The sequence below is a fragment of the Salegentibacter sp. T436 genome (assembly GCF_001932675.1).
Taxonomy (GTDB): domain Bacteria; phylum Bacteroidota; class Bacteroidia; order Flavobacteriales; family Flavobacteriaceae; genus Salegentibacter; species Salegentibacter agarivorans.
In genome coordinates this window covers 3515146-3630488 of sequence record NZ_CP012872.1, presented here as the reverse complement: position 1 = coordinate 3630488, position 115343 = coordinate 3515146, and the positions used below count along the sequence as shown (strand labels likewise).

General features: G+C 36.4%; 109 protein-coding genes, 1 other RNA gene and 2 pseudogenes (2 of these 112 only partly in view). 69 read left to right on the top strand and 43 right to left on the bottom strand.

Translation table 11 applies throughout. From position 1 onward, the window contains the following. A protein-coding gene (gene serA / locus AO058_RS16160) for a phosphoglycerate dehydrogenase (RefSeq protein ID WP_075327479.1) crosses the window boundary here: on the top strand, positions 1 to 813 show its end. 1080 nt of this gene lie to the left of the window's left edge; only the last 813 of its 1893 coding nucleotides appear in the window; its start codon lies beyond the left edge, outside the window; it ends in the stop codon at positions 811 to 813. A gap of 290 nt (positions 814 to 1103) precedes the next feature. On the opposite strand, the gene AO058_RS16155 is transcribed toward serA, so the two are convergent. From AO058_RS16155 to AO058_RS16145, 3 genes are all read right to left on the bottom strand, one after another. Then, positions 1104 to 1289, bottom strand: coding sequence for a hypothetical protein (locus tag AO058_RS16155; RefSeq protein WP_075327478.1), 186 nt, complete (start codon positions 1287 to 1289; stop codon positions 1104 to 1106). Between the two features lie 139 nt (positions 1290 to 1428). After that, positions 1429 to 2112, bottom strand: coding sequence for an aspartate/glutamate racemase family protein (locus AO058_RS16150; RefSeq protein WP_075327477.1), 684 nt, complete (start codon positions 2110 to 2112; stop codon positions 1429 to 1431). Between the two features lie 21 nt (positions 2113 to 2133). Next, complete coding sequence (locus tag AO058_RS16145) at positions 2134 to 2367, bottom strand: cation transporter (RefSeq protein ID WP_075327476.1); 234 nt, start codon at positions 2365 to 2367, stop codon at positions 2134 to 2136. Positions 2368 to 2573: 206 nt separating this feature from the next. On the opposite strand from AO058_RS16145, the gene AO058_RS16140 reads away from it, so the two are divergent. After that, a complete protein-coding gene (locus AO058_RS16140) occupies positions 2574 to 3956 on the top strand; it encodes an MATE family efflux transporter (protein ID WP_075327475.1) in 1383 nt (460 codons plus the stop codon). A 70-nt stretch (positions 3957 to 4026) separates the two neighbouring features. Beyond that, a complete protein-coding gene (locus tag AO058_RS16135; protein WP_075327474.1) occupies positions 4027 to 5175 on the top strand; it encodes an MFS transporter in 1149 nt (382 codons plus the stop codon). A 13-nt stretch (positions 5176 to 5188) separates the two neighbouring features. On the opposite strand, the gene AO058_RS16130 is transcribed toward AO058_RS16135, so the two are convergent. The 3 genes from AO058_RS16130 to AO058_RS16120 form a co-directional block, all read right to left on the bottom strand. Beyond that, complete coding sequence (locus AO058_RS16130) at positions 5189 to 5782, bottom strand: hypothetical protein (protein WP_075327473.1); 594 nt, start codon at positions 5780 to 5782, stop codon at positions 5189 to 5191. A 233-nt stretch (positions 5783 to 6015) separates the two neighbouring features. Further along, the gene (locus tag AO058_RS16125; protein WP_232228855.1) at positions 6016 to 8565 is read right to left on the bottom strand and encodes an ABC transporter permease; all 2550 of its coding nucleotides are present in this window, start codon (positions 8563 to 8565) and stop codon (positions 6016 to 6018) included. Between the two features lie 3 nt (positions 8566 to 8568). Continuing rightward, complete coding sequence (locus AO058_RS16120; RefSeq protein ID WP_075327472.1) at positions 8569 to 9255, bottom strand: ABC transporter ATP-binding protein; 687 nt, start codon at positions 9253 to 9255, stop codon at positions 8569 to 8571. Positions 9256 to 9328: 73 nt separating this feature from the next. Here AO058_RS16120 and AO058_RS16115 point away from each other — a divergent pair, with 73 nt between their 5' ends. Then, entirely contained in the window at positions 9329 to 10021 is a 693-nt protein-coding gene (locus AO058_RS16115) for an arylesterase (protein WP_075327471.1), read from the top strand. An 18-nt stretch (positions 10022 to 10039) separates the two neighbouring features. Here the strand turns inward: AO058_RS16115 and AO058_RS16110 are convergent, their stop codons facing one another. Then, entirely contained in the window at positions 10040 to 10459 is a 420-nt protein-coding gene (locus AO058_RS16110) for a hypothetical protein (RefSeq protein ID WP_075327470.1), read from the bottom strand. After that, the gene (locus AO058_RS16105) at positions 10459 to 11010 is read right to left on the bottom strand and encodes a hypothetical protein (RefSeq protein ID WP_075327469.1); all 552 of its coding nucleotides are present in this window, start codon (positions 11008 to 11010) and stop codon (positions 10459 to 10461) included. Before AO058_RS16105 ends, AO058_RS16110 begins: the two co-directional genes overlap by 1 nt. Before the next feature lie 210 nt (positions 11011 to 11220). Here AO058_RS16105 and dinB point away from each other — a divergent pair, with 210 nt between their 5' ends. The 4 genes from dinB (at position 11221) to AO058_RS16085 (ending at position 16138) form a co-directional block, all read left to right on the top strand. Next, on the top strand, positions 11221 to 12438 hold the full coding sequence (dinB, locus tag AO058_RS16100; RefSeq protein WP_075327468.1) for a DNA polymerase IV: 1218 nt from the start codon (positions 11221 to 11223) through the stop codon (positions 12436 to 12438). Further along, on the top strand, positions 12438 to 15410 hold the full coding sequence (locus AO058_RS16095; protein WP_083634203.1) for a DNA polymerase III subunit alpha: 2973 nt from the start codon (positions 12438 to 12440) through the stop codon (positions 15408 to 15410). The genes dinB and AO058_RS16095 overlap by 1 nt, the downstream gene beginning before the upstream one ends. Before the next feature lie 125 nt (positions 15411 to 15535). Beyond that, the gene (locus tag AO058_RS16090) at positions 15536 to 15817 is read left to right on the top strand and encodes a type II toxin-antitoxin system RelE/ParE family toxin (RefSeq protein WP_075327467.1); all 282 of its coding nucleotides are present in this window, start codon (positions 15536 to 15538) and stop codon (positions 15815 to 15817) included. Positions 15818 to 15838: 21 nt separating this feature from the next. Then, positions 15839 to 16138, top strand: coding sequence for a HigA family addiction module antitoxin (locus tag AO058_RS16085; RefSeq protein WP_075327466.1), 300 nt, complete (start codon positions 15839 to 15841; stop codon positions 16136 to 16138). 143 nt (positions 16139 to 16281) lie between these two features. On the opposite strand, the gene AO058_RS16080 is transcribed toward AO058_RS16085, so the two are convergent. Further along, on the bottom strand, positions 16282 to 17229 hold the full coding sequence (locus AO058_RS16080) for a phosphoribosylaminoimidazolesuccinocarboxamide synthase (protein ID WP_075327465.1): 948 nt from the start codon (positions 17227 to 17229) through the stop codon (positions 16282 to 16284). 55 nt (positions 17230 to 17284) lie between these two features. Next, the gene (locus tag AO058_RS16075) at positions 17285 to 18238 is read right to left on the bottom strand and encodes a PhoH family protein (RefSeq protein WP_075327464.1); all 954 of its coding nucleotides are present in this window, start codon (positions 18236 to 18238) and stop codon (positions 17285 to 17287) included. 219 nt (positions 18239 to 18457) lie between these two features. Here AO058_RS16075 and AO058_RS16070 point away from each other — a divergent pair, with 219 nt between their 5' ends. The 5 genes from AO058_RS16070 (at position 18458) to dnaN (ending at position 23339) form a co-directional block, all read left to right on the top strand. Next, positions 18458 to 19297 (top strand): SAM hydrolase/SAM-dependent halogenase family protein, encoded by an 840-nt coding sequence (locus tag AO058_RS16070; RefSeq protein WP_075327463.1) that lies wholly within the window; start codon positions 18458 to 18460, stop codon positions 19295 to 19297. Beyond that, a complete protein-coding gene (locus AO058_RS16065; RefSeq protein ID WP_075327462.1) occupies positions 19294 to 19587 on the top strand; it encodes a putative quinol monooxygenase in 294 nt (97 codons plus the stop codon). The genes AO058_RS16070 and AO058_RS16065 overlap by 4 nt, the downstream gene beginning before the upstream one ends. A gap of 22 nt (positions 19588 to 19609) precedes the next feature. Beyond that, positions 19610 to 20347, top strand: a complete 738-nt coding sequence (gene gldF / locus AO058_RS18790; RefSeq protein WP_232228854.1) for a gliding motility-associated ABC transporter permease subunit GldF — start codon at positions 19610 to 19612, stop codon at positions 20345 to 20347. A 3-nt stretch (positions 20348 to 20350) separates the two neighbouring features. Then, positions 20351 to 22021: a gliding motility-associated ABC transporter substrate-binding protein GldG gene (gene gldG, locus AO058_RS16060; RefSeq protein ID WP_232228853.1), complete on the top strand. Its 1671-nt coding sequence runs from the start codon at positions 20351 to 20353 to the stop codon at positions 22019 to 22021. A 199-nt stretch (positions 22022 to 22220) separates the two neighbouring features. Further along, complete coding sequence (gene dnaN, locus AO058_RS16055) at positions 22221 to 23339, top strand: DNA polymerase III subunit beta (protein WP_075327461.1); 1119 nt, start codon at positions 22221 to 22223, stop codon at positions 23337 to 23339. A gap of 174 nt (positions 23340 to 23513) precedes the next feature. Here dnaN and AO058_RS16050 read toward each other — a convergent pair whose 3' ends face one another. Then, positions 23514 to 23852, bottom strand: a complete 339-nt coding sequence (locus tag AO058_RS16050; protein WP_075327460.1) for a DUF4870 domain-containing protein — start codon at positions 23850 to 23852, stop codon at positions 23514 to 23516. Positions 23853 to 23982: 130 nt separating this feature from the next. Between AO058_RS16050 and mnmE the strand changes: the two genes are divergently transcribed. The 4 genes from mnmE to AO058_RS16030 all read left to right on the top strand — a co-directional run bounded on the left by mnmE (position 23983) and on the right by AO058_RS16030 (position 28115). Further along, on the top strand, positions 23983 to 25386 hold the full coding sequence (mnmE, locus tag AO058_RS16045; RefSeq protein ID WP_075328006.1) for a tRNA uridine-5-carboxymethylaminomethyl(34) synthesis GTPase MnmE: 1404 nt from the start codon (positions 23983 to 23985) through the stop codon (positions 25384 to 25386). Positions 25387 to 25609: 223 nt separating this feature from the next. Then, complete coding sequence (locus tag AO058_RS16040) at positions 25610 to 26752, top strand: site-specific integrase (RefSeq protein ID WP_075328005.1); 1143 nt, start codon at positions 25610 to 25612, stop codon at positions 26750 to 26752. A gap of 293 nt (positions 26753 to 27045) precedes the next feature. Beyond that, positions 27046 to 27471 carry a hypothetical protein gene (locus AO058_RS16035; protein WP_075327459.1) on the top strand — a complete coding sequence of 142 codons (426 nt, stop codon included), beginning with the start codon at positions 27046 to 27048 and terminating at the stop codon, positions 27469 to 27471. A 326-nt stretch (positions 27472 to 27797) separates the two neighbouring features. Then, positions 27798 to 28115 carry a hypothetical protein gene (locus tag AO058_RS16030; protein ID WP_075327458.1) on the top strand — a complete coding sequence of 106 codons (318 nt, stop codon included), beginning with the start codon at positions 27798 to 27800 and terminating at the stop codon, positions 28113 to 28115. A gap of 122 nt (positions 28116 to 28237) precedes the next feature. Here the strand turns inward: AO058_RS16030 and AO058_RS18895 are convergent, their stop codons facing one another. Then, positions 28238 to 29086, bottom strand: a complete 849-nt coding sequence (locus tag AO058_RS18895; RefSeq protein ID WP_335740070.1) for a sensor histidine kinase — start codon at positions 29084 to 29086, stop codon at positions 28238 to 28240. Positions 29087 to 29582: 496 nt separating this feature from the next. Next, positions 29583 to 30926, bottom strand: coding sequence for a sigma-54-dependent transcriptional regulator (locus AO058_RS16020; protein ID WP_075327456.1), 1344 nt, complete (start codon positions 30924 to 30926; stop codon positions 29583 to 29585). Between the two features lie 204 nt (positions 30927 to 31130). Between AO058_RS16020 and AO058_RS16015 the strand changes: the two genes are divergently transcribed. Genes AO058_RS16015 through AO058_RS15965 form a run of 11 tightly spaced genes read left to right on the top strand, consistent with a single transcriptional unit; the run spans position 31131 to position 50573 of the window. Next, on the top strand, positions 31131 to 32381 hold the full coding sequence (locus tag AO058_RS16015) for an efflux RND transporter periplasmic adaptor subunit (protein WP_075327455.1): 1251 nt from the start codon (positions 31131 to 31133) through the stop codon (positions 32379 to 32381). A 39-nt stretch (positions 32382 to 32420) separates the two neighbouring features. Continuing rightward, positions 32421 to 33098: an ABC transporter ATP-binding protein gene (locus AO058_RS16010; RefSeq protein ID WP_075327454.1), complete on the top strand. Its 678-nt coding sequence runs from the start codon at positions 32421 to 32423 to the stop codon at positions 33096 to 33098. A 29-nt stretch (positions 33099 to 33127) separates the two neighbouring features. Beyond that, the gene (locus AO058_RS16005; RefSeq protein ID WP_075327453.1) at positions 33128 to 35488 is read left to right on the top strand and encodes an ABC transporter permease; all 2361 of its coding nucleotides are present in this window, start codon (positions 33128 to 33130) and stop codon (positions 35486 to 35488) included. A gap of 37 nt (positions 35489 to 35525) precedes the next feature. Beyond that, positions 35526 to 37901, top strand: coding sequence for an ABC transporter permease (locus AO058_RS16000; protein ID WP_075327452.1), 2376 nt, complete (start codon positions 35526 to 35528; stop codon positions 37899 to 37901). A 10-nt stretch (positions 37902 to 37911) separates the two neighbouring features. After that, complete coding sequence (locus AO058_RS15995) at positions 37912 to 40341, top strand: ABC transporter permease (RefSeq protein ID WP_075327451.1); 2430 nt, start codon at positions 37912 to 37914, stop codon at positions 40339 to 40341. 36 nt (positions 40342 to 40377) lie between these two features. Next, positions 40378 to 42798: an ABC transporter permease gene (locus tag AO058_RS15990; protein ID WP_075327450.1), complete on the top strand. Its 2421-nt coding sequence runs from the start codon at positions 40378 to 40380 to the stop codon at positions 42796 to 42798. 40 nt (positions 42799 to 42838) lie between these two features. Continuing rightward, entirely contained in the window at positions 42839 to 45226 is a 2388-nt protein-coding gene (locus AO058_RS15985; protein WP_075327449.1) for an ABC transporter permease, read from the top strand. A gap of 11 nt (positions 45227 to 45237) precedes the next feature. Then, entirely contained in the window at positions 45238 to 47646 is a 2409-nt protein-coding gene (locus AO058_RS15980; protein ID WP_075327448.1) for an ABC transporter permease, read from the top strand. A gap of 34 nt (positions 47647 to 47680) precedes the next feature. Continuing rightward, on the top strand, positions 47681 to 48424 hold the full coding sequence (locus AO058_RS15975; protein WP_075327447.1) for a head GIN domain-containing protein: 744 nt from the start codon (positions 47681 to 47683) through the stop codon (positions 48422 to 48424). 60 nt (positions 48425 to 48484) lie between these two features. Next, positions 48485 to 49150: an ABC transporter ATP-binding protein gene (locus tag AO058_RS15970; protein WP_075327446.1), complete on the top strand. Its 666-nt coding sequence runs from the start codon at positions 48485 to 48487 to the stop codon at positions 49148 to 49150. 7 nt (positions 49151 to 49157) lie between these two features. Next, on the top strand, positions 49158 to 50573 hold the full coding sequence (locus AO058_RS15965; RefSeq protein WP_075328004.1) for a TolC family protein: 1416 nt from the start codon (positions 49158 to 49160) through the stop codon (positions 50571 to 50573). A gap of 301 nt (positions 50574 to 50874) precedes the next feature. Here the strand turns inward: AO058_RS15965 and AO058_RS15955 are convergent, their stop codons facing one another. After that, positions 50875 to 51507, bottom strand: coding sequence for a hypothetical protein (locus AO058_RS15955; protein ID WP_075327444.1), 633 nt, complete (start codon positions 51505 to 51507; stop codon positions 50875 to 50877). 245 nt (positions 51508 to 51752) lie between these two features. Between AO058_RS15955 and tnpA (AO058_RS15950) the strand changes: the two genes are divergently transcribed. Then, on the top strand, positions 51753 to 52037 hold the full coding sequence (gene tnpA / locus AO058_RS15950; RefSeq protein ID WP_075327443.1) for an IS66 family insertion sequence element accessory protein TnpA: 285 nt from the start codon (positions 51753 to 51755) through the stop codon (positions 52035 to 52037). A gap of 82 nt (positions 52038 to 52119) precedes the next feature. Here tnpA (AO058_RS15950) and tnpA (AO058_RS15945) read toward each other — a convergent pair whose 3' ends face one another. The 4 genes from tnpA (AO058_RS15945) to AO058_RS15930 all read right to left on the bottom strand — a co-directional run bounded on the left by tnpA (AO058_RS15945) (position 52120) and on the right by AO058_RS15930 (position 56686). Next, entirely contained in the window at positions 52120 to 52398 is a 279-nt protein-coding gene (gene tnpA / locus AO058_RS15945) for an IS66 family insertion sequence element accessory protein TnpA (protein ID WP_075327442.1), read from the bottom strand. 179 nt (positions 52399 to 52577) lie between these two features. Continuing rightward, positions 52578 to 53921 (bottom strand): TlpA family protein disulfide reductase, encoded by a 1344-nt coding sequence (locus AO058_RS15940; RefSeq protein ID WP_075327441.1) that lies wholly within the window; start codon positions 53919 to 53921, stop codon positions 52578 to 52580. A 171-nt stretch (positions 53922 to 54092) separates the two neighbouring features. Beyond that, positions 54093 to 55322, bottom strand: a complete 1230-nt coding sequence (locus AO058_RS15935) for an alpha/beta hydrolase (RefSeq protein ID WP_083634202.1) — start codon at positions 55320 to 55322, stop codon at positions 54093 to 54095. Positions 55323 to 55553: 231 nt separating this feature from the next. Further along, positions 55554 to 56686 (bottom strand): IS3 family transposase gene (locus AO058_RS15930; protein WP_156858154.1). Its coding sequence is split into 2 segments (ribosomal slippage): positions 55554 to 56425 and positions 56425 to 56686, totalling 1134 coding nucleotides; the frame shifts between segments, so codons are not numbered across the junction. Positions 56687 to 57051: 365 nt separating this feature from the next. Between AO058_RS15930 and AO058_RS18890 the strand changes: the two are divergent. The 4 genes and pseudogenes from AO058_RS18890 to AO058_RS15915 all read left to right on the top strand — a co-directional run. Continuing rightward, positions 57052 to 57219, top strand: a pseudogene (locus tag AO058_RS18890) (site-specific integrase); the annotation flags it as partial. A gap of 42 nt (positions 57220 to 57261) precedes the next feature. Next, positions 57262 to 57777, top strand: coding sequence for a phage integrase SAM-like domain-containing protein (locus AO058_RS18885; RefSeq protein WP_335740069.1), 516 nt, complete (start codon positions 57262 to 57264; stop codon positions 57775 to 57777). After that, positions 57747 to 58196, top strand: a complete 450-nt coding sequence (locus tag AO058_RS18880) for a site-specific integrase (RefSeq protein ID WP_317040647.1) — start codon at positions 57747 to 57749, stop codon at positions 58194 to 58196. Before AO058_RS18885 ends, AO058_RS18880 begins: the two co-directional genes overlap by 31 nt. Continuing rightward, entirely contained in the window at positions 58186 to 58476 is a 291-nt protein-coding gene (locus AO058_RS15915; protein ID WP_075327437.1) for a hypothetical protein, read from the top strand. Before AO058_RS18880 ends, AO058_RS15915 begins: the two co-directional genes overlap by 11 nt. 467 nt (positions 58477 to 58943) lie before the next feature. Here the strand turns inward: AO058_RS15915 and AO058_RS15905 are convergent, their stop codons facing one another. From AO058_RS15905 to AO058_RS15890, 4 genes are all read right to left on the bottom strand, one after another. After that, entirely contained in the window at positions 58944 to 59423 is a 480-nt protein-coding gene (locus AO058_RS15905) for an ASCH domain-containing protein (protein ID WP_075327435.1), read from the bottom strand. Positions 59424 to 59483: 60 nt separating this feature from the next. Then, positions 59484 to 60299, bottom strand: a complete 816-nt coding sequence (locus AO058_RS15900) for a HipA domain-containing protein (RefSeq protein ID WP_317040646.1) — start codon at positions 60297 to 60299, stop codon at positions 59484 to 59486. 118 nt (positions 60300 to 60417) lie between these two features. Next, positions 60418 to 60753 carry a HipA N-terminal domain-containing protein gene (locus AO058_RS15895; RefSeq protein WP_075327433.1) on the bottom strand — a complete coding sequence of 112 codons (336 nt, stop codon included), beginning with the start codon at positions 60751 to 60753 and terminating at the stop codon, positions 60418 to 60420. A 3-nt stretch (positions 60754 to 60756) separates the two neighbouring features. Beyond that, on the bottom strand, positions 60757 to 60969 hold the full coding sequence (locus tag AO058_RS15890) for a type II toxin-antitoxin system Y4mF family antitoxin (RefSeq protein ID WP_037320618.1): 213 nt from the start codon (positions 60967 to 60969) through the stop codon (positions 60757 to 60759). A 273-nt stretch (positions 60970 to 61242) separates the two neighbouring features. Here AO058_RS15890 and AO058_RS15885 point away from each other — a divergent pair, with 273 nt between their 5' ends. The 8 genes from AO058_RS15885 (at position 61243) to AO058_RS15860 (ending at position 65487) form a co-directional block, all read left to right on the top strand. Next, a complete protein-coding gene (locus AO058_RS15885; protein ID WP_075327432.1) occupies positions 61243 to 61518 on the top strand; it encodes a helix-turn-helix domain-containing protein in 276 nt (91 codons plus the stop codon). Positions 61519 to 61526: 8 nt separating this feature from the next. Beyond that, positions 61527 to 61925, top strand: a complete 399-nt coding sequence (locus AO058_RS18785; protein ID WP_232228852.1) for a hypothetical protein — start codon at positions 61527 to 61529, stop codon at positions 61923 to 61925. Between the two features lie 45 nt (positions 61926 to 61970). Continuing rightward, positions 61971 to 62633: a VapE domain-containing protein gene (locus tag AO058_RS18780; RefSeq protein WP_317040650.1), complete on the top strand. Its 663-nt coding sequence runs from the start codon at positions 61971 to 61973 to the stop codon at positions 62631 to 62633. 290 nt (positions 62634 to 62923) lie between these two features. Then, complete coding sequence (locus AO058_RS15875; RefSeq protein ID WP_075327431.1) at positions 62924 to 63790, top strand: toprim domain-containing protein; 867 nt, start codon at positions 62924 to 62926, stop codon at positions 63788 to 63790. Further along, positions 63768 to 64310, top strand: a complete 543-nt coding sequence (mbpA, locus tag AO058_RS18775; RefSeq protein ID WP_232228851.1) for a mobilization protein MbpA — start codon at positions 63768 to 63770, stop codon at positions 64308 to 64310. The genes AO058_RS15875 and mbpA overlap by 23 nt, the downstream gene beginning before the upstream one ends. After that, complete coding sequence (locus tag AO058_RS18770) at positions 64307 to 64453, top strand: hypothetical protein (RefSeq protein WP_232228850.1); 147 nt, start codon at positions 64307 to 64309, stop codon at positions 64451 to 64453. The genes mbpA and AO058_RS18770 overlap by 4 nt, the downstream gene beginning before the upstream one ends. Positions 64454 to 64507: 54 nt before the next feature. Then, positions 64508 to 65176: a relaxase/mobilization nuclease domain-containing protein gene (locus tag AO058_RS15865; RefSeq protein ID WP_442974492.1), complete on the top strand. Its 669-nt coding sequence runs from the start codon at positions 64508 to 64510 to the stop codon at positions 65174 to 65176. Positions 65177 to 65187: 11 nt separating this feature from the next. Beyond that, positions 65188 to 65487 (top strand): DUF6730 family protein, encoded by a 300-nt coding sequence (locus tag AO058_RS15860; protein WP_075327430.1) that lies wholly within the window; start codon positions 65188 to 65190, stop codon positions 65485 to 65487. Between the two features lie 542 nt (positions 65488 to 66029). Here the strand turns inward: AO058_RS15860 and AO058_RS15855 are convergent. The 3 genes and pseudogenes from AO058_RS15855 to AO058_RS15840 all read right to left on the bottom strand — a co-directional run. Further along, entirely contained in the window at positions 66030 to 66806 is a 777-nt protein-coding gene (locus AO058_RS15855; protein ID WP_075327429.1) for a methyltransferase domain-containing protein, read from the bottom strand. A gap of 46 nt (positions 66807 to 66852) precedes the next feature. Continuing rightward, positions 66853 to 67380, bottom strand: coding sequence for a sigma-70 family RNA polymerase sigma factor (locus tag AO058_RS15850; protein WP_075327428.1), 528 nt, complete (start codon positions 67378 to 67380; stop codon positions 66853 to 66855). Between the two features lie 692 nt (positions 67381 to 68072). Then, a pseudogene (locus AO058_RS15840) lies at positions 68073 to 68291 on the bottom strand (hypothetical protein); the annotation flags it as partial. Positions 68292 to 68595: 304 nt separating this feature from the next. On the opposite strand from AO058_RS15840, the gene AO058_RS15835 reads away from it, so the two are divergent. Continuing rightward, complete coding sequence (locus AO058_RS15835; RefSeq protein WP_037320651.1) at positions 68596 to 69318, top strand: hypothetical protein; 723 nt, start codon at positions 68596 to 68598, stop codon at positions 69316 to 69318. Between the two features lie 113 nt (positions 69319 to 69431). Beyond that, on the top strand, positions 69432 to 69797 hold the full coding sequence (locus AO058_RS15830) for a hypothetical protein (protein WP_075327426.1): 366 nt from the start codon (positions 69432 to 69434) through the stop codon (positions 69795 to 69797). A 155-nt stretch (positions 69798 to 69952) separates the two neighbouring features. Here AO058_RS15830 and AO058_RS15825 read toward each other — a convergent pair whose 3' ends face one another. Next, a complete protein-coding gene (locus AO058_RS15825; protein ID WP_075327425.1) occupies positions 69953 to 70660 on the bottom strand; it encodes a LytR/AlgR family response regulator transcription factor in 708 nt (235 codons plus the stop codon). Continuing rightward, positions 70644 to 71678 carry a sensor histidine kinase gene (locus AO058_RS15820; RefSeq protein WP_232228848.1) on the bottom strand — a complete coding sequence of 345 codons (1035 nt, stop codon included), beginning with the start codon at positions 71676 to 71678 and terminating at the stop codon, positions 70644 to 70646. The genes AO058_RS15825 and AO058_RS15820 overlap by 17 nt, the downstream gene beginning before the upstream one ends. 156 nt (positions 71679 to 71834) lie before the next feature. Here AO058_RS15820 and AO058_RS15815 point away from each other — a divergent pair, with 156 nt between their 5' ends. After that, a complete protein-coding gene (locus AO058_RS15815; RefSeq protein WP_075327423.1) occupies positions 71835 to 72644 on the top strand; it encodes a DUF5694 domain-containing protein in 810 nt (269 codons plus the stop codon). A 784-nt stretch (positions 72645 to 73428) separates the two neighbouring features. Here the strand turns inward: AO058_RS15815 and AO058_RS15810 are convergent. Both AO058_RS15810 and AO058_RS15805 read right to left on the bottom strand, forming a co-directional pair. Continuing rightward, positions 73429 to 73692 (bottom strand): response regulator transcription factor, encoded by a 264-nt coding sequence (locus AO058_RS15810; protein ID WP_075327422.1) that lies wholly within the window; start codon positions 73690 to 73692, stop codon positions 73429 to 73431. Further along, entirely contained in the window at positions 73689 to 75395 is a 1707-nt protein-coding gene (locus AO058_RS15805; protein ID WP_075327421.1) for a PAS domain-containing protein, read from the bottom strand. The genes AO058_RS15810 and AO058_RS15805 overlap by 4 nt, the downstream gene beginning before the upstream one ends. 362 nt (positions 75396 to 75757) lie before the next feature. Between AO058_RS15805 and AO058_RS15800 the strand changes: the two genes are divergently transcribed. Together AO058_RS15800 and AO058_RS18440 are read left to right on the top strand one after the other, a co-directional pair. Continuing rightward, a complete protein-coding gene (locus AO058_RS15800; protein ID WP_075327420.1) occupies positions 75758 to 80248 on the top strand; it encodes an ATP-binding cassette domain-containing protein in 4491 nt (1496 codons plus the stop codon). A gap of 590 nt (positions 80249 to 80838) precedes the next feature. Continuing rightward, positions 80839 to 80994, top strand: coding sequence for a hypothetical protein (locus tag AO058_RS18440; RefSeq protein ID WP_156858153.1), 156 nt, complete (start codon positions 80839 to 80841; stop codon positions 80992 to 80994). A 10-nt stretch (positions 80995 to 81004) separates the two neighbouring features. Here AO058_RS18440 and AO058_RS15790 read toward each other — a convergent pair whose 3' ends face one another. Both AO058_RS15790 and AO058_RS15785 read right to left on the bottom strand, forming a co-directional pair. Continuing rightward, positions 81005 to 81202, bottom strand: coding sequence for a helix-turn-helix transcriptional regulator (locus tag AO058_RS15790; protein ID WP_075327418.1), 198 nt, complete (start codon positions 81200 to 81202; stop codon positions 81005 to 81007). Then, on the bottom strand, positions 81199 to 81591 hold the full coding sequence (locus tag AO058_RS15785) for a hypothetical protein (protein ID WP_075327417.1): 393 nt from the start codon (positions 81589 to 81591) through the stop codon (positions 81199 to 81201). The genes AO058_RS15790 and AO058_RS15785 overlap by 4 nt, the downstream gene beginning before the upstream one ends. A gap of 289 nt (positions 81592 to 81880) precedes the next feature. On the opposite strand from AO058_RS15785, the gene AO058_RS15780 reads away from it, so the two are divergent. Continuing rightward, positions 81881 to 82207, top strand: a complete 327-nt coding sequence (locus tag AO058_RS15780; RefSeq protein WP_075327416.1) for a DUF4440 domain-containing protein — start codon at positions 81881 to 81883, stop codon at positions 82205 to 82207. A 310-nt stretch (positions 82208 to 82517) separates the two neighbouring features. Then, the gene (locus AO058_RS15775; RefSeq protein ID WP_075327415.1) at positions 82518 to 84050 is read left to right on the top strand and encodes an IS1182 family transposase; all 1533 of its coding nucleotides are present in this window, start codon (positions 82518 to 82520) and stop codon (positions 84048 to 84050) included. A gap of 142 nt (positions 84051 to 84192) precedes the next feature. Here the strand turns inward: AO058_RS15775 and fahA are convergent, their stop codons facing one another. Continuing rightward, positions 84193 to 85482, bottom strand: coding sequence for a fumarylacetoacetase (gene fahA, locus AO058_RS15770; RefSeq protein ID WP_075327414.1), 1290 nt, complete (start codon positions 85480 to 85482; stop codon positions 84193 to 84195). 110 nt (positions 85483 to 85592) lie between these two features. Between fahA and glyA the strand changes: the two genes are divergently transcribed. Continuing rightward, the gene (gene glyA, locus AO058_RS15765) at positions 85593 to 86867 is read left to right on the top strand and encodes a serine hydroxymethyltransferase (RefSeq protein WP_075327413.1); all 1275 of its coding nucleotides are present in this window, start codon (positions 85593 to 85595) and stop codon (positions 86865 to 86867) included. A 140-nt stretch (positions 86868 to 87007) separates the two neighbouring features. Here the strand turns inward: glyA and AO058_RS15760 are convergent, their stop codons facing one another. Next, positions 87008 to 87412 (bottom strand): acyl-CoA thioesterase, encoded by a 405-nt coding sequence (locus tag AO058_RS15760; RefSeq protein ID WP_075327412.1) that lies wholly within the window; start codon positions 87410 to 87412, stop codon positions 87008 to 87010. Next, on the bottom strand, positions 87412 to 88479 hold the full coding sequence (locus AO058_RS15755; protein ID WP_075327411.1) for a glutaminyl-peptide cyclotransferase: 1068 nt from the start codon (positions 88477 to 88479) through the stop codon (positions 87412 to 87414). Before AO058_RS15755 ends, AO058_RS15760 begins: the two co-directional genes overlap by 1 nt. Positions 88480 to 88566: 87 nt before the next feature. Here AO058_RS15755 and ffs point away from each other — a divergent pair. The 3 genes from ffs to fsa all read left to right on the top strand — a co-directional run bounded on the left by ffs (position 88567) and on the right by fsa (position 90223). Continuing rightward, positions 88567 to 88665, top strand: an RNA gene (gene ffs, locus AO058_RS15750) — signal recognition particle sRNA small type. A gap of 44 nt (positions 88666 to 88709) precedes the next feature. Continuing rightward, positions 88710 to 89531 (top strand): SDR family oxidoreductase, encoded by an 822-nt coding sequence (locus AO058_RS15745; RefSeq protein WP_075327410.1) that lies wholly within the window; start codon positions 88710 to 88712, stop codon positions 89529 to 89531. 35 nt (positions 89532 to 89566) lie between these two features. Next, positions 89567 to 90223 carry a fructose-6-phosphate aldolase gene (gene fsa / locus AO058_RS15740; protein WP_075327409.1) on the top strand — a complete coding sequence of 219 codons (657 nt, stop codon included), beginning with the start codon at positions 89567 to 89569 and terminating at the stop codon, positions 90221 to 90223. A 140-nt stretch (positions 90224 to 90363) separates the two neighbouring features. On the opposite strand, the gene AO058_RS15735 is transcribed toward fsa, so the two are convergent. Further along, complete coding sequence (locus AO058_RS15735; RefSeq protein WP_075327408.1) at positions 90364 to 91782, bottom strand: TlpA family protein disulfide reductase; 1419 nt, start codon at positions 91780 to 91782, stop codon at positions 90364 to 90366. Positions 91783 to 91959: 177 nt separating this feature from the next. On the opposite strand from AO058_RS15735, the gene AO058_RS15730 reads away from it, so the two are divergent. Beyond that, positions 91960 to 93591, top strand: a complete 1632-nt coding sequence (locus tag AO058_RS15730) for an ABC-F family ATP-binding cassette domain-containing protein (protein WP_075327407.1) — start codon at positions 91960 to 91962, stop codon at positions 93589 to 93591. Between the two features lie 69 nt (positions 93592 to 93660). Here the strand turns inward: AO058_RS15730 and AO058_RS15725 are convergent, their stop codons facing one another. From AO058_RS15725 to AO058_RS15715, 3 genes are all read right to left on the bottom strand, one after another. Next, on the bottom strand, positions 93661 to 95943 hold the full coding sequence (locus AO058_RS15725) for a TonB-dependent receptor (RefSeq protein WP_075327406.1): 2283 nt from the start codon (positions 95941 to 95943) through the stop codon (positions 93661 to 93663). An 81-nt stretch (positions 95944 to 96024) separates the two neighbouring features. After that, positions 96025 to 96330 carry a hypothetical protein gene (locus AO058_RS15720; RefSeq protein ID WP_075327405.1) on the bottom strand — a complete coding sequence of 102 codons (306 nt, stop codon included), beginning with the start codon at positions 96328 to 96330 and terminating at the stop codon, positions 96025 to 96027. A 215-nt stretch (positions 96331 to 96545) separates the two neighbouring features. Next, positions 96546 to 98903, bottom strand: a complete 2358-nt coding sequence (locus tag AO058_RS15715) for a TonB-dependent receptor domain-containing protein (protein ID WP_075327404.1) — start codon at positions 98901 to 98903, stop codon at positions 96546 to 96548. Positions 98904 to 99305: 402 nt separating this feature from the next. On the opposite strand from AO058_RS15715, the gene AO058_RS15710 reads away from it, so the two are divergent. Next, positions 99306 to 99668, top strand: a complete 363-nt coding sequence (locus AO058_RS15710) for a CoA-binding protein (RefSeq protein ID WP_075327403.1) — start codon at positions 99306 to 99308, stop codon at positions 99666 to 99668. Here the strand turns inward: AO058_RS15710 and AO058_RS15705 are convergent. Then, entirely contained in the window at positions 99639 to 101084 is a 1446-nt protein-coding gene (locus tag AO058_RS15705; protein ID WP_075327402.1) for a sodium:solute symporter, read from the bottom strand. The two genes, AO058_RS15710 and AO058_RS15705, sit on opposite strands and share 30 nt — an antisense overlap. A 184-nt stretch (positions 101085 to 101268) precedes the next feature. Between AO058_RS15705 and recR the strand changes: the two genes are divergently transcribed. The 4 genes from recR to AO058_RS15690 all read left to right on the top strand — a co-directional run bounded on the left by recR (position 101269) and on the right by AO058_RS15690 (position 104016). Beyond that, positions 101269 to 101886 carry a recombination mediator RecR gene (gene recR, locus AO058_RS15700; protein WP_075327401.1) on the top strand — a complete coding sequence of 206 codons (618 nt, stop codon included), beginning with the start codon at positions 101269 to 101271 and terminating at the stop codon, positions 101884 to 101886. 36 nt (positions 101887 to 101922) lie between these two features. Beyond that, positions 101923 to 102090, top strand: a complete 168-nt coding sequence (locus AO058_RS18435) for a hypothetical protein (RefSeq protein ID WP_156858152.1) — start codon at positions 101923 to 101925, stop codon at positions 102088 to 102090. Between the two features lie 91 nt (positions 102091 to 102181). Continuing rightward, positions 102182 to 102463: a type II toxin-antitoxin system RelE/ParE family toxin gene (locus AO058_RS15695; RefSeq protein ID WP_075327400.1), complete on the top strand. Its 282-nt coding sequence runs from the start codon at positions 102182 to 102184 to the stop codon at positions 102461 to 102463. 212 nt (positions 102464 to 102675) lie between these two features. Next, a complete protein-coding gene (locus tag AO058_RS15690; protein WP_075327399.1) occupies positions 102676 to 104016 on the top strand; it encodes a dihydrolipoamide acetyltransferase family protein in 1341 nt (446 codons plus the stop codon). A 163-nt stretch (positions 104017 to 104179) separates the two neighbouring features. On the opposite strand, the gene AO058_RS15685 is transcribed toward AO058_RS15690, so the two are convergent. Further along, positions 104180 to 104599, bottom strand: coding sequence for a BLUF domain-containing protein (locus tag AO058_RS15685; protein WP_075327398.1), 420 nt, complete (start codon positions 104597 to 104599; stop codon positions 104180 to 104182). Between the two features lie 229 nt (positions 104600 to 104828). On the opposite strand from AO058_RS15685, the gene AO058_RS15680 reads away from it, so the two are divergent. From AO058_RS15680 to AO058_RS15630, 11 genes are all read left to right on the top strand, one after another. Further along, complete coding sequence (locus tag AO058_RS15680; RefSeq protein WP_075327397.1) at positions 104829 to 105605, top strand: 3'-5' exonuclease; 777 nt, start codon at positions 104829 to 104831, stop codon at positions 105603 to 105605. 18 nt (positions 105606 to 105623) lie between these two features. Then, the gene (locus AO058_RS15675) at positions 105624 to 106238 is read left to right on the top strand and encodes a fumarylacetoacetate hydrolase family protein (RefSeq protein ID WP_075327396.1); all 615 of its coding nucleotides are present in this window, start codon (positions 105624 to 105626) and stop codon (positions 106236 to 106238) included. Positions 106239 to 106242: 4 nt separating this feature from the next. Then, positions 106243 to 106584 carry an Hpt domain-containing protein gene (locus tag AO058_RS15670; RefSeq protein ID WP_075327395.1) on the top strand — a complete coding sequence of 114 codons (342 nt, stop codon included), beginning with the start codon at positions 106243 to 106245 and terminating at the stop codon, positions 106582 to 106584. After that, complete coding sequence (locus AO058_RS15665) at positions 106581 to 107843, top strand: competence/damage-inducible protein A (protein ID WP_075327394.1); 1263 nt, start codon at positions 106581 to 106583, stop codon at positions 107841 to 107843. The genes AO058_RS15670 and AO058_RS15665 overlap by 4 nt, the downstream gene beginning before the upstream one ends. A gap of 275 nt (positions 107844 to 108118) precedes the next feature. After that, a complete protein-coding gene (gene rpmB / locus AO058_RS15660; protein WP_057480126.1) occupies positions 108119 to 108358 on the top strand; it encodes a 50S ribosomal protein L28 in 240 nt (79 codons plus the stop codon). A 25-nt stretch (positions 108359 to 108383) separates the two neighbouring features. Then, positions 108384 to 108566 carry a 50S ribosomal protein L33 gene (gene rpmG, locus AO058_RS15655; RefSeq protein WP_075327393.1) on the top strand — a complete coding sequence of 61 codons (183 nt, stop codon included), beginning with the start codon at positions 108384 to 108386 and terminating at the stop codon, positions 108564 to 108566. A gap of 6 nt (positions 108567 to 108572) precedes the next feature. Then, positions 108573 to 108725, top strand: coding sequence for a DUF4295 domain-containing protein (locus AO058_RS15650; RefSeq protein WP_075327392.1), 153 nt, complete (start codon positions 108573 to 108575; stop codon positions 108723 to 108725). Positions 108726 to 108954: 229 nt separating this feature from the next. Next, positions 108955 to 109908, top strand: coding sequence for a signal recognition particle-docking protein FtsY (gene ftsY / locus AO058_RS15645; RefSeq protein ID WP_075327391.1), 954 nt, complete (start codon positions 108955 to 108957; stop codon positions 109906 to 109908). Positions 109909 to 109988: 80 nt separating this feature from the next. After that, entirely contained in the window at positions 109989 to 111608 is a 1620-nt protein-coding gene (locus AO058_RS15640) for an amidase family protein (protein WP_075327390.1), read from the top strand. Further along, positions 111609 to 111890, top strand: coding sequence for a hypothetical protein (locus AO058_RS15635; RefSeq protein WP_075327389.1), 282 nt, complete (start codon positions 111609 to 111611; stop codon positions 111888 to 111890). It begins immediately after the preceding gene. 180 nt (positions 111891 to 112070) lie between these two features. Next, positions 112071 to 112931, top strand: a complete 861-nt coding sequence (locus tag AO058_RS15630; protein WP_075327388.1) for an aminotransferase class IV — start codon at positions 112071 to 112073, stop codon at positions 112929 to 112931. 52 nt (positions 112932 to 112983) lie between these two features. Here the strand turns inward: AO058_RS15630 and AO058_RS15625 are convergent, their stop codons facing one another. The 3 genes from AO058_RS15625 to AO058_RS15615 form a co-directional block, all read right to left on the bottom strand. Then, positions 112984 to 114138 (bottom strand): porin, encoded by a 1155-nt coding sequence (locus AO058_RS15625; protein WP_075327387.1) that lies wholly within the window; start codon positions 114136 to 114138, stop codon positions 112984 to 112986. 260 nt (positions 114139 to 114398) lie between these two features. Then, positions 114399 to 114902 carry a YkgJ family cysteine cluster protein gene (locus tag AO058_RS15620; RefSeq protein ID WP_075327386.1) on the bottom strand — a complete coding sequence of 168 codons (504 nt, stop codon included), beginning with the start codon at positions 114900 to 114902 and terminating at the stop codon, positions 114399 to 114401. Between the two features lie 273 nt (positions 114903 to 115175). Continuing rightward, positions 115176 to 115343 carry the end of a hypothetical protein gene (locus AO058_RS15615; RefSeq protein ID WP_075327385.1) on the bottom strand. The gene runs 438 nt beyond the window's last position, so only the last 168 of its 606 coding nucleotides appear in the window; the start codon falls outside the window, past its right edge; the stop codon is at positions 115176 to 115178.

Genomic DNA, 115343 nt, shown 5'->3' with positions numbered 1-115343 from the left:
GAAAAATCTGCCACCAACAGTTTTGAAACCAGGGGTAAAAAACTGGGGATTATTGGTTATGGAAATATAGGTGCACAACTTTCGGTAGTTGCAGAATCTGTTGGTTTTGATGTTTATTACTACGATGTTGAAGAAAAATTACCAATGGGTAATGTTACCAAGTGTAATTCCCTAAAAGAACTTCTTGAAACTGTAGATATTGTGACTCTTCACGTAGATGGAAGAAAGGAAAATAAAGATATTATTGGGGAAAAGGAATTTGGTTATATGAAAGATAACGTGATTTTCCTGAATTTAAGCAGGGGTCACGTAGTAGATATTAAAGCGCTTAAAAAGAATATAGAATCTGGCAAAATAATGGGGGCGGGCATAGATGTTTATCCGCAGGAGCCTAAAACCAATAATGAAGAATTTGTTTCTGAATTAAGAAATTTACCAAACGTGATTTTAACGCCTCATATTGGTGGAAGTACCCTGGAAGCCCAGGAAAATATCGGGAATTTCGTTCCGGGAAAAATTATAGAATATATAAATACCGGCAGCACCACCAACTCGGTTAACTTCCCTAATTTACAATTGCCGGTATTGCAAAATGCCCACAGGCTAATTCATATTCACGAAAACAGGCCGGGAATTTTGGCAGAGATCAACAGGATTCTTGCCGGGCACGATATTAATATTGAGGGCCAGTATTTAAAAACTAATGAGACTATTGGTTATGTAATTACCGATATTGATAAGAAATACGATAAAAAAGTAATTAAAGATCTAAAAGGCCTAAAAGGCACGATACGTTTTAGAGTTTTATATTAGAAAATATTTTTTCTGAAAAATATCTCCCGGGACTTATTTCTACTTTAAGAAATAGCTTCCGGGATTTTTTGTGTTTAATCTAACTGAATTTTCAAAGGTCCTGAAACATGGTAAATGTGGCAGCAATCTGCACCAACTTTATATTCCTGTTCCAGGATTAAATTTTCCTCCTTAAATCCTTTAAAAAGAAGATTTATTTCTTCATTTTTATACTATTGAAAATGGAATAAAACCCATTTCCTGCATTTTCTGTAGAATTAAGGTCAATTTCGCGATTGTTGGTAATATCTCTAAGCGCAATCAGGAACTAAATTATCACTGTCTAAAACCACCGGGTTCTCTTCAGAATCTGTGATTTCAACATTAATACTTTTAAATTCTTCGGTGCAAATTCCATTACATTCCCCGCTGTCGTCTTCTCCGCAGGAAAAAGTAAATAAAATAATTCCGATAAATAAAATAAATCTGTGTAGCATCAATTAATCATTTTCTATAAGATACAGAAAACTGATAATGGTTGCGTAAAAATATGTAGAAATTTACTCGATAATCGAACTTTGAAAATGTCTTTTCTTTAAGCCGGGTACCAGGCTGAAATTCAGAAAAAGAAAACTATTAATCTTTAAGAATAAATTCAGTAGCTAATTGCGCGTGGAGCTTTGTAGTATCTAAAAGTGGAATTTCGGTATCCTTTTCCTTAATAAGCATCGGCAGTTCGGTACAGCCTAAGATTATTGCATCAGCTCCGCGATCTTTTAAAAGTTGCATTTGTTCTAAATAGAAATTTTTTGCGGTGTCGGTGAAATTTCCCTGTGTAAGTTCTTCAGAAATAAATCTGTGGGTTTCATCAATATGTTCCTGCGATGGAATTATAGTTTCAATTTGGTGGTTTTTCTTAAGTCTACCCTGAAGAAAATCGCCCGTCATTGTGGGTTTTGTGCCCAGCAATCCAAGTTTTTTAAAACCTTTTTGTTTTGCTTCTTTAGCTATTGCATCGGCAATATGAAGAATGGGAATATCAATTTTTGGTTGCACAAAATCGTAAACTAAATGCGGAGTATTGGCACAAATAATTATAGCGCCGGCACCGGCATTTTCCAGTTTTTGAGCAATTTCTAAATATGAATTTTTAATTTCTTCGGGATCGTTTTTACGCATCAACTTTACATTGAGGCTGTATAAAAGAAGTGGCGGATTTTGCTGCTTCCCAATTTTTTCGCCTACAAGCTCATTTAAAAGTCGGTAATATTCTATGGTAGAGTGCCACGAGGTACCACCAATCATTCCCAGTAAATTCATTAATTTTAGTTTTTCCCTAAATTATGCAATTTTAAGGTTTTCGTTAAATTCTTCTTCTTTTTCTTTATGTCGAAATGAACTTAAAACCCCCACAGCTTCTAGAGCCGCAAATTCTGAATTATAGGTAAATGTGATTTTAGACGCTTCTGAATCTGCATAAATATCACAAATGTCTTTAATTTTAGAAAGTTCTTTGGTAATGTATGTTATGCAATTACCAACATTAAGTTCTTCCAGTAACATAGTAGCTTTCATAATTTCTGATTTTAATTTACTACAAATTTAAAGGCAGGAATCGGTAAATTTTATGAGGAAAATCAGTTTAAGCTATTTTACTTGAAAAAACCAGGGCTTCTTTCTTACTTTTGCAAATTACTTTTTTAAAAAACGCTGATAAAATAATGCCTAAGTAAGAGATTGAAATTTTCTTACCGGGAAGAATTTTTTAAAATTTAAAGAAATTGCGCAGGAAAAGGCAACCCATAAAATATACCGAAGGCAGGATTTTTAGCTCCCTGGCCAACCTGGCCTGGCCTATAATTCTGGCTAATATTTTACAAACCGCTTACCAGTTAATAGATACTTTTTGGCTGGGAAGACTGGGTGCCAATGCTGTAGCTGCGGTGAGTATTAGTTTTCCTATACTTTTTCTTATTCTCTCATTGGGCGCCGGTTTAACGCTTGCGGGAACAGTGATTGTTTCTCAATATAAAGGTGCTGAAAATCAGGACCAGGTTAATTACAGTTCTTCACAAACCGTTTTTGTAATATTTTTTATTTCGGTTTTACTGGCTATTGTAGGTTATTTTTCGTCAGAACCATTAATGAAGCTCATAGGCGCAGGCCCCGAAATTTTAAGCGATTCGGTAAGTTATTTTAAAGTATCGTCTCTGGGCTTTATTTTTCTGTTTATGTTCTACGTTTTTCAGTCACTTATGCGAGGAATTGGTAATGTGCTGTTGCCCATGTATATAGTTCTTGCTACCGTATTTCTTAATCTAATTTTAGATCCGCTTTTTATATTTGGTTTTGGTCCTATTCCCGGGTTTGGAGTAGCAGGAGCTGCTGTTGCCAGTGTAATTACCCAGGGTATATCGGCCTTAATAGGCTTACTTATTCTTTTCCGCGGAAATAAAGGCATAAAAATTAGTTTTAGCAGAATGAAATTCGATTTTAGCTGGACCCGAAGTATGTTCAATATTGGGATTCCTTCCAGTATAGAAATGTCTACCAGAGCCGGCGGTATGACGGTTATGGTTATGCTGGTTACCAGTTTTGGAAGCGAAGTTGTAGCCGCTTACGGTATTGGAAGCCGGGTTTTAAGCCTTATTGTAGTACCCGCGCTTGGTTTTGCTATTGCAACCACCACTTTGGTAGGACAAAATGTTGGCGCCGGAAAAATAAAGCGCGCTGAAAAAATTGGAAATCTAAGTGCTAAAATTGCCTTTTTTGGGCTCACGGGAATAGGGATGGTTCTTTTCTTTTTAGCTGAACCAATTACTGCCTTTTTCGTGCCTAACGATCCCGGCGTGATTAGGGACGGTTCTTTGTTTATTAAAATTATGGCCCCCAGTTTTGGAGTGCTGGGTGTGCAGCAGGTTCTAAATGGTGTTTTTAATGGCGCCGGATTTACTAAAGCTTCTTTGCTAATTTCTGTATTTGCCCTTTGGATTGTGAGATTTCCTACTGCTTTTATTCTATCTAATAATACCGATCTTTCTTTTGAAGGAATTTGGTGGGCGTTCCCAATCTCTAACCTTATCGCCGCCATTGTAGCTTTCACTTATTATAAAATGGGTTATTGGAAGTTAAGAACTATTCGTTACCGGCACCGCCAACTTTAAATTTTAGTTTTCTGAATTATTGTCCTGATAAAAAATAAACACCAATTTTATTCCCTCATAAGTTTTAAAAATGAAGATCGAAAACCAACAGCGAATTGCACTAAGCACTTACTTTTTTCTCTCGGGCTTTTGCTTTTCTACCTGGGCTTCCCGAATTCCTACTATTAAAATGGCCTTCGATTTAAATGAAGCCGAATTAGGAAACCTACTTATGGTAATGCCGGTGAGTTCTTTAATTGGGCTTCCGGTTTCTGGCTGGTTGGTTTCTCGTTTTGAAAGCAGGTATCCGTTAATCGTTTCATTTGTTTTACTTGCCGTCTCCCTTAGTATTATAGGAATAGCCGACAGCCTTTTGTTATTAATAATAGGGATATTTTGCTTTGCATTTTCTATGCGAATTTTTAACATCGCTATGAATACCCAGTCTTTAACCTTACAAAAAGCATTTCCTAAAAAAATTATTGGATCCTTTCACGGTCTTTGGAGTACCGGCGGACTTTTAGGCGTAGCTTTTTCAACTTTGCTAATTAAATTTGATATTCCTATTTATCAGCATTTACCGGTGGTTGCTGGTTTTACTTTTATTTTAGCTTTTCTCGCTTTCTCATTTTTGCTGAAAAAAGATCGTTCTACCCAGGGGAATAAGCTACGCTTTGGAAAACCTGATAAACCTACCATGTATCTTGGTTTTCTGGTTTTTCTTGCAGCAATTACCGAAGGCGGAATGTTTGACTGGAGTGGGGTTTATTTTAAAGAAGTGGTGAACGAAGATGTTTTTACGCTGGGCTACTTAATATTTATGATTTTTATGGCCCTTTCCCGTTTCTTTTCAGATAGAATTGTGGAAAAAATAGGAATGGAAAAGAATTATATCATAAGTGCTTCCCTGGTATGTTTAGGGGTTTTACTAATGATTGTTTTCCCTTATTTCTGGCCTGCATTAATAGGTTTTTGCCTGGTAGGTATTGGAGTGGCCGCAATAATTCCCATGACTTTTCTTCTCGCCGGTTCTTCTAAAAAATATTCGCCAGGAATGGCTATTTCAATAATTACCACCTATGCAATAGTGGGAATGCTTTTAGGCCCACCGCTGGTTGGTTATTTAGCGCATTTATTTAATTTGAAAGTATCTTTTATCCTTTTCTTTATTTCGGCTTTAATGCTTATTCCTATTTCGCAGCTGTTTTTTAAGCAGAAAGAAGAAAATATTCAGGAATAATTTCAATAAATGCCTAATCCTTATCTGCCGGGGTAATCATAATATGAGCGCGGTGCGTACCGGGATCCATTAACCACGGCATTCCGGGAGTGTGAGGTTTATCTGGAAGTCCGGTTTCCTCGGTAGTAGCATAAGGCATATAAATCACATAACGCAGTTTTGCATCTTTAAGCTCCCCGGTCTCACGATTTAAATTTGCTTCTTTTCCAGAAAGTATGTAGGTCATACTCGGGGCATCGGGCATTTTTAATTTCCCGCTTTCTACTTCCTGCTGGCGCACTGCACGAGTATCCATCATATCTTTACCTTCAGCTTTTAATTCCCTGCCGCGAGACATAAAAGGCTCAAGTTTTTTATTATAACAACTTACTGAAACTCCATTCATATTAGGATCGTCTGCAATACAAACCAGGTTGTTGGTGCCTTCTTTTAATAAAACCGGTTTCCCGTCACGATCATAACCATACACAGTTACTGCATCCCTGTCTTCTTCTGGCGCAGCCATACTGGCCATTTTTATTTGAATTTCTTCAGATAAATAATCTTCCTGGGCTATTCCGTTAAAACTAAAAGCCAGAATCATTAAGCTATAAATTACATTTTTCATTTTAAATTTATTTTAATTCATATTGTTTAAACTTCTACTTCCAGGATACTTCATGCTGAACTTATTTCAGCATCCAGGATGAAAAGTATTTTAATTTAGCTTAGACCCTGAAACCATCCCGAAACTTCGGGACAGGGTGACGATTCAACCTAAGATGAGAATACTTTTTAAAAAGTCAAAATATTATAATTAATAATAATTTTTGGTAATCCTTTCAGCTAAAGTTACATATTTTAAGTTACTTCCTTTCTTAAAACTTCTAAAGGTGGTTTTCGTATTACGCTTAAACTATTACTTAATCCAATAATCAATACCAGTAAGACAATTCCCGGGAATACTACTAAAAATGGAACCAGAGATGGGGTAAATGGCGATTCAAAAACCAACCAGGCCAATAACTGACTGCTAATTAGAGAAAGCAATACACCAGATAAACCGCCTAAGGTTCCCAGGTAAATGTATTCTAAAGCGGTAATATTTAGAATTTGGCTGCCTTTAGCACCCAAAGTTCGTAATAACACACTTTCGCGAATTCGTTGATATTTACTGGTTCTTATTGCTCCTAAAAGCACAATAACACCCGTTAAAATACTGAAAAATGCCATAAAATTAATTATCCATGAAATTCTTCCCAGGAGCATTTCAATAACACTTAATACCTGTCTAAGATCAATTATAGAAACATTGGGAAACTGTTTCACCAATTGCTGTTGTAATTTAGCCGATGCATCTTCCCCCGGAACTTTGGTGGTTAACACGTGAAATTGCGGCGCGTCTTCTAAAACCCCTGTTGGGAAAACCAGGGAGAAATTCAGTTGCATTCTAGACCAGTCTACAGTTCTTATACTACCCACCACTGCATCTAATAAAACGCCCTGCACGTTAAAAACAAGCTCGTCTCCAACTTCAACTTTAGCATCTTCAGCAAAATTATCACTTATAGAAACAGGAACGGGACTAATATTTCCTCCTTCGGCGGTCCATTCTCCGCTTTCAATAAATTCAGAAGCAATAATTGAATCGCGATAAGTTACCCTAAATTCGTGGTTTAAAACCCAGCCATTAATTTGGGAAGTAGTATCATTTCTTATTTCGTTAACCGATTTTCCTGCTATATTTTGTACACGCATAGTGACAATAGGAATATCGCTTAGAACCGGTAGATTATTCGCTTTTATTGTTTGGGCTACGGCTTCACGTTGTTCAGATTGTACATCTAAAAGAATCATATTAGGGCTATCGGCCTGGGATTCTATAGAAGCCTGGGCCAGTAGCAAATCTTTACTAAAATAAAGCGTACTAATTAGAAAAGTTCCTACACCAATAGCAAGTACCAGCGTTAAGGTTTGATTTTGTGGTCTAAAAAGATTCAGTAAGCTTTGCCGGGCTACAAAACCCCAGCTATGCGGAAAATACTTACGAATAGTCCGCATAAATAGATAGGCTATTCCGGCCAGGATTGAAAAAGTGACTAAAATTCCGCCTACAAACGAGAGGGAGTATTTCCAATCTTCCAGTAGCCAAAGCGAAAACAAGAAGATGAATAAAAAGATTCCTATTGAAACTAAAATAATTGCCTTTCGGGATTTTTTAGAATCTTCTTTTATTACTCGTAGCGCCTGTAAAGGAGAAATATAAAGTGTTCCGATTAACGGGTAGAGCGCAAATAAAACCGACATCAAAATTCCTAATAAAATTCCCATCACAATTACCTGTAAGGAAAAAGTGATTTGAACATCTACCGGTAACAAGCCTTCTAAAAGCCAGGGAAATAATTGCTGAAGAATTAAACCGAGGGCAGTACCTAAAATACCGCCAATTAAACCCATAAAAGCAACCTGGATAAGGTAAATTAAGAAAGTTTGCTTTTTGCTGGCGCCCAAACATTTTAGAACAGCTACGGCACGTAACTTTTCTTTGATGTAAATATGAATGGCGCTCGCAATACCAACACAACCAAGCAGCAGCGCGATAAAAGCAACGAGATTAAGAAATTTTCCGAAATTTTCATAGCGTCTTCCCAATCGGTCGCTGGTGGAGATGTGGGTATCTATATCGGATTCTTCAGCATCAAGGATAGGATCCAGTTCTTCATCCAGCTTTTCCATATCGGTTTTAGGATCGGCTGTAAAATAGAATTCGTAATCTATACGGCTTCCGGTTTGTACAAGGCCAGATTCTTCAATAAACTTATATGGAATAAGTACCGGAGGAGCTACCGAACTAAAAATAGCCGTACTTCCCGGAACGCTATTGAGTGCCCCTGCAATTGGCAAAGTAATTTTTCCAATTTTAATGCTATCGCCAGGCTTTACCCCTAACTGAAGCATTACCGTTGCATCAACCAAAGCTGCAGCATCTTCTTGGTATGTTTTGGCAGCTTCTGCCGGCTGAGTTTCCAATTCGCCGTAAAATGGGAATCCACCTTCAATTCCTCTAACCTGCATTAATTTTGTGGCTTCGCTTTGCGGAAAAGCAGCCATAGAAGCAAATTTGATCTCCCGAGCTTCAGGCCCGCCCAGTGAATCCATAACTTGCATAACGCGTTCATTGGGAGGATCGTCGCTGTCTATTTTAAAATCGGCGCCCATCAGCGCTTTAGATTGCAAGGAAATATTGTCTTTTAGATTTTCTCCAAAAGATTGAATGGAAACTACCGCGGCAATTCCCAGAACGATAGAAGCCATAAAAAGCGTTAACTTTTTACCGCTAGCCTTTCCGTCGCGCCAGGCCATTTTAAAAAGCCAGTTAATACCGGGTTTAGAGGGTTTATTGGTGTTCATCTTTTATACTTGCGTTTCTTGATTTTCAACAATTTTTCCTCCTTTTAGTTTTAGAATATGCTGTGTTTTTGCTGCTAATTCAATATCGTGAGTTACGATAATCAAAGTTGTACCTGCTTCTTTATTGAGATCGAAAAGCAATTCTTCTACTTTTTCGCCGGTTTCGGCATCGAGATTTCCGGTAGGTTCATCGGCAAATAAAACCGAAGGTCGCGTAGAAAAAGCACGCGCTAACGCCACTCGTTGCTGTTCTCCCCCAGAAAGTTGGGAAGGATAATGATTTATACGGTCGCCTAATCCTACTTTTTCTAATAATTCTTTTCCTATTTTAGAAGCATTTTTATTCCCCTGAAGTTCTAATGGAACAGCCACATTTTCTAAGGCAGTAAGTGTTGGTAGCAACTGGAAATCCTGGAAAACAAATCCAATATGTTGATTGCGCAATAGCGCTCTTTCGTCTTCATCTAACGTGCTAAGTTCGCTTCCGCATAAATCAATAATTCCGGAATCTGGCCTGTCTAATCCCGCACAAAGTCCCAGTAGCGTGGTTTTTCCACTTCCGGATGGGCCTACAATAGCAAAGGTTTTTTGTTCTTCTACTTCAAAATTAATATCCTGGAGAACTTTAAGTTTTTTAGAACCGCTGGAATAGCTTTTCTCCAGGTTGCGAACGTTTAATATCTTTGCCATCTTATTACTTGATTATTGTCTTTTTTGAATGCAGACAAAATAAGGAAATGATTTGATTATAAACCCCGTTGCTATGAGAAACTTGAAGTATTATTTTGCTGTTTTTTCAATATTTATAATGATTTCCTGCGGAGAAAATGCTGAAAAGAAATCGGAAGAAAAAAGCAAAGAAGAAACACAAACCGAAACTGAAGCTGAGGTAAGTGAAAAAAACGTGATTCTTTTCTTCGGAAATAGCCTTACAGCGGGAATGGGGTTAGAAGCTTCTGAAGCTTTCCCGGCGCTTATTCAAAATAGATTAGATTCCCTGAATTATAATTATGAAGTAGTAAATGCTGGATTAAGCGGGGAAACTACTGCCAGCGGAAAAAATCGCATTAACTGGGTGTTAAATCAGGATGTAGATATTTTTGTATTGGAATTAGGAGCGAATGATGGCTTAAGAGGAATCCCAATAGCTGAAACTCGTAGAAATCTTCAGGATATTATAGATACTGTAAAAGAGAAAAATCCCGATACTAAAATAGTTTTAGCCGGAATGCAGATTCCACCAAATATGGGAGAAGAATATACCACCGATTTCAGAAATATTTTTCCTGAACTTGCCGAAGGAAATAATTTGCAACTCATTCCTTTTCTTCTTGAAGGCGTAGCGGGAGATGCAGAGCTAAATCAGCAAGACGGCATTCATCCCACCGCCGAAGGTTACAAAATTGTAGCCGACAATGTATGGAGTATTTTGAAAGATGTGGTAGAGAAAGAATAATTTATTCTGAAGGTTTTTCTAATGTTTTTTAGTCTTCTTCCGCCAGGGTAGTTTCTCACTCTTAGAAACTAAAGCAAGGCTTAATGAAACTAATACAGAAATCGCTGCCGTAGTACCCAAAGCGCCGCCATAACCTTTAAAAAACGGACTCGCATTTAGGTAGATAATAGAAAAGATAAATCCTGAAAAACCTACTAGTAAATAGCTGGGGAGTATTTTTGAAGAAACCATTCCTATAAAAGTAGCGCCAATAAAAACTATAGGGATGTTTTTGGTTAAATATGGATTAAAAATATCAGGAAAAGAATAGAAAAATAAACCCACCAAAAGCGAGAGGCTTGCTGAAGCACGAACAGCACCCTGCCTGTACTTGTTATTCACTACATAAGTTAGAATGGCAGAAATAATTCCGGTGAGAAAAAGAATGCTTATTTCCATTAAAACAGGGTATATAAAATGGCGGAAGTGATGGCAATACTACCAAAAGCGATAGTTCCCAGTTTACCACCAAATCCGTTAAAAATATTTTTAGAAAGAATAAGAATGCTACCTGCGATAATACCGGCCAGTAGAATAAATTTTAAATTGGGCGCTACACTGGCCGAAGTCATTCCCACAAAAGCACCACAGTAAATAGCGGGTGGTGCTTCTTTTAAAAGATTTGATTTTCTATTTATTGAAGGCACAAAAGAAGCCAAGGTTCCTATAAATCCGGCGGCAAGTACCGGGCCATATTTAAGTTCAATATTTATAAAAAATGTGCTTAGGGCACCGGTCACCGCAAAAAGAATAAGATAAAGATCTTTTATAAAATACCTTTCCTCTTGCCGTGGCGCTTTAAAATAAGCAAGACTTATTAATACCGAAATTATCCCCAAAAATAAAAGTACGAGGGGAGCATTCATCTTATCAAAAAATATAGCGAACAAAAATGCAAACTGCATCATGATTAGAATAAAGAAAGATAATCTTCTGAATATTTTCGTCATACTTCAGGCTTGGTACTTTTAAGTCGGCAAAACTACTAAAACTATAGATTTTAGGTTGTTAGATTTTAATAATAAAAGGGCTTTTATTTTGACTTTTTCAGAATAATCAAGCTGAAAAATTCTTTTCAAAATTTAACTAAGCAGAATAATTTTGAGTTTAAATATTTTATAAATTTGGAAAATATCCTATAAAAAGGAAATAATCCAAAAATGAAAAATAAGTCTATTTTACACCTGGATCTCGATGCATTTTTTGTTTCGGTAGAACGTAAACAAAATTCTGAATTGAATGGTAAACCGCTTATCGTAGGTGGAATGGGAGATCGTGGGGTAGTGGCGGCCTGTAGTTATGAGACGAGAAAATTTGGAGTACACTCGGGGATGGCAATGAAAGTAGCCCGGCAGCTTTGTCCGCAGGCCACCGTAATTAAAGGAAATGCCAGTACTTACACCAAACATTCGAAAGAAGTTACAGAAATTATTAAAAACCAGGTGCCCAGTTTTGAAAAAGCCAGTGTAGATGAGTTTTATGCCGATTTGAGTGGGATGGATAAATTTTTCGGCATCAATCAATTTGCCAGTGAGTTGAGACAGACAATTATAAAGGAAAGCGGCTTGCCAATTTCTTTCGGACTTTCACAAAACAAGGTGGTTTCTAAGATCGCTACGGGAGAAGCCAAACCTAATGCCGAAATTATAATTCCGCATGGAAATGAAAAAATTTTTCTTGCACCCTTAAGTGTAAATAAAATCCCGATGGTTGGTAATAAGACCTTTCAAAAACTACTGAATTTAGGCGTTAGAGAAATAAAAACTATCCAGGAAATGCCAGTGGAAATGTTGGAAAGTGTTTTAGGAAAGGCCGGGCGAACTATCTGGAAGCGTGCTAATGGCCTGGACGATACACCAATTATTCCTTATCACGAAAGAAAGTCTATCTCTACCGAGCGCACTTTTGGCCGCGATACTATAGATATGGTGCGCCTGCACGCCACTTTGGTGGCTATGGCCGAAAGCCTGGCTTACCAGTTACGGCGAGGAAATAAATTAACCAGCGTGGTAAGTGTAAAAATCAGGTATTCCGATTATCAGACGCATTCTAAACAGGTGAAAATCTCCTATACCAGCGCCGATCATATTCTAATTCCTAAAGTTGAAATGCTCTTTAAGCAACTCTATTCCCGCCGGTTGTTGATTCGGTTAATCGGTGTGAAATTCAGCGGACTAGTAGGTGGAAATTACCAGATTAACCTGTTTGATGATTCTGAAGAAATGCTGAATTTATATAATTCTATAGATAAAATTAAAGAGCGTTTTGGAGAACATAGTGTGATGCGCGCGGTCACCATGGGCACAAAAACCATTGGCCGCATGGGAAATCCGTTTAACGGCGAACCGCCAATTGTGCTAGCACATAGAAAACAATAATGATCTATTTAAACTGCCATACCTGGTACTCACTGCGCTACGGGACTTTCTCAGTGGAAAAACTCTGTGAACTCGCCCGGGAATTTAAAGTGGAATCTTTAGCGCTTACCGATATTAATAATACTTCGGCTTGTTTAAATTTTATAAAAATTGCTTCGGAATATGGAATAAAACCAATTGTGGGAATAGATTTTAGAAATGGAGCTGAGCAACAATATGTTGGGGTCGCTAAAAACAATGAAGGTTTTAGGCAGTTAAACGAACATTTATCGCAACAATTTCATCTAAAAAAAGATTTTAAACCTGAAGCGCCCGAATTACCTGATTGCTTTATTATTTATCCTTTTGAAAAAGTATTTGCACACAAAAAGACGAATTTCAGGAAGAATGAATTCATTGGAATTTCTGTGGAAAGTCTGCGGAAGCTTAAATTCTCAAAATACCTTGAATTTAAAGATAAACTGGTATTGCAGCAAAGCGTGAGTTTTAGGAATAAGCGTGATTATAATGCACACCGGTTGTTGCGGGCCATAGATAATAATGTTTTACTTAGCCAGCTTCCTGAAAACGAGCAGGGTTCTTTTTCTCATCAAATGATAGCTTCAGAAATTATCACTTCAGAATTTGAAGATTTCTCCTATATTTTAGAGAACACACACGAATTGGTAAATGCCTGTCGGGTAGATTTCAAATTCGGAAAAACCCAAAATCGAAATTTGTTGGTTTCAGGTGACAGCCCTGAAGCTGATGTTGCCCGGTTAAGAAAACTATGTGATGAAAACCTGCCAAAACGTTATCCAAAGTTAGAACCAGAGGTTTTGGAACGAGTAGAAAAAGAGCTGAATGCCATCATAAAACTCGGCTTTGTTTCCTATTTTTTGATCAATTATGATATTGTAAGTTATGCCCGGTCGCAGAATTTTCCGTTTATAGGGCGGGGAAGTGGTGCCAATTCTATTATTGCTTATATTATTGGAATTACCAATGTAGATCCCGTAGAGCTGGATTTATATTTTGAACGTTTTATTAATGAAAGTCGAAGTTCTCCACCTGATTTTGATATCGATTTCTCCTGGAAAGATCGTAACGAAGTAACTGATTTTATTTTCAAAAAGTACGAGTTCACCGCTTTAATGGGAACTTATGTAACTTTTAAACGCCGAGCGGTATCCCGGGAATTGGGTAAGGTTTTTGGTTTGCCTAAAGAAAACATAGATAAACTTTCAGCAGGATTTTTTAGTATAAATGAGCTGGATCAATTGGAAAAATTGGTGTTACGTTACAGCGCTTTAATTGAAGGTTTTCCCAATTATTTGAGTGTGCATTCCGGCGGAATTTTAATTCTGAATGACAGCATCTATAATTATGCCGCTACTTTTTTGCCACCCAAGGGTTTTGAAACAATCCAGATAGATATGAATATCGCGGAAGAAGTGGGGATTCATAAATTTGATATTCTTGCCCAACGCGGACTCTCAAAGATCACCGATGCGATTGAAATTATAAGGAAAAATCAACCAAATGCTGAAATTGAGGAGATTGAAAATATTGCTGTTTTTAAGGAAGATCCGGAAATCAATAATTTGCTAAAAACCGGTGATTGTATGGGTGTTTTTTATGTAGAATCTCCTGCAATGCGTGGTCTGCTCACTAAACTACAAACCGATAATTATTTAAATCTGGTAGCCGCGAGTTCTATAATCAGGCCCGGAATTTCCAGTGGTGGGATGAAAGAAGAATATATAAAACGGCATCGCGATCCTAAACGAAGAAAACAAGGCCACCCGGTGATGCTCGAAATTATGGGTGATACTTACGGGATTATGGTCTACCAGGAAGATGTGATGAAAGTAGCTCATAAATTCGCCGGACTTAGTTTTGAAGATGCTGATGTTTTGCGGCGGGGAATGAGTGGAAAAAAAACCTCTAAGGGCCAGATGGAAAGAATTGAAGCTAAATTCAGGGAAAATTGTAAACAAAAAGGCTATAATAAAAAGATTATTGATGAGGTTTGGGAGCAAATTTCTTCTTTTGCCGGTTATGCATTTCCAAAGGGACATTCGGCTTCTTATGCGGTAGAAAGTTACCAAAGTTTGTATTTGAAAAAATATTTTCCGCTAGAATTTATGGTGGCTGCGCTTAATAACGGCGGCGGATTTTATGATGTAGAAACTTATATCCAGGAAATTAGAAAATGCGGCGGGAGAGTGCATCCTCCCTGTATCAATAAAAGCGATCACCCAAATAGTATTTTTGGAAAAGATATTTACCTGGGATTAGGTTATATCAAAGAATTGGAAACTAAAACCGTACAGCAAATCCTGGAAAATCGGCAGTTTTTTGGTGTTTTTAAGTCCTTTGATGATTTTATAGATCGGGTTTCTATTTCAATAGAACAGCTAAGTATTTTACTGAAAATTGATGCTTTTAGATTCACACAAACAGATAAACATCATTTACTATGGAAAGCTCATTTTAAACTGAATGCCTCCAAACCGGTAGCTACACAGGAAAAATTATTTAATACTGCTCACCGGGATTTTGAACTTCCGCAGTTTCAATATTCAGCATTAATAGAAGCTTTTGACCAAATGGAATTGCTGGGTTTTCCGCTTTGTTCACATTTTAAATTGCTTAAAAATCCTATCGAAAAATCGGTAAGAGCAAAAGATTTAAAACATTATGTGGGAAAGGAAGTTTTGATTTATGGTGCCCTGATCACCGCTAAAAAAACTGGAACTTCTAACGGGAAATATATGTATTTCGGGACTTTTTTTGATGCTGAGGGCGATGTTTTCGACACGGTTCAATTTCCTGCTACCGCAGAAAAATATCCGTTGCGCAGCAAAGGAATTTATAAATGCTACGGCAGGGTAAATAACGAATTGGATTATATTTCTATTAGCATACAATGGCTGCAACGCCAGGACACCTTAACTGATCCTCGGTTGGTTGGCTACCAGTTTTCTTAGAGATTAACCTAAACGTCATCCTGAACTTGTTTCAGGATATAAGGAGTTAAGCCACATAATTTTATACTATTTCATATTTCAATTTTACTTATCTTTGACGTTAGTAACGGAAATCGGGATTACTTGTGATAAAATCATTTGCGGACAAAGAAGCTGAAAAAATTTGGAATGGAACTCAATCCAAAAAGCTTCCTGCTAATATTCAAAATGTAGCTCGAAGAAAATTAAGAATGATAAATAATGCTCAAAATATAAATGATTTAAGAATTCCTCCCGCTAATCATTTGGAAAAGTTGAGTGGAAATTTAGAAGGCTTTCATAGCATTAGAATCAATAAGCAATGGAGAATAATTTTTAAATGGGAAAATGACAATGCTCTTGAAATTCAAATTGTTGATTATCATTAGATTTAAAAAGTAAATTGAAAAATGAAAAAGTTAGATAATATACATCCTGGAGAAATTTTAAAAGAGGAATTTTTAGATGCAATGGAAATCAGTGCTTACCGACTTTCTAAAGAAACATTTATTCCGCAGACAAGAATAAGTGAAATCATAAAAAAGAAAAGAAGGATAACTGCTGACACAGCTCTTCGACTTTCTAAATATTTTGGAACAACTGCTAAGTTTTGGTTGGGATTACAAGATGATTATGATTTAGAAGAAGAAAAATCTCTTAAAGGAAAAGAATTTAATAGCATTAAACCGGTAAAAAATAACGCGGCATAACCAGTTATTAAAATAATTGGACTTCACTATGCCTGCATCGCTTAGAATTTATTTCAGCATCTAATATGAATAGAAGAGTTGAGAATTTCCTCTTAATTTAGACCCCGAAATAAATTCGTGATGACGTAAAAAACCAAAAATAGCTACTTCAAATACTCCAGGACATTATTTTCAATACGGGTTTCAATATTGCTGATATCGCTTTTTACAAAAGCTTCCCCGGTGATCTTTTCGTATAATTCTATATACCGTTCAGAAACCGACTCGATATATTCATCGCCCATTTCTGGTAAAATCTGGCCTTCTTTTCCCTGGAAGTTATTTTCAATAAGCCATTGTCTCACAAACTCTTTAGATAATTGTTTTTGCGGCTCATCATTATCCTGTCTTTCCCGGTAACCATCAGCATAAAAATATCGAGAAGAATCGGGAGTATGAATTTCATCTATTAAAACAATTTCCCCATCAGCATTTTTACCAAATTCATATTTGGTATCAACTAAAATTAATCCTCTTCTTGCTGCAATTTCAGTTCCGCGTTTAAAAAGATTTCGCGTGTATTTCTCAAGGATTTCGTAATCTTCTTTAGAAACAATAGCACGTTTTAGAATTTCTTCTTTAGAAATATCTTCGTCGTGATCGCCCTGTTCCGCTTTGGTTGCAGGAGTAATAATTGGCTCCGGGAATTTATCATTTTCCTTCATTCCGTTAGGCATTTCTACCCCACATAGCATACGTTTCCCGGCTTTGTATTCCCGGGCAGCGTGGCCCGCAAGATAACCGCGAATTACCATTTCAATTTTAAAAGGCTCGCAGGCCTGGCCAACCGCAACATTAGGATCTGGAGTCGCCTCCAGCCAGTTGGGCACAAGATCGCGTGTGGCTTCCATCATTTTTGTAGCAATTTGATTAAGGATCTGGCCTTTGTAAGGAATGCCCTTTGGCATTACCACATCAAAAGCCGAAAGCCTATCGGTAGCCACAATTACAAGTTTATTATTTTTTAAAGTATAAACATCCCGCACTTTGCCTTTGTAAACATCGGTTTGGCCGGGAAAATTGAAATCGGTTTTTATAATGGTATTATTCATTAGAATCTATTCTGAATTTTGGAAACTGAATTTTATAAAAAATTGAAATAGGATTTTACTCTGTATGTTCAATTTCTTTATAGGCTGAAATTATTTTTTTCACGAGTCGGTGGCGAATTACATCTTTATCGTCAAGGTAAATTATCCCTACACCTTTTACTTCTTTAAGCACGAGCAACGCTTCTTTTAGACCTGAAATCACCCTGCGAGGTAAATCTATTTGCCCGGGATCTCCGGTGATCATAAACTTGGCACTTTTACCCATTCGGGTAAGAAACATTTTCATTTGCGCGTGGGTGGTATTTTGCGCTTCATCCAAAATCACAAAGGCATTATCTAAGGTTCGGCCACGCATAAATGCAAGTGGTGCAATTTGAATCACTCCTTTTTCTATAAATGAATCAAGCCTTTCCTGCGGAATCATATCCCGAAGCGCATCATAAAGCGGCTGCATGTAAGGATCTAATTTTTCCTTTAAATCCCCGGGAAGAAATCCCAGGTTTTCACCAGCTTCAACCGCGGGACGGGTAAGAATAATTCTGCGAACTTGTTTTTCTTTTAATGCTTTTACGGCAAGCGCAACGCCTGTGTATGTTTTTCCGGTTCCTGCAGGACCAATGGCAAAAACCATATCGTTTTTACGCATTAGCTCAACCAGCTTTCTTTGGTTTGCGGTTTGGGCTTTTACCAATCGGCCGCCCACCCCGTGAACCAATACTTCGCCGCTTTCGTCTGAAGTTTGATAATCTGAACTTTTCTCGCTGGTAAGCACCCTTTCAATCACATTTTCGTCCAGTTTATTATACTTTCCGAAGTGCTCCATTAGCATTGTGATGCGTTCATCAAATTCTTCCAGCATTTCCTCGTCTCCAAAAACCTTAATTTTATTTCCGCGGGCTACAATTTTTAGCTTTGGAAAGTATTCTTTAAGAAGTTCAATATTCTCGTTTTGTTGCCCAAAAAATTCGCGGGGATTAATCTCAGAAAGTTCAATTACAATTTCGTTCAAAGGCTTATGGTTTTAGTTGAAAAACAATATCAAAATATTTTTATTTATAGTTATTCTTTATTTGTTGCTACTAAGTTTTAATGCTAATTTTGGCAGTTAGAAGATAGGTTGAAATACCTAACTTTCTTTTTCAAAAAAACCAATAAACTTAACTTCGCTTACTATACAAACTTACATAAAATAAGCGCTTACAAGTTAAAAAAATATTAACAATCACCTATGGCTATCATTACTTTAACCACCGATTTTGGCGAGAAAGATTACTTTGTGGGAGCGGTTAAGGGAGCTATTTACAGCGAATTAAAAGAAGTTAGAATTGTTGATATTTCACATTCAGTTTCCCCGTTTCATATTAGTGAAGCGGCCTACATTATAAAAAACGCTTATAATAGTTTTCCTAAAGGTAGTATTCATATAATTGGGATCGATTCAGAATTTACACCAGAAAATAAACACCTGGCTGTTTTACTGGACGATCACTATTTTATTTGTGCCAATAACGGGATTTTATCTTTGCTGGCTTCAGAAATTAAACCTGAGAAAGTTGTGGAAATTAATATTCACGATGCTATAGAAACCAATTTCCCGGTTTTAGATGTGTTTGTAAAAGTAGCCTGTCATTTAGCTCGTGGAGGAACGCTGGAAGTAATTGGAAAAAATATTAGTGAGATAAAATACCTAAAACAGTTTGAACCTGCTATTAATTCTGAAAAAAACCAGATTGTTGGTCACGTTTTATATATTGATAATTATGGAAATGTAGTTACTAATATTAGTCGGAAGCTTTTTGACCACGTAGGCAAAGGAAGAAATTACTTAATTAGTGCCAGAATGGTCACTTTTCCAAAAATTTATGAAGCATATTCTGATTGGATTAATTTTGAAGTGGAAAAAGAGAATCGGGGAGAAGAAGATGGCAAAAAACTTGCGCTATTTAATTCGGCCGGGTATATAGAACTGGCAATTTATAAAAGTAATCCTTCTACGGTAGGCAGCGCGTCTACACTTTTTGGACTGGAACACCGCGATACGGTAACTATTAAATTTGAAGAGAAATGATACACAGAATTGTGAAAATGGAATTTGATCCCGAAAAAATTGAAGAATTCCTTTCTAATTTTGAACAAAACAAAAAGAAAATAAGAGAATTTGGCGGTTGTTATAAACTGGAATTATTACGGGACCAGGACAATACAAACATCTTTTTTACGTATAGTTACTGGGTAGATGAGCTCTCTTTAGAACGTTACCGAAATTCAGAATTATTTAAAGATGTTTGGGCAAAAACTAAGGTACTTTTTAATGCCAAACCAATGGCCTGGAGCACCAATATTATAAGTAGCCAATAATTAAATTAGAATCATATTGCCAATGCTGGCCATTTTAAACAAAGAAATAAACTCTTTTTTTTCATCACCAATCGGTTACCTGGTCATTGGAATCTTTTTGGTAGTTTGTGGTTTGTTCTTATTTGTTTTTACCGGAGATTACAATATCCTGGATAATGGATTTGCCGATGTAAAACCATTCTTTAATCTTGCCCCCTGGATCTTCATTTTTCTTATTCCCGCAATTACCATGAAGAGTTTTTCTGAAGAGAAAAGACAGGGCACTATGGAATTGCTGCTAACTCGCCCCATTGGTTTTACACAACTTGTTTTAGGAAAATATTTTGGCGCTTTAATCCTGGTGATTTTAGCTATTTTGCCCAGTATTTTATATGTAATTACTATTCATCAACTGGGAAGTCCGGTGGGAAATTTTGATCTTGGTGCAACTCTTGGATCTTATTTAGGCTTAATTTTTCTTGGAGGCTGTTATACTGCTATTGGAATTTTTGCTTCTTCACTTTCTCAAAATCAGATCATCGCATTTATTATCGCGGTTTTTCTATGTTTTCTAAGTTATTTCGCTTTTGAAGGTTTGGGAGATTTAGACCTATTTGGAAGTACTAATTATGGCGCAGAATACCTTGGGATCAGCTTTCATTATCAAAGTATAAGCAGAGGTGTGATAGATACCCGGGATATTATTTATTTTCTAAGTTTTATAATTTTCTTTTTAAAACTTACGCAGTTAAGGTTAATATCAATTCAGAAAAAATCTTAGGCTTTGAAACACCAAAACACCTATAAAAACGTTTTTCTGTGGCTTGTTGCACTTGTAGCGATAAACCTGCTAGCGGCCAACTTTTTTGAGCGCATAGACCTTACTCGAGACCAACGTTATACACTGTCTCCTGCGGCAATGGAAATCGTTTCAGATGCTGATTCGCCCATTGTTATAGAAGTCTTTTTAGAAGGAAAATTCCCATCAGAGTTTAGAAGGCTTCGGAATGAAACCAGGCAAATGCTGGAAGAGTTTTCAGCTTATAACAGTAATATAAAATTCACTTTTACCAATCCCTTAGAAGAAAGTAAGGATGCTGAAGCTACGGCGCAGGAATTTTATCAGCAGGGAATGCCGCCGGCAAGGGTGAGTGTTCAGGAAAACGGTAAGAGTTCTGAAGCTTTGGTTTTTCCTTGGGCTGTGGCCAGACTTGGCGATAAAGAAGTGCAAATTCCTTTATTAAAAAATAAACTGGGCGCTACCGATGAGGAACGGGTTTCAAGCTCGGTACAGCAGTTGGAATATGCTATTGCCAATGCATTGAATAAATTAGTTTATCCGCGGAAAAAGAAAGTCGCGGTAATGCGTGGAAACGGAGAATTGCCCGATGCACAAATAGCTAGTTTTATAAAGACGCTGCAGGAATATTATTTTATGGCGCCGTTTACTTTAGATTCGGCGGCTGTAAATCCTCAAAAAACGCTTCAGCAATTAAAAGGCTACGATTTGATTATCGAGGCAAAACCTACCGAGGCCTTTACCGAAAATGAAAAGTATATTTTAGATCAATATACAATGAATGGTGGTAAATCACTTTGGCTTACCGAAGCCGTTGCCATGGAAACCGATAGTTTGTTGAATCCTTCAGGCAGAGCTTTTGCTTTACCTCGTGATCTTAATTTAGGCGATTTTTTCTTTTCCTACGGAATTAGAATCAACCCGGTTTTGATCAATGATATTTATTCAGCGCCCATTATTTTGGCCTCAGGAGAGGGAAATAATACTCGGTTCAACCCGTATCCCTGGTTTTACAGTCCGTTAACCACTTCGCCCAACGATCACCCTATTATTAATAATATTGAAGCAGTGAAATTTGAATATGCCAATCAAATTGATACGCTTCAGAATAAGCTTGAAAAAACAATTTTATTAAGCAGTTCTCCACAAACCAGGGTAGAAGGTACGCCGCGGGAAATTAGCCTCGAGATGGTAAGCCAGGAACCGGATATGGCTTCCTATAAAGATGGCGAGCAACCACTGGCAGTTTTATTGGAAGGAGAATTTACTTCGGTCTATAAGAACAGGATCAAGCCATTTGAAATTAAAAATCCTTTAGACCAAAGTGAAGAAACAAAAATGCTGGTAATATCTGATGGAGATGTTATTAAAAATGAAGTACAGCGAGGTAAACCCCTGGAACTTGGGCTTGAACGCTACACGGGAAATACCTACGGAAACAAAGAATTTTTGCTGAATGCCGTAAATTATATGCTGGATGACAGCGGACTTATAGATATTCGCAGCAAGGAAATAAATATCGCATTCCTGGACGATCAAAGAACTGCTGATGAACGCGAAAAATGGCAGGTGATTAATATTATTCTTCCTTTAATTATCCTGGGACTTTTCGCTTTCGGATTTAATTATTTCAGAAAAAAGAAATACCTGAAATAGCTTTCTTAGACTTCAATTTTCAGGAAATAAAATCAACATATTAACAATCTTAAAAAGATTATAGGTTGTAAGTATCTGTTTTTTAATTGTTTACTACATATTTTTTTGTTTTTGATGTTAATAAAAACTCGTCGACACAAGCTTTATTTTTAACAGATTAAAATATATTTGTAATGATTTCTAATTAATCACAAAGCCGATGAAATTTATTGTATCCAGCAGTTATTTGCTGAAACAGCTTCAGATATTGGGTGGGGTTATTAACAACACCAACACCCTTCCAATTTTAGACAACTTTTTATTCGATCTTAAGCAGGACGAGCTTACGGTTTCTGCCTCAGATCTTGAAACTACAATGTCTGCTAAACTTAAGGTAGAATCAGATTCCGAAGGAAAAATAGCGGTTCCTGCAAAATTGCTTTTAGATACGCTAAAAACTTTCCCGGAGCAACCCTTAACTTTTGTTGCTGAAGATAACAACACTATAGAATTAAGCTCTAATCACGGTAAATACGCGCTTGCCTATGCCGATGGTGAGGAATTTCCAAATCCTGTGGAATTGGAAGATCCTAGCAGCACCGTTTTAGAAGGTGATATTTTAGCTACCGCGATTAGCAAAACCATTTTTGCTTCAGGAAACGACGATCTTCGCCCGGTAATGAGTGGGGTTTTCTTTCAATTTACAACAGAAAGTTTGACTTTTGTAGCAACTGACGCGCATAAATTGGTGAAATATCAGCGTGAAGACGTTACGGCTTCCCAGGCTTCAGACTTTATTATGCCGAAAAAGCCACTAAACCTTTTAAAAGGAATTCTAGCCGGTAGCGAAAGTGAAGTGCTTATAGAATACAACGATTCTAATGCGAAATTCACTTTTGATGATACGCAATTAGTTTGTCGTTTAATAGACGGGAAATACCCTAATTACGAAGCGGTAATTCCGAAAGAAAATCCGAATAAATTAACCATAGAGCGCAACCAGTTTTTGAGTTCGGTTCGTAGGGTTTCTATTTTCTCTAATAAAACTACGCACCAGGTGAGATTAAAAATTGCCGGTGCCGAATTAAATATTTCTGCAGAAGACGTAGATTACAGTAATAAGGCGGAAGAGCGTTTAACCTGTTCTTACCAGGGAGACGATATGCAAATTGGTTTCAACTCTCGTTTTCTGACAGAAATGTTGAATAATTTAACTTCAGATGAAGTTCAACTGGAAATGAGTCTGCCTAATCGTGCAGGAATTTTAACTCCTGTAGATGGTTTAGACCCTGGAGAAAAAATTACCATGCTGGTTATGCCGGTGATGCTTAATAATTAAGCCCCCTGGCCCCCGAAGGGGAGATTCAACATAAAAACCTAGCTAGCTTAAAGAAATCAAACCTCACAGGTTTTCAAAACCTGTGAGGTTTTTTATTCTAACAAGTAGGGAATGAAATTATAATAAAACAAGGCAGCCGATTGGCTGCCTTGCTGTTTTGAAAATGTCTCCGGTTTATTTTATAATTTCAATAGTTAGCGGATAATTAGGTATTTCCCCGTTGCTCACTTTAATAGCATTTACAATAGGAATAACAACCATTAAAATTGCTATTCCAATAAGAGCGATTATCCCAAGTCCGAATAAAAAGATTAGCGGGATACATAATAAGCTATAAATAAACATACTTATTTGGAAATTGATGATCATTTTTCCGTGAAAATCCATTCCGGCAACTTTATCTTTTTGGGTAAGCCACAGGATTAACGGAACTATAAAGCCGCCAATTCCTGTAACTAAATCCAGTAACTGACTTAAGTGGGTAAGAACGAGCATTTGGTTGTCTTCTCTCATTTTTTCTTTGATTGATGTGATGTCTCTATATTAATAGACGATCTTTTCCGCACGATGTTACAATTTTTAAAAGATGCATTTTTTCTTCCCCTCTTTTGGAGGGGGTTGGGGGGAGGCTTATCTTTGCACTATGAAATTAAACGATACTATTGTAGCGCTTGCCACACCTTCTGGTGCAGGAGCTATTGCGATTATTAGGGTTTCCGGTCCCGAAGCATTTAATATTGTTTCACCGCTTTTTAAGGCGAAGAGTAAAAAAAAGCTAAGCGAACAGCCCAGCCATACTTTACATTTAGGAAATTTAATGGATGATGATCGTACCTTAGATGAGGTTTTAATTTCAATATTTAGAGCGCCTAAATCTTATACCGGCGAAGAAACGGTAGAAATTTCCTGTCACGGAAGTCCCTATATTCAGCAGGAGATTATTCAATTAATGATTAGAAAAGGTTGTCGCTCAGCCGAAGCCGGGGAGTTTACCATGCGAGCCTTCCTAAACGGAAAAATGGATCTCAGTCAGGCGGAAGCCGTAGCCGATTTAATTTCTTCTGAAAACCAGGCTTCGCACCAAATGGCGATGCAACAAATGCGCGGCGGATTTTCTAATGAAATTCATCGTTTACGCCAGGAATTACTAGATTTTGCGTCCTTAATTGAACTAGAATTAGATTTTTCTGAAGAAGATGTGGAGTTCGCTAATCGCGATCAATTTAAAGAATTGGTAGCCAGGATTCAGCAGGTATTAAAACGTTTAATAGATTCTTTCGCTACCGGGAACGTGCTTAAAAACGGAATTCCCGTTGCAATTGTAGGTGAGCCAAACGTAGGGAAATCTACTTTACTGAATTCACTTTTAAATGAAGAACGCGCTATTGTTTCTGAAGTGGCCGGGACCACCCGTGATTCTATTGAGGACGAAATGAGTATTGGTGGCGTTGGATTCAGGTTCATTGATACCGCCGGAATACGAGAGACTGAAGATGTGGTGGAAAGCATCGGAATAAAGCGAACGTTCGAAAAAATAAGTCAGGCGCAAGTAGTTGTATTTTTGCTAAATGCAGAAAAGTTTAAAGCTCAAAGTTCAAAGTTTAAGGTTGAAATTAAAAAAATCCACAATCAATTTCCTCAAAAACCTCTTGTTGTTATTGCGAATAAAGTAGATCAACTTACGGAAAATGAGAAAGAGAATTTATTTGAAAATTTAAACGAACTGGAAGGCGCAAGCTTGCAGTTAATTTCTGCTAAGACAGGCGAAGGTGTGGAGGAACTAAAAATTAAACTACTGGAGTTTGTAAACACCGGTGCGCTTAGAAATAACAATACCATCGTAACCAACAGCCGTCATTACAATGCGCTTTTAAAAGCCCTGGAAGAAATAAACAAGGTAGAAGAAGGACTAAACACAGACCTCTCTGGCGACCTATTAGCCATAGATATTCGCGAAGCATTAGAATACTTCGGTGAAATCACCGGGCAGGTCACTAATGATGAATTATTGGGGAATATATTTTCTAATTTCTGTATTGGAAAATAAGCAGTAGATTTTATATGATGTCAAATGATATCAAATGACATCAAAACGTAATAATAGAGAGGCTTTTGAGCCTCTTTTGTTTTTTGATATATTTCCTATTTTGACTATTGGTACACCTATTTTTGTACCTTTGGTACACCTCGATGTTAAAATTTGTATCTCAGGTGTACCTTGGTACACCTCGTATTCATTTTTTAGTTATCTTTATGAAAAACAAGGAGATATGAAAATTAAACTTAAAAAGAAGAAACTAACTTCTGGGAAGTACAGCCTTTATATCGAATACTATAAAGGAAAAATTAGAGATGTAAATGGTAAGCAGACCAATAAAAGAGAATTCGAATACCTCAAAGAATATTTGTACATAAATCCCAAAAATGCTTCTGAAAAAAAGGAAAATGAAGAAACTCTTTTAAGAGCTGAACAAATACTTTCGATCCGAAGGGCAGAATATGCTCAGGGTAAATATGGTATAAAAGATAGAAGTAAGGAGCGACTTCTCTTCATTACTTATTACGAAAAGGTTAAAGAAGAGCGTTACGAAAGCAAAGGGAATTATGATAACTGGGATGCCGCTCAAAATCATATTGAAGATTATTTAGGAAAGCGAAAGATAAGCTTTGAGGATCTTGATGAAGATTTCGTTATAGGCTTTAAAAAATACTTAAATAAAAAAGCCAGGACAAAGTCAAATACTGAATTGTCCCAAAATTCTAAATATACTTATTATAACAAATTTAAAGCTTCATTACGCCAGGCATTTGATGATGGTTATACCAGACGAAACTTTGCCACTTCAGTAAAAGGCTTTGCTCAGGGAGAATCAACACGGGAATATCTAACCCAAGAAGAACTCCAGGCTATGGCAAACGCCTACTGTAAGCATCAGGTGCTTAAAAATGCTTTTATGTTTAGTTGTTTAACCGGACTTAGATGGAGCGATATAAACAAACTTACCTGGCTCGAGGTTAGGGACGAAGAGGATGGACCACGGCTAATTTTTAAACAAAAGAAAACTTCGGGCCAAGAGTATCAATATATCTCTAATCAGGCAAGACAACTGTTAGGAAAGAGAAAAAGAGAAAATGATCTCGTTTTTAAAGGATTAAAATATGGAGCTCATTTTAATGCAGAAATACTTAGATGGTGTATGAGAGCTGGGATTACCAAACACATTACTTTTCATAGTGCCAGGCACACCCACGCAGTTTTACTTTTAGAATACGGCGCGGATATCTATACCGTTTCAAAAGTTTTAGGCCATAAAGAGATAAAAACCACCCAGATATATGCTAAGATAGTAGATAAGAAAAAGAAGGAAGCTGCTAACCTGATTCCTGAACTCGAAATAAATTATGAGTATTGATTTATTCAAATATTTAACAACCCTTGGCTTCTTTTATATTTATGGAAGACTCATTTTGCATTATGGGGAGCTATTTTTGGCTTTTATGTTATACAATAGGATCCTCTGGAAGTCTAATTTCGAAAAACCAAGAATCCTTTTTCTTATTACTGGATTGGGTTTGATGCATCTGATGTCTTATGCACGATTAAGCATATACACTGAAAATTATTTAGCTCAGATAATTCTATTTGTTGTCTTTGGACTTGGGTTTTATTTTGCATTTATTACCTGGACGGACCAGTTTAGAAATTATGCAAGTTGGAGAAACTTTACTTGTACCCGAGAAGACAGCATTTAAAAAAGCCGACAATTTCCAGCTTAAAATTTCCGAAGGTCAATTGCAAAAGCTATATCAAGGATTAATGAAATATGATCTTTTGAACCCTGATAAAACTAGTTTCCAGGATTTTGAAAATGCACTTACAAAAGACTGGGATACTCACAACTCAAAAATTCATTTTAAAATGGATGGTCCGAGCTCTCGTGAGTTTTATGAGTTTTTGTCTGCGACCTTTCCTAACGATATGACCATTAAAGATTTTTTTATTTATTCCGGGGTAGTCCTACGAGCGGATGAAAAAAAATACAAATACAATACTTTGAAGAATTCTCCCACTCGAACACCTGTTTCTAAACAGAATGTGGCTTTAGTCAATATTTTTAAGAGAATGAGTTAATTAAAATCATTCGGGATATCTGTTAAACTTAGATTTGCTTCAGTAAAATTTATATCTATTCCAATTGGATAAGCTTCGAAAAAACAATGATAATAACATCTTATCAATTTCTATTTTTCGTTAGCGTACTTTCTAAGCTAGTGGGAATGGAAAATAGAAATTAAGCGGTTTTCTTACCCCGTTGGAAAGGTAAAATAATACTTACCTCAAAATTTCTTACTTTATTGAGATAGGTTTAACGCAACCACTTAAGAAGTAGTGCATCTTATAAATAAGACTAAGCTACATTTAGTAGTCTTTTCTGGTTCAATTTGAAAATAAAAGTTATGAAACAGATGAAAAAAATATTCTTTTTTTGGCTTGTTATTTCAATGAATATAAGCTGCGAAACAGATACAGAAATTTGTGAAGATGGAGAGGACGCACAGCTATATTATACGCCTGATTGCGCAACAATCAATGGATACATAATATTGGAAGACAGTAATAAAACCTACGTCTTTCAAAACGAAATCGATGAACAATTTCAAGAAACTGGAATTGATGTTTGTGTAGAATATGAAATTGTAAAAAACCCAATACCATTAACGGCCGACTGTACACAAGCTGATATTATCATTATTACCGTTCTTAGAAAGAGGTGATAAACCTAAACATCCAAAAGATGGGTTTACTAATTTGTGTATTATCCAGTTGAAAAATGACAAAATTTCTAAAAAGATGACAAAGTTTCGAGGTCTAATCCTTCTAATCTCACTTTAAATATTTAAGATATAGTTTCTTTAAATATTAAATTTATTCGGGTTCCAATGTTAGGTTTACTGCTAAGTTGAATTTTCCCTTTATGAAGAGTCATTATTTGTTTCGAAAGGCTAAGACCAATTCCGCTACCTTCTTTTTTTGTGGTGAAGAAAGGAATAAATATCTGATCTTTAATTTCCTCAGGAATTCCTGTACCATTATCTGAAACGGAAATTGAAATCTGACCATCAGAGTTTTTTTCAGCATATACATTTATTCTGGGTTCAGGCCTTTCTTTAGATGCTTCAATTGCATTTAGAACCAGGTTGATAAGAACCTGCTCAAGCAAATAAGCATCCGCCTCTACTTTTAAATTTTGATCACTTAATATAAAACTGAGATTTATATTTTTTGCATTTCTAGCCTGTAATAAGTTTTCTAGATTTTCAAACAATGCTCTAATTTCAATCTCTTCCGTATTTATATTAGTTATTTTACTTAAGCTACGATAAGTTTTAGCAAATTTCAACAAACCTTCACTTCTTTTTTCAATACTGGTCAATCCGGAATTTAGATCTTCAATATCCAGGGTGTTTGCTGCAGGATTTTGATGGTGCATTTCAACCTGAAATTTCAAGGTACCGGCAAGAGAAGAGATAGGAGCAATAGAGTTCATAATTTCATGTGTCATCACACTTAATAATTTCTTCCAAGCCTCCGATTCGTTTTTATTAAGTGTATTTTCAATATTATGAAGTACAATTAACTTGAATGACTCCTGGCCAACGGAAAAAAGAGAATTTGAAACTAACGCCCTAATAGGTTCTTTTTTAACAGGTATATCTAGTGTGCTTGGTTCTGAATATGAATTCACAAACAGGAGCTGATATATCTTCTTATTGCGGCTTTTTACAAAATTTATATTCTTAAAGGATGGGAAATCCAGAGATTCCTGGATCGATTCATTTGCCCATAAAACTTCTCCCGATTTGCTATTGAAAGCTAAAATGCCAATATCTACCAGCTCCAGTATTTTTTGTAGATAAAGGTACTGGGTTTCTTTTTCCGAGTTTATTTTGCGTACTACTTGGTTTACAGTATTGAAGCCCTCATATAAAGACTGTATATCCCTGGATTTGTTTTTTTGTAAATAGTGTCTGGAAAAATCACGATATTTTATAGATTCAAAAAAATCTTCAATGATATTAAAACGTCGACTTAGAAAACGGAAAAACTCATAAGTAGTGATAATCAACAAAACACCTGAACCGATGGCTACTAAAAAATAGGTTTTAAAAACGGCATACAGTAAAATTCCAATGACGAGAATCAAAAGAAAAATTCGAATAAAAACTCCGGTATGATAGCTTTTAAAGGTCATATTTCTCCAGTCTTCTATAAAGTGCGGCACGTGTAATTCCCAGTTCTTTGGCCGATTTTGAAATATTCCCCCTGTTTTTATCGATAACCTTTAAAATGGTATTCTTTTCAACAGTTTCCAGGCGGGTATCTGCAATTCCATTACTTTCAATTTCACTTTCTATTGCTGAAAAAGATAGGTCGTTTGCGGTTAGGAAAGAACCTTCCGTCATAATCACCGCCCGCTCGATTACAAATTGCAATTCCCGGATGTTACCCGGAAAGTTGTGATTTTTTAATTTACTTAAAAATCCCGGATCCAATTTAAACGGGCCTTTGGTATACTTTTCAGAATAAAGCTCCAAAAAATACCTGGTTAGCAAGGTTATATCGGTGCCTCGAAACCGTAATGGTGGCACTATAATGTCTACGGTATTTATCCGGTAAATTAAATCTTTTCTGAATTTAGATTCATTAGATAATTCTGAAATATCCAGGTTGGTGGCGCAAATCAGCCGGATATCAATCGGTATAACTTCATTAGATCCAAGCGGACTAATTTGCCGGTTTTGAAGTACAGTGAGTAATCTTGCTTGTTGGCTAAGACTTATATTTCCTATTTCATCAAGAAAAAGTGTACCGCCCTGAGCGGCTTCAAACCTACCTTTGCGGTCTTCTCTGGCATCGGTAAAAGCACCTTTTTTATATCCGAACAATTCACTTTCAAATAGGGTGGAAGTAAGCGCGCCCACATCAACTTTTACGAAAGCTTCGTCTTTTCTGTTTGAATTTTCATGGATAGCTCTAGCTACCAGGTCTTTCCCAGTGCCATTTTCCCCGAGAATTAAAATATTTGCATCAGTTGGAGCTACTTTCTGTATTTTCTGAAAAACCTCCTGAATTTCTGCGCTTTCACCTATTATTTTAGATCCGTCGGGGTTGGTTTTTATAGATTTTACTTTGCTTTTCCTGTTTTGAAGCATTTCCTGCAAAGATTCGATTACCTTTTTATTCTGCCAGGGTTTCACTATAAAATCTGAAGCGCCTTCTTTTAAAGATCGTATGGCAAGATCAATATCACCGTATGCGGTAATTAGAATAACCTCGGTATCGGGAGTAATTTCTTTAATTCGCTTAAGCCAAAAAATACCTTCATTTCCTGTATTTACGAGTCCATTGAAGTTCATATCCAGAATTACCACGTCAAAACGTGAATTTTCGAGAAGGCTATTAATATTTCCGGGTTGTTTTTCAACAGAAATTTCAGCAACAAAAGGTTTTAACAATAGGCGAAGCGCAGTCAGTACGTCCTGATCGTCGTCTATAATAAGTATTTTGGCATTCTTAATTTGCATGGCTACAATATTACAATTTAATCAGAAGGCTTCAGAATTTCAACAAGACAAAAAACCAACACAATAAAATTGTATTATAAGCGAACACCAGGTGTTCGAAAATGAACACTTTTTATTCATTAAAAAAAGCTAAATATATGATTTATAAAGGCTTAAGTTTATGGCACTGTATTGTCTATAAACTAATAGGAAACAAATTATTTTATGGACATACCGCTTAAAAAGAAACGCTTTACCCCTAAAAAGATCGCCATTATTGGAGGATCGGTTTTAATTATTGTATTAATCGTCTTTGTTTTAATTTCTTCTACAGGAAATTCCAAATTGAATGTTGAAAAAGAAAGGATAAGCATTAGTGAAGTAAAGAAAGGAAATTTTCAGGAAAATATACCAGTGAACGGAGCGGTGCTGCCAATAAAAACTATTTACCTAGATGCTATCGAAGGTGGGCGCGTAGAAGAAAAATTTGTGGAAGATGGAGCAATGATGGAGGAAGGTGAACCCATCTTAAGGCTTTCGAATACCGATTTGGAATTAAGTCTGGTCAATCAAGAAACTTCGGTGTATGATTTACTTACCCAAATGCAAATTTCACAAACCGCTGCGAGGCAGAACACAATTAACCGATTAAACCAATTGACCGATGTTGAAAATAGCCTGAAAGAGGCCGATAGGATTTATAAATTGAATAAACGCTTATTTGAAAAAGGGGCTATAGGCAAACAGGAATACCTGGAATCTCAAAATAATTATACTTATCAAAAAGAGCGGATGAAATTAGCAAAAGAGGTTATGGAGCAAGATTCGATTGCTACTAAGCAGGAAATTAATCAAAGTAGGGAATCTTATCAACGCACTCAAAAGGCGCTTGAACTTATGCAGAAAAAAGTAGAAGACTTGGTGGTTAGAGCGCCAATAGATGGCCAGCTTACCTCATTGGATGCTGAAATAGGTGAGTCAAAGACGAAAGGGGAGCGCCTGGGACAATTGGATGTGCTAAGCGGGTATAAAATTAGGGCGGAAATAGACGAGCATTATATTTCAAGAATTGTAACTGGTCAGGAAGGAACATTCACAAGTAACGGAAAAGAAGCCCTACTGGAGATCAAGAAAGTATATACGCAGGTAAATAATGGCAGGTTCCAGGTAGATATGGAATTTAAGAAAGAAGAACCAAACGGCCTGCGCCGCGGACAAACGTTTCAAATTAGGCTGGCCCTTAGCCAGGAGAAAAAAGCGATATTAATTCCCAAGGGTGGATTTTTCCAGCAAACAGGAGGAAACTGGGTTTTTAAATTGAGTGAGGATGGAAAAACGGCGTATAAAGCTCCCATTCAATTAGGGAGTCAGAATACCGAATATTATGAAGTCCTTGAAGGGATTGAACCCGGAGATAGGGTAATTACGTCCAGTTATTCTAATTTTGGTGATATTGAAGAACTGGTTTTAAACTAAGATTATTAAAGAAAAAATTAAAAGATAAATCTGATCAAAATGATAAAAATTACCAACCTCGAGAAATACTATCAAACCGAAGAGGTGCAAACTATAGCATTAAATAAACTTTCGTTTGAAGTGAAAGAAGGGGAGTTCGCGGCTATTATGGGGCCGTCGGGATGTGGGAAATCTACGCTATTAAATATTCTGGGGCTTTTAGATGATCCTGATGGCGGGAGTTATCTATTTAATGGGATAGAAGTAGCTGGCTATAACGAGAGAAAAAGGGCACAACTTAGAAAGCATAATATCGGGTTTGTGTTTCAGAGTTTTAACCTGATCGATGAACTAAGTGTTTTTGAAAATGTAGAACTCCCCCTTATCTATACCGGTGTAAAACCTGCCGAACGTAAGGAAAGAGTTCACCAGGTTTTGGAGAAGATGGGCATTATGCACCGCCGGAAACATTTTCCACAGCAACTATCGGGTGGACAGCAGCAAAGGGTGGCTGTTGCCCGGGCTGTGGTGAACAATCCAAAACTTATTCTAGCCGATGAACCTACCGGAAACCTTGACAGTAGTAACGGTAACGAGGTAATGGACCTACTTACTGAACTAAACGAAGCGGGAACCACCATCATCATGGTTACCCACAGCGAACACGACGCTAAATTCAGTCATCGAATCATCAGGATGCTGGATGGGGAAAAAGTAACCGAAAACGTGCTGGTTTAATTAGGGGGACATTCATCAATCAAAAAATTATGATTAAAAATTATTTAAAAATCGCGTGGCGGAATATCCTGAGGAATAAGGGCTATAGTGCCTTGAATGTGTTTGGGTTGGCTATTGGAATAACTTGTGCAAGCCTCATTCTACTTTGGGTAGAAGATGAGGTGAGTTTCAATGAAGGTATTAAAGATAAAAATTTAGTCTTTAATGTTCCTACAAACCAAAAATATGATGGAGAGTGGCGTACTTTTTTTATGGCCACACCTGGACCCTTGGCTTCAGTTTTAAATGAGGAAATTCCGGAAGTAACAAAAGCTGCTCGCTTACGTGATGAAAATTTTCTTTTTAGTGCAGATGATCAATCCATAAAAAGTAGAGGAGCTTACACCGACGAGGACCTCTTCGATATATTTGATCTTAATTTCATTGAGGGTAATCCAAAAGATGCCTTTAGAAATAAAAATGGAATTGTAATAACACAAAAGGTTGCAACTATACTTTTTGGAAGTAGCGAAAAAGTCCTTGGTAAAACAATACAGGTTGATCAAAAAAATAATTATACAATAACCGGAATAATTGAAGATCTCCCTGAAAATACTACTTATTCTTTTTCCTGGTTAGTTCCCTTTGAAAATTTTACCGACGGTAAAGAATGGACCAATGGCTATGGAAGTAATTTTACAGACACCTTCGTAAAATTAGCGCAAACTGCCAATATTGAAAAGGTGGATGAAAAAGTAAGGGCTATTCTTCCCGCTAAAACTGGTGACAAAGAAACCGAAGCTATTTTGTTTTCGGCCAACGATTGGCATCTACGCGCCTATTTTAAAGATGGCAAAATTGCTGGTGGACGAATTGAGTATGTACGTTTGTTTAGCTTCATTGCGCTAATCATTTTAATCATAGCCTGTGTCAATTTTATGAATTTGGCTACCGCAAGGAGCGAAAAACGTGCTGATGAAGTAGGTATGCGCAAAGCCCTGGGATCGAGCAGAAAGCAATTAATTTTTCAATTTACCTACGAAGCTATTTTGAATGCTGCCTTAGCGGGAATTTTAAGTATCGTAGCGATTATAATAGTACTACCGAAATTTAACTCTCTGGTAGAAAAAAACCTAACTTTAAACCTTAGCCTTCCTTCACATTTTCTCTCATTACTCGGCATATCGTTGGCTTGTGGGGTATTGGCGGGTTTGTATCCTGCTTTCTATCTTTCAAGCTTCAAGCCTATTGAAGTTCTGAAAGGAACCCGTAAAAAAGCGGGAAGTGCTTCCCTAATACGTAAATGTTTGGTTGTAGGACAGTTTGCGATTTCTGTGATCTTAATAGTGAGTACTATCGTAGTGTATGAGCAGGTGCATCATGTAAAGAACCGAAATATAGGTTTACAAAAAGAAAATTTGATAGAAATACCAGCTGCTGGTGGTGAAATAATTAAAAATTTTGAAACTGTAGTACAAGAATTAAAGTCTTCTGGAACGGTCGAGAGCGCAGGGCTTATGAATTCACAAATTTTAGCTGACGGGAATAATACTTCAAGTGTAAGATGGCCTGGTCGACCAGATGATAAAGATATCTTGATTTCTTTTAGAACTATTACTCCTGAATTTTTAAATGCTACCGGAATGAAATTGAAGGAGGGAAGGGGTTTTGGTAAATCTCAGGAAGCTGATAGTAGTAAGGTTTTAATATCTGAAACATTTGCAAAACTTATGCCTACTGAAAATCCAATAGGTAATAAAATACAATGGCAGGAACAAGAATTTACTGTCACAGGAATCGTTGAAGACTATTTATATGGCGATATGTATGGAGCTAGTGATCCAGTAATGTTCTATCATCAAGCTGAAGGAGCGGATTATTTATATATAAAACCAAAAACCGGGATTGCCACAGCGAAAGTTTTAAAGGAAATTGAGGATGTTCTACAAACACAGAATCCTGGTTTTCCTTTTGAGTACAGGTTTGTTGATGATGCCTTTAATGCCAGATTTAAAAGTGAACAGCTAGTCGGAAATTTATCTCAGATTTTTGCTGTAATAGCCATAATCATTTCGTGTATGGGACTTTTTGGACTTTCTGCCTATATGGCTGAGCAAAGAAGAAAAGAAATAGGTGTACGTAAAGTGTTAGGCTCTAGTGTTCTGAATATCGTCAAATTACTCTCTAAGGATTTTCTAATATTAGTAATTATTGCACTCCTTTTTGCGATACCATTAGCCTGGTTTATTATGCATAACTGGTTACAAGATTATGCTTACAGGATAACTATTTCAATGTGGATTTTTGCATTTGCCGGAGGAAGCGCAATAATAATTGCCTTATTAACGGTAAGCTTTCAAGCAATAAAAGCTGCTATAGCGAATCCCGTAAAAAGTTTAAGAACAGAATAAACCATAAACAAAGAGTTTAATTCATCAATCGAAAATTATGTTCAGAATACTTTTGAAAACAGCCTGGCGAAACCTTTGGAAAACCAAGTTTTACAACGGAATTAGCTTATTAGGGCTTTCCCTGGGACTAACGGCGGCTATTTTTATAGCCGTATGGATCGATTCAGAATTAAGTTTCAACCAGGTTTCAGATAATTCAAAAAATATTTATCGTGTTTCAAGTATTATTGGAGACGGCGATTCTAAACAGACCTGGGGTGGATCTGTGGGACCGGTGGCTTATTTTGCAAAGAAGGAGGTTCCTGAAGTTAAGATTGCTGCCAGAGTTAGAGATAATTATTCTTACCGTATTTATTCAACTGAAGATAAAGATTTGGAAGCCGGTTCTTCTGCTTATGTTGATCCTGAGTTTTTTAATATTTTTGATACGGAATTCTTGCACGGAAATAAAAGCAAACCATTTTCCGGAGACAACTCCATTGTTTTAACCGAAACTGCTGCAAATAAATATTTTGGTTCTACCGATATTCTCGGAGAAACAATAACTGGAGATCATCAGGATCGCTACGCCGTAGTCGGGATAATTAAAGATCTTCCTCAAAACTCAAGTATTGATTTTGATTTTTTCTTTCCTGTATCAATACTGGAGAGTGGATATACAAATAATCCTTATTGGGATTCCGTAGATAGCGATTGGGGAAATTTTAATTATGTGACTTATCTGGAATTGGTAGAGAATGCTTCCTCTGAAAAAGTTATCGAAAAATTAACCAGGATAAATAAAGATAACGACCCAAATAAAGAATTAACTTCAACCAAAGCAGCATATTACCTACAGCCTATAAAAAAGATGAATCTTTACGGTTATAATGGAGATCCAACCAATATAAAAACTGTACGGATTTTTGGTTTGGTGCTCATCCTTATCCTTGGTATAGCCTGTATAAACTATGTGAATTTAAACACAGCCAGAGCAATACAACGTGCAAAAGAAGTGAGTTTAAGAAAACTGATTGGTGCAGAACGCAAGCATTTGTTTTTACAATTTATTATAGAATCCTGTATATTTTTCATCATTGCCCTTGTCTTGTCATTAGTTCTCATTTTTATACTAGTGCCTTCCTTTAATTCAATTTCTGGTAAGGAAATTTCATTTAGCCTTTTGGATGTCGGTTTATGGAAACTCGTTTTCACAGTCTTTGCGGCAACGCTTGCGGCTTCTTCCATCTACCCAGCTATTCTTCTTTCTTCCTTTAAACCTTTAGAAGCGATAAAGGGAAATATTGCACCGGGTATTGGAGCGGTTAATTTCAGGAAAGTCTTAGTATGTATTCAATTTATGTTTTCCGTAATTTTAATAATCTGTACTATAGTAATTGGAAAACAGCTGGATTACTTAAACACTATGAACCCTGGTTATGATAGGTCACAGGTGCTTAGTTTCGCGATGACCGACGCCATGATTGAACACCGTGAAGCCGTTGAAAATCAAATTAAGAATTTACCTGGAATTCAAGAAGTATCCTTTTCTAATAATAATCTTATTGATAATGGATGGACTACCGGAGATACCAATTGGGAAGGAAAAAATACACAAAGTAACTTCATTATTGCTCCCCTGGGGGTTGATGAAGGATTTCTTCCTATGCTGAAAATGGAACTTATAGCAGGTAATAACTTCTCTGGAATAGCTTCAGATTCCAACCATTATATTTTAAATGAAACTGCCGTTGAAAAAATGGGATTAAAGGATCCTATAGGTAAAAGTTTTGAACTTTGGGAAACCAAAGGAACGATTATAGGTGTTGTTAAAGACTTCAATTTTGAATCCTTGAAGCAAAAAATAGAACCTGCAGTTCTCTTTTATGATCCTGAGCCTTACATGATGTATATTAAAACTGCAAACGGCGAAGTGACTGAAAGTATTGCCGGTTTGGAAAAAGTATGGAGTAGTTATAATGAAGGCTATCCATTTAACTTTTCTTTTCTAGATGAACGTTATGAGCAAATGTATCGTGATGATATTAGGACAGGCAAATTGTTTAGAATATTTTCAATTTTAGCAATTTTCGTGTCTTGTCTGGGATTGTTTGGGCTTACCACTTATTCAGCTCAATTGAAAAAAAGGGAAATTGGAATTCGCAAGGTCCTGGGCGCTTCCATTATTCAAATATCAAAACTTTTGTCTAAAGATTTTATGAAACTGGTCTTTATTTCCAGTATAGCGGCTATACCCTTAGCCTGGTATTTAATGCAATTTTGGTTACAAAATTTTATTTACAGAACTACGATGAGTTGGTGGATTTTTGCCGGCTCTGGTTTGTCAATCTTAAGCATCGCCTTGATTACTGTTAGTTTACAATCTATAAGGGCTGCTATGGTCAATCCAGTAGAAAATATAAGAACCGAATAATTCCTGAACAATGATAAAGAACTATTTTAAAATTGCGTGGAGGAATATCTGGAATAATAAACTATTTTCCGCTATTAATATCATCAGTCTTGCCATTGGTCTTAGCGCCTCTTTTGTTATTGGAATGATGATTTATCACGATTTTTCCTTCGATAAATTTCATCCTAATCAAGAGCGTATTTATAGAGTAACATCGCAGTTTGAATCACCCGAAGGTATATCTGGTTTCGGAGGCGTTAACGTTCCTCTGAAGCAAACAATTAAAGATGAAGTGCCCGGGATTGAAACTGCAGTTTCATTTTTCACCTTCACACCTTACGAACTTAACGTAAATGATGCAGTTTTTAAGGATCCGGAAGGTGCTATTTTTACGGATAAATCATATTTTGAAATCTTCCATTATAGATGGCTAGCAGGAAATAGAGCCGCATTAGATCAACCTAATACTGTAGTGTTGACTCAGAAAAAGGCTAAAAAATATTTCCCAAATCTTTCATTGAGCAAAATTATAGGAAAAACCATTATCTATAATGATTCCACTCAGGCAGATATTTCTGGAATTGTTTCAGGGTTTTCTCAGAATAGCGATTTAATATTCGATGAGTTTATTTCACTTCCAACGGCTTTGCAAAGTGAAATGAAATCTGCGGTAACCAATGAGAGCTGGAATAGTTCCAACTCTAATTCCCAGATGTTTGTATTGCTTAATAAAAATACTAAAATTGCCGATCTTCAGGCAAGACTGGATAAATTAGCGATAGAAAATGAACATAAAGAACTTGTCAAGGATGGCCATCATACACGCTATGCATTGCAGCCTTTAGCGGAACTCCATTTTAGTGAATTTGGGATATTTGATTACGGTAATAGCTCAGCAGACAAGTCGGTTTTGATTTCCCTTTTATTGATCGCGCTTTTTTTACTTGCCTTAGGTTGCATTAATTTCATTAATCTAAATACAGCACAGGCTACCCAAAGAGCAAAAGAAATTGGTATCCGAAAAACTCTGGGAAGCTCCAAAAAACAGCTTATATTCCAGTTTCTAGGGGAAACTTTTTTACTCACCTTAATTTCAGGTTTTCTCTCCGTATTATTTGGTTATGGATTATTTAAGATTTTTTCGGAATTCCTATCACAAAATTTTCAGTATAATTTAATTTTAAAGCCACAAATTATTGGTAGTATTATCTTGCTATTAATTGTAGTAAGCCTTTTGGCAGGAATCTATCCCGCTTTAATCTTATCTCGTTTTAAACCTGTTTCTGTTTTAAAAAGTAAGGTTTTCTTTAAATCTGATAGAGCGGGATTCCGAAAATTCCTCACTTTCTTTCAGTTTACCATAGCACAGATTTTTATTATAGCTACAATTTTAGTAGGAAAACAGATTCATTATATGATGAATAAGGACCTGGGTTTCAAATCAAACGAAATTGCGTATTTCAATTTTCCTTATCAGGATCAAAATATAGATAAACGCTATGTTTTAAAGAATGAATTAAAGAGCAATCCTAAGATTAGTAATATAAGTTTGGCAAGTGCTACGCCATCATCCTACAAGATGCATGGTCAAAAATTAAGCTATGCCGGTAAAGATGGAGAGGCAAACGTATATTTTGAACAGTTATTTGGAGACATCAATTACCTCGAATTATTTGATATTCAATTGTTAGCAGGGAGAAAGCCTCTAAATGATAGTATACAGGAATATGTAATCAATGAAACGCTTTTAAATGAAATAGGTTTTCAAAATCCGCAAGAAGCGTTAAATAAGAATATTAAGATTAATGATAAATTATTTCCCATAGTAGGTGTTATGGAGGATTTTAATCAACGCTCCCTAAAATCTGAAATTAAACCTATGGCATTCTTACCGGATGCCTACAGAAATGGGAGGACACAGTTTTCTACGTTGTCTTTTCGTGTGAATCCAAACAATAATTTGGGGGCTACCATTAAGGAGATTCAGGAAAAATGGGAGCACATTTATCCCGATTCGGAGCTAACTGTGAAATTTATGGATGAAACGGTAGCTTCTTTCTATAAAAAAGAAAAAAGTATAGCTAAGCTTTTAACATGGGCTACTGGTTTAAGCATTTTAATAAGCATCATGGGGCTTCTGGGCTTGGTAATATATACTACTGAACGAAAGACAAAAGAAATTGGAATCAGAAAGGTATTGGGTGCTTCACTGCTTAAACTTAACCTCACCTTATGTAAAGAGTTTATTTTTCCCATTCTATTAGCGGTAGTTTTCGCGATACCTATTGCCTGGTACGGTTTAAATAAATGGTTACAGGATTTTGCATATAGAACAGATTCTAACTGGTGGGTCTTTATAGTGAGTACTACTCTTATGATTATTATCGCCCTTTTGGTAATGAGTTTTAAAACAATACAGGCAGCATTAAGAAACCCAGCTAAGAGTTTAAGAACCGAATAAAGCCCCTTAACCTCCAAAGGGAGTAAAAATAAAACAATGATCAAGAACTATTTTAAAATCGCTCTTAGAAATCTTTGGAAGGATAAAACCTTCACATTTCTAAATATCCTTGGGATTACTGTAGCTTTTAGTGTTGCTATTCTTTTGAGTATGTATGCCTTGTTTGAGCTTTCTTACGATGATTTTCACGAAAACAATAATAGTATTTACCAGGTCTATTCTACAGAACAATTGCCCGACGGGCCAGAAGTAAGCACTTCCAAGTCTGTTCCGTTTGCTGACGCACTGCAAGAAGAGGTACCAGGAGTTAAAAAAATCACCCGATTTAACGGAAAAGGTGTGCTGGTAATAAGTGAGGATAAGGAACTACGAATGACTGCCGCATATGTAGATCCTGATTTCTTTTCTATTTTTAGCTTCCCCGTGGTAGAAGGGAAGAAAGTAAATCCTATTGGTGAAAAGTCTGGTGTGGCAATTTCAGAATATGCAGCCAACAGGATATTTGGAAGTTCAGATGTTGTGGGAAAATCAATCACCGTAATTACAGAGGGTGAAGAGCGTCCTTTTACAATATCAGCTATTGTTGCAGATATGCCCAATAACAGTAGTATTCAATTTGACCTGGCTTTGAACTTCACTAATCAGGCTGATTTTTCCTATGCTGATAATGTAGGCCGCTGGGATAAAGAAAATCACGAGGTTTATATGCAGCTTAATTCTGGCTTGAGTCCGCAAGAATTTGAACAGACTACTAATACTTTTACTAATAATCATTATAAAGGCGAAATGGCCAGGTTTAAACGTGACGGGGCGCAACCCGATGCCTCAGGAAATTTTAAGCAAATTAGACTGTTTCCTTTTAAAGATGTCCACTTCGCAAGCGAGCGGGATGGAAATATCACTGCGAAAAGAATGTGGCCTTATATGGTACTGGGAATTTCTCTACTCATCATTTTAATTGCCGGGGTAAATTTTGTAAACATGAGCATTGCAAAAAGTGCTCAGCGCCTTCGGGAAGTAGGGATGAGAAAAACCTTGGGCGCGGGAAAGTCCCAGCTTTTCTTTCAGTTTTGGGGAGAAAGCATTTTGGTTTTCCTGGCTTCCGTTGGGCTAGCAACTTTGGTAGCCGGGGCATTATTAGAACTTTTTCAGACTCTTTTCCAAACCCGGGCAAACTTTAGTTCTGTGACCAATACTGAAATGATTCTTGGGCTTTTCCTATGCCTACTAATTATTACGCTGGTTGCTGGGGGATATCCAGCTTTATTGCTCAGTCGCTTGGGAACTATTCAGGCCCTAAAAGGGAAAATTGAAATGTCTGGTAAAAATCGACTTCGCGACGGGTTGATTGTTATACAGTTTGGAATTGCCATTCTGCTTATTAGCGGCACCCTTGTTTTGAATAACCAGCTAGAATTTATGCGCAGCAAAGATCTGGGCTTTAACAAAGATCAGGTAGTTGCTTTCGCCCTTAACGGAAAGCGAGAGGATGCCCAGGCCATGCAATTAATCCGGGATGAACTAAGCGGCGATCTCGGTATTATAAGCATTACCGCCTCAAATAATATCCTGGGCCTCGGCAAGGACGGAAGCCGCTCGACCAGCGTCGTTGGCTTTGAATATAAAGGAAGGGAAGTTTTAACCAACATTTTAATGGTTGATTATGACTATATCGAAACCTTGGGTCTAGATCTTTCAAGAGGAAGGTCCTTTGATCGGAATTTTGCGACCGACAGTCTCGCCGTTGTTATTAATGAGACAATGGCAAGTCAACTACAAGAGGAGAGTGCATTGAATACTAAGATTGACCTGGAGGAGTCTGGTTCTTTTAATGTGGTAGGAGTGATAAGGGATTATCATTTTCAGGATTTAGACAAAGAAATAGAACCGCTTACGCTGTTTCTAAAACCGAACTGGAATATGCGGTATGCCTATGTAAAAGTAGCACCTCAAAATGCGGTAAGTTCTTTCGAGAAAATTGAAGCCGCCTGGAAGAAAATAGAACCAAATGCCACCTTCACAGGGTCTTTCCTAGATGAAAATATTGAGCGCACCTTAAGAAGGGAACGAACAATGACCACGCTCATCACCAGCGGTTCTGTTATTGCCATCATCCTAAGCTGTATTGGTTTGTTCGCAATGTCTATGTTGTTGGTTTCCCAGCGCCGAAAAGAAATTGGGATAAGAAAAGTGATAGGGGCAAGTGTAGGCAAAATCACTCTGCTACTTACTTCAGACTTTCTTAAACTGGTAGGGATTGCCTTTTTAATTGCAACTCCAATCTCTTGGTATTTAAGTAGTACATGGCTCGAAAATTATGCTTTAAGAATTGACCTGAGCTTATGGGTTTTTATTTCCGCAGGAATTATTGCACTTCTAATCGCCATAGTAACTATAAGCTTTAAGACCATAAATGCCGCAACTGCAAACCCTGTAAAAAGTTTAAAAACGGAATAATCTTATTCAAACCTGTGAGGTTTCTAGAAAAAATAAAATAATGTTCAAAAACTATTTTAAAATCGCTTGGCGGAATATAAAATCCAACTCCCTATATTCTTCGATAAATATAGGTGGTTTAAGTTTAGGCATAGCAGCTTCATTATTAGTTGCAACAGTTGTTATTAATGAACTTAGTTATGATAAACACTGGAGTAAATCAGATCGGATTGTTAGGATAAATCAGGAAGAACCGGAAACTGGTTCAAAAAGAGCTTCTACTCCATTGCCCTTAGCACCAACGCTTGCAGATAATTTTGACCAAGTTGAAAGTTTTTCTAACATAGAGAGTATCAACTCAACATTTTTATTCAACCAGGATAAAATTGAAGTCAGTACCCTGGAAGTAAATCCGGGAATATGGAACATTTTGGATTTAGAAATTAAGGATGGTGAACCCCAAAACTTCCAGCCTGGCTATCCAAATCTGGTTATTACCCAAACAATTAAGAACAGGTATTTTCCTGATAAGAACCCGGTCGGGGAAATAGTTGAAAATGTATCCAATTTTGGTGATAATGAAAAATTTATCATTACTGGAATTATTGAAGATTTACCTGTTAATAGCCATTTACGAGCAGAAGCTCTTGTAATTAATAAGTCCATTACAGCAAATTTCAGTTCTAATGGGTTTATGCCGTATGGAGTTCAGTATCTATTATTAAAGAATGGGGTGTCTTCCATTGCATTTACCCAGAAAATCAATCAGTGGTATGCCGATAATGTAGCTGAAGAACGGGAACTTAACTTTTCCCTTCAGCCTATGGATGACATTTATTTAAATTCGGAAGGAATATATCAAAAAGTAAAAGGAAATAGGAATCATATTAACATCCTAATAGGAGTAGCCATTTTCCTCTTGCTTATTGCCAGTATCAACTTTGTTAATTTAAGTACGGCGAGAACTATAGAAAAGATAAAAACTACCGGACTTCGTAAAATTCTAGGGGCTAGCAGAAAAGGGCTCATCTTCCAATTCCTTATTGAATCTTTCCTGTTTTTCAGTATTAGTTTTGTGATTGGCCTGATAATTTATTTTTTATCCCTCGCCCCTCTGGAAAACTTTATAGGTAATGCGTTAGCCTTAAATTTTTTAAACCAGGCACAACTTTTAGTTTCAGCTTTATTTTTACTAACTGTAGTAAGTTTAATAACAGGTTTATATCCGGCCTGGACCATTTCCCGACCTGGTAGTGCTACGGTGACCAGTAGCTCATTTCAGCCACCAAAAGGATCTGAAATATTTAGGAAATCACTTATTGTAACCCAGTTTATAATTACGGTGGGTATCATCGTGGGTACACTGGTGGTTAATAATCAACTTCTTTATTTAAATCAAAAAGATTTAGGCTTTGAAAAAGAGAATTTACTTTGGATTTCTTTTACCAATTGGGGAGTAAATGGAAGTGCTTTTAAAAAGGAGATAACTAATATTCCGGGTGTTGAAACTGCCACTATCGGTCAGTGGATTCCTTCAAGCGGAGGTACGTTCTCAAAAAATGTTGATGATCCGCAATTTCCGGGTAATCAGTTAGAAACCTGGTATATTGACGGAGATCAGGATTTTCAATCAACATTGCAGCTGGAGGTTTTAGAAGGTAGATCTTTTAGACAGGAATTTTCCGCAGACAAGGCCTTGGGCCCTGAAACTTCAGAAGCGGAAGAAATAGATCAGAACTTAAACCCGGTTTTGATTACAGCCTATACTGCCAAAAGACTAAAAATTAATGAACTTAATCGGCCTCATGAAGCAATAAACGGAATTCCTATTGGTATCGTTAAGGATTTCCATAACCAATCCCTGCGAAATCCTTTAGCTCCAACAATCATTCGGTCAGTAAAAAATCCTGAATTTGGTAATATGCTCATCAGGATCAATACAGAGAATCCAATGCAGATTATCCCCAAACTGGAACAAGCATATACAAGTTTTTATCCTGAAAATCGATTTGATTTTTCCTGGATATCTGAACATCTGAAACGTGAATTTGAGAAAGAGGCCACGATAAGTAGAATCTTAAAAATTTTCAGTACACTAATAATTTTACTCTCTTGCCTGGGTTTATTCGGGTTAATTACTTTTAACCTTCAGAAAAGGGCAAAAGAAATTAGTATTCGTAAAGTACTGGGCGCTTCCGTAACGCAAATTGTAGCGATATTTTCTAAAGACTCACTAAAACTTATTGTAGTTGCAAGTTTAATTTCCGTGCCACTCGCCTGGTATTTTTTAAACAATTGGTTAGCTGATTTTCCATATCGAATTGAAATAAGTCCTTTAATTTTCTTTGAAAGTATTCTAATAGTTGTAGTCATTGCTTTGGCAACAATTAGTGTAAAAGTGGTAAAAGCAGCATTGAGAAATCCTGCTAAGAATCTCCGAACCGAATAAAACTCCTAGAAATGTTAAAAAATTATATAAGAGCCGCGAAAAGAAGTATGCTAAAGAACAAGGGGGTTTATGGAATTAATATCCTAGGCCTTAGCCTGGGGTTAGCTTCCTGTCTGCTTATCCTTCTGTTTATTCTGAATGAAGTAAGCTATGATCGTTTTCACAAGAAAGCCGATGATATCGTTCGGGTGGTTTTTAAAGCAGAAATCGGAGGGGAAGAAATTAGTGAAGCTGTTGTTATGCCTCCGGTTGGCCCAACTTTAGAAAAGGAATTCCCGGAAGTTTTGACTACTGCACGTCTTAAACAAATGAACGATCCGTCACTTTCCTATAATAATAAAACTTACAGAGATTTTGATTTCGCATATATAGATCCTGAATTTCTTGAAGTTTTTGATTTTAAAATATTAAAAGGAAACAACATCAATCCCTTAGAAGATCCTAATGCCGTTATTCTTACGAAAAAGGAAGCTGAGCGCTATTTTGGCACTGAAAATCCTATTGGGAAGCGTTTAAAATTTGAAGACTGGGATAAGAATTTTACAGTCACCGCAGTTATGGAAGAAATTCCCGAAAACTCGCACTTTGAATTTGATGTATTTGCTTCGATGAATGGATATGAATATGCAAATACCACTTCCTGGGTTAATTCTGACTTTCATACTTATTTGTTGTTAAAAGATGGAAATCAATTTAGAAATCTGGAGGCAAAATTACCGGGTATCATGGATAAGTATATGGGGCCCCAAATAAGGGATGCTATTGGAGTTTCTTATTCAGAATTTAAAGATAAAAATAGTGTGGGTTTATTTTTACAACCCCTAACAGATATTCACTTGAACCCAGATTTTGTAAGTAGCGGACATCTTAAGCCCGGAATGGATATTAAATACTTGTATATTTTTGGCGCAGTGGCCATCTTTATGTTGTTCATTGCCTGTATAAATTTTATGAACCTGGCCACAGCTGCGGCATCTAAAAGGGCAAAAGAAGTCGGGATAAGAAAAGTCCTTGGTTCCGGTCAAAAACAACTTATAAAGCAATTTTTAACCGAGTCATTTCTGGCAACCATAGTAGCGGCGCTACTGGCAATAGTTTTGGTGATCCTCTTTCTGCCCACCTTTAATCAATTGGCCGGGAAATCATTACAGGTTTTTGACTTACTTCAGTATTCCATTGTATTCTCGACTTTGGCTCTTATTGTTTTAGTAGCTTTTCTAGCCGGTGGCTATCCTGCCTTTTTTCTTTCCTCCTTTAAACCAATTCAGGTCTTAAAAAATAGGTTCTCAGCCTCCGGAAAAAGCAATTTAAGAAATGGACTGGTTATATTTCAATTTATCATTTCGGCAGGACTTATCCTTGCTACTATTGTTGTTTACCAGCAAATGGCATTTATCCAAAATAAAGATTTAGGTTACGATAAAGACCATATCCTGGTGCTAAGGGAAGCTCAACTATTGGGCGAACAACGCGATGCTTTTAAAAACCAGATCTTAGAAGATCCCAGGGTGAAATCGGTAAGTAATTCGTCGTATGTGCCTGCCGGACCTTCTGATATAAATATGTCTGGTATTTTACTTAACAATGAGTATCAACGAAGAATGTTTATCTATAAGGTGGATGAAGCTTACATTCCCACGCTGGGGCTTGAACTTGTAGCCGGAAGAAATTTTTCGAAGGAGTTTAGTGCTGAAGAGGATAAAGTCATCATAAATGAAACCGCTGCAAATTCGTTAGGGTTCCATCAGGATCCTATTGGTAAAACTTTTACACAGGATACCGATGAAGGTGGCCGTGAATTAACAATAGTTGGCATGGTAAAAGACTTTCATTTTAAGTCGCTTCACCGGGAAATTGAACCTTTAATTTTGATGAACAACCCCTACGGCGGATTGATTGTAAGGACCAATACAGCTGATGTCGCATCGTTGTTAAGTAACATGGAAAGCGAATGGCAGAAATTCAGTCTTAAAGAACCATTCAGTTATACTTTTTTAGATGAATCTTTCAATAAAACTTATCTCCGGGAGCAAAAGATGGGAACCATACTCAGCATTTTTACCGGGCTCACCATATTTGTAGCCTGTATGGGTTTATTCGGTCTGGTAACATTTGCTGCAGAAAGAAGGGTAAGGGAAATTGGGGTAAGGAAAGTTTTGGGATCAAGCGTGCGCGGGATCATTGCCCTGCTTTCTAAGGACTTTATTAGACTCATATTGATTTCATTCATCATTGCCTTTCCACTGGGTTATTTTCTTATGGAGCAATGGCTCCAGGATTTCGCTTATAGAATAGAAATAAAATGGTGGGTCTTTGTACTCGCCGGAATCTTAACAACTCTCATTGCTTTGCTCACCATTGGATTTAGAAGTTATAAGGCCGCATCCGCCAATCCAGTAAAAAGTTTACGAACCGAATAAATAGCTATTTATCACTCACACCTAAAACTTAATTATGCAAAATATCTGCTTCTATTTTACTCTACTATTATTGTCCATTTGTAATTCAGTAATTGCTCAGGAAAAAACATCAGTAGATGAATTCGATAAAGTAATAATTAGCCCTCATATTCAGGTAAGTTTCGTTGAAGGCAATGAAGAAGCAGTGACAATTGAGAACATTACCGAGCGTGAAGAAAAATTGAATATTGAAGTCAAAAACAAAACTCTTCGGGTTTACCTAGACGACGCGAAGGAATTTACCAAGAAAGAAAAGCTTACTAAAAATGGGCGGAAAATGAAAAAGCCAATCTATAAGGGAACAGTTGTTACTGCAGTTATATCATATAAAACCTTGAAGGAAATGTCCCTAAGAGGCGAAGAAAATATAGTCTGTGAAAGTCCTTTGAAAGAGAATAAATTTCGATTGAAGATATATGGGGAATCAACCGTCACGTTAAATGAAGTAGATATTAAAAGACTTCGAACTTCCATATATGGAGAAAGTATTTTAAATATAAAAGCTGGTAAAATTATGCAACAAAAAATCAGGGCTTATGGAGCTAGTACAGTGAACGCACTTGAAGCTAAAACCCAAACTAGCAAAATAACAGCTTATGGGGAATCTGATTTCTTTATTAACGCTACTGAAGAAATAAAAATCACAGCTTATGGCGAAGCTTCTCTGGAATATAAAGGAAATCCTGAGATAAAGAAGGGACTGGTTTTAGGAGGCTTAAAAATCAACAGATCTAAATAAATATGTTTGACTTCAGAGATAAGCACTAAAAAAATAAGAAATAAATAATAAAAATAAACAATGATACAACTCAACCACATTTATAAATGGGTAAAAACAGGAGGAAGAAGAATTTTCCTGCTCAACGATTTAAGCCTGAATATTAAAAAGGGAGAATTTCTTTCTGTTATGGGGCCATCTGGTTCTGGAAAATCTACGCTGCTAAATGTAATTGCTATGCTTGATGGATTTGATGAGGGCGAATACTTTTTTGAAGAGGAAGCTATTCACGATTTAAAACCGAAAAAGAGAACTGCTATCTTCAATGAAAATATCGGATTTATTTTTCAGGCTTATCATCTCCTGGACGATCTAACGGTGTATGAAAACATCGAAACCCCATTGCTTTATAAGAAAGTAAAAAGTTCTGAACGAAAGGCATTGGTAGCTGATATGCTGGACCGTTTCAATATTGTTGGTAAGAAAGATTTGTTTCCGCACCAACTTAGTGGAGGGCAGCAACAATTAGTTGGGATTGCCAGGGCACTAATCATAAAGCCAAAGCTAATCCTTGCCGATGAACCTACTGGCAATCTAAATTCCAATCAGAGTGATGACATTATGCAACTTTTTAAGGAATTAAATGAAGAAGGAGTTACTATAATCCAAGCCACGCATTCAGAAAGTAACGCAGCTTATGGGACAAGGACTATCAAGCTTTTGGATGGAAGTATTTCAAAAAAATAAAATCAGTATGTTTCAAAAATTTACTTGCCTACTATTTATTGTTTTTTCTATTTCAGGATACGCTCAGGATTCAGAATTACAATTAAACCTGGACGAAACTATCGAAGTTGCTTTGGAAAATAATCTTGATATAAAAAGTTCGGTGTTTAGAGAAAGAACTTCTGAATTACAATTTAAACAAACCCGTAATAGTAGATTGCCAGATCTTAATGCTAATTATAGCTATGGACTAAATAATGGTAGAAGTATAGATCCATTTACAAATACCTATATAGATGAAGAATTAACCTTCTCTAATGCAGGGATAGGTCTGGGAGCAATCCTTTTTAATGGTTTTCAGATTAAAAACAGGATTCAGCGTGAACGTTTGAATTTGGAAGCTGCGGAGATGGAAGTTCAGGAAGCCCGGCAGGAGATGGTTTTAAATGTTACGCTCGCTTATTTCCAGGTTTTAAATAATAAAGATTTGTTGGAACTGGCAAAAACAAGACGCCTCGCTACCGAGGATCAAGTGGAGCGTTTAAAAACACTAAATGATGAAGGGGAGGGAAGTCCGGCGAATTATACCGACATCCGAGGACAGTTAGCCAATGATAAAGCTATTATTGCCGACGCTGAAAACAATTTAAAAGCCTCAAAACTTGAACTGAAAAGGCTTTTGAATATTGAAGTAGAAATTGATGTTACACCTGAATACTTTACAACTGAACCCGTTGAATATAGGTTTTCTGCAGATGAAGTTTTTAAGGAATCTCTGAAAAATCTGGCTACATTCAAAGCCGGGGAGTTGAGAATTGAAGCTGCAAAAGAAGATGTACAGGTTTCCAGAAGTTTATATTCCCCTGAAATTTCCTTTTTTGCCCAGTTAAATACCAATTATTCCAGTCTTGCCAGGCTTTTTAATGAAACCGGAACGGCCATTGTAGAAACGGGTCAATTTGTTAATGTAGGGGAAGACAATTATTCGGTATTAGAGGAGCAAACAAATTTTATGGAAGAAAAAATCCCATACCATGATCAATTGATCAATAATTTAAATTCCAATGTGGGGTTAGCGGTTAACATTCCTATTTTTAATGGGTTTAGAGCAAGAAATACAGTGGCGCTTCAAAAAATAGCACTTGAAGAAAGGGAAGTAGAATTTGAACGAACAAAAAATGAATTCGAGCAGGCTATTGAGGAAGCTCATAACGATATGCAAACTGCCTTTAACCGCTATGGAATTTATAAAGAACAGGTAGCTGCTTATACAGAATCTTTTAGGGTTAATGAAATTCGTTTTAACAGCGGGGTTTCGAATATTGTTGATTATATCATTAGTAAAAACAACTTGGATAATGCTAAAATAAATCTAGCCAACGCGCGCTATGAATACATTTTCAGAACTAAGATCCTGGATTATTATAGGGGTTTTTCAATATGAAGTTCACGCTATTCCAGGAATATTAAATTTATTAATGCTCGATAGTTTTATTAAATATACTGAGATTATCATTTTCTAAAGAGCTAAAATGAATGGTATAGTTTCCCGGAGGTAGATTAAAACTTATCGATTTGTCAGACGGTTTTTTTAAAGTTGCTCGTACTGGAATACTTCCGCTTTTATAGATGTCATATTCAGATCTCTTATATATTTTTATGAGTACTTCTTCAGCATTTAATTCATCAAATCGATGTGGTCCAATGGTCAATTTCTAAGTTTTATTTTCCCCGACTATCCTGTCCTAAAAACTAGATTTTAGGTTATTGATCACAAAAAAATCAACTGCCTTATCTAATTTTTTAAAGGACTTTACCACGTTTTGAGGTATCAAATTCAATTCATTGTGAGTGGTTCCAACCATATCAGCCTGGTTTATGGTTAGCGGGTTGATTCCTGTAAGTTCTTTAAAATATGCGGCCATTCGCTTACCGGATTTAGTTTCTTTTTCAAGAATATGATCCAGCCCGGCATAGACAAAGATTTTTTGATTCGGATGCTCTTCCAGAATTTTTTGAAGGTTTTGAGCCTGGCCTAGTTCCCTGTTGATCTCCCGGTTTTGATTCTCATAGCCAATGATTACAAAACCCAGTTCTTTAGCCTTGCGAATTAACTGACCAAAATTGGGTTCCCTTATATAATATCCCGAACTAAAAGTAGGATACCCCCTTTCGTTTATTTTTTGATCCTGGTTTGGGAAGAGCGCTTCTAATGCCAAATGCGTATAATCATTCTTTTTTAATTTTTTCAATAATTCTATTGCGAATAGTCTGTGGTTTGGATACCAGTGATTTTCATTAAGCATCACCATCCTGGTATCCCTGGCCAATTCGGAAATTTCATCTTCTACCCTATGGAGTTGGATTTTATTTCGCATTTGTGACCCGGACAGATCAGTTCAGCAATAATATGCAGGTAGAAGCAGCTTTACCTTTACCATACAAGACAGCATTTAAGAAAACGAACAATTTTCAGCTTAAAATTTCCGAAGATCAATTACAAAATCTTTATCAGGGATTAATGAAATACGATCTTTTGGACCCTGATAAAACGTATCCACCCCACCAAACCCGTATTGTTAAATAAATATACTGAATTTAGCTTTGCTCAAAAATATTTATAATGAGTAAAGAACAAGAAATGTTTGCTTTGATTGAGGAGTATGAAAGTAGTTCTCTCAGTGGGAAGAAATTTTGTGAAATCAAGGGTTTGGTTCCGTCCACCTTTTACTATTGGAAGAAGAAAAAATACGGCCAGAACAGTAGTGCAGGATTTGTGACAATAACCCCAACAAGGTCTTCTGTGCCTATGGAAGTCGAACTTATTTTCCCCAATGGCGTTCATCTTAGAATGAAGGGTTCAGATCCAGAACTTATAGCTAAACTGCTGCAGTTGCGGCATGTATAGCCTTAACTCCTCTAACACCTATCATTTCTATTGAAAGGCTTGTGATAAAAGTGATAATTATGGGAGGAACCTAAGGAGAACATTAATATAGCTTGACTAACCGAGCAATTAATCCCAGGTCCGCAGCATTCATTTGGAGTTTGACCCCGTTGGGATAAATAAGTTCCAGCTCACCCGATGACCAATTTAATCCCCTGGTTACTTCTACAAATCCCCCGGGCTGATCTTCATCTTTCTTCTTGCGGATCCAGTAACAGAAAGTGGATGGTCTAATCCCTTTTTCTTTGCTAAAGGCTTTTGCCGAAAGGCCGCTATTACGATATTCATTAACTAAAGTGTTCATTTCTTCCTGTTTGCTCATAATAAATATTATTTTAGAGCAGCAAAGCTACCGGTCGAAAGTCAGCTAATCAAGATGCAGTTGGTGGGGTGGATACTTCCAACATATAAGCAAGCAAGAAAACGTTTCGATTAGCCACTGTTTAGAGCATCTTTGCTTTTCATAGGATATAATGTTTTGCGGAGTTTTCTATTTGAATTTTATTTTGTCAAATGCGATAGCTGGTTTTCAATATTTGGATCGGAAGGCCTTTTTGCATCGGCATCTATTAAATTTCCTGCTCTATTAATTAAGATAAATCTAGGGATTCCATTAATTCCATAATCATTTTGGAATTTTTTATCTTGGAATGCTATTAGTTGATAGCTGTCTTCTAACTTTTTATCTCTAATCATTTTTTTCCATTTCTCAATTTCACTTTTTCTATCTATAGAAATAGAAACAAAATTTACATCTGGGAATTTTTTCTGAAGGTTTTTTAGGGCTGGGATTTCAGCTATACATGGACCACACCAAGTGGCCCAGATATCAACATAAGTAATCCTGCCTTTTAAATCGTCGAGAGAAACCTCGTCACCATTGTAACTCGCTAATTTGAAATGTGGTGCAGGTCTGCCCTTCGTCAATTTGCTTAAAGAAACATATTTTTCATTAATTTCTTTTCTAAAAATATCATCTTTCACAGCTTTGGAAACAAGATTGTTTATTTTATCTATAGGATCATTTAAACTTAATCCTAAACGTAATCCAAATTTGAAAAGATCATCCTTGGTTTTTCCCTTTGGAAAATCTTGATTGACTGCGCTCAAAAAGGCCAAGGTATGGCTGCCATTATATTCAGACAGTTTTTTTCTGGCCAACCATTCGTAATAGAATTTGGTGAGTGATGGATATGACCTTGTTTGTGATTCCTGATATGCAATGGTATCATCAAACTTAAAATTTTTAATCTCATCAAAATAATTATCTGAAACTTTAAAGTTTTGATTATTAGTTAGATTTCGATGTATCTTTGGATAAAGAAATATTTTTGTATAATAATTATATTGAATTTCTTTTTTTTCAACTTCTCTAAATTTTATCGGAAGGTCTTGAATTCTTTCTTTTAGGTACTTCTTTCTTGAAGTTAAATTCTCTAAGAACTTCTTTTCAGTAAGCTTATAATCTGTACTGTCGGATAGCTCTTTTTCTAAAAGATAAGAATTAATCTCTTCGTTTTTTCCGTAAAACTTTGTTGAACTGGGAAACTTTTCAGCATCTAATTTCATCTTAAGATCTTCACCAATATTTTGATACAGTTGTATGGAAGCTTGACCATAAGATATTAGATAATAACCATCATACGGCAAATTAAGTGTATCCTTTACCCGTGAAGTATTCCTTTCTACTTTTCTTTTATACTTCATATCACCTCCGGAAATAAAAATTGTTCCTTCAACTGGGTTCTGGAGTGTTATTTCTAAATTGGTCGAAATTTCGTCTTTATTACAACTACAAAGAACTGAAATGAAGATTGATAATAGTAATTTAAAATATTTGTTCATCACCTAGGATTTTTGAATATTTCACCCAATGGTCCCGTATAAAAACAGTGCGCGCTGGTGAGTGTGATTGTCAGTTAAGAAAATCTGCTAAGCGAGCAAGGAGTTTCGACTTGAGGCCGGATTAAGCATCTTTATTTTAATATGTTGAGTTTAGACTTTTTTAACCGGAAATTATTTTAATTGCAACAATTTATCTTTGATTTGTTTATTTTCTGGATAATATTCTTTGGCAAGATATAACAGATCTTTAGCCTGTTCGGGAACCTTATGAAAATTTAAAAGCATGTCCGAATTACTAATTAACCATGGTACAGTAGGATAAAAATCATACCCTAATTTATCGGAGACCATTTTAAAATGTTTTTCAGTTAAGCTAGAAAAAGATTCTTCCTCAGCCTTTGGCAAATCATATTTTCCCTGATATTTTTTTTCTTCTTTAAATTCAAACCAGGAATAAAAAAACCTTAAAGCATCTAATTGAGTAAGAAACATACTGCTACCGTGAGTATCATTTTCATAATACTGCCATTCTAAATTAGGTCCAGTTGAGGATTCATTTACTTGATTTTTTAATTCTAATGAATGTCTGATATACCTGTTAGCACTTATAGTGTCATTTTTAATAGATTCTAAAGTACTACCGTACTTTGAAGTATTAGCTATACCTATGAATAGATTTTTATCTGATAAATTTTTACCTTTTAATGTGAATTCTGGATCGTTAAGGAATAATTCATTATCAAACCAAATACTTGCATCAATTAATACATAATTTTCAAACATATCCGAATGCCTTGACAGCGCATTCAATACTGCAACACCTCCAAATGAATGCCCAATAAATGTTCTATTTTTACTTGCTGCAGGATAACGATTTTCTATATATGTAAATAATTCATTTTTTATAAATTTTAAAAAATGGTCACCACCACCATATCTCTCAGAATTCCCCGCTGGAGTCGGAGAGTAATCATAGCCTCTTTTATTGTGGTTTTTATTAGAAATTCCAACAATTATCATTTCGGGTAGAATTTTAGTATCGTTTTTCTCAGCATATTGTCTTTGTAAGGCGACTAATTCAAGGAAATTGTACCTACCATCTAAAAGATAGAGTACAGGATATTTAACTCTCTTATATTCAGAATAACTTATACTTTCAGGAAGATAAATTAAAAGTTCTCTACTTTCATTTAGAACTTTAGAATTAATTGTATCAATATGACCAATATTTATTCCCTTTTCATAAGTTTTGTATTCTATTTTCTGTCCGTAAGTGCAAAAAATATTAAGTATAAGAATGCAAAAAAGCAATTTTTTAATAATCAGAGGTTTGTTTAGTTCCAAGCGAGCACGGACTTTCGATTCAGGAAAGGTTAAGCAGTGTTTTTTATACGTTGGCATTTCGTTGAATGATTAGATGCTATATTTGTTGATAGATTAAAAGAAACAATAACAATGCGTCCACTCATATTCATCATTATTTCGTTTTTCATGTTTTCTTGTATTCCAATAAAGATAGCTCCTAATATTGAAACAGATAAATTAGTTAAAGCAAAAAGATTCAAAAGAGACCTTCCTCGTAATTATGGATTTGTTTTTGAAGATCCAAAAGATTCTGATTGTAAGCTTCCCCTAATTAGAACTGCTTGATTGTCTAAAAATATCATTTTTCATTCTCCTGGCGGTACCGCCAGGAGAATGAGTTTTTGCGTATGCTACGGGGGCCATTTTTCCCAGTGCATTTGGTGGTCTTACATTGTTGTAATCTTCCATCCAGGTCTCGGTTTGTTCCCTTACCTGATTTAGATCTTCAAAGAGGTACTTATTGAGAACGCCTCTTCTATAGGTTCCATTGAATCTCTCTATAAAAGCATTCTGGGTTGGTTTCCCAGGTTGAATATACTGAAAGTCGATTTCTTGCATCTGGCTCCATTCTGAAGCGATTTTAGCAACAAATTCAGGACCATTATCCATTCTTATTTTTTGGGGTTTTCCCCTGCGATTAATTAAATGGTTCAATACCCAGACGACACGTTTGCTAGGCAGTGAAAAATCAATTTCTATATGCAATGCTTCTCGGTTGTAATCATCGATAACTGTTAAGCCGCGGAAGCGTCTTTTATTTTCCAGGACATCGGTCACAAAATCAATACTCCAGCTACGATTAGGAGCTATGGGAGCCTCCAGGGGTTCTTTAACTCTGGCAGGTACCCGCTTTTTCACTTTTCGTCTCAAACTCAGGCCAAGCTTTTTATAGACCCGGTAAACCCGTTTATGGTTCCAGGGCCTGCCTTCACTCCTTAATCGATCGTAAGCCATCCAAAAGCCTTCTTCGCTATGTTCTTTAGCTTTTTGTTGTAAGGCCGCTTCGATAGCAGTATCGTCCTTTGGAATTGGCCTGTAATAAAAAACGCTTTTGCTCATATTTAAAACACGGCACGCCCTGCTAATACCGTAACGCGTAAGTTCTTTGGCTATGGTTCTTTTACGGCAGGGCTTTAAAGCTTTTTTTCGATGATTTCTTTGGCCATTTGATGATCCAGGGATAGATTGGCATACATCTGCTTCAGCCTTCGGTTCTCCTTCTCAAGGTCCTTCAGGCGCTTCAGCTCTTTGCCGTTCATACCGCCATAACGTTCCCGCCACTTGTAGAATGCAGCTGTACTAATGCCATATTCACGGCTGATTTCTGCGGCCGTTTTTCCGTTATCAAACTCCTTTAAAATCTTTGCGATTTGCTGTGGTGTATATCTACTCTTCTTCATAATTACTGTTTAAAGTTATAAAATATATTATACTTTTAAACAGTTCGTTTTTAAGGGAAGCTTACAAAATGACTTGGACCTATTTTCCACCTCGACCTTCCAAACTACCAGTGTTTATGGGGACTGAAAAATACTGCATCGGAAAATAAACATGTAATTTTATTTGGTGTTATATGGTATCAAATATCGTCAAAACTATCGAAATTAAAGGGTTTAAAGAAAATTAAATTTTCCTATATTTTTTTATAAGTTACTAATTTTACACCTTTATTTACACCTCATTTACACCTTTTTAAAAAATATAACTATGAGGTGTAATTTTTTACACCTGTAAAAGTTTTTTTGTAAATTGAACAAAATATTCAATTATAAAAATAGCTTTAAAAAAGAAAAAACTGGCCACAGGAAAGTATAGCCTTTATATTGAATACTATAAAGGGTTTACGCAAAATGAAAAGGGTAAAATTAAGCATCAAAGAGAATTTGAATATCTCAAAGAATATCTTCTAATTAACCCTAGGACAGCTGCTGAAAAGAAAAATAATAATGAAACCTTATTAAGAGCAGAACAAATTTTGTCTATTCGTCAAGCAGAATATGCGCAGGGTAAATATGAAATTAAGGATAAAAGTAAAGACCGACTTCTCTTCCTTTCTTATTACGATAAACTTAAAGAGGAGCGTTACGAAAGTAAAGGAAACTATGATAACTGGGATGCCGCACAAAATCATATTGAAGCCTATTGTGGGAAGAAAAAAATAACATTTGAAGACATTGATGAAGATTTCGTAATAGGATTTAAAAAGTTTTTAAATCATAAATCAAGAACAAAATCTAATACTGCTTTATCTCAAAATTCAAAATATACTTATTATAATAAATTTAAAGCAGCATTGCGGCAGGCTTTTGAAGACGGTTATACCAGACGAAACTTTGCCACGACGGTAAAAGGTTTTGCCCAAGGTGAAACATCTCGAGAATACCTTACCCAGGAAGAATTGCAAGCTATGGCAAAAGCTCACTGTAAACATCAGGTGCTAAAAAATGCTTTTTTGTTTAGTTGCCTAACGGACTTAGGTGGAGCGATATAAACAAGCTCACCTGGGTTGAAATTAGAGACGAAGAGGAAGGTCCGCGGCTTATTTTTAAACAAAAGAAGACTTCAGGTCAGGAGTATCAATATATCTCTAACCAAGCAAGACAACTATTAGGAAAGAGGAAAAGAGAAAGTGATCTCGTTTTTAAGGGATTAAAATATGGAGCCCATTTTAATGCGGAAATACTTAGATGGTGTATGCGGGCAGGTATCACCAAGCATATAACATTTCATAGTGCCCGGCACACTCACGCAGTTTTACTATTAGAATACGGTGCTGATATCTATACCGTGTCAAAAGTTCTGGGACATAAAGAAATCAGAACTACCCAGGTGTACGCAAAAATAGTAGATAAGAAGAAGAAGGAAGCAGCCAACCTGATTCCAGAACTTGAAATGGATTATGAGTTTTGATTTATTCAAATATCTAACAACTCTTGGCTTTATCTATATTTATGGAAGACTCGTTTTACATTATGGTGAAGTTTTCTGGACCTATATGTGGGATGAGGAAATATTCTGGAAATCTAATTTAGAGAAACCAAGAATCCTCTTTCTATTAACTGGGTTGGGAGTTATGCATCTAATATCCTTCGCAAGAACAACCATACCGCCAGATAATTATACAGTCCAAATTCTTCTACTGCTTGCCTTTAGTAGCGGGTTTTATTTAGCAGTTATAACCTGGACGTAGCAATTTAGAGATAGTATCCAAGTTCAAAAAGCATTTCCAGCACTCAACAAAAATAAACCAAAAAGAGAAAATAATTTTCATCTTGAGATTTCTGAAGATCAAATACAAAAGCTATATCACGGTTTAATTAGATATGATCTTTTGAACTATGATAAAACAAGTAAGCAGGATTTAAAGAATGTACTTCTAAAAAATTGGGACGCACATAATTCAAAAATCCATTTTAATATGGATGGCCCCAGCTGTAGAGAGTTTCATGACTATTTCATCCGGACTTTTCCCAAAAATTCTTTGACGATGAAAAATTTCTTTGAAACGTCTAAGCTCGTATTAAGAGCGGATGGAAAATCCTATAAATATAATACCATTATAAGGTGCACCCCTAAAAACGATCTCATCGAAAGAGAATGAAAAGTTGAGAAGCATTTTTCAAAAACTGACTTTAAACCAGGCATCTTCAAAAGAGTTTACTGTGGGTAAATCGTTTTAAAATATTCACAAACTATAATCATTTCCTCGCTGAATTTTTCTGGGTAGGAGATCATCTCTCTTTCGTAGTATGCTTTGTGAACTTTTTTCCAATATTTAAGGGATTTATCGCCTTCGCCTTCAGTTGCTGCAAATTCTTCTGTGATTTTATTAAATGGAACCTGCTCTATCTTCAACGTTTCAATTATAGCTTTTGCATTTCCATTCCAATCCGTCACAATTTGTTGGTCCCCGGCTCTTGGCAGAGGTTTATTAATTTTTTTAAACCACCATAAAGAAGTAGCAGTAGCCCTTTTTATTCCATTAACTACCAACTCAGCACATTCATTCGCATCTTTTTCATTGTCACAGAAATAGAAAGAAACTGGAACTTCTCCTAATTTATTCTGAGGGTTTTGAGTAAGAAAGTCTTCCCATAGGGTTATTACAGATTTAAAATTTTCTCTTCCATTATTCATAGTTTCCCTATCTCGAAATTTTTTGAGTGCTTTTTAAATTTGTTTTATTCCGCTACCTGCCTACTCCAATTTTGAATAACGCTGCGCTAATAGATCTGAGTATTTTTGCTTGTATTCGCTTGATAAAAAGGAGCTTTCTAAAAGAGAAAGAGCGTTCTTTTTATTTTTAATGAATCTTTTAAATACTCCATCAATTTGCTTTTTGTTCAATTCCAGTTTCTCTCCCAGACTCACAAAATGTTTTTTTGCTAATTTTTTCTTTTTTCCTTCAAGAGTTAGTGCCAGCTCTTCACCATCTTCTGGGTTAACTATAGCAACATTAAGAAGATCATAAGCAGGGGACAAGACCCATTCTCTGGTTCGCTTTATTAAAGAAAAGTTTTTCAGATGCATATCGTTGTTTCCCGTGAGAAAACTAAATAAAGCTATTTCAAAAAAATAAAGTTTGTCAAGCAAGGTGTTGGAGGAATAAGTCCCGATAGCTTTGCCTACCTTTTCCATTGAGCTTTTATATTTATCAAAAGCCTCTAGGATCTGAAACATATCGAGCATATGAATTTTTTCATTGCTAAGTGTTCGATCTATTCGCTTTGTAATATAGGCTAACTCTCCTGATTTTAATCGTATTAAACTGGAGGGAACAGTTCTTATTCCAAAGCTTTCTGCCATACGCATTGTAAAATGTTCATTTTGCGGCATTTCAGCAAAAGCTGCAGAGGGTGGTTTTAAGATATAATTACCTCCGAGTGCTCCTACCACTGTTAACCTGTTATTTTCCGATGCTAGTGCGTTATCGATGAAGGATAAGGAAAGTTTAGGTTGTACCCCAGGAACTGCTATTCTTCTTTCTACCACATTTTTCGCCAGATCTACCATTTGATCCAGGGAATATTCTAACTGAGGCGGAATTTCAGTACCAAAGAAATTTACACTGCAATTGGTGTGAAAATCTTTCGGATCTGTTTCTCCCAATTCTTTATAACAATATAAACATCTATTCTGCATTTTCTGTGACTTTTGGGTGAACACTGACCGCACCTATACAATTTTTGCAACAGGCTAAAAGTAGTCCCATTCGGTCATTGCGGTTGATTTTCCAGTTTTTTGATGCAATATCTAGAAGCCATCCTTCTGGGATAAGACCTTCAAAAAAGGGAAAAAGCCGTTTTTCTACATAAGGTTCTTTTCTAACCGGCATCGTAAACGTGATAAATTGGTCAGAATATTTATCAACGTAATCAATTTCATATTGAAATTGATATTCTCCTTCATCGGTTTCGGTTAAAATACCTGCTAGAAGTTCCTGATAATAAATTTTTGCCTGTCTCATAAATTAAGTTTGAGAAATATCATTTTGGTCTACCGGTGCCAGTACGTGCCCAAACATCTTTAGCACCTGATTTACCTTTTCCATATTCAGGTTTTCTTTTCCTTGTTCTATTTTTCTCACAACGGTTAAAGCCACACCAGCCCTTTCGGCAAATTCTTCCTGAGTGAGTTGGTTTTCTTTTCGCTTTTGTTTTAAAAACTCTGAGAGATTCTTCATTATATGTAATTAGATATAATTATTACAAATATATATTAATTATATGTTTAAACGTATAATTTTGGTTTTATTTCTATATTTATATGCATTTGCATATAAATATAGAAATAAAACCACTGAATCAATTAGAGCTGATTTTTCATACATTAAAAAAAAGAAGTCATACAAGGTATGAATAGTATGACTTTCTTATCCTTTCCCATCTTAGGTTTGGTTCCAGAATTCAAAATACAAAAGCGCTTTTGTTCATTTTTTAACTAAAAATTTTCAAAAATGAACGAACTAAAAATTTTAGAAAAATTAGATCGTATAGAAACGATTGTTCGTGCCCACAAAACTGTATTGACCTTTGATTATACAGGTATCTCAAGAAATTATATGTATAAACTGACTGCCAGGGGAAAAATTCCTTTCTCTAAACCAAAGGGGAAACTAATCTTTTTCTCTCGGGAAAAACTCGATGATTGGCTGCTCAATAATAGTCATTCTTCTAAAGAGGAGATTAGAGGGCAAGCAGTGGAATATGCTTTCCGGAATAAAAGATTCTAAAGATCTATATGATGAAGAAAGTTGAGCTAAAATTATACCAGGTCTCGGAGCAAAAGAAGAAAACCATCTATGATTATGTAGATGAATATGTTTCTAATAAATATGATATCCGGTTTAATGAAATATCCCCGGAGTTTCAGATTTCTATTAAAGGAAAACATTCCTGGGAAGATTTTGAGGTGAATTCTTTACTTATAGAATTAGCAAAATCTAATATAGAAGTGAACCCTGGTAAGCTGGATATCTATTTACGCTCTAACCTGATTGCAAGATTTAACCCTATTGCGGAATATTTTGATAAGCTTCCGAAATGGGTAGGGGGTGACCATATTAGAAAACTCGCTTCATACCTGCCTACCCGGGAATCTGAAGAATTTCTTTATCATTTTAGAAAATGGTTAGTGTGAACGGTTAAGGGAGCATTGGAAGATTAATATTTTAATAAGCAATGCCTGGTCCTGGTTCATTCGGAGCAGAATTCAGGGAAGTCTACCTGGTGTCGGTTCTTATGTCCTCCTGAATTATCCAGGTACTTTACTGAAGATATGACTACCGATAAAGATGCCAGGATTCAACTTACAAGAAATTTCATTATCAATCTTGATGAATTATCCGTGCTAGCAAAAAAAGAATTAAATGCGCTTAAAGCATATTTTTCTAAAACGATGATCAATGAACGTTTGCCCTATGATCGCAAAAACTCAAACCTTCGAAGAACCTGTAGTTTTATAGGGTCTACCAATAGGGCAAGTTTCTTAACAGACGAGACCGGTTCAGTGAGGTGGCTATGCTTTGAACTTCTGGGAAAAATCGATTTTAACTACAGTAAGGAGGTGGAGATCGATAAGGTTTGGGCCCAGGCTTATTATTTAGCTTTTGTAGATCCAAATTTCGATCCTGAGCTTAACTACCAGGATATTCTTAAAAACGAGGAACGAAATAAACGCTATAGGGAACCGACCCTGGAAGAGGAATTACTTGCCAAGTTCTATGATTTAAGTAAAGATCAAAAATACTTTATGACTGCTTCTGATATCATTACTAAGCTGAGTTGTATAAATCCACGGCTTAACGTAATCAAATATGGGGCGCGCACTAAAATCGAGAGGTTTTGACCGAATCAAACACCCTGAAAAAGGAGTGTATGGATACCTGACAAAACCACTCTTTAAAAATAACCCCTGGGAAATTAATTAATACTAAAAACAACTTACCATCCTACCATCACCTTTTTGAACTCAATGAGCATAGGGGAGTGGAAATGGTAAGATAATTTAAGAGAACCTTACCCATCTTACCTGAAGAACTATTCCTGGTAACATGGTAAGATCAATAAACAGAAATAAATCTTTCTTAAGCCTAGTAAAATCAAGGTTGGGTAAGATGGTAACTTAAAAATTAAAAAATGAACTTAAATAACTTATCGTGTAAAAGCGCCCGTAATATTTGTCTCGTAAAAATACTAGCAAAATTAGGTCACTTTCCCACCAGGACAACGGAAAAAGAAGCTTGGTTTCTGAGTCCCCTGCGGTCAGAAACACAAGCCTCTTTTAGCGTTTCTTTAATTAAAAACTTGTGGTTTGACTTCGGCCTGGGAAAAGGAGGGAACACTATAGATCTTATTATGGCAATCAAGTCCTGTTCGGTAAGGGAAGCCCTGGAATTTCTAAACGAGGATGTTAACACTTTTTCTTTTAGCCCGCCAATTAAGAAGTTTCGACAAAAGGATACAGGCCTTAGCATTATTGATGTCCAATTAATCAATCTCGAAGCATTACTACACTACCTGAAATGCCGGAATATACCTCTGAATATTGGTAGGAAATACTGCAGACAGGTTTGGTATCGATCTAAGGGGAAACAATTTTTTGCCATTGGACTTCAGAATCATAAAGGAGGTTGGGAACTTAGAAACAAATATTTTAAAAATTCCAGTAGTCCCAAAACCTATTCCTTTATTAAAAACGATTCCAGGCAGTTGGTGATTACGGAAGGGATGTTTGATTTTCTCTCCCTGGCAGCAATGGATAAAAGCCTGGTTCAAAATTCGGATTGTATCATTTTGAATTCCCTGGCTTTTATAAAAAGAATAGAAATTTTGATTCCAGTGTATGATCGAGTTTTGCTTTACCTGGATAATGACCCGGCTGGAAAAAAAGCAACTGCTTCGCTTTTAAACCAATACGAACATATCACCGATCACAGTGATTCTTATAAAGATTATGTAGATCTCAATGAAAAATTAAAAAATGAAAAAGCCTGGAAAAAATAAGGATCAATTAGAAGGTAAAAGTAAAATAACCTGGGAGGAAGCCTTGGCTAATACCAAGAGACAATACATTATAAAGTATGGTAGAAGAGATCAAAAAGCTGAGCTGGAAAAGAAGGAGCTTAAACTATCTGTACCGACTTTGGAAGGGAATGCAAGATGTGTGCCTGTGGGCACAATCTTGATTGCTCCCGGTGGTCGCAATGAAAAAAAAGAGAGGTTTAAGGGGAAAAGTCAATGGATAAAATTCAGATGTTCTATATACGAAAAGAAGATGCTCAGGGTCAAAGCAAAACAAAGCGGACTTACTTTAAGTGAGTTTTGTAGAAAGGCTATTTATAAAAAAGGGATTAAGGAAAGGCTTTCTGATGATCATATCGAGATCTATAAAACCCTCCATAAATTCCACAACAATTTTAAATCTATTGGGAATATGTACCGGAAAAAAGATCCTAAACTGACCAGGGAGGTTTATGACCTGGCCAATTTGATTAAAGCGCATCTTGAAAAATTAAAAGGATGATCGGGAAAGGAAAAGCGATATCGCATACCCAGGCTTCGATGGCCTATGGCTGGAACCAGGAAAAAGATGCTGAAGTGGTCTATTCGCAAAATGTTACCGGGGACACACCTAAGGAAGTAACGGCAGAATTTAGACTTACCTAGGAACTAAATGAAAACTGTGAAAGGAATAAACTCGCTTTTGTATTAAGTCCTACTATAGATGATGGGAAATATTTGGAGAAGAAAGAACTATCCAGGATCTGTGATCAATTTATGAAACAAATGAACTTGAAAGACCGGCAGGCTATTGCTTTTGTTCACCGCGATAAAGCCCATAAGCATATTCACCTTTATGTGAACCGTATTGATTTTAATGGTCAGGCTTATAATGATAGCTTCATTGGAAAACGAAGCCAGCTCGCTGCAGAAAAAGTAGCAGAGAAAATGCAGCTGACTACCGTGAAACAGGTGCAGTGGGAAAAGCAACATAACCTTTCAGCTATTCGTACGGAAATCAAAAGGCGGCACGAGCTGACGATGCAGCAGTTTAAACCACGAACGTTTCAGGATTATATAAAGGGAATGGAAACGAATGGCGTGAAGGTGATTCCCTCAATCAATAAAGCGAATAAGCTGCAGGGCTTTCGGTTTGAGTTTGACAAGTATAATCTTAAAGCTAGCGAAGTACATCGCTCGATGACGGGAGGCAATATTGGGAAATCCCTGGCTTCAGGAAAGAGTATGTCTAGCTTCCTAAAGGAAAATACACAGCTCAAACTTGCCGGGAAAACGGTAGAGCTTTCTACCGGGATGGCTAAAGCGATAGCAAAACAGGTGATCAAGAAAATAATCTCTAAAGGTATGGATGCCGGGATGGGATTCTAAAAATTCGTATTATGGCAAAATTAGAACAACTTAGTGAACTGCTGGTTTCAGAAATCAGCCAGTTTGAAAAGACGGTACAACGGCTGGAGAAAATTCAGAAGGAGAAGGTCGGAATTGATAGTACAGCTTTCGAAAAGGTGCTCCTGCAACACCAGGAAAAGATGGAAGAAGGTTTTACCCAATATTCACTAGAAATGAAATCGCTCGGGGTTAAACTAAAAGAGGCTAAAGCTTACCCCGTGTGGGCATTGACCTTATTTACTGTTTCTCTCATGGCTAATGTGGTTTTGGTCTGTATGTTATTTTCTTAACCTCTTATCGAGCATAAGCCTATTCTAAAATAAAAGTACCAGCTGCGATTCTCAATTCGCGATTCGCGAATTGAATTATTACCTAAAACAAAATACTTATAGTTTTTAAAAAAAAGACGTTCGTAATCACATTATAATGTGGGTTTACGTGTATTTCTAGGTGTCAATCGAATAAATTTAAATTTCACATTAAAGTGTGAATTTAAATTCAATCAAATCCAGGATCTCGAATTATTTCGAACAACTTTCAATAAAAAATTAGGGATTAAACCAGCGAGTCGGCTCTCTTCGAACGCCGTCCGCCTGTAATTTTATCTATTAAAGATGTCCATTGTGTATTTAGTCAAAAAAAGATCAGTAACATGATACGATAGGTAAGTTAGAATTGAAATCAGAATAAACAAACACAAGGAAATCAACACCATAAAATTGTTAGATCTAAACCACTTGATATTAGAAGGGAAAGATATAATGAAAATAAAAAGGTCCTGTTTCCTAAACCTTTATAATAAAATGTATTTCTTCCCGGCTATCTAAGAAATCTAGCCCTTTTCTTTCACCGCCACTATTCGTATTCTTTTGTAATCAGCGTACCATTTGTCTTTTACCAGGCATTTGTCTTTTACTTTTTCCTGCACTTCTTCTTTAATTTCTACTACATCACCCGGAGCTACACCCGCAAAGAAATTTTCAGCAAACATCGAAATCCAGTCTTTTATACCGGTGTTTTTATCAGCAAGTTCTGTAGGCCGATCAAAATGTTCTGCTAAAAGAATCCTGAAGCCGGTGGCCTTCAATTCAGTTGTATACTCGCCAACAGAAGGGAAGTACCATAATTTTAATTCTGATTGTTTTATATAATCCCTGTTCTGTAAAGACCTTCTTAATTGGTGGATAATAGTTTGTACATTTCCTTTACCACCGAATTCAAGGACAATTTTTCCATTCTCCTTCAAATTCTCATACATGCAGTGTATGGCTGGCTTATGATTTTTTACCCAGTGCAGCGCGGCATTGGAAAATATGGCGTCGAATTTTTTATCGAAATTGAAGTTCTCAGCATCACCAACCTGAAATGTTACCGACGGAAATTTTGATTTTGCATCGGCAATCATTTCTGAAGATTTGTCAATACCAATGGTTTCTCCGGCCAGCTCACTTATTTTGTAGGTCAATTGCCCGGAACCACAACCTAAATCCAAAATCCTTTCATTCGCTTTGGGATTGAGTAAATCCAAAAGTTCCTTGCCATAATCGTATACAAAGGAATGCTTGTTATTATATAATGCCGGGTTCCATTTTGTAGTTAAAGTGCTCATATTTTAAAATAGGTTTTGCTCGGAAAGAATTGGAAAAATTAGGATTTTAGGAGTCCATGCATGCTGCACAATCAGGCTCCCCGGTGAGTTGTCCGTTTTCATCAATTTCATATTTACAGCATTCATTAAATCGTTGTTTTAAATAGTCTTTTGTTCGCCTAATCCTCGCTTTTACATTAGGCAAACTAATATTTAATTCACAGGCGGTTTCTGTTTGGGTTTTACCTTTGTAGTATACCAAATCAATTACCGGCTTATAATGTGCAGGTAATTCATCAATAAAACGATCGAAACAACAAATATCCTGGTATTCTTCAGTCAAGGCTGTGTTTTCGTCTTTTAAAGAAACAACATATTTATTTTCTCTTTTGAAATAATCATTAAGCTCATTTCGCACAATTTGAAATATCCAGGCCCTGGCTTTCCCGGGATTCTCTAATTGATGCAGATTTTTATGAACTTTAAAAAATGTATTCTGAAAAATATCTTTTGCGGCCGTTTTATTTTTAGCCTTCTTAAGAATAAAAAAATAAACTTCTTCACGATGCTTTCTCCATATTTCCTGCGTGTCCATACTCAAATATAAAGATTTAGTAAGCTACTTCGGGCGAGCTTACGAAGCATTTAGAATTAATTTTTGATTTCGAGGTATCCCGGATGCTTCAGAACGGGGTATTTATCCTGAAATTTTGGGACGGTAACCTAAGAAGGCTGCCCGTTAAGACAGCCTTTTATTTAGTTGCAGCAACTGCACTTACTGCAATCACAGGTTTCGCAAGGACAAGTATTGTCTTTGCAGTTTATACAATTACATTTTGTACAGTTACAATTGGTGCATTTACAGGTATTCATAATTTCAAAAGTTTATGGTTTATAAGGTAGACTGAAAATTAGGAAAAAGGATACTCTGATAATTAAAAAATAATTAATAGATGTTTTGAGAAAGGTTATTAAGGGGGCTTTTGAAATAGGCTATACTATAGGGGATGCTAAGAAAGCTATTAGGGACACCTTGCAAACATTGGGTTTTTTGAATTTTAACCCGATTGAACTCAAACGTACCTAAATGTACTTTTTTTAATTATAGCTTTATTAAGCTAAATATCCTGTTAGTCGAATATCTTACTTAGATAAACGGGTAATTCTTTATTCCGGTGATTTAGTTTCAAAAATAAGAAAGCCCACGCCGTTGTATATGCTATGTGCATTTAGTGAGTGTAGTTTTCCACCTCACCTTGCGGGTGTACAAGCACCCTCGTAAAATTGTCAATCTGTGATAAGTTCAATACCGGCTTTTTCAGCCTTGTATTTTATTTTAGTCATCAATTCATAATAGCTCCAGTTTCGTAGTACAAATTCTTCCTCTATTGCAATTCCTATCTTATCTTCCTGATTTAATAAAATGAGTGTACCCGCCTGGTGCTTAACGCAAAAATCAATTAATTTCCGGCTATACAAGTGCAACCGATTACTCACATAATTTTTTCCAGCTCGTGGAATCTTTGTACTGCCTTTTATCCCAGATTTTAGAAATTTCAAGGTAAGGGATCATCAATGTGCCGTGGGACGATTGAATATAATTGAAAATGGCAAATTAAAAGCGGAGATTGGAAAGGAGATACTGGATTGGTATGAGTTCTCTGGCTTAAAGGATTTGTAAATATAATTCACTAATTTTTTCCTTATTATACTTCGCTCAACTTTTCTTAATGTTTTCTTAAAAAGTTTTAACTTCCCCATTTGAAACAAGACCCTACACATCTTTAAATAATTAATCAAAAATTCACAAATGAAAAAAATTACACTTGTATTTTTAGTGTTGCTATCCATTCTTCCTAAAAACATGCAGTCTCAAGGTGAAGGTGAGGCCATTGCTGCAGTTGCCGGTGGTTTATTAGCAATTGGCGCTGGTGTAGCAGCGGTAGAACAAATGAAAGAACAGGCTGAACTTACAGCTACTCAATGGATCCTGGAAAATCAACCTAATCTCGAAAGCTTTTCACTTAAAACACTGGATTTCGATGGCAAAAAACTTAAGGATATGTCGTCCGCGTCAGTAATGACCTTTAAAATTCAGGAGTTTGAGCCATCGGACAAACCTGACCTTAATGGAAAGAAACAAATACTTTTCGGTTTTACTAGCTATGGCTGGATTAGCGAGTATGGGATCGATTTCACCAAGGTTAAATGGCATCTTATCGATGCAGATGAGTGGATGAATATGATGATTGCCTATGCCAAGGTATCTTCTGATAAATCTAATGAAAACCTTATTGAGGAAACCTTGAGAGATGGTAAAATCGTTAATAAAGGAGTAAAAACTAGAAAAGGAGAAGACATCCCATTTTATAAATTAGATGGCGATATGTACCTGGTAACTGATTATTCTCCTGAAATGAAAATAATTTATAATGAAAAATCTCTTGGAATATTTTTGAAAGAAACCCGGGATTTAGTTCAGATAAGCCGTGGAGCCATTATTGATATTCACGAATTCTTTTATGAAGGTTAAAATTTACTAGAGTCAATATATTCTGAACTCTAAAACTTTTCTTTTACGGTTATCCACACTTTATTTTAAGTTCTAACTTTTAACTTGTGGATAACCTATTACCGATTTAAAACATGAAACTATATTTACCTTTACTATTATTTCTTTTTACAATTTCTACAGGTAAAGCTCAATCCTGTGATGAACTTCTGGCAACCGTTAAAGAGTCCGGATATGGAACCACTTATACAAGTTATGATAGTGACGCGATCTCTAAAGTTACTTTTTATGATCTCAGTATAGATTATGAGACTTACTACTTTGCAGTGGTTTGTTTTAAGGAAGAATATTCTTTGAGTTGTTCTGAATATCTATATCAGGTAAGTTCAAATACTAAACTCAATTACTCGATGAATTATTTGAACAATGCCGGTAAGGCTTTTTGGAAATATATTGAACCTTATAGTGAAAATCTTAGTTGTTCTCCAGATTTTAATTGAAATTTTCAGAACCTTAGTCAATAAAAAGAGCTTTATATTATTGGTTCTATTTAGTTTGATATTTATTCCGGTTTCAGCTTAGGAACTTAAGCAAAGAGTAAAAAAACAAAACCTTCTATCAGTATATGAATAAAATAGCTTAATAACCGACGAAGCTAATTGAATTTTGCTTTAATAACCTTTCGGTATGTTTCTCCTATTGGTAAGCGAATATCTCCATCCAAACAAATACTATTACCTTCAAGCATTTTTATTTTTCCGGAAGGAATAATATATGACCTATGAATTCTTTGAAATTCATTTTTTGGTAGCCTCTCGATAATATCCTTCATATTCTCGTGCGCTATTATTTTATCGGTTTTGGTGTGGATCCTAATATAATCCTTCAGTCCTTCAATATATATAATTTCTTCAGGGATGATCCGGTAGATCTTTCTTTCTGCTTTAATATAGAAATCCCTGCTTTTAGCAAATGAATTGGAATCAGTTTTAAAAGAGTTCTGCCAGGCTAAATATTTCTCAACACTATCATAGAATCGCTGAAAAGAAATAGGTTTCACCAGGAAGTCAATAACCTTATACTTAAAAGCATCTAAGGCATATTCCTGGTAAGCTGAGGTGATAATAAAATTATGATCGGAATGATTACGCATTTCCATAATTTCCATACCGCTAAGTTCAGGCATCTGAAGATCTATAAAAACTAGGCTATTCGTGTATTCCTTAAGAAGCTCGAGAACTTTATAAGTATCACTTCCTGCATAAATAATATTAAGGCTGGAAACCTTTTCAGCATAATCCTTTAGTAAACGGACTGCAAAAGGTTCGTCATCAAGAATTATCGTATTAATTGGTTTTTCCATCGAGCTTAATTTCTAAGTTGGCAATAAAATTTTCTTGATTTTGGTTTATCACAAAAGAATGCGCATCGGGATAATTTATAGCTAAGCTTTTTCTAAGATTATCCAGGCCTATTCCGCCTAATTTATCTTTTTTCTGGTTGCTAATTTTATTAGTGATTTTAAAAAAAAGCCTATTGCCGGTTTGTTTCAAATCCAAAAGAATGGGGTTTTCCTTATTATACTTTCCGTGTTTTAGTGCATTCTCTACTAGAGGGCTTAATAAAAAAGGAGGAATTTGAACTTTGGGCTTGTCTATAGTAATTTCAAAAATTACAGTATTTTCATCTTCGTGCCTTAATTGGTCGAGTTCAATATAAGATTTTATATAATTAATCTCCTGCTGTAAATCAATCCTCTCTTTATTTGTTTCGTAAGTGGTGTAGCGCATCAGTTCACCCAGTTTTTCAATGGCCGGCAGCGCTTTATCAGATTTAAAATAAACAAGAGAATAAATATTGTTAAGGGTGTTAAACATAAAGTGGGGGTTGAGTTGAGCTTTTAGGAACTTTACTTCCGTTGCGCTTTTCTCTTCAAGAATATGTTTATTGTATTCCAATAGCCGGACATTAAAAATCAAAATCCAAAGTATGGAACTAATTATTAGCGGGAAACTGCCATAATATAGATTATCATAGATATAGTAGCTAATCGAGGTTCCTTCAAAATAATTACCGTGGCCGATAAATTGTTCAATTAAGACTTCTTCCAGGGTGTATCTCAGGAAGATAAATACTATAAATCCAGAGGCAATACCGATAAGAATTCTTTTCCAGTTGAGCTTTTCATATACCTTTGGAAGGATGAGTATATAGTTAAAATAGAAGGTGGCTAGAAAAACGATACTAGCTGAGATCTCGAAGATATCTAATTTTCTGAAGGTAAAAAGATAGGGGTTTTCAAGATCAAATTGAATAAGCTCGAAGTAAGTAAAGAGTAACCAAAAAAGGCCATGTAAAAGGAACTCTTTTCTTTTAGTCATTGCGCCGATATAGGGAAAAGGTTTCATAAGCGTAAAACTATAACATTCTAAGCAGGAGTAGGGAGGGGTTTGTCGAAAAGTAGAAGGGGTTTGTAGAAAAAATCTTTCAGCCTCCCATATAAATATGAATTTTGAGGAAACTTAAAAATTAAAGAAATGAGAATTACATTGATTATTATGGTGCTTCTGAGTATCCAGTTACAAAGCCAGGAATTACAAGATCCAATAAAATTTGAAAACACGGTTAAGGTATTAAATATGGGGACTTTTCATATGGGATATACTCCAGATGCTACTACTACCGAATTCGATGAGCACGATCAAAGAAATATTGAGAAGGTTCATCAAATTGCTCAGTCCATTGCTGAATTTAAACCGACTGTAATTATTGTAGAAACCTTGCCCGATAAAAATGAAGTTCTACAGAGTAATTATAAAGATTATCAGCAAAACCCTGAAATGAATTTTAAAAATCCTTCAGAAGTGGAATTATTAGCATTCGAAGTAGGTCGTCTGGCGGGCACTAATCGTATTTACGGGATAGACTTTAAAGAGGGGTATAACTACAGAATCGGAGAGAAAATAAATGACAACTACGGGTATGAAACCTACCGGAAATATTTCTCAGTATTAGATTCCTTACAGAAGCAATATCCTGAGGAGAAGATGTCTGTTTTGCAAAAATTACAAATGAGCAATACGCCGGGATATAAAGATATGTTGCTCAATATGAATGCTGATATATTAACTCATATTTCAACGGAGGGAAATGCAGAAGGAGCAGATGAAGCTGCAAAATTGTATCATCGGAATTTGGTTATGTATTCTAATCTTAACCAAATTGAATTAGAAGAAGATGATCGTGTCTTTATCCTTATGGGAACTACCCATACTGCTTTTTTTGATATGTGGTTAAAAAGAAGCCCAAAGTATGAAGTAATAAATACCAATAACTACTTAAAATAATATACGTCCAAACTTATCCATTAAGTAAAGAACCAAATCAAGAAATTTTAAAAAGATAAAGCCAGGCCAATGCCGTTTTGATTTCCTATGAAATTAAAGGTAACCTGAAATGGATTGGGCGGAGAGTAATTAACCTGGTTACTTCTTTCTGCTGCTTTAAAGGCCTGGTTATTTGCCCTTATGGAAATAGGTATGGCCACCCCAATAAAAGCTGCACCAACTCCGGCTAATGCCCATGGGGCATCCTGATTGGAAGAAATCTCTACTTAAGCTAACTGATAAAAACAATAGGAGAGAACACTGAGAGCTCAATTTCTAGGTAAAAGTATTGTATCAGCTCACTGGTGAAATAACCGGTTAGCTCACTTGGTATGAATTGTAAGTTGATAAGTTTCAAATGTTAAAAATATGGTTTGCACCTATTTTACACCTCATCTACTCGTAGCTCCAGTGTTTTAGGGAATAGAAAACTTCTGTATTGGTTGGGCTAAGATTTCGACGTGGATAAATCCGCAGGATTTGTCCGCATAGAAATCAGGTTAAATATATGTTTTACTTTTAGTTTTTGCACTGTCGCCACACTGAATTATAGCCGCTGTTATACACAGGTATATTTTTTAAAATATTTAAAGTCAGATTAACGAGGTGAAATTCAAGTTATTTCAGGTGAGTCCAAAATTTCTTCGATATCTTGTTTGGAAAGTGGTTTGTGATAAACTTTCTTAATCAAAGAATATGATTGAGCTTTTAACTTGTCGCTTTCATCTGTAGAGGATGTCACAATTTATAGTTGAAGTTTATTAAAAGGACCAAAGTTTATTTGTTCGAGGCTGTCTAAAAATTCCCATCCATTTAATACTGGCATATTAATATCTAAAAGTACAACAATAGCATCGGTCGAGTTTAGTAAGGTCTCTAATAATGCTAAACCTACCGCTCCGTTATCACCTTGAAGACAATTAACGGAACTATCCAGGTTATGAATCATTCTTTGGATAACTAACCTGACTATCGGATCATCATCTACTATAAGTACTGTTTTTTTCATTGTAATTGTTGTGCCTCGGCAATCATATTCTTTATAATTTCATCCAATTCATTTGCCGATTCTCTCAAATGATTTAACCACATTAAGGTATCATCCAGACCTTTATCACTATCCTCAATTACGTTCATAACTCCCAACATTCTTGCAAGGGGCGCCCGTACTATATGTGACTGGGTCCAGGCAATATTTTTAAGCTTTTTATTCTGTATTTCAATTTGTCTTACATAATTATTTCTGCTTATTTCAAAATTCTTTCGCTCTGTGATATCATTCATGGCTCCTACCATACGGATAGGTTTTCCTTCTTCATCTCTGATTACAATACCCCTGTCAATCACATCGGCAAAAGTACCGTCATTTTTTTGATAACGATACTCAGCAGTCCAGTTAGGTTGGTCAGGTCTTTCGAGTGAGCTATAAATACTTTGCACTACCCTTTCCCGATCCTCAAGATGGATGTGACTGGACCAGGACGCTAAAGTTGGAGTAATTTTTTCAATGTGGTATCCAAACAGATTTTTGAAACCGGCTCCTAAATACTGCGTATTTTCTAAGATATTCCAATCCCATATCGCATCATAGGTTGCTTCGGCAACTTTTTCAAAACGTTCATTGGATTGAGAGAGATGAATTTCTGATTCTTTTCTCAGTGTTATGTCTTTAAAATAAACAGATAGCCCTTTGGTTGAGGGATATACCGTCACTTCGAGCCATACATTCAATGTCAGGTAAAACTCTTCAAAAGTCACATTTTCTTGAGTTTCCATGGCTTTATGAAATTGTCGGTAAAATTCAGTTTCAATGGCATCAGGATATTCATCCCAAAGGTTTTTTCCAATGATGGTATCCCTTTTTCTACCTAAAAGCTTTTCGGCTTCTTTATTCCAATAAGTTACTATCCAATCTTTGTTTACATTGTAAAAAGCATCTCCGATACTTTCCAATATGTCGATTTTTTCCTGATAGGCTTTTTCAAGTTTTTCTGCCGCCTGCTTACGTTCATCTATATTCCTGAAGTATGCAGATATGCCACCTTGCGATGGATAGGCATTTATTTCATACCATTTTCCATCTCCCGGGTAATAGTATTCAAATGATTCCTTTTTTTTCGTATGGGCTACTCTTTGATAAATTTCCAGAATGGGGGTATCTGCACTTGCCGGGAATAATTCCCAAAAATTCTTACCCAAAACATTAGCAGCCTTCTTTAAGAGTAAGTTCTCGGCTTCCCTGTTGAAATAAGTAAAATTCCAGTTTTTGTCCACGGCATAAAAAGCATCAGATATGCTTCCCAAAATCTCCCGAATCTGAAGCTCCAGCAACTTAGAAGTATGAATGTCCTGAAAACTGCCATATATCCGCCGGCATTTCCCTTGAATCATTTCTGCATTACCAATTACCCTAACCCACCGTTCTTTCTTTTTCTCAGTGATTATTACAGCTTCAAAGTCAAATTCGGCTCCAGTTTCAATAGATTTTTGTACAGCATCTTTTACCATTGATCGAAAATCTTCCCTGTAAAAACTAAAGCTTGTTTCTAAATCTGGCGTGAAAATTTTCGGGTTTGTTTCGTGGAGTTCGTGGACCATATCTGACCAGCGAACTTTGCCCCCTACCACATCAATTTCCCAACTTCCAATTCTAGCAAGTTTTGATGCCTGTTGGTAATAGTAGCTGTTGGAGTCTTGTTTATGCTCTTTCATTTTTCCATTATTTTCCTGTGCTCTATATACTTGTGCATAACTCGTTACATCAAAACGAATGTAAGAATTTAAAAGCTATAGCTACAGGATAACAGCAGGAAAGGGAGCTAACGGGTGAATTTATTACTTTAAATTTAGAAAATATTCATAGCTAAATCCCCTGTCAATTTAATGTACCTTCTTGTACCTTCGTTTGTCACCCCGCATGTATAGGGAGAAGCCAAATAATGTATTGGAAAGTAAACAGGGAAAATTAAAAACTTCCATCAAAAGCAAATTATGCTATACTTTCCTTAAAAGACCATCTTAGGCTGTATAATCTTCCTAATTTTATTCTTTTAATAGAGAAACAGTAAGCCTTTATGCGCATTATTAATGCCAACCAAAATAATCTCAACAATATAACTCTTAACATTCCGGAAAATCAATTAATCGTTGTTACCGGATTATCGGGGTCCGGCAAATCCTCCCTGGCAATGGATGTGATTGCTAACGAAGGCTACCGCTATTTTTTAGAGAGTCTCCCAGCTTATAATCAACAAAATGCGCAGTTAATTCCCACTGCTGAAGTAGACGATATAGAAGCCCTACCGCCTGTCATTAAAGTAGAACAATCGAAGCGCTTTCAATCAATTAATACAACTTTTGGAACGCTTTCAGAAATTGCATCTGTCTTCAGAATTTTATTTGCCCGTTATTCCGCAGAAGAGACGATGAGCAAATCGCTTTTTTCTTTTAATCATCCCAAAGGGGCCTGTGAATATTGTCACGGGATTGGTGAGGCAGAATATATTAATCTTGATAAATTGGTGGGCGATGAAAACAAAACCCTTCGAGAAGGCGCCATTACTACAACCTTGCCGAATGGTTATATTGTATATTCTCAAATTACAGTAGATGAATTAAATAAGGTATGCCAGGCCCATGGTTTTAGTGTAGATATTCCCTGGAAAAATCTCACCAACGAACAAAAAGAGGTGGTTTTAAACGGAAGTGATCGCATTAAAGTTTTTTTTGGAAAGCATACTTTGGAGTCCCGGTTAAGATGGGAAGGTTTAAAAGCAAAACCCCGGGAAGAAGGATTTTATAAAGGAATGCTTCCCATTATGAAAGATATTCTGCGACGAGACCGCAATCCCAATATCTTAAAGTTTGCGAGCTCCAGAACCTGCCCCAGTTGTAAAGGAGCACGTATTAAAGCTGATCATCTGGATTACCAATGGAAAGGGCTAAATTTCCAGGAATGGATGGATTTACCTTTAAATTTTTTATACGAAAGCCTGAAAAACCGGAGTTTAAAAGATGGGGAACAGCTTTTGGTAGATAAGATTTGTACACAGTTGTTCGACCTGATACGACTTGGAATGGAGGAATATCGCTTGAGTACTCCCAGTACCGAAATTTCTTCGGGAGATGCGCAGCGTATAAAACTCATAAAACAGGTAAACAGTAGCCTGCAGGGAATTCTCTATGTTTTTGATGAACCTTCCATCGGTTTATCTGAGGAATACCAGAACTATTTACGGCATATTTTGAATCGGTTGATAAAGCGTGGTAACACGGTTATGGTGGTAGAGCACGATTTAAATTTTATAAGATCTGCCGATTGGATAATCGAATTAGGACCCGAAGCCGGGGCTTACGGGGGAGAAATTCTTTTTAACGGACCGGTTAAAGAGTTTTTAAATGCCGAAAATTTATCGAGTCCAACCCTGGCTGAAATACAAAAAGAAAATTCAAAATCTGAAATCGAACCTCCAAAAATCTCAGTAGATACATTTTCTCCCACAGCTGGAGAATTAATCGTTGCGAACAGAAAAACATCTGAATTTCTTCAAAAGCTCGAGGTATATTCAACAAAAGAAGATTTAAAGCTGCTTACGGTTTCAGATCAGCCTATAGGTAAAACCCCCAGAAGTAACCCCGCGACTTATACCGGCCTGGCTGATAAAATACGCGATCTCCTGGCAAAATCACCGGAAGCCAAAGTTCTAAAATTAGCTAAAGGTGCCTTTTCTTTCAATAATAAGCGCGGGAGATGCGAAACCTGTGAAGGGGCAGGGGTGATTACACTTTCTATGAATGTATTGGGTACTATTAATCAGGTTTGTCCTACCTGCAATGGCCAGCGTTCTAAGCCGGAAGTTTTGAAAGTGGAGTGGAACAATAAAAATATTGCCCAAATCTATAACCTGAGTATAGCTGAAGCTTTTGATTTCTTTTCCGGGGAAAATAAGATCACCAAAATCCTCGCTTTAATGCTGCAATTAGGCCTGGGTTATATTAAACTTGGCCAGCCATCAAATACCCTGTCTGGTGGCGAAGCACAACGAATTAAGCTCACCAAACATTTTGCAAAACAATCTAAAAAAACACTATTGTTGTTGGAAGAACCAAGTATTGGATTACACCAGCAAAATGTGCGGCAGCTGCTAAAAGCTTTGCATCAGCTTAAAAATCAAACCGCGGGGATTATTTGCTTCGAGAATCATCAGCTTTTTCAATCTTCGTGTGATATCCTGGTAGAAAATAATAATAAATCTTCCTTACCGGAATTTAAAGAATCACCAGACCAGCGTAGGGATACTATTGCCGTAAAAGGAGCTAGAACCCATTATTTAAAAGACCTGGAAGTAAATTTCCCTAAGAATCAATTATCTGTAGTTACAGGAATTTCGGGTTCGGGTAAATCTTCTTTGGTGATAGACACCCTGCACGGTTATGGATTACAGGAAATGACCAAACAGTTTTCGAGTTATCAGCAATCCAGGGTAGGAGTTAATTTTCAGTTTGATGTAGATTATATTGAAGGGCTCACTCCAACTATTTGCGTTACCCGTAAAGAAAAAAGTTTTACAGAACGTTCAGATATTGCTAAACAAACGGGAATAGATAAGATCTTACGCTTTGCTTTTTCCAGAAAAGCGCAATACGAAGGAGAAGAATTATCTGCCAGCCATTTTTCTAACAATCACGAATTGGGAAAATGTGTTGTATGTGATGGGATGGGGCAGGAACTGCTACCCGATTTAGATAAAATAGTCCTGGACCAAAATAAAAGTATTGCCAACGGTCTTTTTGAGCACAATAAATCCTTGGCTTATTACGGTCAGTCGAACAGTCAATATATGGCAATTGTAAAGGAGGTGGGAGCTCAATATAATTTTAATCTGGAAACACCTTTTAATGAGCTAAGCCACGAACAGAAAAATATTCTAATTAATGGAGCAGGCGAAACTGTATGGAAGGCCAACTGGCAGTTCAAGACCAAAACCCGGGAAGGAATTCAGGAGGTAAGTATGAAATGGGAAGGGCTTTTCCATTACTTAAAAGATGAATATTATAAAACCCGGAAAAATAAAAATATTGAAAAGCTAAAAGCCCTTTTTTCCCTCAACGCATGTAGCCATTGTTCTGGAAGTGGATTAAAACCGGAAAGATTAGTCTTTAAAATTGGAGGAAAATCTATTCACGAAATACGGTCAATGGACTTTAAAGCTTTGGAAAACTGGCTTTTGGTTAATTCCAGGATAGATGAAATGGATCAAAAACTCATCCTTAGAATTCAGCCTCATTTAATTAATACTATTAAGCGCGCAAAGCAGTTGCACATTGATCATCTTCAATTAAACCGAAAATCAATGACGCTTTCCGGCGGAGAAAATCAACGTGTAGCGCTTATCAAGCAGTTAAATAGCCCGCTTAAGGGTATTGCTTATCTTTTGGATGAACCTTCAGCAGGACTGTCTAATAACAATATTCCCGACCTGGTCAATATCCTAAAAGAACTCGTGGAAAAAGGAAATACAGTTATTGTAATTGAGCATAATAAAGAGATTATTTTGAAGGCTGATAAACTAATTGAAATAGGACCAAAGGCGGGAAAATTAGGAGGTTATCTTACTTTTCAGGGAAATTCACAAGAATATTTGAAACAAAAGGATTCTCCTCCTTTTTTAAAAGAACCTTCTCAACCAATTATTTTAAAAGAATCAGAGAATACTATTTCCTTCCGAAAAATCTCCAAACATACTTTAGTGAAAGCTGCTCTGAAAGTGCCAGTTGGTGGCATTACTGCTATTAGCGGTAAATCTGGAATAGGAAAAACGACCTTAGTAAAAGACATCCTGATTCCGAGTATTGAAACCGGAAAACCGGTAAATTGTGAAAGCATAAAGCTCCCGAAAAAATATTCAGAAGCGCATTATTTTGAGCCTAAAAAACTTAGAACCCACGCAAATACCTTATTGGTTTCTTATTTAGATCTACTAAAGGAAATAAGTAAAATATTTGCCAGTGAAACAAACTTGAAGCCCCGGGATTTTTCATATAAAACAAAAACCAGTCAGTGTGAAAACTGCAAAGGAAAAGGCTATCTGGAAACCAGCCTGGATGTAGCTGCCAATGCGATTGAAAAATGCGAAGTTTGTAGAGGGAAACGTTACCAGCAGCATATTTTGGAACATACTGTAGATTCAAAAGATATTGCTGAGGTACTCGCCTTTAATCTAATAGAATTAAAACAGTGGTTTGAAGAAATGAAGGTTTCAGAGAAAATTATTTCATTTTTAAATCAGATGGAGAAAATCGGTTTGGTGCATCTTCACTTAGATCAGGCTGTACAATCACTTTCTTCGGGAGAAAAGCAACGATTATTACTTTTGAATTGGCTGCAGAGTCCAACTACCAATGCTCTTTATATTCTTGACGAACCCAGCACCGGATTGCATTATGCCGATATTGATCTTTTGTTTGAAATACTGAAAAAACTCAGTAAAAACAATGATTTATTAATCATAGATCATAATCCATATTTATTACAAAAGATTGGAGTTGGGGTGGTTTTAGAATAAAATTTATGACTGAAAAACCTTTTCTTTTTTCCTTAAACTTCAGGATTTTTTCTATTTTTAAACTGTTTTTAGTGATTTCTATGAATCCTAATTAGTTAATAATTCAAATTCATTCAATTTTACATTCATGAATAAATTAGTTGTTAGCAGGAGATCGGAATGGGCCAACAGGGCCAGAAAAATCGGGTTATATCTTAATGATAAGAAAATTGATACCATAGGAAATGGAGAATCATAAGAATTTACATTGGAACCCGGAGATTACAAATTGAAAGCAAAAATTGATTGGTGTGGCAGCCAGGTTCATCATTTTGAAATAAAAGAGAATGAGGTAACAAAAGTAGAACTTACTGGATTTACCCAAAATAAATGGGTGCTACCTATATTGGTATTTATTCAAATGATTCTTCTTGTTTTATCATACATTATTGAGGTAAATAGTGTTTTAATGATCGCTTTCTCTACGTGTCTGTTAATTTATATAATCTATCCAATTACTTTTGGTAAAAATAATTACCTCAAATTAATCCCAGGATAATTAAACCCGTAACCTTCAGCATAATTGATAAATTCTAAAAAATTTGATAAAGATGAATAAAGTAAGGATTACCGGTTTAGGATTATTAGCAATTGGCATTAGCTTAATTTCCCTGTTTGAAGGAGATTTAGCCGGTATAGCTGCGGGCTTACTTACAGGTTTGGGAATTGGTTTATTGGTAACCGGCCGTTTAAGATTTCAGAAGTAAGTGCTCACATTTAATTTTCTTCAAAAGAAAAAATAGCTTCTATTGGCAATTTAAAAAGCCTGGAAATTCTAAATGCCGTTGGCAAACTGGGATCGAATTTCTCTTTCTCTATGGCATTAATTGTTTGCCGCGAGACCCCAATAATATCTGCTAAATCTTCCTGAGTATAGCTATTTTCGGCTCTTAGTACTTTTAATTTGTTTTTCATGCGTAGCGTTTGGTATTTACGGTGACTAAAACCAAATAGGTTAGGCCTATAAAAATTACCAGGTTGCTTATTTCGGCATTATATGCAATTAAATTGGTGGCATCAAGTAGAGAATAAGTTAAGCCAACTACTACCGCTAAGCCTAAGGTTAAAGCCAAAGATTCTAAATGAATTTTCCGCTCCAGCTCATCAAAATTATTGAACATTCTCCGGTTCGCAATAATCATTAAAATTCCGTGGACAAAATTTACTGAAACTGCCAGTGTGGTTAATACACTATGATCGTCCCAAATGTATTTGGGGCCAAAAGAGGCAAGGGCAAGGGTAGTCACCCAGCTCCAGGTCCAAATGGCAAGGTTGTAAAGATTCTTTTTTCGTTCTGCTTTCATTTTTAATGTAATTAATAGTTTACTTTATGTAATGTTTACTTTACAAGTATACGCAATTAATTTAAATGTAAAGTTTTATTTACATAAATTTCTTTGAGATTCAGAAAAAGAATGATGTTAAGGGATAAATTAGTATCTTAAATTCTAAATAATTATCCTAATGAAAAGAGTATTTCAAGTATTAATATTATTTCTTGCTACAGCGGCTATGGGGCAGGATTCCGAAAAGCAAAAGGAAGAACAGATAAAATAACTTATTAAAAATTCTTTTCAAGAGATATTTTCTAATATGGAGCTTCAAGCGCTTGAGACTTATTGTACCCCAGATTTTTTACTTCTGGAAACCGGGGAAGTTTGGGATATGGAAAAGATGAGGAATTATATTAAAAAAGCGAGTGAGCAAAAATCACAGGTGAAAAGGATTAACTCTTTTAATTTTATTGAAATAAAAATTGAAGGAAAAATGGCCTGGGTGGCCTATCACAATAAAGCTGAATTTATGTCTGGAGATGAGGTAGTAAGGGAAATAAACTGGCTGGAAAGTGCCTCTGCCATTCTCACTGATGAAGGTTGGAAGCTTCAGCTTCTTCATTCTACCATAGCGAACAAAGAGTAGTAGTAATTTGATGCTGGCAGTATATAGCTTTTTAAATCTCAATTATTTGGTGAAAATAATTTTCAAAGCTTTCTTTCACTATCTTTACTGGGTTAATGCTAAACTATTTAGAAATTATGGCAAAAGAAAAATCACCTTCAAAGAATTCGGCTAAAAAAGAACCGGTTTTGAGTTTAAAGGAAAAGCGCGCTGCTAAGGCCGCAAAGAAAAAGAACAGAAGTTAATTAGATATTTTATTAAAAGAAAGAGGCTGTCTGAAAAGGCAGCCTTTCTTGTTGGATTATTTTGAGGTTTTTATTATTTTCATGTAATGAAAGCTAAAGTTGTATTTAAGACCTATAACCAGTCGCAGTTAAGTCTTTTACCTCCCAGTTATGATGATTTGGTTCCTGTAAATCATCCCGTTAGAATCGTCAATACGATTATTGATCAAATCGACATCGCTGACCTGGAGCGAAGTTACAAAGGAGGTGGTACTTCCAGTTACCATCCTCGGATGCTTCTTAAGGTGATCATCTATGCGTACCTGCGCAATATGTATTCCTCTCGTAAGATAGAACAGGCTCTTCTGGAGAACATTCATTTTATGTGGCTCAGTGGTCAAAGTAAACCTGATCATAATACCATCAATGATTTTAGAGGAAAACGCTTAAAAGGGAAGTTTAAAAATATTTTCAACCAGGTGGTTCTTTTACTGGCTGACCAGGGTGTATTATCTTTAAAGGAACTCTTTGTGGATGGCACTAAGATAGAGGCCAATGCCAATCGCTTTACTTTTGTATGGGGTAAATCTATCAAGAACAGTAAAGAGCGTATTAAGAAACAGCTTCGGGAACTATGGTCTTATGTGGAAAAGGTTTATGACCAGGAACAATTGCTTCCTAATGAGCCTGATTTTGAGGCTATCGATCCGGATGAAGTAGCCAAAACCATTGATGCCATTAATGACGCATTAAAAGATAAGGAGGTCGATAAAAAAGTAAAACAAAAGCTCAACTATGCCAGGAAGAACTGGCCTGGGAACCTGAAGAAATACCAGGAGCAGGAAGCTATCCTGGGAAAACGCAACAGCTATAGCAAGACCGACCCCGATGCCACTTTTATGCGGATGAAAGATGATTATATGCAGAACGGGCAGTTAAAACCTGGGTATAACCTTCAGGCTTCCACCAACAACCAATTCATTACCAATTATACTTTAGCCCAAACCACCGCCGATACCACTACCTTAAAAGACCACCTGCAAGATCATATAGATTCCTACGATCAAACACCTGAGAGCCTTACCGCAGATGCCGGCTATGGCAGTGAAGAGAATTATACCGATTTAGAAGAAAAAGAAATTACTGCCTATGTGAAATACAATTACTTCCATAAAGAGCAACGCGATAAAAAGCACAGAGAAAACCCATTTCATCCGGACAATCTGTTTTATAATAAAGAAACCGATACGTATTATTGTCCGATGGGCCAGGCGATGAAGAAGGTAAGAAGTTATGAGAGTGAAACCACTACCGGTTTTAAGCAGCAAATCCATCGGTATCAGGTCGCCAACTGCAAGGGATGCCCTTTGCGAGGCAGCTGTCATAAAGCCAAAGGGAACAGGACTCTCGAACGTAATCACAACCTGATTCGCCTCAAGGAAAAGGCCAGGAACCTACTGCTAAGTGAAGAGAGAATAGCACATCGCAAAAGAAGATGCTGGGATGTTGAAGCCGTCTTTGGAAATATCAAGCAAAATATGGGCTTTAAGCGGTTTATGTTGCGGGGAATGGATAAAGTAACTACTGAGATAGGATTAATAGCTATGGCGCACAACTTAAGAAAATTCAGTATCGCATAGCAAGGGGGCGCTGCTTTGCCTTTTTTTATCAGAAAGAAGATTTACAAAAAGAAGAATCGCTTCCTCTTACAAAACATTTATAAAGAAAAAGGGCCATCTAAATACTTTTTAGACGGCCTCTTTTATATAGGTTCAAAATATTTTACTTTTTCTTAGGTTCAAAAACCGGTAATAATTGGCTGCTTACTTCGCCAAAACCAATTCTACGGCCTTTGCTTTCGCAATAACCACGCATAATTACCGTATCGTGATCTTCAATGAATTTTCGTTCGCTACCATCTTTAAGTTTTACTGGCTTTTCACCTTTCCAGGATAATTCTAACATAGAACCATAACTATCTGGGGTTTTCCCTGAAATAGTTCCCGAAGCCATCATATCTCCAGAATTTACCGGGCAACCATTAACGGTATGATGTGCTAATTGCTGACTCATATTCCAGTACATATGCTTGAAATTGGTTTTTGACAGCGGAGTTTCTTCAGAATTTTCCGGTTTAAGGGAAACTTCAAGATTAATATCAAAGCTTTTCTTGCCAGTGCTTTGCAAGTATGGAAATAATTCTACTTCAGGTTTAGGTCCTTCAGTTCTAAAAGGCTCTAAAGCATCTAAAGTAACAATCCACGGTGAAATTGAAGAAGCGAAATTCTTGGCAAGGAATGGCCCTAAAGGTACATATTCCCATACCTGGATATCTCTTGCGCTCCAGTCGTTAAACAATACCATTCCAAAAATGTATTCTTCGGCTTCTTCTATGGGTATTGGTTCTCCTAACGGATTAGCGTCTGTAGTGATAAAAGCCATTTCAACTTCAAAATCTACTCTTTTTGAAGGTCCAAATACAGGAGTATCAGAATCTTTTGGTTTTGTTTGTCCCTGTGGCCGGTGTACCGGGATTCCACTTGGGATTATAGAAGAACTTCTTCCGTGATAACCTACAGGAATGTGTAGCCAGTTTGGTAATAATGCATTGTCTGGATCACGAAACATTGTTCCTACATTGGTAGCGTGCTCTTTGCTCGAATAAAAATCGGTATAATCACCCACCTGAACCGGCATTTGCATTTCAATCTCGTCTAGCGTAAAAAGTACACGGCTTCTATGCTCTTCATTATCCCTTAATTTATCATTTTTTGCGTCAAAAATTTCGGCAATTCGGTTACGTACCAATCGCCATGTCTTTTTTCCGTCAGAGATAAAATCGTTTAGGGTATCCTGTAAAAATATATCATCGGTTAACGGGATTCCTTCAAAATAGCCCAATTGGTGCAGTGCGCCAAGGTCTATCGCAAAGTCTCCAATACGGGAGCCTATGGTAATTACATCGTCCCGGGTTAGGAATACCCCAAAAGGAATATTCTGAATAGGGAAATCGGTATTTTCCGAAGTTTCCAACCAGGTTTTTCTATTTGGGTCGTTAGCTGTAATAGGCATATAATTTTTTGTTTTTATTAAGAAATCTAATGAATCCAAATATATTATTTTCCTGTTATTAACCGAATGTATTTCTTACTTTTGATGAATATTTAACGTAAACTTTTGAAATGCAACGAGACACCGAAATTTTTAATTTGATTGCGGAAGAAAAAGAACGCCAACTTAACGGACTTGAGTTAATTGCCAGTGAGAACTTTGTGAGCGAGCAGGTTCTGGAAGCTGCAGGTTCTGTACTTACCAATAAATATGCTGAAGGTTACCCGGGCAAACGCTATTATGGCGGTTGCGAAGTGGTAGATAAAGTAGAACAACTGGCTATAGATCGTTTAAAGGAATTATTTAATGCCGAATATGCCAACGTACAGCCCCATTCGGGATCACAGGCGAATACCGCGGTATTTCATACCTGCCTTAACCCGGGAGATAAATTCTTAGGATTTGATCTTTCTCATGGTGGGCATTTAACCCACGGTTCTCCGGTAAATTTCTCCGGAAAACTTTATAATCCTGTATTTTACGGGGTAGACAAGGAAACCGGACTTATAGATTACGACCAGGTTGCTGAAATTGCCAAAAAAGAAAAACCTAAAATGATTATTGCTGGAGCATCGGCATATTCACGAGAAATAGATTATAAAAGATTTAGAGAAATAGCTGATAGTGTTGGCGCAATTTTGTTTGCAGATATTGCGCATCCTGCCGGGCTTATTGCCAAAGGATTAATTAGTGACCCAATGCCACATTGCCATATTGTAACTTCAACCACGCACAAAACTCTTCGTGGGCCTCGTGGCGGAATTATAATGATGGGTAAAGATTTTGAAAATCCATTTGGTCAAAAATTGAAAAACGGAAAACCTAAAAAAATGTCTACTTTGCTTAACAGCGGAATTTTTCCTGGAAACCAGGGTGGGCCTTTAGAGCATATTATCGCTGCAAAAGCGGTTGCCTTTGGTGAAGCTTTAACCGATGAGTTTTTGCATTACACAGTTCAGGTTAAAAAGAATGCAGCGAAACTTGCCGAAGCATTTATGGATAAAGGTTATGATATAATTTCCGGTGGTACCGATAATCACTGTATGCTTATAGATCTTAGAAATAAAAATGTAAGCGGAAAAGAAGCTGAAGAAGCTTTAAGTAAAGCTGAAATTACCGTTAATAAAAATATGGTTCCTTTTGATGATAAATCACCTTTTGTAACTTCCGGAATTAGAATTGGTACCGCTGCAGTAACAACCCGCGGACTTATTGAAGCTGATATGTCTAAAATTGTAGATTTTATTGAGCGTGTGATCACTAATATAGATAATGATAGTGAACTGGAAGCGGTTAAAAATGAAGTAAAAGCTATGATGAAGGGAAAACCACTATTTAAAGTGTAATTCTTTCAATACTGGATATAATTTTAAAAGCTTATTTGAAAAAGTTTTTTTCGTGTTAGATCCTGAAACAAGTTCAGGATGACGGAAATAGCACACTTTCAAATAAGCTTTTTTTTTTCGCTTCTCTGAAATGAATAGAATTATTGCTGAAAAACCTTCTTTAATTCTTCTGAAATCTTGGTTGGTCTTTTCATTTTCTGATCCATAAGCGCCCAGGTGGTTTTGGCTTCTACCAAAACTTTTTCGGTTTCAGCATTTTTTATAATCACGTGCCGCACAGATTTTACGTGAGTGGTTTCACCAACATAGGTTTGCAGTAAAATCTTGTCGCCCAAAAAAGCCTGTTGCTTATAACTTATTTCGTGGGTAACCACGATCCAGAAAAATTTCTCATTTTGCTCTTTGGTGGCTCGTGCTTCCCAATGCGCTTTGGCAACATCCTGCACCCATTGTACATACTGCACGTTATTCACATGGTTCTGTTCATCTAAATGCCTTTCTTCAACTAAAAAGCTTTGTTCAAATATTTCTGGTGTTTCAGCCATTATTTTTCTATTATTTCTACTTCAAAAACCTTGTCCCAGTTTTTCCCGGTCACGTAAAGTTTGTTAGTATTTTGGTTATAGGCAATTCCATTTAAAACGTGATTTTGAGAATCCAAATCATCAAGATTACCTAAGCGTTCCCGCAATCCCCTAAAATCTATTACACCTTCTATTGCGCCGTTTTCAGGGTTAATAATAGTCACACTGGGAAACTGGTAAGTATTGGCATAGATCTTTCCCTCAACCCATTCCAGTTCATTAAATTTTGAATAAATTTTAGTGTTGGTAGCTACCTGTATAAAATCTTTTTCAGCAAGAGTTTCTGCATCAAGAATCCAAATTTTTTCGGTGCCATCGCTTTTATAAAGTTTTTTACCGTCGTTACATAAACCCCAACCTTCTTTACTCTGGTTATAGCTAAAAGTACCGGTTTGTTCAAAGTCATCTAAATTGTAGATTAAACCTTCTTTTTCTCTCCAGGTTAGCAGGTAAAGTTTGTTATTAAGAATGGTAAGTCCTTCGCCAAAATAAGTGTCCTCCAGGTTTATTTTATTTAAAACTTCGCCGGTTTCCAGGTTGAGTTTTCTTAACGAAGAATTACCATATTGCCCGGTGCTTTCATATAAAGTGTCCTTATAAAATTCCAGCCCTTGAGTATAAGCTTCGCTATCGTGCGGGTATTCCTTAATTACTTTATAAGTATATGCTTTTGGAGATTGGTTGTTTAAGATTTTTAGGTTATCACTAATTGTATCGGTTTCCCCTTCAGAAAAAACTATAGCTTCCAGTTTTTGGCGTCCTAATTTTGTGTTTTCAAGTGGAACCGAAAAAGAAGTTTCCGCTATTAAAGTTTGAAAATATTTTTGCTGAAAATAAAGTTGAATAGAATCAATTTCACGGTCTTTTAGGTTTTCTATAGAGCCTTCAATTGTTTCTCCAAGCTTAAATTCAGTCTTATTTTCGGCAGTTTTCAGCTTAAAATAAGAAGTTTTTTTATCAGAATTGCTTCCGCAGGAAAAAAATAAAAATCCTAATATTAACAGGGACAGGAACTTAAATTTATTCATTGATCTTTTGCATTAAATACCTTGCTAAAATACTTAATTCGGTTTAAAAAATACTTGCGCAAAGTAGGAAAGATTGTATATTTGCAGCGGCAAGTCCCACACAACCAGCTCCTGCTGAATCCCCCAGGGCGGGAACGCAGCAAGGGTAGGCGGTCGTAGCGGTGTGATGTGGGGAGCTTGCCATTTTTTGTTTCTAAAAGGTTCTAAATTTTATCGCATCTTTGCAGCCTATGAAAACAAATGCATCTCCTCAAAAAGTAGTGCTTATAACCGGAGCTTCTTCCGGAATTGGAAAATCTATAGGCGAATACCTTTCTAAACATAATTTTAAAGTTTACGGTACCAGCCGGAATCCGGCGAAGATATCTCATCCTCCTTTTGCGATGGTTGCTTTAGATGTAACCAAAAAGGAAACGATTACCGCTGCTGTTGAACAAATAATTGCTGAGGAAGGCAAAATTGATGTGCTTATCAATAATGCAGGTGTTGGAATTACCGGCCCCATTGAGGAAACTCCAGATGAAGAAATAGCAAAAGCTTTTGAAACAAATTATTTTGGACCTATAAAAGTGATAAAAGCAGTTTTGCCTGAAATGCGAAAGCAAAACAGCGGACTTATCATAAATATTACTTCTATTGCCGGTTATATGGGTTTGCCTTACCGCGGAATTTATTCAGCTTCAAAAGGAGCTTTAGAACTTACTACCGAATCTTTTAGAATGGAATTGAAAGATTTCAATATAAAAATGACCAATATTGCTCCCGGAGATTTTGCTACCAATATCGCAGCCGGTCGTTATCACGCTCCCGTTCTGGAAGATTCTCCTTACAAAGAACCTTATGGTAATACCCTGAAATTGATGAATGAAGATGTAGACGCGGGGAAAGATCCATTTGTCATGGCTAAAGTAGTGTATAAAATTATTCAGGAAAAAGATCCTCGTGGGCATTATAAAGTAGGGGAGGCGCTTCAGAAATTTTCAGTGGGTTTAAAGCGAATTTTACCCGATAAAGTCTATGAAAAAATGCTGCTTAAGCATTATAAGTTATAATTTTGTAAAAACAACACATTAAACAATTAAAGATTATGAAATTTTTTATTGATACCGCCAATCTTGATCAAATAAGGGAAGCCCAGGCACTTGGGGTTTTAGATGGTGTAACTACCAATCCCTCTTTGATGGCGAAAGAAGGAATTTCCGGAAAAGATAATATTTACAAGCATTACAGGGAAATTTGTGAAATTGTAGACGGTGATGTGAGCGCTGAAGTGATCGCAACCGATTTTGACGGAATTGTTAGAGAAGGCGAGGAACTGGCAGAATTGCACGAGCAAATTATTGTAAAAGTTCCTATGATCAAAGAAGGGGTTAAAGCGATTAAATACTTTAGCGATAATGGGATTAAAACCAACTGTACATTAGTTTTTTCAGCAGGTCAGGCTTTGCTTGCGGCCAAGGCTGGAGCTACTTATGTTTCTCCTTTTATTGGACGTTTAGATGATATCTCTACTGATGGTTTAAACCTTATTGCAGATATCAGGTTGATATATGATAATTACGGATTTGAAACTGAAATTCTTGCAGCTTCTGTGCGTCATACCATGCACGTTTTAGAGTGCGCAAAATTAGGCGCCGATGTAATGACCGGGCCACTTTCTTCTATTGAAGGTTTATTAAAACATCCGCTTACAGATATTGGTTTAGAGAAATTTTTATCTGATTATAAGAAGGGAAATCAATAAGAAATTGCTGAAGTAAAATTTACGGAAAGGCTATTTAGAGAGTTTGCGTCAAGCTGAATTTATTTCAGCTTCTAACATCTTAGATCCTGAAACAAGTTCAGGATGACGATAAATTTAAAAGAACTCTCTAAATAGCCTTTTTAATTGTTCAAAAACTCCAAAATTTGTCTTTCAAAATTAGGAGTGTTAAGTTGTGCTTCACCGTTTACTATATTCCCCTGTGTATCTATAAAAATAAGTTTGTTGAGGTAGTTTTTGAGTAGATTAACATTGATGTTAGCCGAATTTAATTTGTATTCTCGCTCTTTATTCATCCCATACACTTCTACAGTATTCTTCCAGGATTGTTGAGAGTCGTTATCAATATTAATTCCTACAAATTCCAGTTCAGGATATTTTTCCCGTAAGGTAGAAATAATAGAATGTTGCCATTTATAATGTTCTGGTGCTTCCATAGACCAATGATAGGTAACTATGGGTTTATCTGAAATTTCTTTTAGCGAAACGGTATCTTCTTGAAAATTGGTTAAAGATAAATTTCCAATATTATTCCCCGGAAGCAAGCTTTTTTGAATTCCGGCCATTTGTTTTAAGTCGGGAAGATTTTTTCCATTAAACTTAATGTCTTCAAGAATACCCAGAATACTGTCAATCTTTTCAGCATTGTTAGAAAATACCATTCCTTGAATTGCCAGGCGGTTTATAAATATATTTTTGATTTCGCTTTTTTCTATCAGTGAATCGGCAAGGCTAATTCGATATTGAATATTGTCTACCGAGTGTAATTCAAAGCAATCTGCATTGGTGTCATACTCTTCCAGGCATCTTTCAATAGAACGGGTTCTTAGATAATCTTCAATAAAATTAAGATAACCGTAATACTCTTTAAGCTTGGTGTCGTTAAAGTTAAGATAGCCGCGGTAATCGTGAAAATCATCTGGAATTTGCTGGGCTAGTTCGTTATAGTATTTTTTTACTAAAAACGTGTAACGTTCTCTAAGATGGTAAAAATCGTAATCTATACTGTTATTGGCGAGGTCTAAAAACGATTCAGAAAAATTCTTCTTTTCGTTTAATTTTTCTAATTTATTTTTCCTTTTATTTTTAATAGAATCGGTAATTCCGGCAAACTCGTTGGGATTTATTTTATAATAGGAAAGCATTAAGTTATTGTTCCTTTCATTATTAAGAAACATATCTAGCAAAAAACTGCTTTTAGCAGCTCCAGGACCGCTAAAATTAAGCGATTCATCAAACTGCATAGTGTTTAACCAAACCAAAACACTATCACCGGGCTCCAAATACATAATTTGATTTTCGGGCGGGTGGTTAAAACTATAAATCCCGGCTTCTAAACCTTTAAAATTTTTCCCAAACTGGTTATTTTGATCCAGGAAGAGCGTATCTATGGTCTCATTATCTTTGGAAAGAATAAAATAGGGGTTGTAAGGGTTCATAATTTGACCGCCAACAAAAGTTCCTTTCTGGTCTTTTTGAGAGTCATTACAACCGGTAAATAATATAACTCCGATAAGAAAAAAAAGTAAATAATATTTCATGCAGATCTTTAAGAACTAAGGACTTGAAATGCTATTGATTTTGGCATCATCCGCAAATATAGTCTGAGCCAAATACCATGAATGTTAATCGGGAGTTAAAAGAATAATAAAAACGTTAATCTTTAGATAAGTGTTGAAGTTTGGCTATTTTTGCAAAAATTTTCAAATTCTATTTTTATGCTTTCAGTATCAAATCTTTCGGTTCAATTTGGCAAGCGTGTTTTGTTTGATGAAGTGAACACCACTTTTACCCAGGGCAATTGCTATGGGATTATTGGAGCCAACGGCGCCGGAAAATCTACTTTTTTAAATATCCTCTCAGGAAAATCTGAGCCTACTTCCGGGCGTGTTCATCTTGAGCCGGGAAAGCGAATGTCTGTACTGGAGCAAAATCACAACCTTTATGATGATACGCCGGTTTTAGATACCGTAATCCTGGGAAATAAGCCTTTAGCTAAGATTAAAAAGGAGATGGATGAAATCTATATGAAAGAAGATTTTAGCGATGCCGATGGAGAAAGAGTAGGGGTTTTGCAGGTTGAATTTGAAGAAATGAACGGCTGGAATGCTGAAAGTGATGCCGCCTCTTTACTTTCTAACTTAGGGATAAAAGAGCAACACCACGCTACTTTAATGAAAGATCTTGATGGTACACAAAAAGTTAGGGTGTTATTGGCGCAGGCACTTTTTGGAAATCCAGATGTACTAATTATGGATGAGCCTACCAATGATTTGGATTATGAAACCATCTCCTGGTTAGAGAATTTTCTGGCAAATTATGATAACACAGTGATCGTGGTTTCTCACGACCGTCACTTTTTAGATGCTGTTTGTACCCATGTTTCTGATATCGACTTCGGAAAAATAAATCATTTCAGTGGTAATTATACCTTCTGGTATGAGTCCTCTCAACTTGCCGCTAGACAGCGTGCTCAGCAGAATAAAAAATCTGAAGAAAAGAAGAAAGAATTACAGGAATTTATACAGCGTTTTAGCGCGAACGTAGCCAAATCTAAACAGGCTACTTCCCGTAAAAAAATGATTGATAAACTTAATATTGAAGATATAAAACCTTCCAGTAGAAGGTATCCTGCAATTATTTTTGAACGTGAACGTGAAGCCGGAGACCAGATCTTAAATGTAGAGAAACTGGAAGCTTCTATAGAAGGCGAAACGCTTTTTAAAAATGTGAACATCAACCTTGCAAAAGGTGATAAAGTTGTAGTTTACTCTAGAGATTCTAGAGCTACCACCGCTTTTTATGAAATTATAAATGGAAACCAGGAACCGGTATCTGGTAAATATTCCTGGGGAGTTACCACTTCTCAATCTTATCTTCCGCTAGATAACTCGGAGTTTTTTGAAAATGATCTTACTTTGGTAGATTGGCTTAGACAATGGGCTAAAACCGATGAGGAAAGAGAAGAAGTTTATATACGCGGATTTTTAGGTAAAATGTTATTTAGTGGGGAAGAAGCACTAAAAACTTGTAAAGTTCTTTCTGGAGGTGAAAAAGTACGTTGTATGTTAAGCCGAATGATGATGATGCGGGCTAACGTTGTAATGTTAGACGAACCTACAAACCACCTTGATTTGGAATCTATTACTGCTTTTAATAATTCGCTAAAGAATTTTAAAGGAACGGTAATGTTCACCACACACGATCACGAATTTGCACAAACAGTTGCCAACCGTGTAATTGAACTAACACCAGGCGGAGCTATAGACCGTTATGCTACTTTTGATGAATATATGAGTGATAAAAAGATCAAAGAGCAACGTGATAAAATGTATGCTGTAGAGGCTTAAAACAACTTGAATTGTAAAAATAAAAAATCCCGCAGATAGCGGGATTTTTTATTTTGTAATAGCCTTTAATTAGAAATTATAATTAATAAAAATCGTAAAATTTCTACCCGGTTCGGTGATTGGTTGACGGGTGAAATCTGCCTGGTTATTAAAAGCGAAATTTAAATGGTTATAATAATATTTATCAAAAACATTTAGGATTCCCACACCAATATTTAGGTTTTTAATAGCGGTAGTTCCGGCTTTTAGATCCATTAAACTATAACCTGGAGTTCTGGTCTCTCCAAAGGAAGGAGCAATATTCTCCTGATCTGCGGTGATGTTGTAATAAATCCCGGTCCAGAACTTAGAATTTTCATATTCTACTCGTGATCTGCTCACCAATGGTGGAGAAAGCGGTAGCGACTCTTCAAGATCTTCGTTTTGGGTGTAAGTATAAGCCAGGCCTGTGCCCAGTTTAATACCGGACTTAAACACCAATTCTCCCGAGAGTTCAAAACCTGTCTTGTAGGCTTCATCAAGATTTCTAAACACTTTTGGATGCACAGGCGGTTGAGTTGGCATATTCTTTCGAGTTAAGCTTTCATCTACTAAACCAACGATATAATTCTCATAAATTGAATAAAATGCACTTACAGAGAAGTTGAAATTTTTCAGGGTTCCGATATATACCTCTTTTCCTTTAAAGCCCAGTTCGAATTGATTATTCACTTCAGGTTTCAGATTAGGATTTCCTACATATTCATAAGGATCTCTTCCAATATTGAAAAATGCAATATAGCGTTCTTCCATATTTGCCGGCCTGGCACCTCTTCCGTAGGAGAGCTCCAGGGAATAATTCTCTTTTAATAGGTGTTTATAGGCTACAGTTCCACTAAAAAGTTGTTCGTTGCGCTTTCCAATTTCCGGGTATAATTCAGCAAAACTTTCCTCTGGGTCACGGCTTTCTGAAACAATATGATCTATACGAGCTCCAAAATTAAAAATGTTTTTCTTGTTGAGTATAAACCTGGTTTCGGCAAAAACACCATAATCATTTATATAGCTGTCCTGCCAAACCTTATCCTTGACTTCCATAGGCATTGCTAAAGCTTCGCCGGTCATATTCATTTTAACCAGGCGTTCTCTTTGCCCATCACGAGAGAGATTTGTAACATCTATTCCAGAAAATAGCCGCCACTTGTTGTTAAGTTTCCATTCGGCTTCTAGTTTTCCACCATAGGTCGTTGCCTTTACCATAGAAATTGCTTCAATTCGATTAAAAGAAGGACGCTTGTAATTGTCCATAATATGGTCTACAAAAGAGTAGTAGAGCTTTGCAGTTAAACCTTTAAATTTTCCCGCCTCAGCCCTGTACTTATAATCCAGGCTAAAAATACTGCTATTATCTTCATCGGTATCCATCATTAATCCTGCGTGTTTTACATCGCGACCAAAGGATTGCCGAAAGCCTGCTTTTAACCTATTACTTTCGTTAAAAGAATAACCTGCTTCCAAATTATAACCCAGGCTTCGGAAGGAGGAAGGAATGCTTCTTCCTTCTCCATCTTCATAATTGCCATAATCTCTTTGGCTAAAATTTCCTGATAGATCCCATTTATTTAGGCGGCCTTCCAGTTGAACCATATTTACCATAGAATTCCCGTTACTTTCGTATCCCGAAGAAACGCTGCCGGAAAATGTATCTGTGGTTTCCACTGCATTGTCGGTTACCAAATTAATAATTCCACCAGAAGTATTTCCGTATCTAACGCTAAAAGGGCCTTTAATGATCTCAATTCTACTAACTTCCTCGGGATTTACCAGGGTGGTAATGGGATCCATGCGGCTTGGGCAGGCGTGCATTGCTTTAGTACCACCGTCAAACTGAATGTTTAATTGTTCATACTGGCTGGCACGCATACTGGGATCCATAGCGTAACTACCTCGTTTAATAAGTGAAAACCCGTTGATATCGCTAAAAAGCTCTCCGGCATTTTTGGGTTGTACCACTTTGTCTCTAAAATTAGTTTTTACCAGGCTCTGTGCTGGATCTATTTGTGGATTTCCCAGGAGAAGGATTTCACTAATTCTAAAAGTGAATCTTTCCAGGTAGATAACCTCACCCGGTTTGAGGTTTGAAATATTTTGTTTTCGGTATTTTAAATGACTTATCTGAAGCGTATCTTCTTCAGAAAAATTTATAAAAACCTCTCCATTTTTGTTGCTCACAGCTGCTCTACTACTGCCTTTAACCTGTATAGTTGCATCTTTTATAGGTTCCATACTAAATTCATCTACAAGACTTATTTTAGACTGCGCTTGTAGTAATAGGCTAGAGGATAGGAATAATAATATGCTTAAAATTCTCATTTAATTCTATTTAAAAATTGATATAAGTAGATTGTATCCGCCGGTTTTTACCGATGGATTTTTATGATAAATCTGAAAAAATTAAGCTTTAAGAGAAGGTGGATGGAAAGACTTTGGTAAGTATTGGTAGGTATAATTATTTAAATAAGCTACTGGAGTTTTTTCTTCTTCTGAAAATTGAAAAACTTCCAGTTGTTGCATTGGGTTGAAAAAGAGAACTACCTGCCGTTGTAAAAAATCAAGATGTGTTGGTTTCTCTTTGGTGGTAGAATCTTTACTTAATTTGGAGATTTCACACTTTCCATTACATTCCATTTCTGGTTTGTCTGTATTAACACAGAATAATTCAGTAAAACTTGAATTATTTACCAGGTAGAAGCTTATCATAAAACCACTCTTTATGCTGTTAAACAGCATAACTAACGTGAATAGTAAAATGATAAATGTGCTTCTTCTTTCCATTTAAATGCAAAGATAAATGTAATTGTAGGTAATGGAATGTGACTTAAATCACATTGGAGCCGAATTAATGTTAAATTAAAAACCCGGTAAACTATTACCGGGTTTTTTGGCTAATCAAACTAAACTACAAACTATTATTTCTAAAACATTCCACCGCCTTCGGCTTCGTTGTCGTCTCTTTGTTTTCTTTTTAATGCCCTGTTTTTGCCACCGCCAAATCTATAGGAGAAACCTATATATACATTTTGGGTTTCACCTTTAAATCTTCCGGTTTGTGGTAGGGGACGGCCATTGGTAAAGCTGAATTCCTGCGTATCAAAAACATCGTTAAAGTTTAGGCTAAGCGTGGCTTTATCATCAAGAAAGGTGTAGCGCCCGCCAAGATTCATAAAATACATTGGGTCCATATCCATTTGAAGATTTTTAGCTTTGCTTCGGTAAAATCCGAATAACTGGAAGGTTAATTTATCAGTTGCTTTAAAACTATGATTGGTTCTAAAAGTCCAGGCGGTGTTATCGGTTTCCAAATACTCGGTGCCAACTACTCCTTTTAATCGCTGGCTGTATAATTCAAAATTGGTATTTGTGCTCCACCAATTGGTGAATTTATAATTGGATCCCAGTTCCAGTCCATAAGCATTATTATCTTCAAAATTGTCAAATTGCAGTAAAAGCGAACCTTCTTCATTAGGATCTTCTATAAAAACCTGGCTGATTTCATCATTAATATTTCTAAAGAAAACACCTGCAGTCAAACTTCCTTTCTTAGTAAATTTTCGGGTATAATTAAATTCAAGGGAATTGGTGAATTGCGGATCTAATTCTGGATTTCCGGAAACAGTTAACCTGGGTGTGCTTATCTCGCGAATAGGACTCACCTGGCCAAAACCGGGACGATCTACTCTTCGGCTATAACTTAATTGATAGGAATTTGTTTCATTTGGAGTAAAATTCAGGAATCCGCTAGGGTAAATATTAAAGTAATCGTCGTTAAAGACTTTTTCACCATTATAGATGGCATCTACACTAAAGTTTTCCAATCTTGCACCAACCTGATAAGACCACTTTTCAAAATTTTGTCCGTAAGTGGTATAAAACGAATAAATATCTCTTTTATACTGGTAGGTGGCATCGTTTAAAAAGTCGCTGGTGGTACTGTAATCATTATCGGTATCTGAAAGCCTGGCTTCAGCGCCAACCTCAAGTTTACTATTTTCTGAAAGGGGATTTTCATAATCTACGTTCGCGATAATATTTTCCCGGCTTCCATTCACATGGTCACGGTAAGCTGTGAAACCTTCGGTGTCTCCTTCAAAGTTAAAGATTGAATTTTCCTCTTCTTCAAACGTGTTATAATCTACTTCGAATATAATTTTATGCCCTTCTTTTTCAAACTTTCGGTCGTAAGCGAAATTGTAGGTGCTATTAATATTATTGAAATTTGCATTAAGGTTCTGCGCTAAATTAAGCTCTGAATTATTAGGATAAATAATTCTTAAAGCTCCTAACGGTCCACCATCGTAATGATTTTGGTTGGTGTAAAATGAAAATGTATTCTTGTCGTTAAGATAGAAATCTACCCCAACTTTGTATAAATAAGATTCTCTTCTGTTGGTAATATCAAAAGCCTGTCGGTAATTATCTTCTGTGAAATTAATTCTTCCAAGATTGTTGCGATCACCAAACTGAGCGCCAAAATTTCCGTAAAAGTTGAATTTTCCTTTCCGGTAATTCATATCAAGAGAACCGTTGTAACGGGTGTTCTCACCAATAGTAACACCGGTATTTAAATTTCCGTTGAAACCATCGTTGGCATTTTTATGCAATACTATATTGATGATTCCACTCATCCCTTCCGGGTTATATTTTGCCGAAGGATTGGTAATTAATTCAATGGTTTTTATCGAGGTTGAGGGAATTTGTTTTAACAATTGCGCAGGATCCATATTGGTTGGTTTCCCATCTATAAGAATACGCACGTTAGAGTTTCCGCGAAGCGCAATATTTCCATCCTGATCTACATTTACAGAAGGTACGTTATTCATAATTTCTGAAGCGCTGGCGCCGGTAGTGGTAAGGTCTTTCCCCACATTAATTACTTTCCTGTCTATTCGCTGCTCTATGGTGGTACGCTCTGCCACCACGGTAACACCGTCTAGCATCGCAACATCTGGTTCTAATTTAATCGTACCAAAATTATGAGAGCTTTGGTCTTTAGTGATTTCTATTTGTTTAGAAAAGGTTTTATATCCCATAAACTGAACTTTAAACATATAAGCTCCGTTTGTGATCTTTTCAATATAGAAAGTACCATCGGCAGAAGAAGTATTGCCTGAAACCAGGTTTCCTTCCATATCTGTAATACTAATGGTAGCGTAGGGGATTGGTTCTTCCAGGTCGCCATCTATTACAGAACCCGAAATTTTGCCCACGGGTTCGTTAGCCATTGCAGTAAAACTGCTGATGCATAATGCTAAAATTAAAAATAACTGTTTCATTTTTTGATTGATTTTGATGATTAGTATGTTTAAAATAAATCCTTGTATTGCATAATACCAGAATGTTTCTTTTGGCAAATTCTTAATTTTGATGAATAAAACTTACCAGTTTTTGATTGACGAACGACCCCTTGAATGTTATACCTTATACTTTGTATTGCATAATAGATAAACGTGCATTTTCAAAAATTTTGATCTTTCCTCTATTATAAAGACGAGCAGAAAAATGAATTGTTACAGATTTTTAGAAAGAATTTTAAAAAAAGCCCGTATTTTAGAAATACGGGCCGCTAAAATTACGGGTTTACTAACCATCACATCTATATTCCCGCAACTAAGCTATCCTAAAGACTATAGGGAAGTATTTTTGTTACACTTGTCCTGAAACCTTAGATTTGTTATATGGAGAAAAAAACTTTAGTACTCGGCGCATCTCTTAATCGTTCCCGTTATTCTAATATTGCGATAGAACGTTTGGTAAGGTATAATCAACCTACAGTTGCTATTGGTTTAAGGAAGGGCGAAGTTGCAGGAGTAAAAATAGAAACCGAAAAAATTCCTTTTCAGGATATTGATACTGTTACCCTTTATTTAGGTCCGCCAAGACAGGAGGAATATTACGATTATATTGTTTCTCTAAATCCTACGCGAGTAATTTTTAATCCCGGAACAGAAAATCCTGAATTTTACCAAATTCTGAGAAAAAATAATATTGAAGTTGAAATTGCCTGTACTTTAGTGATGCTTGGTACGAATCAATATTAATCCCAACAGGGTTAGGAATCCGTTTAGAATTAGAATAAAGAACCCAAATTCAAACCCAAACCAAACCAGGCTGTTTATACTAATTAGATAGGATAAAACAGGCGCGAGAATTGCAACTATAGGCACTAGTTTATCCTTTACTTTAATATTGGTAAATAAACCAAGCGTATAAAGTCCCAGCAGCGGGCCATAAGTATATCCGGCAAATTCAAACAGTTTGTTAATCACACTTTTATCTGCTATCGCATATTTAAAAATTAGCATTACGGCTATGAATAAAATAGAGATTACAATATGAATTTGCTTTCTAATTCTCATTTGTTTGGCTTCTTCATAGCGTTTTTCAATATTTAAAATATCAATACTAAAAGAAGTAGTAAGCGCGGTTAAAGTACCATCGGCACTGGAATAAGCCGCAGCGATAAGTCCCAAAATAAAAAGAATAGCTACACCAATGCCTAATTCACCTCCCGTTGCAATTGCAGGAAAAAGCTCATCTTTAATCGCATCAATTCCACTCAAATCGGCGTATTGGGTAAGTAAAACTCCCAGAATAAGAAACATCATGTTTACAATGGTAAGTACAATAGTAAACGAAAACATATTTTTTTGTGCATCTTTCAGGTTTCTACAGGTTAGGTTTTTCTGCATCATATCCTGGTCGAGACCCGTCATTACTATCGCAATAAAAGCTCCACTTACAAATTGCTTAATAAAATGATCGCTACTTTTCCAGTCTTCAAAGAAGAAGATTTTTGTAAGTCCGCTTTCTGAAAGATGATTCATCATTCCCCCGGCCGTAATTCCTAATTCATCTGAAACCACAATTAAAGTTACTCCAAGAGACAACAACATAAAAAATGTTTGCAGGGTATCTGTCCAGACTACGGTTTTAATTCCGCTTCTAAAAGTGTATAACCAAATTAAGAAAATGGTTGCTGAAACGGTAGCGTAATATGGAACTCCTAATTCATCAAAAAGGATAAGTTGTAAAACATTTGCTACTAAAAAAAGCCTGAAACTAGAGCCAACTATCCTTGAAAGCAAGAAAAATGAAGCCCCGGTTTTATAGGAATATTTTCCGAAGCGGGTTTCCAGGTAAGAATAAATTGAAGTAAGATTTAATCGATAATAAAGCGGCAGTAAAATCAGTCCAATAACGGCATAACCCACGGTATAACCCAGAACTACCTGGAAATAACTAAAACTATCTGTAGCTACCGTACCCGGCAGGGAAATAAAGGTAACCCCGCTAAGCGAAGCACCAATCATCCCAAAAGCCACAATATACCACGGCGATTCCCGGTTAGCACGAAAAAATTCGGCATTACTACCCGCTCTACTGGAAAAGAAAGAAACTAAAAATAAAAGTCCGAAATAAGCGGCGATTAAAATTAAAATCTGGTAGGGCTGCATAGCGATGATTTTGTGAAGTGGCGAATTTACAAATTAAGCTTAAACTTTTACCCGCTTACTTAAAAGGAACGATGAAGAACCTCCAGGCAGGCTCTAAAGATTTGGATCTGAAAATTGTTTTTCCATTCTGGCCGGCTGGTAGATTTAAATCTAGATTATCGAGTAAAAATCATAAATTCGCAGTATGGATTTTTCTTCAAAACTATTGGAACAGGCTGTAGATGAGATGTCTCAACTTCCGGGCATTGGGAAGCGTACCGCTTTAAGGCTGGTATTGCATATGCTAAAACAGCCCGAATCGCAGACCAAACAACTGGCAGATGCACTTACTAAATTAAGAACCGAAATAAAACTTTGCAAAAACTGCTACAATATTAGCGATACAGATTTGTGTGCTATTTGCGCTAATCCTTCCAGAAATTCAGAAATTGTTTGCGTGGTAGAGGATATTCGCGATGTAATGGCTATTGAAAACACCGATCAATACCGGGGGCATTATCACGTTCTTGGGGGCAAAATAAGTCCGATGGATGGTATTGGCCCTTCTCAGCTTAGCATAAAACCTTTAATAGAAAAAGTACAGGCAGGAAAAGTAGAGGAGATCATTTTTGCTTTAAGCAGCACGCTGGAAGGAGACACTACCAATTTTTATATTTACAGGCAACTGGAAGGTATCGGTATTAAAACTTCAACAATAGCAAGAGGAATTTCGGTAGGAGATGAACTGGAGTATGCCGATGAGGTGACTTTAGGAAGAAGTATTACCAACAGGGTTCCGTTTGAAAATTCTGCTAAAAATTGATATCTTTAAGTGAGCTTCGCGCTAAAAAATAAACAGATGGAAATTTCAGCATTTAAAAAAGCGATTATTGAAAAGTTGGAGGGACTTAATGAAGCTCAATTGCTTCAAGTTAAAGAGTTACTTGAAAATTTTCATCACCAAGAAAATATTGAGGAACCGCAAACCGATTATCACCATGAGGAGTGGGATTTAATGCCTGATTAGCAAAAGAAAAGAATTGAAGATGCTGAAAAAAGTTTAGGTAGTGCAGCAGGAGCTCCTCATAAAGAAGTTGCAAGAAGAGTAAAAGATAAATATGACTTCTAAAAGGGAAGTTATTTGGGCTGCTTCAGCCATAAAAGACTTAGACAATATTCTTGCTTATCTTGAAAATAATTGGAGCAAAACAGTTAGTGAAAATTTCTTTAATACCTTAGACCATTCGGTAGAGTTAATTAAGTTAAATCTTTATCAGTTTCCTGCACTCTCAAAAGAAAAGAGGTTCTATAAATGTGTGGTAACAAAGCATAATTCTATTTTTTATAGCGTTCCAAATCAAACTCTTATTAGGATTCTCCATGTTTTTGATACACGATAGGATTCCGATAAACTTCCACTTAATCAATAATATTTCTACTGAAAAATTTAGTTTCAGCTTTTGAAATTGTAATTTTACCCAGGTGCGAAAATATTTTCTGAAACAGAAAATTTATAACGAAAATTCATTTTATTGATTTTTTAATACTTTTAAAGTTGAATTTTCATTAAATTCGCAAGCATAAACCTTAAAATAAGCTTTCAATTATAGATATGGCAAAGTTTGAACTTAAGCTACCAAAAATGGGCGAAAGTGTCGCCGAAGCAACTATTACCAACTGGTTAAAGGAAGTTGGAGATACCATTGAAGCCGACGAGCCGGTATTGGAAATCGCTACCGATAAAGTTGATAGCGAAGTTCCCAGCGAAGTAGAGGGGAAATTGGTAGAGAAACTTTTTGAAGCCGATGATGTAGTACAGGTAGGCCAAACCATAGCTATTATTGAAACTGATGGAGAAATCCCAGCCGGTGCAGGTGATGATGAATTAGATCTTGATCTTGACGATGAAAGCGAAGAAGAGGAGTATGCTGACGAAGTAGCTGAAAGTGTAGAGTTTGCAAAAGAAACTGCGGGAAGTAAAGATTTTTCTGATGCTTCTAGGTTTTACTCTCCACTGGTAAAGAATATAGCAAAAGAAGAAGGTATAGACCTTGACGAGTTAGAAGAAGTAGAAGGTACCGGTAAAGATAATCGGGTGACTAAAGATGATATTTTAGCTTACGTTGAAAACCGTGAGAAAGGAACTTCTGCCAAGCAAAAGCCAAAAGCAAAACAGGCACCTTCTGCAGATACCGGAAAAATGGCCAGCGCCAAAGCCGAGTCTGAAAAAGTAGTTCCTTCAGGAGAAGACGAGATTATAGAAATGAGCCGAATGGGTAAAATGATCGCACACCATATGGTTGATAGCGCTCAAACTTCAGCCCACGTTCAATCTTTTATCGAAGTAGATGTTACCAATATTTGGAACTGGAGAAACAAGCACAAAAACGATTTTCAGAAAAAAGAAGGAGAAAAACTTACGTTTACTCCAATTTTTATGGAGGCCGTGGCAAAAGCTATTCGTGATTTCCCATTGATCAATATCTCGGTAGATGGCGATAAGATCATTAAGAAGAAAAATATTAATCTTGGGATGGCTGCAGCTCTTCCAGATGGAAACCTAATAGTACCGGTAATTAGAAATGCCGATCAGCTTAACCTTGTTGGCCTTGCTAAAAGGGTCAATGACCTTGCTAATCGGGCACGCCAGAATAAATTAAAGCCAGACGATATTCAGGGGGGAACTTATACCGTAACCAACGTAGGAACTTTTGGAAGTATTATGGGAACTCCTATAATTAACCAGCCGCAAGTTGCAATTCTTGCCCTGGGAGCCATTAGAAAAGTGCCGGCTGTTATAGAAACGCCAGATGGCGATTTTATTGGAATTCGTTATAAGATGTTCTTATCTCACAGTTACGATCACAGGGTTGTAAATGGAGCGCTTGGAGGCCAATTTGTACAACGTGTAGCCCAATATCTTGAAGGATTTGACAAAGACCGGGAGATATAAATTCAAAGAAATTCAAAGAAAAAACCGGCTAAGATTAGCCGGTTTTTTTAGCCGTCATCCTGAACTGGTTTCAGGATCTAAGATGTTGGTATTTCAAACGTATTAGAAGCTGAACATCCCGAAGCTTCGGGACAGCTTGACGATTTTTTTAGTTTTTCTGCTTTCAAAGATTCTTTACGTAGTTATTTAATAGGTTTAAAGCAGGGTGCTCATCCGGGCTTTGGTAATTGTCAAAAAGCTGCGCTGTTTCCAGGTCTTTATAACCAAGAATTTCAAAAGCTTCATCTTTTTGTAGCTTTTTAAACGCCATAGACCATTCAGAAAACGCGCGTTTTTCACTAAAACCTGAGTCTATTTCAGTTACACTTTGGTGACGCCTGTCTTCAGCAATCTTATTATATAGGCTATCAATATTCTCCTCTTTTCCTTCCAGGTATTGAATAAAGCTTCCGTGGAAATAGATTAGCATACCTGTTACCTCAATTTCGCTATTGCGAGTTCGGGATTTACTTAGAAGTTCCTTTAAATCATTATCGGTAATCACGTGACTTTGCCTGCTTACGTATGCTAAGTATTTAAACATCCTGTTATTTTTTAATATATTCAAAGATAAAAAATGTTATTAGGTTTAGTTGAAGGAATATTTAGTGATTTAAAAGGGATTAAGATTGTATATCCAATAATGTGTTCTAATATTCAAACTTCTGTCAAATTAAATTTTTTACGGCTGTAAATCTTTATTTTTCAAAACTTGCTTAATAAGTCAAAGCCCATAAATTATAGTATATTTACCCCCAAAATCAAGCTCCTTTATGGAATTAAACCTAACGAGACCCATTTGTTTTTTTGATCTCGAAACCACGGGAACAAATGTGGCAAAAGACCGTATTGTAGAAATCGCTATCCTTAAAGTTTTTCCTAACGGAAACAAGGAAAGCAAAACCTGGCTGGTAAACCCAGAAATGGCTATTCCCAAAGAAGTGGTGGCAATTCACGGAATTTCAGACGAGAAAGTGGCTAATGAGCCCACGTTTAAAGAACTTTCCTCCCAGGTGCACGATATGATTAAAGGTTGTGATCTAGGTGGTTACAATTCCAATAGATTTGATATTCCTTTACTGGTAGAAGAACTTCTACGCGCCGGGATAGATTTTGAAATGAAAAACGTGGTGGCTGTAGATGTACAAACTATTTTTCATAAAAAAGAACAAAGAACTTTGGCAGCCGCATACCAGTTTTACTGCGGAAAAGATCTTATAGATGCCCATAGTGCTGAAGCAGATACCACGGCAACCTACGAGGTTTTAAAATCGCAGTTAGATAGGTATGACGATTTGCAAAATGATATGAAATACCTTGCCGATTATTCTGCGAGGAATAAATTTGCAGATTTCGCCGGATTTATCGCGTATGATAAAAAAGGAAACGAAGTTTTTGCTTTTGGAAAATACCGTGGTAAAAATGTAGAAAAGGTGTTGGAGGAGGAACCGGGTTATTTTGGATGGATCCAGAATGCCGATTTTCCACTTTATACCAAAAAAGTACTTACCGCTATAAAATTGAGAAAATTAAATACCAAGTTGAAATAATTTTTACCAGGCCTACTTATGAAAATAATTTGCATTGGCAGAAACTATACCGATCATATTTCTGAATTACAAAATGAAAAACCCGAAGATCCGGTAATTTTTCTGAAACCAGATACTTCTATTTTATTAAAAAAACAGCCCTTTTTTATCCCTGATTTTTCTAACGATGTTCATTATGAAGTTGAGGTTTTGGTGAAGATCAAAAAAGTAGGAAAACATATTCAGGAGAAATTTGCGCATAAATATTATGAGGAAGTTGGCCTTGGGATAGATTTTACCGCCAGAGATCTTCAGCAAAAATTAAAGGACAAAGGATTGCCCTGGGAAAAAGCAAAAGCTTTTGATGGAGCTGCGGTAATAGGAGAAAAATGGTTGCCCAAAGATGCGGTTGGCGATATAAATATGCTTAACTTTAGTTTAGAAAAGAACGGGGAAACCGTTCAAAAAAGCAATACCCGATTGATGCTGTGGAAAATAGATGAGCTAATTGCCTATATTTCACAGTTTTTTACTTTAAAAATAGGTGATGTTATCTTTACCGGGACCCCGGCCGGTGTTGGCAAAGTAACGCCAGAAGATAGATTAACCGGATTTTTAGAAGACAAACAAATCTTTTCAATTCAAATAAAATAGTACTATGAGCAACTACGATTTAAGTGAGGTTAAAGAAATGGCCGGTGGCGACGAAGATTTCATGAAAATAGTGGTACAAACCTTTTTAGAAGAAATTCCGCCAGATGTAGAAGCGATGAACGAGGCTATTTCTAACGATAATCCTGATCTTGCTTATCAATTTGCCCATAAAATGAAACCTAATTTACAGCTGTTTGGCCTGGAACTTATGGACGAGGTAAAGGTGATTGAGGCCTGGGCAAAAGCCGGGAAAAAGAAAGACGAAGTTCCCACCGCGGCATCTAAAATCACCAAGAAAGTAAATGTGGCCAGCATTGCCCTTAAAAGAGATTTTGAACTGGAATGAAAGCAGAAATAATTACCATTGGAGATGAGATTCTAATTGGCCAGATTATAGATACCAATTCAGCTTTTATCGCTAAAGAATTAAACAAAATTGGTATTTCGGTAAAACAAATTTCTACGGTAGAAGACGAAAAAAGTCATATCCTGGAAGCTTTGTACGAGGCTAAAAACCGTGCCGATATCATAATTATTACTGGCGGTCTTGGGCCTACCAAAGACGATATTACCAAAGATTGTTTATGCGAATTTTTCAATGATAAACTCGTGAAAAACGAGGAAGTACTCAAGCATATAGAATTTCTTTTTGATAAATATATAGAAACTCCAATTTCCGATTTAAACCGAAAACAGGCCATGTTACCCTCTAAAGCCCTGGCTTTAAAAAATAAGTATGGTACAGCAGCAGGAATGTGGTTTGAAAGCGAGGAAAAAGCTTATATTTCTTTGCCAGGCGTTCCTTTTGAAATGAAAGCGCTCATAGAAGATGAAGTTGTGCCTAAGCTTCAGCAAACGTTTAAAAGGCCGGTTATTCTGCATAAAACCGTTTTAACCTACGGGATGGGAGAAAGCGCCATTGCCGATAAAATTGAAGATTGGGAAAACAATTTCCCGCCATACATTAAACTGGCGTATTTGCCCAACCTGGGCAGGGTGCGTTTGCGTTTAACTGCGAAAGGCGATAACGAAGAACATCTTAAAAACAGTGTAGAAAGCCTTATTACCGATTTGCACGGGATTATAGGCGATATTATTGTTGGGTATGAAGACGATGAGCCTATAGAAATTCAAATTTCAAGATTATTACTAAAAATTAATGCCAGTATATCCACGGCGGAAAGTTGTACCGGTGGGAAATTGGCCAATTTATTTGCCACACCTCCCGGCGCATCAAATTATTATAAAGGCAGCGTGGTAAGTTACGCCACGAGTGTTAAAGAAGATATTTTACAAATAGATAAAAAGCTAATAGAAGAACACTCGGTGGTGAGTGAGGAAGTGGCAATGGCTATGGCAAAAAATGTGAGAGATCTTTTTAAAACCGATTATGCCATTTCTACCACCGGAAATGCAGGGCCGGCAAAAGGAGACAGCGATGCCGAAATTGGTACTGTTTTTATAGGAATTGCCGCCCCAAATAAGGTTTATGCTAAAAAATTCATCTTTGGGAATCATCGGGATAAAGTAATTGGGAAGGCGGTAAACAAAAGCATGGAAATGATTCGGGAAGAGTTATTTCAGCAAATAAAGACCTATCCTTAATCACATTTTTTAGTTTTAAAGTTTTGAAATCACCTACATTAAGGTTTGAATTTCAGTATTTTAAATAGTTTTTGCTTCAAAAATGGCTAAATTCGCAAAGCGAAAAAGTTTGTTCGCTTTCTAACACAACGAAAACAGGGAGTTTTTAGCTAAGAAATAGACTTGATTTCCATATTTCAAAAAGCTGGAATATTTTTTTAAATTAATATTGTTTGTTAGGTGAAAAAATCGTTAATTTGCAGCCTGTTTTGAAATAACGAGAAAAGAATAGAGCAATGTCAAGAGTTTGTGAACTTACTGGTAAAAGAGCGATGGTTGGGAACAATGTTTCTCACGCTATGAACAAAACCAAACGTAGATTTAATGCCAATTTGGTAAAGAAACGTTTTTTTATTCCTGAGGAAGATAAATGGGTCACTTTAAAGGTATCTACATCTGCACTTAAAGATATTAATAAAAAAGGCATCTCTGCTGTAATTAAAGAGGCAAGAGAAAAAGGATTTTTGAAGAAATAATCCTTAAGCATAAAAACACATTACAATGGCAAAGAAAGGAAACAGGGTACAGGTTATACTAGAGTGTACAGAGCATAAAGCTACCGGACAACCGGGAACTTCAAGATACATTACTACCAAGAATAAAAAGAATACACCGGATAGATTGGAGATAAAGAAATTTAATCCAATCCTTAAGAAAATGACGGTTCATAAAGAGATAAAATAATAAGTTATGGCTAAGAAATCAGTAGCATCGATACAAACAGGGTCTAAGAGATTGACCAAAGCAATTAAAATGGTGAAATCTCCAAAATCTGGTGCCTATACTTTTGTTGAACAAATTATGGCTCCGGAAGAAGTGAACGACTTTTTGAACAAAAAGTAAGCTAAGTAAACTTCCTTGAAAACATTTACAAAGCCGTCTGGATAACTCTAGACGGCTTTTTGTTTTTATTCAATAATCGAAATTTAAATGCTCCGGGATTTGTTTCGATATCGTAAATTAGTTCTTCTTAATGCTTCGTGGGCTTGCCTCGAAGTAATTTGCTTATATTTACAGCTGAAAATTTCGGGAAAACATTTCCGGAATTTGTTGATTTTAAACCTTCCAAAAAATGAGTTTATTTAAAAAGATATTTTCTAAAGACAAAAAAGAAAACCTGGATAAAGGGCTGGAAAAGACCAAAACCAGCTTTATGTCTAAAATGAGTAAAGCCGTTGCTGGTAAAACCAAAGTAGACGAAGAAGTTTTAGACGATCTGGAAAACGTACTGGTAAGCAGTGATGTTGGTGTGGCTACTACCATTAAAATTATAAACCGAATTGAAGATCGCGTAGCTCGTGATAAATATTTGGGTACTGAAGAGCTTAACAAAATACTGCGGGAGGAAATTGCCGGCCTGCTTTCTGAATCTGAAACTGGCGAAGCAGCAAATATCCAGTTGCCAGATGTAAAACCATATGTAATTATGGTGGTTGGCGTTAATGGCGTAGGTAAAACTACTACAATTGGTAAACTTGCTCACCAGTTTAAAAGCGCCGGGAAAAAAGTTGTTTTAGGGGCAGCCGATACTTTTAGAGCAGCGGCCATAGACCAGTTGCAAATTTGGGCGGATAGGACCGATGTGCCTATAGTGCGCCAAAAAATGGGCAGCGATCCTGCTTCTGTTGCTTTTGATACCGTGCAAAGCGCAGTAAAACAAAACGCAGATGTAGTGCTTATAGATACCGCCGGGAGACTTCACAATAAAGTGAATTTAATGAACGAGCTTACCAAAGTAAAACGTGTAATGCAAAAGGTGATTCCTAATGCTCCGCACGAGGTTCTATTGGTTTTAGATGGCTCTACCGGGCAAAATGCTTTTGAACAGGCAAAACAGTTTACAGCGGCTACAGAAGTAACTTCTCTTGCCGTTACAAAATTAGATGGTACAGCAAAAGGCGGCGTTGTAATTGGTATAAGCGATCAGTTTAAAATTCCGGTTAAATATATTGGTGTAGGTGAAGGTGTAGAAGATTTGCAGGTTTTTAATAAATACGAATTTGTAGATTCTTTCTTCAGACAGTAAGCTTATTTTTCGGTGTTAAGAAAATCGGTAGTTTATTGATTAATATTTCATTTAACCTCCAGTTTTTAAAATTATAATAAATGAAAAAACTTTTATTCCTTCTTCTGCTTCCCGCTTTAATTTCCTGCGGAAATGATAAAAATTCTGAAGCTGAAAATACCGAAACCCAGGACTCGCTAAAAACCGAAAAGGAAGAGGAATTTAAAGTTTTAGATTCAAAAAATATTTCCCAGGATTCTCTTTGGTCTCCTTTTGAAAACGATTTAGCAGAATTTTCTGAAGAAAAATATCAATCGATAAAACCGCTTATTTTCGATAAAAATATTCCTGAAATCCAGGAAGCAGTCAAAAAGGGGGAGCTTACTTACGAGGAACTTTCCCTGTTTTACTTATATCGAATTAAAAAAATTGACCGTGAGAATGAACTTTCCTTAAACTCGGTTATTTCTCTGAATCCAAACTTGCTGGAAGAAGCACGAAAAAAAGATAAGCAATTAAATAATTCAGCAGAAAATCATTTGATTAACGGAATTCCGGTTTTTTTAAAAGATAATATCAATACGCAAAATATGCCAACAACAGCGGGAGCTATTGCGTTGCAAAATAATCAGACCGAAGATGCTTTTATAGTTCAAAAATTAAAAGAAAACGGTGCCCTAATTCTTGGAAAAGCCAACCTAAGTGAATGGGCTTATTTCTTTTGCGGCGAATGCCCCAGCGGTTACTCTGCGGTTGGCGGACAAACCTTAAACCCCTACGGAAGAAAGATTTTTGATACCGGTGGTTCCAGTTCGGGTAGTGCAGTTGCGGTGGCGGCAAATCTTGCTCCTGTAGCTGTAGGATCTGAAACTTCAGGATCTATTCTTTCGCCTTCCAGCCAGAATTCGGTAGTAGGGTTAAAACCAACTATCGGTAATTTAAGTCGGGGTGGGATTGTGCCTATTTCCAGCTATTTAGATACTCCCGGACCTATGTCAAAATCAGTTATAGATAATGCAATTTTATATTCAGCAATGACCGGGAAAGATGTTGAAGATACGCTTTCAGTAGAAGTAGAGGATACCGATTTCAATTTTGAAAATACAAGTTTGGAAGGAAAACGATTTGGTGCTTTTAAACAATTAATAAAAGAAGATTCTCTTTACAAACTGGCGGTGAACGATCTAAGAAATGCAGGAGCCGAAATTGTAGAATTTGAAGCCGAAGAAATTGAGCTGGAAAACTTTTTGCGTTTGCTAAGCCTGGATATGAAAAAAGATCTACCCGAGTATTTTGAAAAATATGGTGGTAAAACAGGTTTTGCTTCGGTAGACGATATTGTGAAATTCAATTTAAAAGATTCTGTGAGCAGAATGCCGTACGGCCAAACCCTGTTTGATGGAATCTTACACGAGTCGGCTGATTCTACCAATCTTGATTCTATAAAGAATGATTTAAGCGAGAAAGGAAAAAAGTATTTTGATACTCCCATGCAGGAACACAATTTAGACGGAATTTTATCCATAAATAATTATCACGCTGGTTTCGCCGCGGTTGCTCATTATCCCGCAATTACCGTTCCTATGGGTTATAACAAAGATGGCGTCCCAAAAGGTCTTACATTTTTCGCAAAATCATCTGAAGAAAATAAACTTTATCAGTGGGCTTTTGCTTACGAAAAGGCTTCCAAACGTCGACAATCCCCAAAAAATTACGAGTAAATGAAACAACGGAATTTGAAAGCGCTAATTAGCAAGATCATTTTGTTCTACAGCATATTTTATGGCGCTATGAAGATTATTGCCGTTTTATTTCAGGACGCTTGGCCCATGCCAAACCTTATTATGGCAATTCCATTTGTGATTTTTGCCGTTATAGGCGGGATTATGCTTAAACGCGATACTTATTCCTGGGTTTATGTAGCTGCAGGGGTAATTGTAATAAGTATAGTTCGGTATTACGAAATGCAATGGCTGCAGCAATTGCACCAGTATTTTAATTAAAGTATGTCCGTTTTTACTCATATGGTCAAAATCATGAATAAATCGTCATGCTGTCCCGACCCTTCGGGATATTTCAGCATCTAACATAGCATGAGGATACACTCAACTTAGATCCTGAAACAAGTTCAGGATGACGACCATTTTAAATTATGACTTTTTACGGAGAACAAATCTATTACTATGAAACCTGAAAAAAAGTACCCTTCGGAAGTTTATTTAAACGGAAAATGGCTGAAACCCGATGAGGCTTTTGTTTCGGTTTTTGACCGTGCATTTATGTTTGGCGACGGAATTTATGAAGTAACTCCATTTTATAATGGAAAAGGCTTTAAGCTGAAAGAACACCTAAAACGCCTGCAATATTGCCTGGACGAGATACAGGTTGCTTTTGATGCATTTTCCCTTGAAAAATTAATGTACGAAGCTATAGAACGCGCCAATTTAAATGAAGCTGATGCGGCGGTTTATATACAGGTAAGTAGGGGAGTTGCCGCCCGAAGCCATTTTGTTCCCGAGAAGATTGAAACCACCGTGTTGCTGTACGCCTTTCCCGTGACTTTAGAAGGTTTTGAAAAGAAAACCTGGGAAGTAATAGCCACAGAAGATAAACGCTGGCACCGCTGCGATATAAAGTCGACAGCACTTTTGGCGAATGTTATGGCCAACGAGGAAGCCATCGCTGCCGGGTTTGCCGAAAACCTATTGGTGCGCAAAGGTTATTTTACTGAAGGTTCGCATTCCAGCTTATTTTTTGTAAAATATGGCGTAGTACATACCCATCCCGAAGGCCATAAGATACTCTCTGGTATTACCCGCGCCGAGGTGATTAACATCTGTGCCGACTTAAATATAAAAGTGGTTGAAAAACCTGTACATATTGACGAATTGGTAGAAGTAGAGGAAATCTTTGTTACCGGCACCACCACGCAAATTATTCCTATAAGTTCTATTACTCACAAAAACAAAAAAGTCTACAGCGCTCAAAAAGACAGCCTTACAAAAAAATTAAAGGAGGTTTTTATTAAGAGGACGAGGGGGTAGGTTTTATAATAATCCGTTCATAGAATTCAGAAAAATAAAAGGAAAAACTCGATTACAATAATAACAACGGAGCAATAAAACCAATCCTTACTTCATTTTTATTATAACTGGAGACATCAAAATTTTGTGTAGCAAATTCAGAATAATCAAAATAACGGCCAATATAAGCAAAGAAAAACCGGAGATCAATATTTTTAAACGGGCTGTAATACACGGTTGGGTTCATTCCGTAGCTTCGTCTTATGTGCTCATTGCTTGCTTTTATATCATCGTAGGCACTGCTCGTCATTAGCGTTAGTAAACCGGTAAATTTTGGACTAAAACGGTATTCTGCCCTTATCCAGTTTTCTATATATAAAACATCTTCGGCTATAGATTCGTCATCAACAATACTGGTGAGAATGCCTTTTGTATCTACTTCCTCATAACTGTAGTGAAAGTCATACATTAGGCTGAAATTCTTGTTTTGATATTTGTGTCCTAAAGTAAAAAAAGTAGTTCCTCTTTTTTTAACTTCATAAGAATGGCTTAAACTATAAATGGTTTCCAGTTTACCATCAAAAAAACTTCCGCGCCAGTTTCCCACAAAAGCCACCGGCCAATCTGGTTCCTGGATATTTTCAGCAACAATATCCCCATACAGATCATCGTAATGCATCGTTCGGGAGTTTAAAACCTGGAAACCAAAATTATGATTCTCTAAAGCCTGGTAGGTAATTCCGGCCCCGGTAACAAAAGCCAAAACATTGTTGTAAACATCATTATATTCCAAAACATACAACGGACTGAACTCGTATTCATAGCCGCCGTAAAATGGATTCATTTTTCCAAGTCTAATATTCAGCTTTGGGCTGGCTTTAATATCTATAAACGCCAGTTCTATATCGCTGCCTAATCTATCCAGGGTTTGTACATCGCTATTTCTATTAAAACGGTTTCTAAATGTAAAATTTACCCTTTCGTGTAATTTTCCGGAAATTCCCAGAGCCGTAAAACCATTTAGAAATTGGATCCCATTGTAATAGTTATCTCCACCTCTAAAGGTATATGCCTGGAATCCCATACGCATACCGAAGGTAAAATTGATATTTTTTAAGAGCTCTATTTTGTTTGATGGGATAAGAGGTTCACCCAGACTGTCTTTTTGTTGCGAGAACCCCAACAACGGAATTAATAAAAGCAGACTTATTAAATATGATTTTACCATAAGAATTGGAAGTATGGGTTAGAAAGGAAATTATTCCTTAGGAATCTTTATAAATCTACTAAAATTTAACTAACAATTAGAAAAGCTCTGGAATTTTAGCAAATGTTTGCCGATTGCTGGCGTCTATTGTTTCCGGGAAAATAGTTTTCAGGCTTCTTCTTTTTTACTCGATAATCGAGATTTAAATGCTCCGAGGCTTGCCTCGAACGAAAAGATAATTTTTCCACTCATACCTCGTGGGCTTGCCCCGAGGTTCTTGATTAAAACGAAACACCAAAACTCTTTGATAATAACTCCTCAAGTTCCTCGAGCTCCAATTTCAATTCCTGGTGGTTTTCTGATAAGGATAATTCAGACTTATCTTTCCGAAGCAACTTTTTCAATTCAAGCGTTTTAAAGTGAAATGATTTGGATTGTAGTTCAATTTGTAAAGTTGCTACTTGTTTTTCAATAGCTATCTTTTTTTGCTTAACTACAGCAATCACTTCAGTGGCCTTATCAAAAGTCAACTCCTTTTTTTCTACAGATTTCAAAACTCCACACTCAAAATTTCTACATGCTTTCGGTCTTTGAGAATAAATATTACAACCATTGCAGCCAAGTTCATTACAGGGTAGAAAAAACATTCCATTTTCACCCGTTTGTTCAATATCCATCAGCTGTTTTACTGGTGCTAGCTCTTCTCTATCGAGCTGTACAAAACCAATTAAAGTACCATCACAACATAAACCACAAGCCAAACAGATATTTGTTGGGTCACTCATATTTCCTGAATTTTAAGCTGTCTAATATAAATTGCTTATTCATATCCGGCTAATGTAGTGTAAACATAGCCGTTTACGCAGGTATAATTTCCGTATTTGTTTTTAATTGAAATTTTTTAGTCTTCTGACTTGAATTGGTGGCTAACGGTTATGGTTTGTAAGTTGGCGGGTGTAGTGACGCGCATTGTTGGCTTAGACCTGGTTTGTTGGTCAAGTTAATTATTTTCTAACGCTATCTGCTATTGGCAAGTGATCGTTGTTATTGTTGCGCGTTTATGTTCTCTTAATTTCGTTAGTAAGTTTATCAATACTTTTGACTAAATCATGGGTTGTCTTAGTTATTATATCATTCTCTTGTGCTAAATGATCTAAATCAATATCAATTACTTCGCTAAATTCCTTATTTGTAGCAACATCTTCGTAGAGAATTTTAATTTGAAA

What these genes read in the sequence shown, in the direction of transcription:
- AO058_RS15800 (WP_075327420.1), top strand. Translation starts at nt 75,758, where the DNA reads ATGCGCATTATTAATGCCAACCAAAATAATCTCAACAATATAACTCTT.
- AO058_RS15705 (WP_075327402.1), bottom strand. Translation starts at nt 101,084, where the DNA reads ATGCAGCCCTACCAGATTTTAATTTTAATCGCCGCTTATTTCGGACTT.
- AO058_RS15720 (WP_075327405.1), bottom strand. Translation starts at nt 96,330, where the DNA reads ATGATAAGCTTCTACCTGGTAAATAATTCAAGTTTTACTGAATTATTC.
- AO058_RS15620 (WP_075327386.1), bottom strand. Translation starts at nt 114,902, where the DNA reads ATGAGTGACCCAACAAATATCTGTTTGGCTTGTGGTTTATGTTGTGAT.
- AO058_RS15955 (WP_075327444.1), bottom strand. Translation starts at nt 51,507, where the DNA reads ATGCGAAATAAAATCCAACTCCATAGGGTAGAAGATGAAATTTCCGAA.
- AO058_RS15940 (WP_075327441.1), bottom strand. Translation starts at nt 53,921, where the DNA reads ATGAACAAATATTTTAAATTACTATTATCAATCTTCATTTCAGTTCTT.
- AO058_RS18435 (WP_156858152.1), top strand. Translation starts at nt 101,923, where the DNA reads ATGGAAATTTCAGCATTTAAAAAAGCGATTATTGAAAAGTTGGAGGGA.
- AO058_RS15990 (WP_075327450.1), top strand. Translation starts at nt 40,378, where the DNA reads ATGATCAAGAACTATTTTAAAATCGCTCTTAGAAATCTTTGGAAGGAT.
- AO058_RS16155 (WP_075327478.1), bottom strand. Translation starts at nt 1,289, where the DNA reads ATGCTACACAGATTTATTTTATTTATCGGAATTATTTTATTTACTTTT.
- AO058_RS16010 (WP_075327454.1), top strand. Translation starts at nt 32,421, where the DNA reads ATGATAAAAATTACCAACCTCGAGAAATACTATCAAACCGAAGAGGTG.
- AO058_RS15935 (WP_083634202.1), bottom strand. Translation starts at nt 55,322, where the DNA reads ATGCCAACGTATAAAAAACACTGCTTAACCTTTCCTGAATCGAAAGTC.
- AO058_RS15625 (WP_075327387.1), bottom strand. Translation starts at nt 114,138, where the DNA reads ATGGTAAAATCATATTTAATAAGTCTGCTTTTATTAATTCCGTTGTTG.
- AO058_RS16050 (WP_075327460.1), bottom strand. Translation starts at nt 23,852, where the DNA reads ATGAGAGAAGACAACCAAATGCTCGTTCTTACCCACTTAAGTCAGTTA.
- AO058_RS15980 (WP_075327448.1), top strand. Translation starts at nt 45,238, where the DNA reads ATGTTAAAAAATTATATAAGAGCCGCGAAAAGAAGTATGCTAAAGAAC.
- ftsY (WP_075327391.1), top strand. Translation starts at nt 108,955, where the DNA reads ATGAGTTTATTTAAAAAGATATTTTCTAAAGACAAAAAAGAAAACCTG.
- AO058_RS15830 (WP_075327426.1), top strand. Translation starts at nt 69,432, where the DNA reads ATGAAACTATATTTACCTTTACTATTATTTCTTTTTACAATTTCTACA.
- AO058_RS15985 (WP_075327449.1), top strand. Translation starts at nt 42,839, where the DNA reads ATGTTCAAAAACTATTTTAAAATCGCTTGGCGGAATATAAAATCCAAC.
- AO058_RS15875 (WP_075327431.1), top strand. Translation starts at nt 62,924, where the DNA reads ATGAACTTAAATAACTTATCGTGTAAAAGCGCCCGTAATATTTGTCTC.
- AO058_RS15630 (WP_075327388.1), top strand. Translation starts at nt 112,071, where the DNA reads ATGAAACCTGAAAAAAAGTACCCTTCGGAAGTTTATTTAAACGGAAAA.
- AO058_RS15695 (WP_075327400.1), top strand. Translation starts at nt 102,182, where the DNA reads ATGACTTCTAAAAGGGAAGTTATTTGGGCTGCTTCAGCCATAAAAGAC.
- AO058_RS15730 (WP_075327407.1), top strand. Translation starts at nt 91,960, where the DNA reads ATGCTTTCAGTATCAAATCTTTCGGTTCAATTTGGCAAGCGTGTTTTG.
- AO058_RS16110 (WP_075327470.1), bottom strand. Translation starts at nt 10,459, where the DNA reads ATGGAAATAAGCATTCTTTTTCTCACCGGAATTATTTCTGCCATTCTA.
- AO058_RS15745 (WP_075327410.1), top strand. Translation starts at nt 88,710, where the DNA reads ATGAAAACAAATGCATCTCCTCAAAAAGTAGTGCTTATAACCGGAGCT.
- AO058_RS16070 (WP_075327463.1), top strand. Translation starts at nt 18,458, where the DNA reads ATGGCTATCATTACTTTAACCACCGATTTTGGCGAGAAAGATTACTTT.
- AO058_RS15790 (WP_075327418.1), bottom strand. Translation starts at nt 81,202, where the DNA reads ATGAAAAACAAATTAAAAGTACTAAGAGCCGAAAATAGCTATACTCAG.
- AO058_RS16150 (WP_075327477.1), bottom strand. Translation starts at nt 2,112, where the DNA reads ATGAATTTACTGGGAATGATTGGTGGTACCTCGTGGCACTCTACCATA.
- AO058_RS16130 (WP_075327473.1), bottom strand. Translation starts at nt 5,782, where the DNA reads ATGAAAAATGTAATTTATAGCTTAATGATTCTGGCTTTTAGTTTTAAC.
- AO058_RS18770 (WP_232228850.1), top strand. Translation starts at nt 64,307, where the DNA reads ATGATCGGGAAAGGAAAAGCGATATCGCATACCCAGGCTTCGATGGCC.
- AO058_RS16095 (WP_083634203.1), top strand. Translation starts at nt 12,438, where the DNA reads ATGATCTATTTAAACTGCCATACCTGGTACTCACTGCGCTACGGGACT.
- AO058_RS15885 (WP_075327432.1), top strand. Translation starts at nt 61,243, where the DNA reads ATGAACGAACTAAAAATTTTAGAAAAATTAGATCGTATAGAAACGATT.
- AO058_RS15670 (WP_075327395.1), top strand. Translation starts at nt 106,243, where the DNA reads ATGAGCAACTACGATTTAAGTGAGGTTAAAGAAATGGCCGGTGGCGAC.
- AO058_RS15650 (WP_075327392.1), top strand. Translation starts at nt 108,573, where the DNA reads ATGGCTAAGAAATCAGTAGCATCGATACAAACAGGGTCTAAGAGATTG.
- AO058_RS15825 (WP_075327425.1), bottom strand. Translation starts at nt 70,660, where the DNA reads ATGGAAAAACCAATTAATACGATAATTCTTGATGACGAACCTTTTGCA.
- AO058_RS15775 (WP_075327415.1), top strand. Translation starts at nt 82,518, where the DNA reads ATGAAAGCTAAAGTTGTATTTAAGACCTATAACCAGTCGCAGTTAAGT.
- rpmG (WP_075327393.1), top strand. Translation starts at nt 108,384, where the DNA reads ATGGCAAAGAAAGGAAACAGGGTACAGGTTATACTAGAGTGTACAGAG.
- AO058_RS15635 (WP_075327389.1), top strand. Translation starts at nt 111,609, where the DNA reads ATGAAACAACGGAATTTGAAAGCGCTAATTAGCAAGATCATTTTGTTC.
- AO058_RS15905 (WP_075327435.1), bottom strand. Translation starts at nt 59,423, where the DNA reads ATGAATAATGGAAGAGAAAATTTTAAATCTGTAATAACCCTATGGGAA.
- AO058_RS15675 (WP_075327396.1), top strand. Translation starts at nt 105,624, where the DNA reads ATGAAAATAATTTGCATTGGCAGAAACTATACCGATCATATTTCTGAA.
- AO058_RS16115 (WP_075327471.1), top strand. Translation starts at nt 9,329, where the DNA reads ATGAGAAACTTGAAGTATTATTTTGCTGTTTTTTCAATATTTATAATG.
- tnpA (WP_075327443.1), top strand. Translation starts at nt 51,753, where the DNA reads ATGAGTAAAGAACAAGAAATGTTTGCTTTGATTGAGGAGTATGAAAGT.
- AO058_RS16065 (WP_075327462.1), top strand. Translation starts at nt 19,294, where the DNA reads ATGATACACAGAATTGTGAAAATGGAATTTGATCCCGAAAAAATTGAA.
- mbpA (WP_232228851.1), top strand. Translation starts at nt 63,768, where the DNA reads ATGAAAAAGCCTGGAAAAAATAAGGATCAATTAGAAGGTAAAAGTAAA.
- AO058_RS15850 (WP_075327428.1), bottom strand. Translation starts at nt 67,380, where the DNA reads ATGGACACGCAGGAAATATGGAGAAAGCATCGTGAAGAAGTTTATTTT.
- AO058_RS15805 (WP_075327421.1), bottom strand. Translation starts at nt 75,395, where the DNA reads ATGAAAGAGCATAAACAAGACTCCAACAGCTACTATTACCAACAGGCA.
- fahA (WP_075327414.1), bottom strand. Translation starts at nt 85,482, where the DNA reads ATGCCTATTACAGCTAACGACCCAAATAGAAAAACCTGGTTGGAAACT.
- AO058_RS15690 (WP_075327399.1), top strand. Translation starts at nt 102,676, where the DNA reads ATGGCAAAGTTTGAACTTAAGCTACCAAAAATGGGCGAAAGTGTCGCC.
- AO058_RS15820 (WP_232228848.1), bottom strand. Translation starts at nt 71,678, where the DNA reads ATGACTAAAAGAAAAGAGTTCCTTTTACATGGCCTTTTTTGGTTACTC.
- recR (WP_075327401.1), top strand. Translation starts at nt 101,269, where the DNA reads ATGGATTTTTCTTCAAAACTATTGGAACAGGCTGTAGATGAGATGTCT.
- AO058_RS15890 (WP_037320618.1), bottom strand. Translation starts at nt 60,969, where the DNA reads ATGAAGAATCTCTCAGAGTTTTTAAAACAAAAGCGAAAAGAAAACCAA.
- AO058_RS15760 (WP_075327412.1), bottom strand. Translation starts at nt 87,412, where the DNA reads ATGGCTGAAACACCAGAAATATTTGAACAAAGCTTTTTAGTTGAAGAA.
- AO058_RS15725 (WP_075327406.1), bottom strand. Translation starts at nt 95,943, where the DNA reads ATGAGAATTTTAAGCATATTATTATTCCTATCCTCTAGCCTATTACTA.
- AO058_RS15970 (WP_075327446.1), top strand. Translation starts at nt 48,485, where the DNA reads ATGATACAACTCAACCACATTTATAAATGGGTAAAAACAGGAGGAAGA.
- AO058_RS16020 (WP_075327456.1), bottom strand. Translation starts at nt 30,926, where the DNA reads ATGCAAATTAAGAATGCCAAAATACTTATTATAGACGACGATCAGGAC.
- AO058_RS16040 (WP_075328005.1), top strand. Translation starts at nt 25,610, where the DNA reads ATGAAAATTAAACTTAAAAAGAAGAAACTAACTTCTGGGAAGTACAGC.
- AO058_RS15715 (WP_075327404.1), bottom strand. Translation starts at nt 98,903, where the DNA reads ATGAAACAGTTATTTTTAATTTTAGCATTATGCATCAGCAGTTTTACT.
- AO058_RS15785 (WP_075327417.1), bottom strand. Translation starts at nt 81,591, where the DNA reads ATGAAAGCAGAACGAAAAAAGAATCTTTACAACCTTGCCATTTGGACC.
- AO058_RS15780 (WP_075327416.1), top strand. Translation starts at nt 81,881, where the DNA reads ATGGAGCTTCAAGCGCTTGAGACTTATTGTACCCCAGATTTTTTACTT.
- gldF (WP_232228854.1), top strand. Translation starts at nt 19,610, where the DNA reads ATGCTGGCCATTTTAAACAAAGAAATAAACTCTTTTTTTTCATCACCA.
- AO058_RS16085 (WP_075327466.1), top strand. Translation starts at nt 15,839, where the DNA reads ATGAAAAAGTTAGATAATATACATCCTGGAGAAATTTTAAAAGAGGAA.
- AO058_RS16145 (WP_075327476.1), bottom strand. Translation starts at nt 2,367, where the DNA reads ATGAAAGCTACTATGTTACTGGAAGAACTTAATGTTGGTAATTGCATA.
- AO058_RS15975 (WP_075327447.1), top strand. Translation starts at nt 47,681, where the DNA reads ATGCAAAATATCTGCTTCTATTTTACTCTACTATTATTGTCCATTTGT.
- AO058_RS15810 (WP_075327422.1), bottom strand. Translation starts at nt 73,692, where the DNA reads ATGAAAAAAACAGTACTTATAGTAGATGATGATCCGATAGTCAGGTTA.
- rpmB (WP_057480126.1), top strand. Translation starts at nt 108,119, where the DNA reads ATGTCAAGAGTTTGTGAACTTACTGGTAAAAGAGCGATGGTTGGGAAC.
- tnpA (WP_075327442.1), bottom strand. Translation starts at nt 52,398, where the DNA reads ATGAGCAAACAGGAAGAAATGAACACTTTAGTTAATGAATATCGTAAT.
- glyA (WP_075327413.1), top strand. Translation starts at nt 85,593, where the DNA reads ATGCAACGAGACACCGAAATTTTTAATTTGATTGCGGAAGAAAAAGAA.
- mnmE (WP_075328006.1), top strand. Translation starts at nt 23,983, where the DNA reads ATGAAATTAAACGATACTATTGTAGCGCTTGCCACACCTTCTGGTGCA.
- AO058_RS15895 (WP_075327433.1), bottom strand. Translation starts at nt 60,753, where the DNA reads ATGAGACAGGCAAAAATTTATTATCAGGAACTTCTAGCAGGTATTTTA.
- AO058_RS16030 (WP_075327458.1), top strand. Translation starts at nt 27,798, where the DNA reads ATGAAACAGATGAAAAAAATATTCTTTTTTTGGCTTGTTATTTCAATG.
- dinB (WP_075327468.1), top strand. Translation starts at nt 11,221, where the DNA reads ATGAAAAATAAGTCTATTTTACACCTGGATCTCGATGCATTTTTTGTT.
- AO058_RS16015 (WP_075327455.1), top strand. Translation starts at nt 31,131, where the DNA reads ATGGACATACCGCTTAAAAAGAAACGCTTTACCCCTAAAAAGATCGCC.
- AO058_RS18785 (WP_232228852.1), top strand. Translation starts at nt 61,527, where the DNA reads ATGATGAAGAAAGTTGAGCTAAAATTATACCAGGTCTCGGAGCAAAAG.
- AO058_RS15915 (WP_075327437.1), top strand. Translation starts at nt 58,186, where the DNA reads ATGAGTTTTGATTTATTCAAATATCTAACAACTCTTGGCTTTATCTAT.
- AO058_RS16035 (WP_075327459.1), top strand. Translation starts at nt 27,046, where the DNA reads ATGCAAGTTGGAGAAACTTTACTTGTACCCGAGAAGACAGCATTTAAA.
- AO058_RS16105 (WP_075327469.1), bottom strand. Translation starts at nt 11,010, where the DNA reads ATGACGAAAATATTCAGAAGATTATCTTTCTTTATTCTAATCATGATG.
- AO058_RS15735 (WP_075327408.1), bottom strand. Translation starts at nt 91,782, where the DNA reads ATGAAATATTATTTACTTTTTTTTCTTATCGGAGTTATATTATTTACC.
- AO058_RS15815 (WP_075327423.1), top strand. Translation starts at nt 71,835, where the DNA reads ATGAGAATTACATTGATTATTATGGTGCTTCTGAGTATCCAGTTACAA.
- AO058_RS15710 (WP_075327403.1), top strand. Translation starts at nt 99,306, where the DNA reads ATGGAGAAAAAAACTTTAGTACTCGGCGCATCTCTTAATCGTTCCCGT.
- AO058_RS15680 (WP_075327397.1), top strand. Translation starts at nt 104,829, where the DNA reads ATGGAATTAAACCTAACGAGACCCATTTGTTTTTTTGATCTCGAAACC.
- AO058_RS15855 (WP_075327429.1), bottom strand. Translation starts at nt 66,806, where the DNA reads ATGAGCACTTTAACTACAAAATGGAACCCGGCATTATATAATAACAAG.
- AO058_RS16135 (WP_075327474.1), top strand. Translation starts at nt 4,027, where the DNA reads ATGAAGATCGAAAACCAACAGCGAATTGCACTAAGCACTTACTTTTTT.
- AO058_RS16005 (WP_075327453.1), top strand. Translation starts at nt 33,128, where the DNA reads ATGATTAAAAATTATTTAAAAATCGCGTGGCGGAATATCCTGAGGAAT.
- AO058_RS18440 (WP_156858153.1), top strand. Translation starts at nt 80,839, where the DNA reads ATGAATAAAGTAAGGATTACCGGTTTAGGATTATTAGCAATTGGCATT.
- AO058_RS15860 (WP_075327430.1), top strand. Translation starts at nt 65,188, where the DNA reads ATGGCAAAATTAGAACAACTTAGTGAACTGCTGGTTTCAGAAATCAGC.
- AO058_RS15685 (WP_075327398.1), bottom strand. Translation starts at nt 104,599, where the DNA reads ATGTTTAAATACTTAGCATACGTAAGCAGGCAAAGTCACGTGATTACC.
- AO058_RS15665 (WP_075327394.1), top strand. Translation starts at nt 106,581, where the DNA reads ATGAAAGCAGAAATAATTACCATTGGAGATGAGATTCTAATTGGCCAG.
- fsa (WP_075327409.1), top strand. Translation starts at nt 89,567, where the DNA reads ATGAAATTTTTTATTGATACCGCCAATCTTGATCAAATAAGGGAAGCC.
- AO058_RS15755 (WP_075327411.1), bottom strand. Translation starts at nt 88,479, where the DNA reads ATGAATAAATTTAAGTTCCTGTCCCTGTTAATATTAGGATTTTTATTT.
- AO058_RS15835 (WP_037320651.1), top strand. Translation starts at nt 68,596, where the DNA reads ATGAAAAAAATTACACTTGTATTTTTAGTGTTGCTATCCATTCTTCCT.
- AO058_RS16125 (WP_232228855.1), bottom strand. Translation starts at nt 8,565, where the DNA reads ATGAACACCAATAAACCCTCTAAACCCGGTATTAACTGGCTTTTTAAA.
- dnaN (WP_075327461.1), top strand. Translation starts at nt 22,221, where the DNA reads ATGAAATTTATTGTATCCAGCAGTTATTTGCTGAAACAGCTTCAGATA.
- AO058_RS15900 (WP_317040646.1), bottom strand. Translation starts at nt 60,299, where the DNA reads ATGGTAGATCTGGCGAAAAATGTGGTAGAAAGAAGAATAGCAGTTCCT.
- AO058_RS16000 (WP_075327452.1), top strand. Translation starts at nt 35,526, where the DNA reads ATGTTCAGAATACTTTTGAAAACAGCCTGGCGAAACCTTTGGAAAACC.
- AO058_RS15640 (WP_075327390.1), top strand. Translation starts at nt 109,989, where the DNA reads ATGAAAAAACTTTTATTCCTTCTTCTGCTTCCCGCTTTAATTTCCTGC.
- AO058_RS16080 (WP_075327465.1), bottom strand. Translation starts at nt 17,229, where the DNA reads ATGAATAATACCATTATAAAAACCGATTTCAATTTTCCCGGCCAAACC.
- AO058_RS15965 (WP_075328004.1), top strand. Translation starts at nt 49,158, where the DNA reads ATGTTTCAAAAATTTACTTGCCTACTATTTATTGTTTTTTCTATTTCA.
- AO058_RS16120 (WP_075327472.1), bottom strand. Translation starts at nt 9,255, where the DNA reads ATGGCAAAGATATTAAACGTTCGCAACCTGGAGAAAAGCTATTCCAGC.
- AO058_RS15995 (WP_075327451.1), top strand. Translation starts at nt 37,912, where the DNA reads ATGATAAAGAACTATTTTAAAATTGCGTGGAGGAATATCTGGAATAAT.